Raw genomic sequence first — 115,343 nt, 5'->3', positions numbered from 1 at the left:
GTCGTTGGGCGTGAGCCACTGGTTGTCGCCGCGGATGAACGACTGCGGGTCGCTGACGTGGTACGTCCCGAGGATCGAGCGCTGCACCTTGAACAGATCGGTGGGGTATCGCACGTGGCTGATCAGCTCCCCCGACATCGCCGACAGCGGCTTGACCGTGTTCGGGTAGATCTTCTGCCACGCCTTCAGCACCGGGTCCTGATCGTCCCAGGCATAGAGCGTGACGTGCCCGTCGTATGCGTCCACAGTGGCCTTCACCGAGTTGCGGATGTAGTTGATGTCGTCCATCGCGATCGACGGGGTGGGGTTCGACGAGTCGGCGATGGCCTTCGAGAAGCTCGTCTTGTGCGAGTACGGGTAGTCGGCGCTGGCCGTGTAGCCGTCGACGACCCACACGATCCGGCCGTCCACGACCGTCGGGTATGCGTCGCTGTCCAGTGTCAGGTACGGCGCGACCTGGTGCACGCGCTGGGCCGGGTTGCGGTCGTAGAGGATCTGCGACTCGGGGTTGATGCTGTCCGAGAACAGGATCTGCTCCGACTGGAACTTCAGGGCGTACACCAGCCGGTTGAACCAGCTGCCCACGTTCGGGCCGCCGTTGCCGGTGAAGGTGGTCTTGACCTCTTTGTCGGTACCGGACAGGTAGTCCAGCTCGATCGGCGCCGACCCCTTCGGGCCGCCGACGATCGAGTACGTCGGCGAGTTCTCACCGAAGTACACGCGGGGCTGATAGTCCTCCGCGGTGAGGAACCCACTGCTCGGGATGCCGCGCTCCAAGAACACCGGCTTGCCGTCGGTGGTGCGGGCATTGCCCTTGGCGACCACCAGGCCGTAACCGTGCGTATAGATCTGCGTCGTGTTCTGCCACGTCGCCTGGGCACCCAGCGCCGACAGGTTCAGTTCACGCACCGATACGACGGAGTCCTGCGACTGCCCGCCGATGTTGTAGCGGTCGACGTCCAGGGGATTCTTGAACTGGTAGTACGAGCGGTACTGCTCGAGCTGCTGCACGGTCGGTCCGATGATGGCCGGGTCCATGATGCGGATCTGCGCGGTGGTCTGCGCGTCCGAGCGCAGCTGTCCCTTCGTGACGTTCGTCTTGGCCGCGAAGTCCGTGGTCTGCATGTCGTCCAGGCCATAGGCGACGTCGGTCGCCTTCATGTTCTTCTGCACGTAGTCGGCCTGCAGGTTCAGCTGGTTCGGGCGCACCTGCACGGCATTGACGACCCACGGATACGCCATGCCCAGCACGATCGCCGAGACGATCAGCAGTCCGGTCGCGATCAGGGGGTAGCGCCAGTGTCCCACCACCGCAGTGACGAAGAACAGGATCGCCACGATCGCGGCGATGATCGCCAGGATCATCTGTCCGGGGATCACCGCATTCACGGTGGTGTAGTCCGGCCCCGTGATCTGACCGTTGTCGGCGACCAGTGTCTTGTAGCGGTCCAGCCAGAGGCTGGCCGCCTGCAGGAGCAGGTAGACGCCGGCCAGCACGGCGAACTGGATGCGCGCGGCCTTCGAGATGCGCAGCTCGCGCTGGGCGACGCGCACCGAACCGTAGAGGTACGACACCACCGCCGACACCAGCAGGCAGATCAGCAGCACGGCCGAGCTGAACCCGAGCAGCGCACTGTAGAACGGCATCGCGAACATGTAGAAGCCGGTATCCAGGTGGAACTGCGGGTCGGTGACCTTCGTGGTCACGCCGTTGACCCACAGCGCAGCCGTCTCCCATTGCGTGGATGCGGCGAACCCGGCGAAGAAGCCGAAGAAGATCGGGATCCCCCACATCGCCAACCGCCGCAGCGGCTCGACGACCTCTTGGTAGCGGTCCAGCTGCGAGCTGAGCCGTGCGTACACGGGGCGCAGCCGATAGGCCAGCTGGATGCACAGCCACACCGGAACGGCCATGCCGAAGAAGCCGATGGCGAACATGCCGATGCGCCAGCCCCAGCCGGTGACCAGAACGGTCTGGAAACCGAGCTGGTCGTACCAGAGCCAGTCGGTGTACAGATTCGCGAAGACGAAGAAGGCCACCACCAGCACGGCGATGATGACGAGCGAGATCGCGATGACACGACGAGAACGGCGGGGCGTGGCCGGGGCGGGTGCGGGTGTGGAGGTCACCCACTCATCCTAGGAGGCCGCGCGTGTGCGTACGCCGAACGGGTCAGTGACAGGTCGGCAGTGCATTCAGATCGCCGCCGGCGCTGACCGCTTCGAGCACCCGCATCGAGTCATCGAGCTTCTTCACTGCGAACACGCGCAGGCCCGAGGGGACGTGCCCGACGACTTCATCGCAGTTGGATGCCGGGGCCAGGAAGTAGCGTGCTCCCGCGTCGGCGGCCCCGAAAAGCTTCTGCCGGATGCCCCCGATCGCACCGACGTCTCCCTTCGCATCGATGGTGCCGGTCCCGGCGATCTTCTTGCCGCCGTTCAGCTCACCCGGAGTCATCGTGTCGATGATGCCCAGCGCGAACATCATGCCCGCCGACGGGCCGCCCACGTCGTTCAGCTGCAAGGTCACATCGACGGGGAAGTCGAAGTCCGTGGTCAGTGTCACCCCGATCAGCCACGCCGTCTTGCCGTCCACGGTGGCCTGCTTCGGGGTCACCGACACGTGCTCGGTCTTGCCGTCTCTGATGATGGTCATCGCGACCGGCGCGCCGTCACCCTTGGCGATCACATCGCGCAGGGTGTCGGCATCCGTGATCTTCGTGCCGTCGGCCTCGGTGATCACGTCGCCCTTCTGCAGAATGCCATCGGATGCCGAGTCCTCGACCAGCGAGTAGACCGTCAGCTTGGGCGTCACGGTGTAGCCGAGTTCGGTCAGAGCCGCCGCTGTCGCCTCCTTCTGCGAGTCGACCATCATCTCCGCCGACTCCTGGTCGCGCTCCTGCGACGTCTGGCCGGCGGGGAAGACGGCCTGGATCGGCACGACCGCACGAGACGGATCGAACCACGCGCCGGCCAGCTGCAGCCACGACGGCGTCTGCTGCGGGTTTCCGACCACCTGAACGGTCAGAAGGAACAGCGCGCCGGCCGTCGGATAGGTCGGCGCACCCGACACGGTGATCAGCGGCACCTCTTTGCCGGACGCGTTCTGCGCACTGCCGAGCGTGTCGAACACCGGTCCGGGTCGCTGGATCACGTAGGCCGTCGGCAGGAACGTGAGAATCAGCAGCACCACCACCGCCACACTGATCGCCCAGATGCCGATGACGGTGCCCCGGGGGCGCCGTCGGCGCGGCGCGGGCGCGACCGTCACGTTCTCGTCGAACAGAGCCACAGGAGTCCTTCCCACCTCGTTCGCGACCGGCGTACAGGTGAGGAGCCCTCGGTCGCAGATCACCGGGATCCGTGCGACTAGCGTAGAACCACACGCGGACACCCTGCTGAAAGGCGACTGAAGTGGCAGACGACGACCGCTCCCCCGAGGACGATTTCGCCGAGCTCATGCGGCAGCTCTTCGGCGCATCGGGCACGCCCGATCCCGAGCAGCTCGAGCAGCTGCGCGCACTGGGCGTCGACCCGGCGATGATGCAGGGCATCATGAATCAGATGCAGCAGGCGCTGCGCAACGCCCCTGCCGGCGGCATTGCGTGGGATCTGGCCAAGCGCCAGGCACTGCACATCGCGAACCAGAGCGACAAGGGTGTGACCACCGGCCAGCGCGGCGAGTTCGACCAGGCCTTCACGCTGGCGACGCTGTGGCTCAGCGAAGCCACCGCCATCTCGGACCTCGGCTCGCCGCCGCAGGCGATGACGCGCGGACAGTGGGTGGAGGCCACCCTGCCGGTGTGGCAGGAGCTCGCAGAGCCCGTGGCCACGAGCATCGCCGACGCGCTGACCGAGGCACTGCGCTCGCAGGCGCCCGAGGAGATGCAGCAGCTCGTGCAGGGTGCCGGCCAGGTGATGCGCACGCTGGGAGGCAGCATGTTCGCCACCCAGCTCGGGCAGGTGATCGGACAGCTCTCGTTGCAGGTGGTCTCCGGCGGCGATGTCGGAATCCCGGTGATGCCCGCCGGCACGGCCGCGATCCTGCCGCAGAACTTCGCCGATTTCGGACGTGATCTCGGAGTGCCCGAAGATCAGCTCGCACTGTATCTGTCCACGCGCGAACTCGCGCACGCGCGTCTGTTCCGGCACGCGCGTTGGCTGCGGCTGCACGTGATCGCCCAGGTGACCGAGTTCGCACGCGGAGTGCACGTCGACACCGATGCGCTCGAAGACATGGCAGGACGCTTCGACCCCAACAACCCGCAAGAACTGCGCGAGGCGCTCGAGAGCGGCGCGCTGCTGCCGGCGCGATCCGAAGCGCAGACGGCCGCCCTCGCGCGCCTGGAGAACCTGCTGGCCACGATCGAAGGCTGGGTCGAGGTCGTGACCGCCGATGCGACCGGACGTCTGCCCTCCGCCGACCGCATCGCCGAGGCCGTCCGCCGTCGCCGGGCGGTGGGCGGACCGGCCGAGAAGGCGCTGGGTTCGCTGGTCGGCCTCGAACTGCGTCCGCGCCGCATGCGTGAGGCCGCGGCGATGTGGCGGGCGGTGACCGACGCGGTGGGAGTGACCGACCGCGACGCGCTGTGGGACTACTCCGACCTCATGCCGTCGGCCGACGACATCGACGACCCGTCCGACCTGATCGCCCGCCTGCAGGCACGCTCGCGCGGCGAGCAGGCTCCTCGTGACGAGATGGATGACGCGCTGGAGGCGCTGCTGCGCGGTGATTTCGATGCGCAGGGTCCGGAGGCGGGATCGACTGACGAGCCCACCACCGACGAGGGCACGCAGGGCGGGCCGGCACACGACGGCACCGACAGTCCGGCCGACGACGATCCGCAGGGACCGCGCCCGGTCTGAGCGACCGTCGTCTCCTGCACAGCCGTGCCACCGGCCGACGTGTGGGGTTCGGTCTGTGGACAACCGTCGTGGGCGCCCTCGCCGGACGCACAATCGGTGGATGCTGGTACTCGACCCCGCCCGCCCGCCGGTGTGGCGCACACCCGACGATCTGCAATTCGGGCCTGACGACTCCGTTCGGCTGCATCATCCCGCGCCCTGGCAGGAGCGGATGATCACCGAGCTGTCCCGCGGCCTGCCCGACGTGGCCGTCGAGCCGGTCGCCCTCGCGCTGGGCGCCAGCGCTGACGACGCACGGGCACTGATCGCACTGCTCGGGCCGGTGCTGATCACGCCCGGCACCCGCCTGGCCGCATCCGTCGCCGTGGAGGCCGACTCACCGGCACTGGCGCCGGCAGCTGCCCAGGTGACGGCCGGTCTGCGCGCACACGGGGCGGCGATCACGTCGGACTCCCGCAGCGCCGACGCCGTCCTCATCGTGGCAGCCCATGTGGTCGATCCTCGTCATGCAGCCCGGCTTCTGCGCGAAGACATCCGCCACCTGCCTCTCGTGCTGCACGGCGACACGGTGACGGTGGGGCCGATGGTGGTTCCCGGGGCGACCGCATGCCTGACGTGCCTGGAAGCCGCCCGTCGCGATGCCGATCCGGCGTGGCCGGCGGTGGCCACCCAGCTGCTGCATGCTCCGCCGCCGCCGGCGCCGGGCGGTCTGATCATCGAGGCGGGACTCGTGGCGGCTCGCATGGTCGGCGAGGTCAGCGATGCGCCCGTGACGCGCTCGCTGACGCTGTCCGCGCGCTCGCACCGCCGTTCCTGGCGGACCCATCGACCGCACGCAGCGTGCGGCTGCCGATCTCTCGCAGAAAGCGTGACGGCTGCCGTTCCCGCATCCGATCCCCGACGCGCGACCACGACAGCGACAGCGTCAGCGCTGCCCGCGTGACGCCGACATAGGTCAGGCGCCGCTCTTCGTCGATCTGCTCGAACGTCGTCGCGTACGAGATCGGCAGGAGCCCTTCGGACATGCCGATGATGTGCACGTGCCGCCATTCCAGGCCCTTGGCCGCGTGCAGCGTCGCCAGTGTCACCGTCCGCATGCCGGGTTCGTGCTGGTCTTTCGCCCGCGCCATCAGATCATCGGTGAACGCGCGCAGCGAGGTCTGCGCGGGTGCTTCCTCCGCCAGCCGCAGCAGTGCCCGCCGGGCCTCCCACGCGTCGCGCAGCGCACCGCCCGCCGGCGGCGGGTCATCGGTCAGCCCGAGAGAACGCAGCACGTCGCGCACGGCATCCACGAAACCGCGCGAGATCGGCGCGACCGAGGCGCCCCGCAATGCGAGCACTGCCTGGCGCACCTCGGGAATGTCGAAGAAGCGTCGCCCGCCCAGCACCGTCGCCGGAATCTGCACGGCCGCCAACGACTGCAGCAGCGGCACCGACTGGGCGTGCGCACGGTACAACACGGCGATCTCGCGCGGGTCCGCACCGTCGTGCAGCTGCGCGGCGATGGCTGAGGCCACGCCCGCGGCCTCGTCCGCGTCATTCGCGAATGTCGTCACCGTCGGTCGCGGCGCGCCCGCCGCCGTTGCCGGCAGCTGTTCGGTCGACGGGGCCGCAGGGTCAGCAGCGTGCAGGAGCAGCGCACCGGGACGCCCTCGCATGAGCTCGTTGGCCACGCCCAGCACGGGTTGCGCACACCGATAGCTCGTCGAGAGCCGTACGACGGTCGCATCGGGGTACCGCGTGCCGAAATCCCGCAGATACCCCGCGTCGGCACCCGCGAACGAATAGATCGTCTGGCTCGCGTCACCCACCACGCACAGGTCGCGGCGCTGGCCGAGCCACACCTCCAGCAGACGGTTCTGCAGCGGCGAGACATCCTGGTATTCGTCGACGGTGAAGTGCCGGTACTGCTCACGGACGGCGGCAGCCACGCGCGGCTCTGCCTCGAGCATGCCGGCGCACGCGAGCAGCACGTCTTCGAAATCGAGCTGCCGGCGCTCGTCTTTCAGCTTCTCGTAGGCACGCTGCAGGTCCACCAGTCGCTCGATGCCCAGCCCTCCGACACCGGCCGGTCTGTCGGCGGCGTAGCGATCGATCGATCGCATCGTGACCTTGCGCCACTCGATCTGCGACGCGACGTCGCGCAGCGTGGCCGTGTCCACCGACAGTCCGATGCCGTCGGCGGCATGTGCGAGCAGTCGCACCTTGTTGTCGACGATCGCCGGTGCAGAATCGCCCGCCACCGTCGGCCAGAAGAAGTTCAGCTGGGCCAGGGCCGCGGCATGGAACGTCCGGGCGGACACACCGCCGATGCCGAGCGCCCGCAGCCGCCCGCGCATCTCTCCGGCAGCCTTGGCGGTGAAGGTCACTGCCATCACCCGGCCCGGAGAATAGGCGCCGGTGTCGACCCCGTGCGCGATGCGCCGGGTGATCACCCGCGTCTTTCCCGCACCGGCTCCGGCCAGCACGCAGACCGGTCCGCGCAGCGCGGTGGCCGCCTCGAGCTGCTGCGGGTCGAGGCCGTCCAACGGGCCGGTCATTCGGCCTCCGCGTACCAGTCGGCGATGAGGCGGTGCGCGATCGAGGCCGGCCCCGGCAAGAGGATGTCGTCGCCTTCGGCATCGTCGCCCCACGCGCCGCGTTGCAGGGCCTCACCGATCTCAGCGCGGGTGAACCAGCGCAGCGCGGCGATCTCGTCGCCGTCGGGGCGGGCCCGGTCGTCGGCGACGGCGCGTGCGCGAAAGCCCAGCATGAGCGAGCGCGGGTACGGCCACGCCTGAGACGAGCAGTACCGCACGTCACTGACCTGGATGCCCGACTCCTCGAGAAGCTCGCGGGCGACGGCCGCCTCGGCCGACTCGCCCGCCTCGACGAACCCGGCGAAGCACGAGAAGCGATTGAGCCCCCACAGCACATTCGAACCCAGCAGCAGCCGATCCGGGCCTCCGGAGCTCTCCACCGCCATGATCACGGCCGGGTCGGTGCGCGGAAAATGCTCGCGCCCGCAGGAGTCGCACCGCCGCGCCCAGCCGGCCGCCTGCACGCGAGTGGCGGCCCCGCACGCCGGGCAGTACGTGGAGTCGCTCAGCCAGCGCCCCAGCGCCACCGCCGTCACGAAGGCGTCGGCCTCTTCTGCCGACAAGCCCGCACCGGCCGCACGTAGCGCGACCCAGGGTCCGTCCGGGAGATCGGCCGCGTCGGGGTCGAGAACCGCGGCCAGCATGGCCGATCCGTCCGACGCCCGGCCCAGAAACGCCCAGTGCGCGGCATCCGCCACGTCGCTGCCGCCGCGGAAGCGCAACCCGCCGTCCGCGCCCAGCTGGGCGCGATCGCCGCGGATGACCAGCGTGCGCGTGGAAGCATCGCCCCGCAGTCGCGCGATGAGGTCTGCGTCGCTGCGCTCATGGGCGCTGCGATCGAATCCGGACCGACCGAACGCGGGTGCCGGGCCGGACGACCGATTGTGTCTTCCCTCGCGCGATTGTGCGGTCATCGATCCCTCCGTGCCGGGCGTGGCGACCCCTTCGGCAGCCGACGCCGACCTACCCTGGGGGGCATGGCACGCTCACCCCTCACTCTAGCGGCGGCTGTGACCTCGGCAGTCCCGCAGGCCTCGGTCATCGCGGTCAGCGCGCTCACCGAACACGGCGCCGGCCGCTTCGATTCGGCGCTGGCCGAGTTGTCGGACGGGCGACGCGTCGTGGTGCGCGCGGCCACAGACGACGACACCGCAGCCGAACTCGCCGCGCAGGCACGGGCCCTGCGCGCACTGACCTCGGGCGTGCGTGCCCTGCTGCCCTTCGCGGCGCCGACCCTCCTCGGGCAGGCGCGCGTCGGCGACGCGCCGGCGATCGTGGTCAGTCACCTGCCCGGCTACCGCGTCGATGCCGCCGACGTTCCCGCAGGCCGCGGAACGGCCACCACGCTCGGAGCGGCCATCGCCGCTGTGCACGCGCTTCCGGACTCGGTGGCACGCGCCGAGTCGTTGCCGGAGCTGACCGCGGCGCAGACACGCGCCGATGCCGAGCGCCTGCTGGATCGCGTCGCGACCAGTCACCGTCTTCCGGTGTCGCTGCTCTCACGCTGGAGCAAGGCGGTCGGCGCCTCGCGCATCTGGCAATTCGAACCGACTCTGACCTTGGGCGGGACCACCACCGACGCTTTCGTCTTCGCCGATCGCGACGGCGTGCCCACGGTCTCGGGGCTGCTCACCTGGCACGGGCTGCGCGTGGGCGACCCGGCAGCCGACCTGCGCTGGACCGCATCCGCACCCGAGGCTGCACGAGACGTGTTCGACGCCTACACCGAAGCGAGCGTGCGCACGCCCGACGCCTGGCTGCGCATCCGCGCGCGGCTGTACGCCGAGTTCGAATTCGCCCGCTGGCTCGTGCACGGCCACGACGAAGGCCGCGACGACATCGTCGATGACGCGGTGGACCTGCTGACCGCCCTGGCCGACTCTGTCGTCGACGACGATCTGCTCGCCGATGACGCGGTCGACGTCGACGACACCATCGCCCTGCTCGGGCGCGTGCCCGGCGCCGCCGGCGGCATCGATACATCGATGCAGACAGACGCCTTCGGCCCGGACGACACCGCGTTCTTCAGCGAGCAGATCGGCGGCCGGACCGAGACGTCCTCACCGGCCGACCCGGACGCGACGGCACCCATCGACGTGAGCGGGTGGGTGGGCCGGGACGGTGACGCGGATGCCGTGGCCGACGCCGACCGTGCGTCCGAGGCCGCGCTGCGACGCTGGGCGGCCTCGTCCTGACCGCGCCGTGACCTCGACGCGCGTGCGGCGACCTCGACGCGCGTGCGGCAGGTCACGCCCTCAGAATGAGGTCGTGCGCGACGTAGTAGAGCACGACGTCGATCTGATCCAGCGGAACCCCGTGCTTCTGGTGGTAGGCACGACGGTACAGTTCGAGCTGCAGCATCCGCTCCGCTCGCTCGGCGGCGGTGCGCGGAGGCGCACCGGTCTTCCAGTCCACGATCTCGAAGCGCTCACCGCGCCGGTAGACGGCATCCAGCTTGCAGATCGCCAGATGGTCGGCGTCATCGAGTCCGGTGAACCGGAAATCGATCTCGGTCTCGACGGCGATCGGCTGCAGCGAGGCCCACGGCGAACGGGCGAACGCGTCCTTCAGTCGCTCGAGTTCCGCCGCATCGGCGTGCCCGAGGTCCTGCTCGTCGGACGAGAGCTCCCACAGCGCATCGTCGAGTGAGCCTGCCGCACCCACGAGCCCGGAACGCTGTTCGACCCAGCTGTGGAACAGGGTGCCCAGCCGGGTCTGGCGGAACGGCCGCTCCGGCATGGGGCGGGCGATCGCGGCGACGGTTCCCGCATAGTCGGCGACGAAGTCCTTGTAGCGCGACGCGGGAATGCGCACCGGGGCGCGGCCGGATGCCGGAGCCTGCCGCAGATCACGCTCGGCCAGCAGCAGCGCCAGGTCATCGTCGGGGGCGGGCCGTTCTGCCTCGAGCGCCGCGCGCACAGCGGTCGCGGCATCCATGACCCGCGCCCGACGCGCGCCCAGGGCGTCCAACGGCCAGCTGAGCATGCGCTTCTCCCCCTGGTAGGGGTTCTCCCCCGGATCGCCGTCGGGCAGCACCGCGCCCTGCGCCTGCGCGATCTCGATCAGGAACGGGCTGTGCGATCTCGGGCGCATCGTGCCCGACCACGGCGAGCCGGTCAGCAGCAGATGATCGCGCGCCCGGGTGACTGCGACATACGCCAGCCGCCGGTCCTCGTCGATCTGACGCTCACGGTTGGCGGCGGCGAAGTCGTCGATCGCGGTCTTGATCTGCTGCTGGGTCTGGGCGGTGCGCCAGGCCAGCGCGGGCAGCCACGGCGCATCGCCGCGGAACTCGTAGGGCAGCACGCCGAATCCGAGCCATGCCTTCGTGTCTTTTGCGGCCGTGGGCAGTTCGCCGTCGACCAGGCGCACCACGGCCACGGCGTCCCACTCCAGCCCCTTCGACCCATGGATGGTCAGCAGCTGCACGACGTCGTCTTCGGCGGGTTCGGTGCGCGGAGCGAATTCGTCGAGCTGCTCGGCGTGGTCGAGCCAGGCCAGCAGGCTCGACAGCGACCCTGTCTCGTCGGCGGCCAGGAACGCATGCACCTCATCGGTGAACGCGCGCAGCTGCGCAGCGGCGACCCGCGCCGGGCCACGTGCCTCGTTGGCGGCCAGCTCGATGTCCAGCCGCAGTTCGCGTTCGATCAGGCGCACCAGTTCGATCACCGGTGCCGCCGCCGACTGGCGCAACCCGGCGAACACCGCCGCCGCCTCGCGCAGTCGAACGCGGGCCTGAGCGGTCAGACCCGCCAGCCACGAGTGATCGTCGGGAACGCGCAGCACGAAATCCAGCGCGTCCACGAGCGAGCCCGACTCGTCCCCGCCGGTGCGGACGCGCTCGGCCACGACGGGTTCGAGCCGCTGCAGCGATGCATCATGCTGCGCGATGCGGCGCGAGAGTCCCGCAAGCTCCCGCAGGTCGGGCAACCCGATCGCCCACCGGGGACCGGCCAGCAGCCGGATCAGCGCCGATCCCGCACGCGGATCGCTGATCACCCGCAGCGCGCTGACCACGTCGACCACCTCGGGCGTGGACAGCAGTCCGCCCAGCCCCAGGATGCGGTGCGGGATGCCTCGCGCGGCCAGGGCGTCGGCGAAGCGCACCATGTGCTTCTTGGCCCGGAACAGAATGGCCCCGGTCGTCGTGCGGCCAGCGGCCGCCCGCTCGCTGCGGACCTGCTCGAACCAGGCCGCGACGCGCTCCGTCTCGGCGTCGAGATCGTCTTCGACGGCGATCTCGACCGCCCCGTCGGGCGCCTCCTCGCGCGGGAGCAGCGCACCCACCGGCACCGGCGCGCTCGCCGCGAGCGGAGCCAGAACGGCTTCGGCTGCCCGCAGCACCGCACGGCTGTTGCGCCAGCTGGTCATGAGCGCGAACGATCCGCAGGCCTCGTCGTGCGCGAACGCCCCCGCGAACCCCCCGAGGTTGCCCGAACTGGCCCCGCGCCAGCCGTAGATCGCCTGATGCGGATCACCGACGGCCATCACCGCACGGTCGGCGAACAGCGCGGAGAGCAGCTCGGTCTGCGCGACCGAGGTGTCTTGATACTCGTCCAGCAGCACGACGGCGAAACGCGAACGCATCTCGGCGGCGACGGAGGGATGGCCGCGCACGGCCTGCAGAGCGCCGGCCACCTGATCCGAGAAGTCGAGCACTCCCAGCCGTCGCTTCTGGTCGTTGTAGTCGCGGGCCAGCGTCACGAGCAGTTCCAGCGCGTCCACACAGCCGACGGCCTTGGTGACATCGGCGTACACCGTCGTGCCGCGGCGGATGGAGGGCAGCTGCGCCACCGTGCGGAACTGCTCGGGGAAGGCGGCGAGTGCGTCGAGATCGACGAGGTGATCGACTCCGTCGCGGGCGATGCGCAGGGCCGCATCGATCACCGTGCGCGGCGCACGCTCCACGGCCTCCAGACGCGGATCGTCGCTGGCGTAGACGACGCGGCGCATCAGCAGCCAGGCCGCCGATTCGCTCAAGACCGCCGCTTCGGGGTCACGCCCGATGCGCACCGCGTGTTCGCGGACGATCGCGTCGGCGAAGCTGTTGTAGGTCGACACCGTCGGCCGGTGCAGCAGCGTCTCGGTGTCTTGCGCCTGCGCGCGCGCGCCGGTGCGCGCGACGAGTTCGGCCAGCGCCGTGTTCCGGTCGCGCACGCTGCAGCCGGAGCGTTCGATCGCGCCGAACACGTCGAGGGCGCCTTCGGCGTGCAGCACCGGAAGGTGCGCGATCAGGCCCGCCCGCTCGAACTCGGCCAGGCGCGCCAGGCGCCGTTGGATGCGCTCTGTCAGCTCGCCGGCGGCCTTGCGGGTGAAGGTGAGTCCCAGGATCTCGTCGCGCCGCACGATGCGGTTGGCCACGAGCCACACCACTCGCGCCGCCATCGTCTCGGTCTTGCCGCTGCCGGCCCCGGCGACCACGAGCGCCGGCGCGAGCGGCGATGAGATCACGGCGCTCTGCTCGGCGGTGGGCGGAAACTGGCCGAGTGCCGCGGCGATCGCTTCGGGTGTGAGCGCGGTCATGAGGCACTCACCGGGCCGATCGTGTGGATGCGGCACAGCCCGTACGTGTGCTCATCGCGGCAATGCTCTTCGAACGGAGCGCTGAACCGCGTGCCGCGCATCACGTCCACGGCGGCACGCACACGGACAACGAATCGTTCTCGGGCGTCGTCGTCGAACGGCGGCTGCCGCGGCTCCGCATAGTCCTTACCCTTCGCGGACGGACGCAGCACGAGCAGCTTCGCTCCCCCGGACGCGTGCCCGTCGGCGCCCGGAATCGCCCCGGACTCGAAGGCGAGCTGGTAGGCGGCCAGCTGAGGGTTCTCGGCCACCTTGGGGTCGGTCTGCGGCTCGCTCTTGCCGGTCTTCAGATCGACGATGACCACCTTTCCGTCAGCGTGCAGTTCGACGCGATCGATGTATCCGCTCAAGACCGCGCCATGTGCGGCCTTCCCCACCGCAGCTCCGCCATGCCCGGCATCGTCGTCGACCGGGTCGACAGGGATCGGAATCTCGAAATGCGGTTCGGCATCGATGAGCGTGCCGCCGGCGGCCTCGAAACGGCTCAGATACAGGTGCAGTCTGTGCACGAGGTCGCGTGCCTGGGACTGCGTGGCGCGCTCGATCCACGCGGCCTCGAACTCCAGTTCGTCCCAGCGCGAGCGCACCTGCTCCCATAGCGCCGCCTCGTCGCTGCCGGCCGTGTGCTCGAGCGCGGCGTGGATGATCGTCCCGAGCCCCGCTGTGGTGCCGCCCGGGTCACCGCCCAGGTCACCGATGACCCAGTTGAGCTGACAGGTCTCCAGCGCATCCAGCCGCGAAGGCGAGACCCGCACATCCTCGCGCGAGAGGTCGCGCAGCGGGCCGGTGGAGGTCGGATCGGCCACGCCGTACCACTCCTGCGGATCGGCACCGGCGACCCGGGCGTCAGCCAGCAGCGCGAGCTGCCCGGCGGCATGGGCCGCCCGTGCCGCTGCCGCTGCCGACGCCGTGCCCGACGGTGCACGGCTGGTCACGCTGCGCCGGTGTGCCGCCACCAATCCGCGCAGAGTGAGCGGGTGCGCGGCGAGGGCTGCGGCGGGCACGGGATCGGGCAGGAACTCGAAGAACGCGCTCGGTCCGTTGTCGTCGTCATCGACAGCGGTGACCACGACCTGTTCTCGTGCACGCGACAGCGCTCGCACGAACAGCCGCAGCTCGTCATGCATGGCCGCGCGCCGGCGGTCCAGCACGTCGGGGACCCCGGTGTCGCCCTCGGCTCGGGTGACCGCATCGGCGAGTCGCCAGGTGTCCAGCAGACTGCCGCGCAGACGCGTGTTGGGCCACACTCCGTCTTGCACTCCGGCGACCACGACCGTGTCGAACTCGCGCCCCAGCGCTCCCGCGGGTGTCAGGACCGAGACCGCCGCTCCGGCGGGCGACTCGAACCGGTCTTCGGCCACGTCGCTGTGCAGGATGCCGCGCACGAACTGCATCGCGGTGCCGGCTGTGGCGTCCTGCCTCTCTTCGAACCTCTTCGCAGCCTGGAACAGGGCAACCACCGCATCGAGGTCGCGATTGGCCTGGTCGGCCAGCGGACCGGTGCCCCGCGCCGCCTGCCCCCACACGGACTCGAGACCTGACGCGTGCCAGACGATCCACAGCAGTTCGTGGGCAGTGGCCCCCTGCGCGAGCGCCGTGCCGGCATCGTCGACCATCCGCGCCACGCGGGCTGCGCGGCGGGCCTCGCGCGTGTCGACGGCGTCGAACTCGGTGGGGTGGCGGCACGCGTCGGTCAGCAGCTGGGCCGCCGTTCGCTCGCCACCCGAGCGCAGCTCTTCGTGGCGCAGTGCTGTGCGCAGTCGTCGCAGCTGCACGGGGTCCAGTCCGCCGATCACGCCCTGCAGCACGTCGATGAGAAGGTCGGGCGTCCAGTCCGCGGCATCCACTGCGGCCAGCTCGACCACGCGCAGAAGATCGCGCACCGGGCGTAGCGTTCCCAGAGCGAGCCCCGACCCGGGCGAACGCGCCGGGACCTCGCGCGCCGACAGCTCCGCCTCGAACGCGGCCACCTGACGGGTGTCGTGCGTGATCACCGCGCACCGGGCCCAGTCCACATGGTCGCGCACGTGGCGCTCGCGCAGCAGCCGCGCCACCACGTCGTACTGCTCGGCGGCCGATCGCAGCAGCATCGCGCGCACGGTGCCATCGGGCGCGTGCTCGGATGCGGGCGGGTGCGGTGGCCGCCGATGGGCGACGCCGGCAGCTGTGCCGATGTGCGCCGTCACCGCCCGTACGAGGTCGACGTTCGCCGCCGACCCGCGGTGCGGCTCCGCCAGCACGTGCGCCTGGCCGAGCAGCGCGGACAGTCGGGCGAAGTTCTCGGGAGTCGCCCCTCGGAACGCTCCGGCTGCCACGTCCGGGTCGCCGAAGGCCAGCACGGCGATCCCCCGCGCACGGCAGGCGTCGAGCAGATCCACGCCGCCGGCGGTGAGCTCCTGGGCGTCATCGACCATGATCGCCTTCACCCGCGCGAGCGGGCCCAGCTCTGCCGCATCGACGGTGCGCACGAGCGCCGCCGCCTCTCGCACGAGCCCCGCCGCGTCGCGGTGCGCACCGCGCATCTGAGCACGCACCTGCAGATATTCGGCGAAGAACGACGCGCAGGACCGCCAGGCCTCGATGTCCAGGTCGTCACCGAGCGCGTCCAGGCGCGACGGCTCGATGCCCAGCGTGATGCATTCGGCCAGGAATGCGCGCATCTCGCTGCGAAAGCCGGTGCTCGCCCGGATCTGCGCGCCGAGCCAGTCAGGCCAGCGCGAGAGGCCGGATGCCTCGTCCAGCGCATCGCCGTCGAGCAGGTCCTGGATGATCCGGTCTTCGTCGCCACCGGTCAGAAGTCGCGGCGGCTCGCCACCGGCACGCACGTCCGCACTGCGGATCACCGCGAACGCCAGCGCTGCCACCGACTGAGCCATCGCCCCCGACGTCGCCGCATCCACGGCCAGTCCCAGCCGATCACGCAGAGCGGTGGCCGTCTGCCTGCTGGGTGTGAGCACTCGCACGACGTCGGCATCGAGCCCGGCGTCGATCAGCCGCCGGACGCGTGCGATGAGCGCCGTCGTCTTGCCCGTGCCGGGCGCCCCCACCACCACACCGCTCGTATCGGCGGCAAGCCCGACCACGCGACGCTGCGCGTCGTCGAGGGCGGGCGTGGGCGCATCGAGGGGCGCGGAAGCAGGTGCGGGCATCGACTGCCACGCTAGCGCCGACCGACGACACCCAGACGATGCATGCGCGTCATCGCCGCGGCGTTCGCCCAGAGCGTTCGCGACCGTGACGCCGGGGTCCGCACACGTGTCGTAGAGTTGCCGTACCCAATGACCCCGCCAGGAAGGACAGTGCTCCGTGGAGATCCGCATCGGCATCGTGAACACCGGACGTGAGCTGAATTTCGAGAGCGCGGACTCCGCCGACAGTGTGCGTGAGGCTGTGACGTCGGCCCTCGAATCGGGCGCGCCGCACGTGTCGTTCACCGATGACAAGGGCAATTCGTTCATCGTGCCCACAGCTGGTCTGGCCTACATCGAGCTCGGCACCGAGGACGTGCGTCGGGTTGGATTCGTGGCCTGATGCAGATCCTGCTCGCCGTCATCTACGGCGCGGCCATCGGGGCCATCGCGCATTACACGATGCCCGCCCGCGATACGCGCGGCGTGGCCCTGATGCCGCTTGTCGGCGCCGTGGCAGGCGGTGCGATCTGGACGATCCTGACCTGGGCGGGCCTGTCCACCGACAACGCATGGCTGTGGATCGCCGGCTTCGTGGTGCCCACCGTGGCCGCCTACGGCGGGTTGGCCCTCATCACCGCTGCGCGACACGCGCACGATGCGCACGAGCGGGAGCGCTTGGCCATCGCCTGACGGGCCATCGCCTGCCCGCGCCGCCGGGCGACCGTCAGGCTGTCAGCCCCATCGCCTGCATGCGGCGCGCGTGGGCTCCCAGCAGCTCGGTGAACACCGGCTCCATCTGCTCGGTCTCGGCGGCATCCAACGTCTTCGAGCGCAGGGCTCCGCGCGCGATCAGGATCGTGTCACCGACCAGACGCCTGCCCCACATGGCCAGCAGCGACCGCAGCTCGCCGTCGTCCTCGATCGCGCGGGCGATGAGGTCGACGATGGCCTGCCGGGCGTCGTCGCCCTGCAGAATCCGTGCCACGCGGGTTCCCGTGTCGTCATAGCTGGTGGACAGCGCCACGTAGAAGTCGTCGAGCATGCCGGCCGTGATGTGCACCGACAGCATCGTCTCAACCGGCCGCACGCCGTGCGTCGCGGCCCGGAACGCATCCAGAGGCTCGCGGAACGGGAGCATCAGCGCGGTCGGATCGGCGTCGCGCGCACGGATCAGCTCGACCAGTTCTTCGTGCTTGGTCAGCGCCGCACCCGCCGCCCGCGAGAGCGCATCCTTCTCACCGAGGTCAGGCGTGGCCGCGATCAGCTCGCTCAGGGTCTCGAAATAGCCGAGCTGCAGATAGGCCGCCTGGCCAAGGAACGTCTCGACGTCGGGCGCGAGAGCCTCGAAGGCGACGCGCGTGGCGTCGCCCAGGTCATCGCGCGACCGCAGCCGCAGCGTACGCGCCACCGGTCGACGCCGTCTGAACCACTCGAACACGCTCTCAAGCCTACGGTGCGCAGTGCGCGACCGCCGCCGTACACGGCCTCGCGCGCGCCGCAACGAGGGCCCGACGGGGGCGACGGGTAGACTCGTCCTGTCCCGGCGATGGATCGGGACCCCGCGCCTGCGGAATTGAAGGGCGTGGATCACCGCCCGGCAGCCCACGCGCTGCCTCATTCAGACAGGCCATTCACATCGTGACGACTTTCGCCGACCTTGGTGTCGATCAGGACATCATCGACGCACTCTCCGCCCGCGGCATCACCGATTCCTTCCCCATCCAAGAGCAGACGATCCCGCTGAGCCTTCCCGGCCAGGACATCATCGGACAGGCCAAGACCGGCACCGGCAAGACGTTCGGATTCGGCATCCCGGTCGTCCAGCGCCTCGGGCACGACCCCGCCCCCGGCGTTCAGGCGCTCATCGTCGTGCCGACGCGAGAACTCGCCGTCCAAGTCTACGAAGACATCGACATGCTCGCCTCGAACCGTGCCACCAGCGTCGTGGCGATCTATGGCGGCAAGGCCTACGAGGGGCAGATCGAGCAGCTGCGCGCCGGTGCCCAGATCGTGGTCGGCACACCCGGACGCCTCATCGACCTGGCAGGCCAGCGCCTGCTGGACCTGTCGGGTGCCGCCGAGGTCGTACTCGACGAGGCCGACAAGATGCTCGACCTCGGGTTCCTGCCCGACATCGAGAAGATCTTCCAGAAGCTGCCGGCCGTGCGGCATACGCAGCTGTTCAGCGCGACGATGCCCGGTCCGATCGTGGCCCTGGCCCGCCGGTTCATGTCCAGCCCCATCCACATCCGCGCCTCCGATCCCGATGAGGGCCTGGCCCAGGCGAACATCCGTCACCTCGTCTACCGTGCGCATGCGCTCGACAAAGACGAGGTGATCGCCCGCATCCTGCAGGCGGAGGGCCGCGGCAAGACCGTGATCTTCACCCGCACCAAGCGCGCCGCGCAGAAGCTCGTCGACGAGCTGGGCGACCGCGGCTTCAACGCGGGCGCCGTGCACGGCGACATGAGTCAAGAAGCGCGCGAGCGCTCCATGGCCGCGTTCAAGGCCGGCCGCAGAGACGTGCTGATCGCCACGGACGTCGCCGCCCGCGGCATCGACGTCGACGACGTCACGCACGTGATCAACCACACGGTGCCCGACGACGAGAAGAACTATCTGCACCGCGTGGGCCGTACGGGGCGTGCGGGCAAGACCGGCATCGCCATCACGTTCGTCGACTGGGAAGACCTGCACAAGTGGGCGCTGATCAACCGTGCGCTCGATTTCGGCAAGCCCGACCCGGCCGAGACGTACTCGTCGAGCCCGCACCTGTATGCCGACCTCGACATCCCCGAGGGGACGAAGGGCCGCATCGCGACGGCTCCGCGCACGCAGGCGGTCAAGACGCGCACGCGCGCGCCGGAGCGTGCGGTGGATGCCGCAGCCGACGGAGTGGACGAGGGCCACACGAAGCGCCGCCGGCGCCGGCGGCGCGCCACTGCCGCCGACCGCGTCGGTGAGACGTTCCAGGACGGCACCGAGCCTGCCGACGGGGCCGACACGCCGTCGGGCGAGGGTTCTGCCACGGAGGGCGCGGGGACGCACGACGGCGGCGGCACCCAGCACCGTGACGGCAAGCCGGCCGCCGCCCGGCGCAGGCGCCGCCGGCGCCGTTCGGATGCCGGTTCGCCGACACCGGGCGCGTGATCACGCGGGGCCTCCCCCACGGCGCGTCGCCGAATCGCTAGCGTGATCGTGCACGGCACGCCGTCGTGCACGATCGCAAGGTGAGAGGCAGTCATGCATGTTTTCGCAGACACCGTGACATATCACGGCTTCTGGGGGTCCTTCTGGGACATCATCTGGTGGTTCATCACCGTCTTCGTGTTCTTCGCCTACCTCATGGCGCTGTTCTCGGTCATCGTGGACCTGTTCCGCGACCGCAAGCTGAACGGCTGGTGGAAGGCGCTGTGGATCATCTTCCTGGTGTTCGTGCCGTTCCTCACCGTGCTGGTCTATCTGATCGCGCGCGGGCGCGGCATGGCCGAGCGCAGCACGCGCGAGGCGAAGCAGGCGCAGTCGGCCGCCGATGACTACATCCGCCAGGTCGCCGGCGGCAGCCCGTCCGAGGAGATCACCAAGGCGAAGAGCCTGCTGGATGCCGGCACGATCACTCCGGCCGAATACGACACGATCAAGGCCAAGGCCCTGGCCTGACGATGCAGTCCGCCGTGCGGCGCCCCCGTCCCTCTCACGAGTAGACGGGGGCGCTTCCCGTTCCGCTCTCGATGATGCGCTCCACCATCTCGTCGCTGGTCGTGTTCTCCCCCGGCAGGTTCGGCTTGCCCGCGCCGTGGTAGTCGCTGGAGCCGGTGACGATCAGACCGTGGTCGTCGACGATACGACGCAGGACCCGCACCCCCTGTTCGAGGTTCTCGCGGTGGCCGAGTTCGAATCCCGCCAGGCCGGCAGCGAGCATCGCGGTGATCACGCTGCGAGGCAGTACTCCGGCCCGGCCCGCGGGGTGCGCGATGATCGGCACTCCGCCGGCAGCATTGATGAGCCCGACTGCGGTGACCGGGTCGGGTGCGTAGAGGTCGACATAGTAATCACCTCGAGGACTCAGGATGCCGTGGAACGCCTCGCTGCGATCGCGCACGTGCCCCCTCGCCACGAGTGCGTCGGCGATGTGCGGCCGTCCCACGGTGGCGCCGTCACCGGTCTGGGCGACGATGTCATCCCAGGTGAGGTCGTAGTCACGGGCGATGCGGTCGGCCATCATGTGCGCACGGTCCCGTCGGGACGAGCGGACTTTCTCGATCATCGCCCGCAGCGGCGGGTCGTCCGGATCGATCAGATAGGCCAGCACGTGCACGCTGCGCCACTCGTGCTTGGCCGACATCTCCATGCCCGGCAGGAACGTCATCCCGAGCGACACCGTCGCCTGCGCCGCCTCGGCCCAGCCCGCCGTCGTGTCGTGGTCGGTCAGCGCCGCGGTGCGGATCCCGTGCTCATGCGCGGCGCGCATCACCTCAGCCGGCGGCTGCGTGCCGTCGGACCGGTCCGAGTGCAGGTGCAGGTCGCTGGGTCCTTGTGGGGGGTGCAACGCCATGCCCTGAGAGTAGCGTGCCGCACGTGCCGATCTCCCAGGCTCTCAGCATAGAGTCGCCTCGTGCTTCGCCTTCTCGGGATCCTGGTGACCGTGCTGTGTGCGATCACCGCCGCGATCCTGACGTGGCCCCAGTTCTTCCACCTCGAGCGCACGTATCCGCTCGCCCAGATCATCGCCTTCCGCGGCATCGTGACAGTGGGCTTCGCGGCACTGCTGGTCGTCATGCTGCTGCTGACCCTGATCCGCCCGATACGCCTGTTCGCGGCATCCCTCGCCGTGGTCATGCTGCTGGCCGGCGCTGCCGGCGCGGGCGTGCTGATCTCGCGCGGCACCGGGAGCGACGCCCTTCCTGCGAAGAAGGACGGCAGCGTCCGTGTGATGACGTGGAACACGGCCGGCGAGGCCACCTCGCCCACTGCCGTCGCCCGCACCGCCGTCGCGATGGACGCGGACATCGTGACCCTTCCCGAGACCACGATCGCCACCGGCGAGAAGGTGGCCGTCGCGATGCGCGATCTCGGACACCGCATGTGGGCCTACCACACGCAGTACGGCGAGCACGGCTGGGACGCCAGCTCGACCACGGTGCTCATCTCGCCGCGTCTGGGCACCTACTCGGTGATCGAATCGTCGACCGATAGGTCGAGCAACACCTCGACGGTGCCCTCCGTCGTCGCGATGCCGGTCGACGGCAAGGGACCGATCGTGGTCGCCGCCCACGCCGTCGCGCCGCGGGCCCACTACATGCAGGCCTGGCGCCACGACCTGCAGTGGATCGCCGACCAGTGCGCCACAGACAACGTGATCATGGCGGGCGATTTCAATGCGACCGTCGACCACATGGCGGGTCTGGGCACCGACGGGGGGACCCTCGGCCGGTGCCATGACGCCGAGGACGCCACCGGCAACGGTGCCGTCGGCACGTGGCCGACGTCCCTGCCGCCGTTGGCCGGGGCTCCCATCGATCATGTGATGGCCACGGATGCCTGGACACCGGCCGGATCGGTCGTGCTGACCTCGATGGACAGCGGCCAGAGCGATCATCGACCGCTGGTCGTGCAGCTGGACCCCGCGCACTGACCTTCCGCCTCCATGTCGCGACGCCGCACCCCGGAATCAGGATGCCGCGCTCATGCGAGACTGGAACCATGAGCACGACTGCCGATTCGACTGCGAGCGCCACCGCGCAGCAGAGCACAGGTCAGAACCGCCGGCAGCCCTTCCCCCAGGGCTTTCTCGACACGATCTCCACGGGCTGGGCGGCCCGGCCCGAGACACTGCCCGGGCAGCACGCACAGGCGCCCTACGCCGCAGCGCGCCGCGCGCGACTGTCGGCGCAGTTCGCGGGTCTGCGCCTCGTCATCCCCGCCGGCGACGCGAAGCAGCGCAGCAACGACACCGACTACCCGTTCCGCGCCCACTCTGCGTTCTCGCACCTCACCGGGTGGGGCGCGGACTCCGAGCCGGGATCGGTTCTGGTGTTCGAGCCGACCGCTTCGGGCCACGAAGCGACGCTGTACTTCCGCGAGCGCGCCGACCGCACCACGGAGGAGTTCTACGGCGATGCCTCGGTCGGCGAATTCTGGATCGGCCCACGGCCGCCGCTGGCCGCCGTGGCCGCACAGCTGGGCCTGCCCACAGCGCACATCGACACGTATGAAGACCACGACGGCCAGCTCGTCGCCGGCGAGGATGCCGCGCTGACCCGCGCCGTGTCGGAGCTGCGCCTGGTCAAGGACGAGTACGAGATCGCGCAGATGCGGGCCGCCGTCGCCGTCACCGCCGACGGCTTCGACGACATCGTGCGCGAGCTGCCCGCCATCGTCGCCCACCCCAAGGGCGAGCGTGTCGTGGAGGGAGTGTTCCACCGGCGTGCACGCAGCGACGGCAACTGGGAGGGCTACGACACGATCGCCGCGGCCGGCCCGCACGCGTGCTACCTGCACTGGACCCGCAACGACGGCGCGGTCGTCGACGGCGACCTGATCCTGATCGATGCCGGTGCGGAGCTGGACAGCCTTTACACCGCCGACATCACGCGCACGATCCCCGTCTCAGGCACCTTCACCGACATCCAGCGCAAGATCTACGAGACGGTGCGCGAAGCGGCCGACGCGGCGTTCGCCGCAGCCACGCCCGGCGTGACGTTCCGCAGCGTGCACGAGGCGGCGATGGCCGTGATCGCCCGGCGCACCGCCGAATGGGGGCTGCTGCCGGTGACCGCTGACGAGGCACTGGATGCCGATGCCGGCGGACAGCACCGCAGGTACATGGTGCACGGCACGAGCCATCACCTCGGCATCGACGTGCACGACTGCGCGCAGGCGCGGCGCGAGATGTACTACGACGGTCTGCTCGAGCCGGGCATGGTGTTCACGATCGAGCCCGGGCTGTACTTCCAGATCGACGACGAGACCGTGCCGACCGAATTCCGCGGTATCGGCGTGCGCATCGAAGACGACATCCTGGTCACCGCCGACGGTGTCGAGAACCTCTCGGCGGCTCTCCCGCGCACCGCTGACGAGGTCGAGGGGTGGGTCGCGCGGCTGCGCGGCTGAGCTCGGGCACGGGCGTCGCACATTCCGTGAGATGACAGAAGTGGCCGAAATCTGCGCAAGAATTCCGGCCAGTAGTGTCATGTCATGTCTCGGTTCCGGGACGTGAGCGGGCACCCGGCAAGGAGTCAGGCCAGTCGGTCACGCATCCAGGGCACGACCCGTGCGGCGATGTCGACGCCGATGTCGGCGGCAGGTCGCTTGTGACCGGCGACTTCGAAGCCGTGGCCTGCGGCATCCACCCACTGCAGCGTCGCGTCGCGGCAGGAGGCCACGGCCTGTTCGAGCTGCTCGTGGGGATCGACGAACGGGTCGCGTGTGCCCGAAAGGAACAGCTGCGGCGCGGTGATCTGCGGCAGGTGGGCCACGCGTGGGGCGTCGGGCTTTCCGGGCGGATGCAGCGGATAGCCGAGGTAGACGAGCCCGGTCGGGGCCATCACGCCCTCGGCGGCGGCCATCGATCCCATCCGGCCGCCGTACGAGCGTCCCGCGGCGAACCACGGCGCGCCGTCATCGACGAGGTCTGCCGCCGCCGTCCACGCCGCGATCGCATGCGCGGCCGGTCCGGGCATCCGCCGTCCCAGCTGCGAGTAGGCGAAGTTGAAGCGCACGGCGCGCAGGCCCGCCTGCGCGAGTTCGTTCGCGAACCCGATGAGGAACGGGTGATCCATGCCAGTGCCGGCGCCGTGCGCGACGATCACCGTGGCCACGGAGTGCGGCGGCTCGTGCAGGACGGCGTCGACCTCCACGCTCCCCGCCGGCAGCGGCACCGAGACCTTCAGCTCACGCGTGCCGGTCGCCGTCATCGGGGTCATCGTCATCGGATCGGCCGTCCGCGGCCGGCTCGTTCGAATCGTCCGACTCCGAAGAATCGGCAGGCTCGGCGGCATGAGCGGGGCCTGCGGCATCGGCCGGCTCCGCGGGGGTCACCGGCTCGGCGATGCGCTCACCGTACCGTGGGGGCTCGGTCGGCGCATCCTCCGGTTGCGGAGCCTCCGACGACGATGGCTCCGGCTGCGACCACTGGTGCCCCGCCGTCCCACCCTCCGGCGCCCGCTCGCCGAACGCGGGCGGCGCTATCCGCTCCCCGTACCGGGGCGGCGTGGGCGCGGCATCCTCGCGCACCGGCGGAGCCGCCGGCGGCTGGCCCTGCGCCGTCGTACCCGGGCGCGGCGCCTGCCCCGGCATCGACCCGACGAGCTCACGCGCCCGGTGCACGCTGCCGGCGAGCACGGTGACTTCGTAGTGGTCGGCGAGGACCTGCATGACAGACGCGAAGTCCCGACGGCGTCGCACGATGGCATATGCCCCGATGCTCATGAGCATGCCCAGGGCCACGCCGATGAACAGCACACCGATGAACACCGGCACCGAGACGGTGGGGCTGCCCAGGAGGAAGATGGCCGAGAAGAACAGACCCAGCAGCAGTCCGTTGATGGCTCCGGTGCGCGCCGCCGTGGCATATCCGAGCTTGCCGGTGACCCGTTCGATCGAGCGCAGACCGAAGCCGACGATGGCGATGTCACGGGCAGGAACGTCACCGGCGATGAGCGCCGACACGGCCTTCTGTGCCGCTTCATACGTCGGGAAGCTCGCGACGGTGTCGCCGACCTCGCTTCGTCCCTGTGGAACCCCCGGCATACTCATCTGACCATCTTGTCACGCTCGCCGTGCGCTCTGCCGACGGCACGTGGCGTGCGGCTACGCTGGGACCGTGAGCACGCAGAGGGTATTCGTCGCCCGCTTGGCGGGCTGCACGGTCTTCGATCCCGCAGGCGACCGCGTGGGTCGCGTGCGCGATGTCGTGGTGATCTACCGCAAAGACGATCCGCCGCGCGTCGTGGGCCTGGTCGTCGAGATCCGCGGGCGACGCAATGTGTTCCTCTCGATCGGGCGCGTCACCTCGATCGCGACCGGTCAGGTCATCACGACAGGGCTGATCAACGTCCGACGGTTCCAGCAGCGAGGCGGCGAGGTGCGGGTCATGGTCGAGCTGCTGGGCCGCAAGGTGTACTTCCGCGACGGGTCCGGCCACGCAGTCATCGAAGACGTCGCGATCGAGCAGGACCGGCTGGGCATGTGGAACGTCAGCCAGCTGTTCCTGCGCAAGCCCAAGACGAGTCCGGCGCCCTTCGCGAAGGGGCCGACGACCTTCGCGAGCTGGAACGAGGTGCGCGAGAACCAGTCGCCCGGCGAGGCGCAGTCCGCCGAGCAGCTGGTGGCGACCTATTCCGAGCTCAAGCCCGCCGACCTGGCCAACACGCTGCTCGACCTGCCCGATGACCGCCTGCTCGAAGTGGCCGAAGAGCTCCCCGACGACCGGCTCGCCGACGCGCTGGAGGAGATGCCCGAAGACGAGCAGCTGCACATCCTCGAACAGCTCGGCGATGAGCGTGCCGCCGACATCCTGGACGCGATGGAACCGGATGACGCAGCCGACGTGCTCGGCCAGCTGCCCGAGAACCGGCTCGAGAAGCTGCTGGATCTCATGGAGCCCGAAGAGGCCGAAGACGTCCGCGCCCTGCTGAAGTACGGCCCCGACACCGCCGGCGGCCTCATGACCAGCGAGCCGATCGTGCTGCCCGCCGATGCGACAGTGGCCGAGGCGCTGGCACTGATCCGGCGGCACGAACTGCATCCGGCGCTCGCGGCGGCCGTGTTCATCACCCTGCCGCCGTACGAGACGCCCACCGGTCGCCTTCTGGGCACGGTGCATTTCCAGCGGATGCTGCGCTACCCGCCGCACGAGCGGCTCGGGGCGATCATCGACGACACCGTGGACGCGGTGCCGGTCACGGCCTCGGCGACCGAGGTGGCGCGGCTGCTGGCCAGCTACAACCTCGTGTCGATGCCCGTGGTCGACCCCGCCCAGAGGCTCGTGGGAGCGGTCAGCGTCGATGACGTGCTCGACTACCTGCTGCCGGACGACTGGCGCTCGCAAGACGCCGATGAGGCCCCGCACGAGTCGGTTCCGGTGACCACGGCGAGCATCCCGAGGCGGCGTTGATGGCACGGGCGACGAACCTCGAGGCACCCCGAGGCTTGAGTGCCATACGTGCGCGTTCGGCCCAGCCCTCACGCGACAGGTTCGGCCGGTTCACCGAATGGGTGGCCCGCGCGATGGGCACCCCCGGCTTCCTCGCCATCCTGACGCTGTTCTGCGCCGCGTGGCTCGCGTGGAACACGCTGATGCCCGACGCCCTGAAGTTCGACTCCGCGGCCAACGGCTTCACCGCACTGACCCTCATGCTCTCGCTGCAGGCCTCGTACGCTGCTCCCCTCATCCTGCTCGCGCAGAACCGTCAGGATGACCGCGACCGCGTGCAGATCGAGCAGGACCGCCAGCGTGCCGAGCGCAATCTCGCCGACACCGAGTACCTGGCGCGCGAGATCGTAGCCCTGCGCATGGCGATGACGGAGCTGTCGGGCGAGATCATGACACGCGAGACGCTGCGGCAGGAGCTGAAGACCATGCTTGAACAGCTGGACGCGCGCGGCGACGGTGCCGCCTCGTGAGCACGCTCGACGACGCGGTCCGCGAGGCCGTGGGCGCGGTGGTCGACCCCGAGCTGCGCCAGCCGATCGCGTCGATGGACATGCTGCGCGAGATCCGGGTGGATCAGGATGCCACAGCCCACGTGGGCGTCGCGCTGACGGTGGTGGGCTGCCCGATGTCGGAGAAGATCAGGGCCGACGTCGAGGCTGCGGCCCGCGCGGTGCCGGGAATCCAGGACGTCGCCGTGGACGTGACCGTCATGAACCCCGACGAGCGCATGGCGCTGGTGGCGAAGCTGCGCGGCTCGCGTGCCTCGCGCACCGCCGGGTTCGGTCCCCGCACGACGGTGATCGCCGTCACCAGCGGCAAGGGCGGTGTGGGCAAGTCGACGTTGACGGCGAACCTTGCCGTCGCGTTCGCGCAGCGAGGACTGCGTGTGGGACTGATCGACGTCGACGTGCACGGTTTCTCGATCCCCGGGCTCATGGGCCTGACCGACGAGCGCGGCCGTGCGCCTCATCCGACCCGGATCGACGACATGATCCTGCCGCCGGTGGCCCACGAGGTGAAGACGATCTCGATCGGCATGTTCCTGCGTGAGCAGGACACAGGACGGGCCGTCGCCTGGCGCGGTCCCCTGCTGCACCGCACAGTGCAGCAGTTTCTCACCGACGTGCATTTCGGTGACGTCGACGTGATGCTGCTGGACATGCCGCCGGGCACCGGAGACATCGCGATCACCGTCGGTCAGCTGCTGCCGACCGCAGGTGTGCTGGTGGTCACAACACCCCAGCCTGCCGCGGTCGACGTGGCCGTGCGCAGCGGTCAGGTGGCCCGGCAGACAGGTCAGAGCGTGATCGGGGTCGTGGAGAACATGGCGCCGATGACCCTGGCCGACGGCACGGTACTGGATCTGTTCGGCGCGGACGGCGGCGCGCGCGCTGCCGCCGCGCTGTCGGCCGACGGCGACGCGGTGCCGCTGCTCGCCTCGATTCCGCTCAGCCCCGCCTTGCGGGCCGCCGGCGATGCCGGCACCCCGATCGTCGCAGCCGATCCGCTGGACCCCGCCGCCGTGCAGATCACGGCCCTGGCAGCCGCTCTCGCGCCGCGCCGTCGCGGCGCGAAGAACCTCGGCAGCACGGGACTGCCCGGGGGTCCGCCGGCCTGACCGGTGGCCAGGCCACGTGACCGACATCCCGGCGCGCGCCGATCAGGGGGCGGTCGCCCGATAGGCGACGGCGCCACCCACGACGGTGGCGGCCACGCCGATCTGCTCGATGTCGTGGACGGCGGCCGTGACGGGGTCTTCGGCCAGCACGGTCAGATCGGCCGCGTACCCGACCGCCAGCCTGCCGAAGCGCCCCTCCAGGCCCGCGGCATACGCACCGCCGGCCGAGTAGGCCGCCAGCGCGTCGGCGACACCGAACGGGGGCACCGCCCCGATCGCGCCGGCGACGTCGCTGCGCTGCACCGCGGCCTGGATGCCGCGCATCGGCGTCACCGGTTCGACGGGCGCATCCGACCCGAACGCGATGCGCGCGCCGTCGGTGCGCAGTCGTGACCACCCGTAGCCCAGAAGCTCGTGTCCGGGGAGCATGCGGTCGATGAGCCCCCGATCACTGGCCCAGTGCGCGGGCTGCTGCGATGCGATCACTCCGAGCTGCGCGAACCGCCTGGCGTCGGCGGGATGCAGCAGCTGGGCATGTTCGATGCGCAGCCGCAGACCTGCCGCCCGGGCCTGCGGCATCCATCGTTCGTACGCGTCGAGCACCGAGTGATTGGCCGCGTCGCCGATGGCGTGCGTTGCCACCGCGATGCCCGCCCGCACCGCACGACCGACCAGGTCGTCCAGTCGGACCGCGTCCAGCACGGCGAGCCCGCGGTTGCCCGGTTCGTCGGCGAAGTCTTCGCTCATGTGCGCGGTGTGCGAGCCCAGTGCCCCGTCGGAGAAGAGCTTCAGCGGACCCGTGGTCATCCACGCGTCGCCGGCAGAGGTGCGCAGCCCGGCGGCGATCGCCTCGTCGAGGGACGACATCCCGATGCCCTTGTGCACCCGCACGGTGAGCCTTCGCTCTTCGTGCAGCCGCGCGAGCGCCGGGGCGGATGCATCGCCGTCGAAGTCGGTGATGTGCGTGACCCCCGCCGCCAGGAGCGCCTGCAGCGTGCGCTGCACACGCTCGGTGATGTCGCCGCCCGCCGACCGTGCCGCAGCCTCGATCAGCACCGACGACGCCGCCTCGCGCACGAGTCCCGACGGCTCGGTGCCGCCCGCTTCACGCTCGATGCGCCCATCGACGGGGTCGGGGGTGCCGGCACCGATGCCGACCGCCCGCAGCGCCGCCGTGTTCACCCACACCGTGTGCCCGTCGATGCTCGACAGGCAGATCGGCAGCGTGGGGCTGATCGCGTCCAGGGCGCGGCGTGTGGGCGCAGGCCCCGTCCAGCGGTTGGCGTCCCATCGCCCCCCGCCGATCCATGCGGTGCCGGACGGGCGTGCGGCCAGGTGCAGGTGGATCAGGGCCAGCGCATCATCGAGCGAGCGCGCCGGGCGAAGATCGACGGCGTCCTGCTCGCGCGCGAGGTCGGCGACGTGCAGGTGCGCGTCGTGGAATCCGGCCACGGCCACCGCCCCCGGCAACTCGACCTCGCGCACCCCGCCCGGAGCGATCTCGCGGACGTCGGTGCGCGTGCCCGCGGCACGGATCACCCCGTCGATCACCAGGAGCGCCTGGGCGCGTCCGCCGTCGGCGAGGGCGATGTTCGGATGCAGCAGGACGGCCGATTCGCTCATGTCGTTCACGATACGGCCGAACGCGGCGGTCACAGGTAGTCGTCGGGGGCGAGCACGCGCAGACCGCGGTCGTGCAGCAGGAACTGCGCGCGCACGCGCACCGCCTCGTGCACGCAGGCACGCCCCAGCTCCCGCGCCCAGACCCGCTCGTCTTCACCGATGCGCCGGCCACCCCGGCGCTCCCAGACGAAGACGACCTGGGCGACCTCGAACTCGTCCATGAGCCCAGCGATCCAGTGCGCGAGCACCTCGGCGGGCGGACGGGCGCCGGGCCCCTGGCCGCGGGCGAGCCCGCGCGGGTCGGGCGGAAGGTCGTCGCACGGCATGACGGGCCCCAGCTCCTCGCCCTCCTCGTCGAGGAAGATCATCCAGAACTGACGCCGGAGCGCGCCCTGAAGCAGCGTCTCCAGATGCGCGGTGAGCGCCGTGTCGTCAGAGAGCCGCGCGGGCTGATCGGCTGCAGCAGAAGTGTCCATGACCGACAGCCTGACCGGAACGGGCATCCCGGCCACCTGCCGCCCGCGATCTGTGGACAACTGCCGGTCAGGTCCCCGCCTGTGCAGGAGACGGTGGATCAGGTCGCTTCGGAGTCGAAGGGCACGGGCGCCCCGGGCCTGTAGGCCTGCGGCGTCCTCGCCGGCTCCGTGGACACGCTCGCCGCCGTCGCAAGGGGCGGGGTGTCTTCGAGCAGCGCCTCGCGGATGATGCGTCGCGGGTCGTACTGGCGCGGGTCGAGACTGCGCCAGTCGACGTCGTCGCCGAGCTCGTCCTGCATGCGCTCCTTCGCGGTGCCCAGCATCGCACGACCGCGCTTTACCGCCTGCGCGAGCATCGCCGCATAGCGGGGCAGGCGATCGGGGCCGAGAATCAACGCGGCGATCACTCCGATCACCACGAGCTTCTCGATCGTGAGCCCGAAGATCATGGATCAAGGTTACCCGCCGTGGCGGCTCTGACACCCCCGCACGCTCACGTAGGCTGGCGGGCGGAGGTGCGCCATGACACAACACGACGCGAACCAGCGTTTCGTCCAAGAGGCCACCAGCGAGCCCGAGCACATCGTCCGTGCGCGCGCACACGCCCTCGAACTCGGCGCTGCGCCGATCAGCCCCGCGATCGGCGCTCAGTGCGCGGTGATCGCGGCGGCGTCGGGCGCCGCGAGCATGATCGAGGTGGGCACCGGCGCCGGGGTCTCCGGGCTGTGGCTGCTGCACGGCGCGCCCCGCGCGATCTTGACCACCATCGACAGTGAGCCCGAGCATCTCGGCGTCGCCCGGCAGTCCTTCGCCGAGGCGAAGATCCCCTCCGCGCGCGTGCGCTTCATCGCCGGCCGGGCCGCCGAGGTCCTCCCCCGTATGAATGAGGGCTCATACGACATCGTGCTCGTCGACGCCGATCCCGAGGGCGTCATCGAGTACGTCGAGCACGGTCTGCGCCTCGTGCGCCCCGGCGGCACGGTGCTCGTGCCGCGGGTGCTGGCTGGCGGTGCGGTGGCCGACCCGGTGAAACGGGATGCCGTGACCGCCGCGTACCGGTCCCTCATCCAAGAGACCAAGGACTCACCGGCAGTCATCGGCGCCCTCTCGATCTCAGGCGAGGGTCTGCTGCAGCTGACGACGGTGCGCGAGACCGACCCCGCACACGCATCAGCGGCCGGTCTTTCGACCGGCCGCTGATGGTGCAATTGCAGGAGAGGTGAACTAGGCGTTCACGACACCGCCGAGCACGTCGTAGAGCTCCTTCGCTTCCGCGTCGTTCACGGAGACGACGAGGCGTCCGCCACCCTCCAGGGGAACGCGGACGATGATCAGGCGCCCCTCCTTCACGGCCTCCATCGGCCCGTCTCCGGTTCTCGGCTTCATGGCTGCCATCGTGGCTCCCTTTCGTCGCTGGTCTGTAGGTCAAGTTTATCGTGTTGGTCTGACCACGGCAGAATCGTGCGTCACGCTGCCCGATTCCAGCCCGCACGGGTCACGGAATCTGCCAGTACGCGTTGCCCAGTGCGTACATGTTGTAGATCCACCACCACTGTCCGGCAAGGCAGGCCACGACCAGGCCGCCGCGCCACAGGCGCGAACGCGGCACCGCGGCCGCTCCCCACAAGGGCGACAGCGGCACGAGCAGTCGGAAGATGCTCGACTGCGGGAAGAACACCGCGAGCAGGTAGACCACGTACGACGCCGACCACAGACGGATCTCGGGCCCGACCTTTCGCACTCGCGGTCCGAACGCCAGAGCCCAGGCGATCGCAATCACCAGGACCGCCAGCACGACGTACCCGGTCGCCGTGCCCAGCCCCCAGGTGTGGAACCAGAACCCGGCCGCCTGCCAGAATGCCGCGAACGGGGCGAAGGCGCCGTCGTCGCCGGGGATCCACCCGCGGCGCCAGCTCAGCTCGGTGAGCAGGTAGGCGTCGGGCACCCCGCTGACGGCGCCGGCGATGACCGGCCATGCGAAGCCCGCCACCGTCGCGATCGCGCCGAGCACGACGATGTGCACGACGTGGCCCGTCGGCAGCGGCTCGGCGCGCCGCATCTTCCACCGCTGGATGCCGTGGAGGGCGAGGAACAGGGCGAAGGCCAGCACTCCGGGTCGGGTGAAGGCCATCAGCGGCACGAGCGCATACAGCCACCGGTAGCGTCGGTGCGCGACGCACCACAGCGCCAGGAACAGCCAGAGCAGAAAGAGCGCCTCGGCGTAGCCGATCTGGAAGATCGCAGCCAACGGCGCGCATGCGAAGAACACGATCGCCCAGGTCGCGGCATCCTCCCCCACCCGGGGGCGCAGCAGCAGGTACAGTACGAGGCAGCCGAGAAACCCCGCGACCAGCGAGATGCCGATCGCCGCGGGCTGCCAGCCGACGCCCTCGCCGCCCAGAAGCCGGGCCAGGTACGGGTAGACCGGCATGAACGCCCACTGGTTGTTGACCACGGCGCCCGAATCATCGGTGGGCAGCGTGGCCGGATAGCCGTGCACGGCGATGAACCAGTACCACTGCGCGTCCCAGCCCATCAGCAGCGACCCCACGTTCGGTCGCGGGCCGAAGCGCGAGCCGAACGTCGACAGCTGCGCCGCGCCCCAGAAGAACCCCATCGTGACGCCGCGCGCCACGAGGTACACGACGCCGATGCGTATCGCCGCCGGCAGCCGCAGCCATCCCCGAGCCTGCGGCGGGACGCGGATCAGCTCGGCGAGAGCCACGCCCGCAGGCCCCGCTCGACCGCCTCGATCTGCGCCACGGCGACGCGTTCTTCATCGTGGTGCGCCAGGTGAGGATCGCCGGGCCCGTAATTGACGGCCGGGATCCCCATGGCCGAGAACCGCGCCACGTCGGTCCATCCGTACTTGGGCTTGGGCACCGCGCCGACGGCCGCGACGAATTCCTGCGCCAACGGCGCGTCCAGCCCGGGGCGGGCCCCCGCCGACACATCGGTCACTTCGACTTCGAACCCTTCGAACACCTTCCGCACGTGGGCGATGGCCTTCTCGACCGAGCGACTCGGCGCGAAGCGGTAGTTCACCTCGACTTCGCACAGATCGGGAATGACATTGCCGGCGACGCCGCCGCCGATGCGCACGGCGTTCAGCCCTTCTCGGTAGGCCAGCCCCTCGACGGCGACCTCGCGCGCACGGTATGCGGCGAGACGATCAAGCACCGGGGCGACGGCATGGATGGCGTTCTCGCCGATCCACGAGCGCGCGCTGTGCGCGCGGACGCCGTGCGTGCGCACGACCACGCGCAGGGTGCCGTTGCATCCGCCCTCGACCTCGCCGTTGGACGGCTCGCCCAGGATCGCGAAGTCGCCCGCGAAAAGATCCGGCCGGTTCTGCGACAGGCGATGCAGTCCGTTCTGGGACGCATCGACCTCTTCATGGTCGTACCACATCCAGGTGATGTCCACGCGCGGTGCCACCAGTTCGGCGGCGAGCTTGAGCTGCACGGCGACGCCGGCTTTCATGTCGACCGTGCCGCGCCCCCACAGGTGCGGTTCGCCGTCGACCTCGATGTCGCGGGTGGGGACGTTGCCGTTGATCGGCACCGTGTCGATGTGCCCTGCGATGACCACACGCTGGTCGCGTCCCAGGTTCGTGCGCGCCACGATCGTGTCGCCGTCACGGAACAGTTCGAGGTGCGCGCAGTCGCTCAGCGCCGCGAAGATCGCGTCGGCCAGCGGCGCCTCGTCGTCCGACACGCTCGGTATGTCGCACACGGCCCGGGTCAGATCAACGGAGGATTGAGACAGGTCGAGCTGCGGCATCCTTCGAGTCTAGTCAGCGGCCCGCCGCAGCCTGCACGACAGTCACCGACGACCGCAGGCCCGTCACGCGTGCAGTGCGTCGTTCAGCGAGATGCCGGTTCCGGCATGCGGCAGCGCCTCGACGGCGCCGCTCAGAGAATTGCGTCGATACAGCACGCCGCTGCGACCCGACAGCTCGGCAGCCTTCACCGTCGGGCGCGATCCGTCGGCCCGTGCGGGCTCGGCGGCCAGGACGACCTTGGTGCCCCCGGTCAGATACAGTCCCGCCTCGACGATGCAGTCGTCGCCCAGCGAGATGCCCACACCGGCGTTCGCGCCCAGCAGGCACCGCTGGCCGATCGAGACGCGATGGGTGCCGCCGCCCGACAGGGTGCCCATGATCGAGGCACCGCCGCCGATGTCGCTGCCGTCGCCGACGACGACGCCCTGCGACACGCGCCCTTCGATCATCGAGGCGCCCAGCGTTCCGGCGTTGTAGTTCACGAACCCTTCGTGCATGACGGTCGTGCCCGGTGCGAGGTGCGCGCCCAGCCGCACGCGAGCGGCGTCGGCGATGCGCACCCCGGGGGGGGTCACGTAGTCCGTGAGCCGCGGAAACTTGTCGATCCCCTGCACCTGGATGCCCGCGGCACGCAGTCCCGGGCGCAGGCGGTCGAGGTCGTCGGGCAGCACCGGCCCCGCGTTCGTGAAGGCGACGGTGGGAAGGAACCCGAAGATCCCCTCCAGGTTCACGGTGTTGGGTGCGGCCAGCCGGTGCGACAGCGCGTGCAGGCGCAGATAGACGTCGGCCGTGGATGCCGGTGCCCGCTCGAGAGCGATCTGCAGCTCGACGATCTCCACACGCACTCCGCGACGGACGTCGGGCCCGGCCGCCGCCTGCAGGCCGGCGGCCCGAGTGGCCACGGTGGTGCCGTCGGCGCGTCCGATCCGCGGCGTCGGGTACCAGGCATCCAGTACCGTGCCGTCGCCGGCGATCGTCGACAGTCCCGTCCCGAAGATCCAGCGTTCGTCGCTCATGCCCTCCACGGTAGTGCCCGCACCGGAGCGGCGACTGTGCGCTCTGCAACATTGCGCACTGCGGCGCGGGTGCAGAATAGTTCAGTGATCGAACCACTTTCTGCACGGCAGGCGGCCGTGGTCGCGCTGGCGCGTGTGGCGCGCATGCTCGAGCGCACGCTGGCACAGCAGGACCCGCCCGCGCTCAGCCTGTCGGACTATCGCATGCTGTCGGCCGTGGCCGGCGGCGAGGCCCGGGCCTCCCGGCTGTCCGCGCGCTTGGCGGTGGGCAGACCCGCCGTCAGCGCCTCCGTCGATTCTCTGGCCCGCCGAGGACTGCTCACCCGACACGGCGGAGAGGGCGATCAGCGCGCGATCGAGCTGCGCATCACCCCGGAGGGCGATCGCGTGCGCGCGGCGGCCGAAGAAGCGCTGGGCGCTCTGGTGCGCGACATCGCCGGACGCACACCGGACGCACAGGCGACCCTCGCCGCGCTGGCCGCATTCGGCGAGGGCATCGAGCAATATCAGCAGGAGGCGTCCACCCGATGACCTCGCACACGCGCGATGCGGCAGCCCCCGCTCCCGAAGGGTGGATGCGGCGGCTCGGCCGCTATCTGATGCGACACCGCCGCAACCTGGCGATCGCGGTGACCGCGGCGATCGCGGGAGCCGGGTGCCAGGTGGTCACTCCCCTGATCGCACGCGAGATCGTCGACGATGTGGTCGTGGCGCACGACGCGCCGCTGCTGCCGTGGCTCACCCTGCTGATCGTGCTCGCGGTCCTCGCGTTCGTCTTCGCCTACCTGCGCCGCTACCGCGGAGGGCGCATCGGGCTGGACGTGCAGAACGACCTGCGCAACGACATGCACGATCACCTGCAGCGGTTGGATGCCGCCGCGCTGGACACGATGCCCACCGGTCAGCTGGTGGCCCGATCCAGCTCCGACACCGCGCTCGTGCAGGGGCTCTTGAGCTTCTTGCCGCTGGTGGGCGGCAACGTGCTGATGATGCTCATGTCGCTGGTGATCATGTTCGTGCTCTCACCGCTGCTGGCGGTGGTCAGCCTCGCCGTCGTCCCGGCCCTGGTCGCCATCAGCTACCGCATGCGCACGCGTGTGTTCCCGGCGAGCTGGGATGCGCAGCAGAAGGAGGGAGTGGTTGCCGGCATCGTCGATGAAGACGTCGCAGGAGTGCGCGTCGTCAAGGCGTTCGGGCAGGAGCAGCGCGAGCTGCGGCGCTTGGCCGGGGCGGCGGGCGAGCTGTACGGCTCGCAGATGCGGGTGGTGCGCATCCAATCCCGCTATCAGCCTCTGCTGGAGGCGGTGCCCGTGCTCGGCCAGGTCGGCATCCTGGCCCTGGGCGGCTGGCTGGCGGTGACCGGGTCGATCACGCTCGGCACCTTCCTCGCGTTCTCGACGTACATCGCGCAGCTGATGGCCCCCTCGCGCCGGCTGGCGGGCATGCTCACCATCGCCCAGCAGGCCCGCGCGGGCGTCGAGCGCATCTTCCAGCTGCTGGATCTGCGCCCGGCGATCGCGGACGCCCCCGACGCGGTGGACCTGCCGCAGGACGGCGGCCGGATCGTGTTCGACGACGTCTCATTCGCCTACCCGGGCGGGGCGCCGGTGCTGGACGGGCTCACCCTGACCGTCCAGCCCGGCGAGCGCGTGGCCGTCGTGGGTGCCAGCGGCAGCGGCAAGTCCACCCTGGCGCGGCTGCTGGTGCGCAGGTACGAGCCGACCGCCGGGTCCGTCAGCATCGGCGGGGTCGACATCGCCGATGCGCGGCTCGCGTCCCTGCGCGGTCGGATCGGCATGGCGTTCGAGGACGCGTTCCTGTTCTCGGTTTCGGTGCGCGACAACATCGCCTATGGCGCGCCGGGTGCGACCGACGAGCAGGTCGAGCACGCCGCCCGGCTCGCACAGGCGCAGGAGTTCATCGATGCGCTGCCGAACGGCTATGACACCGTCGTCGGCGAGCGGGGTCTGAGTCTGTCGGGGGGCCAGCGTCAGCGCATCGCCCTGGCCCGTGCGATACTTCGGGACCCTGCGATTCTGGTTCTGGATGACGCCACCAGTGCGATCGACGCGCGTACCGAGCAGAGCATCCATGAGGCGCTGCGCGAGGTGTCGGCCGGGCGCACTGTGCTGCTGATCGCGCACCGGCACTCGACCCTGCACCTGGCCGACCGCATCGTCGTGCTCGAGGCCGGCAAGATCATCGCATCCGGCACGCACGACGAGCTGGTCGAGGCCAGCGCGACCTACCGTGCGCTGTTCGGCGAAGGCGAGGTGCCCGACGAAGCACCGGCACCCGGGCGCACCCCGCTCTCGGGCGGTGCGCCGGCGACCAGGCCGTCCTCCCCCGCTCGCCGCCCGGCACACGCGCTGTCGGCGCCGGGCCTGGGCGCAGGCCTGGGAGGTTCGGGCGGCGGGCGCGGCATCCGGGGATCCCTCGCACCCACGCCGCAGCTGCTCGCGCAGGTTGCCGCCCTCCCCCCGATCATCGACCACGTCGAACCCGACCTGACCCACGAGAGTCGCCATCAGCGCGACTTCGGCCTGGGAAAGATCCTGCGCGAATTCCGCCGCCCGCTGCTGTTCGCGCTCGTGTTCGTCGTGATCGATGCGGTCGCGGGGCTGCTGGGCCCCGCGGTGGTGAAGGCCGGCATCGATGAGGGTGTGACCGAAGGCATCGTCGGCGTGCTGTTCGTGGCATCCGGTGTGTACTTCGTCATCGCGATCGCGGACATGTTCACGGGCATGGTCGAGGCGTTCGTGACCGGGCGCACCGCCCAGCGCATCATGCTGTCGCTGCGCATCCGCGTGTTCGCACAGCTGCAGCGCCTGTCGTTGGACTACTACGAGCGCGAGATGGCGGGGCGGATCATGACCCGCATGACCACCGACATCGACCAGTTCGAGTCGCTTCTGCAGAACGGGCTGCTGGGAGCGCTCGTGGCCGGGGTCACCTTCGTCGGCGTCGCCGCCGCACTGATCATCGTCGATGTGCCGCTGGGTCTGGCCGTGCTCAGCGTGATCGTGCCTCTGGCGTTGGCAACGGTGTGGTTCCGCCGACGCGCGACGCGGCTGTACGACCTGTCCCGCGAACGGATCGCGATCGTCAACGCGTCCTTCCAGGAGTCGCTGTCGGGAGTGCGCGAATCGCAGGCGTTCACGCACGAAGAGGAGACCATGAGGGTCTTCCACGGCCACGGTTCGGCATACCTGCGATCCCGTGTGGCCGCGCAGCGCCTGGTGGCCGTGTACTTTCCGTTCGTGCAGTTCCTGGCCGCCATCGCCGATGTCATCGTGCTGGGCCTGGGGGCGACGCTGATCGCGCACGGACAGCTGACCGCTGGAGCCCTGATCGCCTTCCTGCTGTATATCGACATGTTCTTCTCGCCGATTCAGCAGCTGTCGCAGGTGTTCGACGCCTGGCAGCAGACCCGGGTCTCCGTCGCGCGCATCTCGGAGCTCATGAACCTGTCGACCCTCACACCGCAGCGACCGGATGCGCAGCCGGTGCCGGCGCTGGAAGGCCGCGTGCATGTCGACGACGTGCACTTCGCCTACCCGGTCGGGCCGGTCTCCTCGCGCAGGCGCGGCCCCCGTGATTCGCGGCTGCCCGATGCCATCACGCGGCACCCGAGCGAAGCGCTGGCAGGTGTGGACATCGCGGTGCGCGCCGGTGAGACCGTGGCGCTGGTCGGCGAGACCGGTGCGGGCAAATCCACCGTGATGAAGCTCGTCGCCCGGTTCTACGATCCCGACCGCGGCGCGGTGCGCGCGGACGGACACGATCTGCGCGCGCTCGACCTCGACGGGTTCCGGGCGCGGTTGGGCTACGTTCCCCAGGAGTCGTTCCTGTTCACCGGCACGATCGGCCAGAACATCGCCTACGGCCGCCCCGACGCGCTGCCGGCGGACATCGTGGCCGCCGCGCGGGCGGTCGGTGCCGACGGGATGATCACTGCGCTGGTGGACGGCTATGACACCGTGGTCTCAGAGCGCGGCTCGTCCCTGTCTTCCGGGCAGCGACAGCTCATCGCGCTGGCGCGCGCGCAGCTGGTCGACCCTGCGATCCTGCTGCTGGACGAGGCCACGTCGAATCTCGACCTGGCCACCGAGGCGCACGTCACGCGGGCGATGAACCGCCTGGCGCAAGACCGCACCACAGTGCTGATCGCGCACCGGCTGCAGACGGCGATGACCGCCGACCGGATCGTGCTGCTCGAGCACGGCCGTGTCGCCGAGATGGGCACGCACGACGAGTTGCTGGCCGCCGGCGGCGGCTACGCCGCCATGTGGCGCGCCTTCGACCTGTCGACCACCGGCGCGTGAGCGCGCGCCCAGATCCGCCCGCGGCTCAGGCCCCGGGGTAGTTGCGCTCGGGCGCGCCTACGTACAGCTGCTGCGGGCGACCGATCTTGGTCTGCGGGTCATTGACGGACTCGCGCCACTGTGCGAGCCAGCCGGGCAGACGCCCGATCGCGAACAGCACCGTGAACATGCGCGTGGGGAACCCCATCGCCTTGTAGATGACGCCGGTGTAGAAGTCGACGTTCGGGTAGAGCTTGCGCTCGACGAAGTAATCATCGGCCAGCGCGATCTCTTCGAGCTCTTTGGCGAGGTCCAGCAGCGGGTCGTGCACACCGAGTTCGGCCAGCACCTCTTCGGCCGACTCCTTGACGAGCTTGGCACGCGGGTCGTAATTCTTGTAGACGCGGTGCCCGAAGCCCATGAGCTTCACGCCTTCTTCTTTGTTCTTCACTCGCTCGACGAAGCGCTCGACGCTTTCGCCGGAATCGCGGATGCGGGCGAGCATCGCCAGCACGGCTTCGTTCGCACCGCCGTGCAGGGGTCCGGACAGGGCCTGGATGCCGGCAGAGATCGACGCGAACTGATTGGCCCCCGTCGACCCGACCAGGCGGACGGTCGAGGTCGATGCGTTCTGCTCGTGGTCTTCGTGCAGGATCAGCAGCAGCTCGAGGGCCTTGGACATGACCGGGTTGACGACGTAGTCCTCGCTGAGCACTCCGAAGTTCATCTTCAGGAAGTTGTCGACGAAGCTCAGCGAGTTGTCGGGATAGAGGAACGCCTGCCCGACGCTCTTCTTGTGCGCGTAGGCGGCGATCACCGGAAGCTTGGCGAGCATGCGCACGATGTTCAGCTCGACGTGCTCCGGGTTGTGGGGATCGGTCTGTCCCTCGTAATACGTCGACAGTGCCGCGACCGCCGATGACAGCACCGACATGGGGTGGGCGGTGTGCGGCAGTGCCGAGAAGAAGCGCTTGAGGTCCTCGTGCAGCAGCGTGTGCCGGCGAATGCGCTCGTCGAAGTCGGCGAGTTCTGAGGCCGTGGGCAGTTCGCCGTACAGCAGCAGCCACGCCACCTCGAGGTACGAGCTGCCCTTCGCGAGCTGCTCGATCGGGTAGCCGCGGTAGCGCAGAATCCCCTGATCGCCGTCGATATAGGTGATCGCCGACTTGGTGGCCGCCGTGTTGACGAACCCGTAGTCCAGCGCAGTCAGCCCGGTCTGCCTGGTCAGCGTCGAGACGTCGACGCTCGGCTTGCCGTCCACGGCCGCCAGCACCGGCAACTGCGCGGTGCGGTCTGCGATCGTGAGGGTGGCAATGTCCGGCTGTGCGTCCGTCACGACGCCTCCTTGCGAAAAGTCTCGGTGAAAGTCTCAGCCTGATTAATCTCAGCGGCCTGGGGTCGGCTTACAGCCTATCCCGCACATCGGCCTACTGAGACATCCACCAAACGATGACGTCTCTGGCTGGCGGTATCCTACGAACGCAAGCGGGCGGCTGCAGCATCCACCCGCTCGTCGGGTGCCGTCAGAGACAGTCGCACGTGCTGCTCGAAGTGCGTGCCGTAGAAGTGCCCGGGGCCGGCGAGGATGCCGAGATCGGCCAGACGCCCGAGGCTCTGCCAGGCGTCGCATCCCTCGGTGGCCCACAGATACAGTCCCGCCTCGCTGCCGTCGATGCGGAATCCGGCGGCTTCGACGGCGGGCTTGAGGATGTCGCGGCGGCGACGGTAGGTCTCCTTCTGCGTGCGCACGTGCGCGTCGTCGCCCAGCGCGGCCATCATCGCGTGCTGCACGGGGGCGGGAACCATGAGCCCCAGGTGCTTGCGGGCCGTCAGCAGGCGCGCCACGAGGGCTTCGTCACCGGCGAGGAACGCTGCGCGGTAGCCGGCGAGGTTCGACTGCTTGCTCAGCGAGTAGACCGAGAGCACACCGGCCGCATCGGCTCCGCTCACCCGTGGGTCGAGGATCGACGGCACCGGCTCCGCGTCCCACGGCGCGTCCCAGCCGAGCTCGGCGTAGCACTCGTCGCCGGCGATCACGGCGCCGAGTTCTCGTGCCCGGGCGACGTCGGCCTGCAGTTGCGGGATGCCGCGGACCCGGCCGTCCGGGTTGCCGGGGCTGTTCACCCACACCAGGCGCGTGCCCTCGGGCCACTGTGCGGGGTCGTCGCCTGCCACCGCAGTCGCGCCCACCAGGCGCGCACCCACCGCGTAGGTGGGGTAGGCAGCGCGGGGGTGCACGACGATGTCGCCGGGGCCGAGGCCCAGCAGGAGCGGCAGCAGGGCCACGAGTTCTTTCGACCCGACCGTGGGAAGGATCTGGGCGGACGTCAGCCCGTGCACCCCGCGGCGTCGCGCATACCAGGCCGAGATCGCCTCGCGCAGCGCGGGTGTGCCGACCGTCTGCGGGTATGCGTGCGCGTCGGTGGCCGTCTTCAACGCGTCCCGCACCACGTCGGGTGTGGCATCCACCGGCGACCCGATGGACAGATCGACGATGCCGTCCGGATGCGCCCGGGCGCGGGCCGCGTAGGGCGCCACGGCGTCCCAGGGATAGTCGGCCAGATCGGCGACGCCCATGCGATCAGACCTGCGGCGGCAGCGCCGCCACGATCGGGTGATCCTTGTGGATCACGCCGATCTTCGCCGCACCGCCGGGTGAGCCCAGGTCGTCGAAGAACTCGACATTGACCTTGTAGTAGTCGGCCCACTCCTCAGGCAGATCGTCTTCGTAATAGATCGCCTCGACCGGGCACACCGGCTCGCAGGCGCCGCAGTCGACGCATTCATCGGGGTGGATGTACAGCGACCGGTCGCCCTCGTAGATGCAGTCGACAGGGCATTCGTCGACACACGCGCGGTCCTTGACGTCCACACACGGAAGGGCGATCACATAAGTCACGCGCTCAGTCTAGCGATCCGCTGAGCGGCGGGATCGGGACAGGTCGGGCCACGCGACCACCACTGTCGCCGCCAGCGCCACCCCGATCGCCCAGACGAAGCCGAGGTTCACCCCGGCCAGTTCGTCCAGCGTTCCACCGGGCACGATCACCGATCCTCCGGGCCCCGAGCCGGAGAAGACCACGGTCGCCGCCAGGGCGCCGACGCCGCCGGCCAGTGCCGTCCACCGGTCCTCGGTGAGCGCGCGCATCGCCACCAGCAGCGCGATGATCCCGATCAGCGACAGCACGAGGCCCACCGGAAACCAGCCGAGCCGATAGGCGTGCGAGATCGTGCCGGCCACACCGTAGACCGTGCCCACGACGAAGGCGAGCAGCAGCGTCAGGATCTGGGTGACGGTGGATCTCACCGCGTCAGTCTACGACCGCTCCCGCACCGGGCTACGCCGCCCACCCCCACAGACGCAGCAGTGCGGCCACCACCGCCGCCGCCGTCACCACGACCAGGAAGGGCGCACGCAGCAGCAGAAGCACCGCCGCCACGAGCACCGCAGGCACTCGAGCATCCACGATGATCGCCTGCCCCGCCCCCAGGGTCTGCACCGCCACAAGGGCAGCCAGCAGCGCCACCGTCAGAAGATCGGCGATGCGCGCCGGGCGGGGGGCCTGCATCAGGCGCGCCGGTACGAGATAGCCCAGCGTCTTCACCGCCACGCAGATGATGGAGGCCACCAGCACCGCATTCCACAGCGTCATGGCAGTCCCTCACGCTCGGGCACATCGTCGGGCTCGGCACCGGGGCCCGCACCGGGGCCCACACCTGGGACGGCGGTGAGGCCCGCACCGGGGACGGCGGCGGTGTCGTCCCTGCCGAGCCAATTGGCCCAGCCGACGATGATCGCAACGATCGCGGCGACCAGCACCGGCATCCCCGGCATCAGCACGGGGGTCAGCACCGTCGCCACCGCCGCTGCGGCGATGCCCACCGCAATGGCCTGGCGCCGGCGCAGGCGCGGCCACAGCAGCGCGAGGAAGGCGGCGGCGGCCGCGGCATCCAACCCATACGCGCGGGGATCGCCCAGCACGTCGCCCAATAGGGCCCCGGCGAGGGTGGTGGAGTTCCAGCCGACGTAGACGCCGAGGCCGGTGATCCAGAAGCCCATCCGCTGCGCGCGGACGGTGCTCTGGCCGAGGGCGACGGCTGTGGACTCGTCGATCGTGAATTGGGCGGCGGCCGCGCGCGTGAGCCACCCGCCGCCCAGCAGTGGGGACATGCGCATGCCATAGGCGATGTTGCGCACGCCCAGAAGACCGGCCGAGGCGATCGCTGCGGGAATCGCCGCCAGTCCCCCGGTGCCGATCACCCCGATGAAGGCGAACTGCGATCCCCCGGTGAACATCAGCAGGCTCAGCACGCACGTCTGCCACACGTCGAATCCGGATGCCGTGGCCAGAGCCCCGAACGAGATGCCATACGCACTGGTGGCCACGGCCACCCCCACGCCGTCGCGGACGGCCTTGCGGCGCGCTGCGACCTCTCCTGCGCCCGTGCCCCCGGCGTCGCCGGCGGCATCCGCCCGTGCGCTTCCCTGCGAACGACTCATCCGAGGTCGTTCCCGCGTTGTGTTCGTTTGAGTGAACGCATGATCATCATCATGAACGTTTCACGGGAGGATATCAAGCCGAACGGGCGTTTGACATACTGAACGCATGGAGCAACTCGGTGCACGGATCGCGCGGGCCCTGCGGCGCGAGCGCGAAGCGGCCGGTCTGTCCGTCTCGGAGCTGGCCCGCCGCGCCGGCCTCTCGAAGGCCACGGTGTCTCAACTCGAAGGCGGCACCGGCAACCCCAGCGTCGAGACGCTGTGGGCGATCGCCACCACCCTCGGCGTGCCGTTCGCCGTGTTCGTCGACGACGAACAGCCCGTGACCACCTTCATCCGTGCCGTGACGGGATCGCCCGTCCCGTCATCGAAGGCGCCCTACTCGGCGACGCTGCTGACCGCCAGTCCTCCGCAGACGCGCCGCGACCTCTACCTGCTGCGCGCCGAGCCCGGCGGTGTTCGCGAGTCGGCGCCGCACACGCGCGGCACGATCGAATACGTCGTCCTCATGACCGGCCAGGCCAACGTCGGGCCGGCCGAAGCCCCGGTGCGCATGGCTCCGGGCGACTTCGTCTCGTACCGCGGCGACGCGCCGCATGTGTTCGAGGCCCTCGAGCCGGGTACCTCGGCCGTGCTGCTCTCCGAGCTGCGCTGACCCGCGCCGCGGGCTGTCGAAATCATATGACTTCGTCGGCGACACATCGAACTGACGCAAAAGCCATGTGTGCTGGTCGATTGCACATGATTTCGACGCGGCGGGACGGCCGGACGGCCGGACGGCCGGACGGCGCGACGGCGCGACGGCGCGGGGAAGCGACGGGACGCGGGTGTCAGGCGTTGGCGTCCTGGCGCTTCAGCCGCGCGGTGGCACGTGCGCGATCGTGCTGGTCGAGCACCACCTTGCGGATGCGCACCTTCTCCGGCGTCACCTCGACGCACTCGTCGTCACGGGCGAACTCGAGGCTCTCCTCCAGTGAGAGGATTCGCGAAGGCGTCATCGACTCGAACGTGTCAGCCGTCGAGGAGCGCATGTTCGTGAGCTTCTTCTCCTTGGTGATGTTCACGTCCATGTCGTCATTGCGCGAGTTCTCGCCGATGACCATGCCCTCGTAGACCTCGTCGCCGGGATTGACGAAGAACGACATCCGCTCCTGCAGCGCGATGATCGCGAACGGCGTCACGACACCCTGACGGTCGGCGATGATCGAGCCGTTCTGACGGGTGACGATGTGGCCGGCCCAGTCCTCATAGCCGGCGCCGATCGCGTTGGCGATGCCGGTTCCGCGCGTGGTCGTCAGGAACTCGGTACGGAAGCCGATCAGGCCCCGCGACGGCACGACGAACTCCATGCGCACCCAGCCGGTGCCGTGGTTGGTCATCGACTCCATACGGCCCTTGCGCGCCGCCAGCAGCTGGGTGATCGCACCCAGGTATTCCTCGGGCGCGTCGATCGTCAGCTGCTCGAACGGTTCCTGCACCTGGCCGCGCTCGCCCTTGCGGGTGACCACCTGGGGCTTGCCCACGGTCAGTTCGAAGCCTTCGCGGCGCATGTTCTCCACGAGGATCGCCAGCGCCAGCTCACCACGGCCCTGCACCTCCCACGCGTCGGGGCGACCGATCTCGACGACGTTCAGCGACACGTTGCCCACGAGCTCGCGGTCGAGGCGGTCCTTGACCATGCGCGCGGTGAGCTTGTGCCCCTTGACCTTTCCCATCAGCGGCGAAGTGTTCGTGCCGATCGTCATCGAGATCGCCGGGTCGTCGACGTGGATCGCCGGCAGCGGCCGCACATCGTCGGGATCGGCGATCGTCTCGCCGATCGTGATCTCTTCCAGGCCGGCGATGGCCACGATGTCGCCGGGTCCGGCCGACTCGGCAGGATAGCGCTCCAGGGCGCGGGTCTTCAGCAGTTCGGTGATGCGGGCGTTCGAGTGCGAACCGTCGTGGCGCACCCAGGCCACGGTCTGCCCCTTGCGCAGCGTCCCGTTGAACACGCGCAGCAGCGCCAGGCGCCCGAGGAACGGCGACGAGTCGAGGTTCGTGACCCAGGCCTGCAGCGGCGCCTCGTCGTCGTACTTGGGCGCGGGCACGTGCTCGAGGATCGCCGCGAACAGCGGTTCGAGGTCGGCGTTGTCGGGCAGCTCGCCGTTCTGAGGCCGGTTTCGGGATGCCGCGCCCGCGCGCCCGGAGGCGTACACCACCGGCACATCCAGGAGTGCGTCCACGTCCAGATCGGGCACGTCGTCCACCAGGTCGGAGGCCAGCCCCAGCAGCAGGTCGTGCGCTTCTTCTTCGACCTCGGCGATGCGCGCGTCCGGCCGGTCGGTCTTGTTGACCAGGAGGATGACCGGCAGCTTCGCTTCCAGCGCCTTGCGCAGAACGAACCGGGTCTGCGGCAGCGGCCCTTCCGAGGCATCCACCAGCAGCACAACACCGTCCACCATCGACAGCCCGCGCTCGACCTCGCCGCCGAAGTCGGCGTGACCGGGGGTGTCGATCACGTTGATCGTCACCGGCGTGTCGGTGTGCACGCCGTTGTAGGTGATCGCCGTGTTCTTGGCGAGGATCGTGATGCCCTTCTCGCGCTCGAGGTCGTTCGTGTCCATCGCACGCTCTTCGACGTGCGCGTGCTCGCCGAATGAGCCCGTCTGGCGCAACATGGCGTCCACGAGTGTGGTCTTTCCGTGGTCGACGTGCGCGACGATCGCGACGTTGCGCAGATCTGTGCGGTGGGCTTCAGACATGGCCGAGTGCACCTTTCGGTGAAGAAGAGTGGGATGCGGGGGCGATGTCGAAAGCGGCAGAAACGCGAGAAGGCGCCCGCCCCGCATCCGATTCTATCGGTGCGAGGCGGGCGCCCTTTTCAGCGTGCGTTCAGTTCAGTGCACGCGAAGGCACGAGTGCCCCCGCGATCACTTCGTGAAGCCGACCGTCGTCCAGTCCTCGGTGAGGTCGGTGAAGGTTCCCGGACCGTAGTTCGCGAGGTTCTTGTCGACCACCTGAACATTGGGGTACGGGTAGATCGGCAGCATCGGCACGTAGCTGGCGATGGTGTCGTTGATCTGGCTCGCGATGTTCAGGCGCTTGGCCGGGTCGAGTTCCGCGTTGGCCTGCTTCCACAGGTCGCCCAGCTTCTCGTCCGTCACGAACGCGTAGTTCTGACCGCTTCCGCCCGGCTTCATCTCCGGGTAGAACAGCGACTCCGTCGAGGAGATCGGGAACAGCGTGCCCTGCCAGCCGAAGGTCGCCATCTCGAACTTGCCGTTCTGGATGTTGTCGAAGTAGTCGGCGCTGGGAACCTCGTCGAGGGTCACCGGCACGTCGATCTTCTTCAGCGACGACTGGATCTGCTGAGCGCGCAGCTCGTTGGACTTCGTGCCCTGAGGAACGATGACCGACAGCTTCAGCTGCTTGCCGTCCTTGGTCCACTGGCTGCCGTCGTGCTTGTAGCCCGCGGCTTCGAGGTCCTTCTTGGCGGCATCGATGTCGTACGGCAGCTTGTTGCCGACGGTGTCTTCGTAGCCCTTCTGGCCGGGCATGAAGATCCAGTTGCCGTCCGTGGTCGCCTTCACACCCAGCGGCTCGTTGGCCGTCTTGGCGATCAGGGTGCGGTCCACCGCCTGCGCGATGGCCTTGCGGACGTTGACGTTGTCGACCGGGGCCTGCAGACCGTTGAACGTGACCTGCGAGTAGGTCAGACCACCCGAGCTCAGCGCCTTCGCACCCGACTTCTTCAGTGCGGCCGTGTAGGTGTCGACATCCTGCGCCTCGACGGCGTTGATCTCATTGTTCGCGAAGGTCTGCGCCTGCGCGCCCTGGTCGATGACCTTCCACACGATCTGGTCGAGCTTGGGCTTGGTGCCCCACCACTTCGGGTTCGGCGTCTCGGTGTAGACCTTGGCGTTGTTGTCGATCTTCGACATGACGAACGGACCACTCGAAGGCAGCGGCTTCGTCGTGAAGCTCGCCCACTTCGCCGGGTCGCTGGCGATGTCAGCCGGGACCGCGGGGGTCGTCAGCAGCGCCTGCCAGTCGGCGTAGGTCTCGCCGAAGGTGAACGTGAACTCGTAGTCGCTGACGACATCGAAGCTCGACACCTGGTCGAAGCCGGCCGAGGAAGCGATGTTGAACTTCGTGTTCTTGCCGGAGAGTGCGGCGAACGTGGCCTTGTAGTCGTTGGCCGTGATCGGCTTGCCGTCCTCCCACACCGCCTTGTCATTGAGCTTGACATCGACCGTCTGGGGCGAATCGCTCTCGAGCTTGATGTCGGTGGCGTAGTTCGGGTCGACCTCGACCTGACCGTCCTTGGTGGCCTTGTACGGGGTGCCCATCAGCGGCGAGGTCATGTTGACGACGGGAACGTTGGCACCCTGCGTGGTGCTGATGTTCCAGTTGCCCTCATCGGTGCCGCTGGACAGGACCGCGAGGCTGAGCGTGCCGCCCTGCTGCACGTCGTCCGCCGCGACAGGCGTCCAACCGATGAGCGGGAGCTGTGCAGGCTCGCTGTTGGTCGGTTTTGCGTTGGGCTGCGCGCAGCCGGCCAGCGCGAGGCCGGCAGCGCTGAGCACAGCGACAGCCGCGAGTGCTGTGGTTCTGCGGTTCATGTGCTTCCTCTTCTTCTGTGTCACCCACCGGCATCGGCGGGGGTCTCTGGGGTCGTCAGCCGACGACCAGGGTGTTGCGATCGACGTGATGGCAGGCCACCAGGTCGCCGTCGTGATCGATCAGCTCGGGATCCTGCGTGTCGCACATCGCGCGCTGCGGATCGGGAAGGATCTTGTACAGCGGGCACCGGGTGCGGAACCGGCAGCCGTCGATCCGCTCGGCGGGGCTGGGCAGGTCGCCCTGCAGCAGCACCCGCTCGCGCGTGCGCTCGATCGCGGGGTCCGGGATCGGCGCGGCCGACATCAGCGCCTGTGTGTAGGGATGCTTCGGCTTGTCGAAGACCGCGGCGATCTCGCCGTACTCCACGACCTTGCCCAGATACATCACCGCGACATCGTCGGCGATCTGGCGCACGACCGCCAGGTCGTGCGCCACGAAGATCAGCGACAGGCCCAGCTTGTCGCGCAGGTCCTGCAGCAGATTGATGACGCCGGCCTGGATCGACACGTCCAGGGCCGAGACGGGCTCATCCAGGACGAGGATCTTCGGGTCGGTGGCAAGGCCTCGCGCGATGCCGATGCGCTGACGCTGGCCGCCCGAGAACTCGTGCGGGTAGCGGTCGAGCATCGAGGGGTCCAAGCCCACCAGGTCCAGCAGCTCCGACACCCGCTCATTGCGCTTGTCGCGCGGCACTCCCTGCGCCAGCAGCGGCTCGCCGACCACGTCGGCGATCGGCAGACGCGGGTCGACGGCGGCGGCCGGGTCCTGGAAGACGATCTGGATCTCGCTGCGCAGCTTTCGCCGCGCGTGCTTGGAGAGCGTGGAGACGTCGTGACCGACGACCTCGATCGAACCGCTCTGCGGCTTGACCAGCTCCAGCAGCTCGAGGATCGTCGTCGTCTTGCCGCAGCCGGACTCACCGACGATGGCCAGCGTACGACCGGGCGCGAGACTGAAGGAGACGCCGTCGACCGCGCGCACCGTACCGACCTGCCGGCGGAACACTCCGCCCTTCATCAGCGGAAAGTGCTTGACGAGGTCTTTGACCACCAGCACCGGCGGCGCGTCGCTGATGATCTTCTCGCGATCCACCAGTGCGTCCGGGCGGGGGAAGATCTGCGACCGCGTCAGCTCACCCGAGAGGATCTCACCGGCGCGATGGCACGCCGAGAGGTGCCCGTCAGGGCCGGCATGCTCCACCAGTGCAGGCTCTTGCACACGGCACAGGTCGGTCACTGCGGGGCAGCGTGCGGCGAACGGACAGCCCGCCGGAAGGTTCGCCAGCGACGGCGGACGCCCCTCCAGCGGCACCAGCCGGCTCTTGCCGGCGGTGCGGATGTTGGGCACCGACCGCAGCAGACCGATCGTGTACGGCATGGTCGGCTCGTTGAAGATCTGCTCGACCGTGCCCGACTCGACGAGCTTGCCCGCGTACATCACGGCGACACGATCGGCTTGACCGGCGACGACTCCCAGGTCGTGCGTGATCAATGAGACGGCCGCGCCGGTCAGTCGCTTGGCCTCTTGCAGCACTTCGAGGATCTGCGCCTGGATGGTGACATCCAGGGCCGTGGTCGGTTCGTCGGCGATGATCAACCGCGGATCGTTGGCGATCGCCATCGCGATCATCGCGCGCTGGCGCATACCGCCGGAGTACTCGTGCGGGAACGCGAGGGCGCGCCGGGTCGGGTCCGGGATGCCGACGATCTTCAGCAGTTCGATGGCCCGGGCGGCCGCGGCGTGCTTGCTCAGGGCACTGTCGTGCAGGCGCAGTGCCTCGGAGATCTGGTCTCCGACGGTGTACACGGGCGTCAGCGCCGACAGCGGATCTTGGAAGACCATCGCGATCTCGCTGCCACGGATGCGTGAAAGCTGCTTGTCGCCCATCGACAACAGCGACTTACCGTTGTAGAGGATCTCACCGGTGATATGAGCGGTGTCGGGCAGCAGTCCCATGATCGCCAGCGACGAGACGGACTTGCCCGAACCGGATTCGCCGACGATTCCGAGGAACTCGCCTTCATTGACCGTGTAGCTGATGTCACGGACTGCCCGTACATCACCGGAGCGCTGCGGGAAGGTCACCGAGAGGTTCTTGACCTCCAGCAGCGGGTGACCGGTGCGCGCCGGGGTCGACTGGGGGCGGTTGAACAGGTCAGGAGCGGTGGTCTCAGGCACGGTTCACCCCTGAGGTCGGGTCGATGGCGTCACGCAGGGCGTCGCCGACGAGGCTGATGGCCAACAGCAGGATGATCAGCGTGCCGGCGGGGAACAGGAAGAGCCAGGGGCGCGTGGTCGCCGCGGATTGGCCATTGGCGATCAGCGTGCCCAGCGACACGTCGGGCGGCTGCACGCCGAAGCCGAAGAAGCTCAGGCTCGTCTCGGCGAGGATCATCGCCGCGATGCCGAGCGTGGCATCGATGATCAGCAGGGACGCCACGTTCGGAATGATGTGCCGGCGCACGACCGACCACGTGCCGAATCCCATGTAGCGCGCACCCTTGACGAACTCTCGATCGCGCAGGGATCTGGTCTGATTGCGGATGACCTGCGCCATGATCATCCAGCCGGTCACGGCCAGGAAGATCATCATCACGACCCAGCTGCCGTGCGTGAAGGGGTACAGCAGCACCAGGATGAAGAATGCGGGCAGCACCAGCAGCAGGTCGATGATCCAGGCGATGAGCTTCTCGCTGAAGCCGCCGAGGTAACCGGCCGTGGCCCCGAGGAGGCCGGCGATCAGCGTGGCGGCGGGGCCGGCGATGAAGCCGATGATCAGCGACTTCTGCAGGCCCGACACGATCTGCGAGAACAGGTCGTGGCCCAGGATGTCGGTGCCGAACCAGTGCAGGACGGTGGGCGGATAGTTCATGTTGTTGACGTCCTGATCCGTGGGCCCCCACGGTGTCAGCAACTGGCCGAAGATCGCCAGCAGGATGAACAGCATGACGACCGTGCCGCCGATCCAGAACCGCGGCGTGTGCTGGAGGCGACGCCAGATGACGCGCGCCCGCGATGCGGGTTTGGCTGCCAGCGTCGTGGTGACCGGTTCGAGGTCGTCGACGGCCACATCCGTCTGGCTGAGCAGGTCTGCTTCGGGAATCGCCATGTCAGCGCCTCACTCTCGGGTCGAGGGCCGCGTACAAGATCTCGGACAGGGTCGACGAGCACAGGATCAGGACCGCGATGAAGAGCGTGGAGCCGGCCATCGCGTTGATGTCGTTCTGCTGCACGGCTTGGATCGTCATCTCGCCCATGCCATGCCAGCTGAAGACGATCTCGAGCATGGCGGAGCCGGCCACGAGAGTGCCGAAGCTGTAGGCGAAGAACGTCGACATCGGGATGAGCGCGATCCGCACGCCGTGACGCACCAGCGCCGAACCGCGCGTGCGGCCTTTCGAGCGAGCCGTGCGGATGTAGTCGGCGCCCAGCACGTCGAGCATGGCGTTGCGCTGGTACCGACTGTAGGAGGCCGCCCCCAACAGGATCAGCACGAGGGTGGGCAGCAGTGCGTGCGATACCCGATCCCAGAGCTGACTCCAGAAATCTGGCGCCGCCGTCCCTGAATACTGCCCGCTGAAGGTGATCAGCTGCATGCCGATCAGGTTGTTGAAGTTCACCGCGAGGATCATCAGCAGGATGCCCATGACGAACGTCGGCGTCGCGAAGATGATGTACGAGACGATCGTGACGACCTGGTCGCTCATCTTGTATTGGCGCACAGCACCCCACACGCCCAGGATCACCCCGAGGATCGCGCCGATGATCGAACCCACCAGCAGCAGCTGCAGGCTCACACCCGCACGAACCGCGATCTGCGCAGCGACGGGCTGGTTGCTCACCGTGAGACCCAGATCGCCGTGGAAGATGTTGATGAACCACGTCCAGGTGCGCTCGATCAGCGGCACGCTGGGGTTGACCCCCCAAGCATTCAGCAGCTGGTCGATCGAGGACTGAGGGACCGGAGGGTTGCGCCCCTGGAACTGTCCCACAGGATTCAGTCCGGTGCTGGCAAGCACGTATGCCAGAGACGAGGCGACAGCGGTCAGGATCAGGTAGTTGATGATCCGGCGGATGATGTACAGAGTCACCGGCGTTCACCCGGTCTCGGCGTACCGACTGTCCGCAGCGATCTCGCGAACCCAGTCGCCCGCGCACCCCAGACCGTGTTATCAGTGATCACGTTCGTGAACATTTCCTTGCTTGTCGAGCGCCGACTCTTGACCGACGACGATGTCGATGCCGATTGTCCGTCGGCGGGAGTCCGGATGGGACCGCGCACCACTCTAACCGACATCCCGTGTCTTTCACGTTCCCTCGTGCGCATCTTTATCAGGGCGTTAGGTACCGACATGAGTCACGCCACCACCGCCACGACGGCGGCGATCAGGCAGACTGCACCGATCATAAGGGCCGGCAGGTCCCAGCCGCGCGTGATCTCGCCTGCTGCGGCGGGGTGACCCAGCCATGCCGTGCGCACGATCTCAAGCGCGCTGTCGACGGCGGGGCCGCTCCTGCGTGCGGCCTCGTTGGGCGGCCGACCGCCGGCGGGGAGCACGCGGGTGATCGCTTCTGCCGATCCGCCTACGCGCCCGTGCGCACTGCGCACACCGGCACGCGGCGCGAAAGGGCTCCCCCAGCAGCTGACCGCGGTGCCGTCATCGACCAACACGACCAGCTGCGCGCGGCGCTCGATGTCGGTCACCCGGGCCCACGGCACACGGACCCAGCGCAGGAGGTTGCGTGCCGTCAGGGCCGAAGCATCCAACCGAACGCTCATCCGAACGAGGAACACCCAGCAGGCCCAGACCATCAGCAGCGCCACACCCGTCGTGCGAGCCGCGACATCGAGGCGGCCGCGCAGCACGGCATCGACGATGAAGAATCCGGCGACCACCGCCAGCGCCCAGAAGGCGATCTGCGACGACAGCGCCCGCAGCACGACGACGCCCTGGCTGAGGTCCTTGCTCACGAGGGCCCTCCTGTGACCAGCACGGCGATGACGGCCCACACCACCAGCACGGCCAGGGCGACCAGTGCCGGCACGTCCCAGCTGCGTCGCACGGCGCCCTGGGCGCCTGTGCCCGGCGCCGCGTGCTCGCGGCCTGCGTGCCAGGCGCGTTCGATGGCATCGAACTGGGCACGGGTTCCCGCCGGCGTCTGCGCCGGGTCTCCGGGCCGACGAGCCGACCTGCCCTGCAGCGGACCGCCGATGGCACGCACGTGGGCGTCGTCGTCCATCGTGATCTGCACCTGCCACGGCCACTGCAGATCGCTCACGCGCCCCCACGGGATCCGCACGAGCTGCAGGATGTTCTGCACCGTGATCGCCTCGTCGTCGATCGCCAGCGACGAGGCGAACGCGGCCACATACACGCCCCACAGCGCCAGCAGCGGCCACGGGGCGAGCAGCAGCGTCTCGCCCCAGCCACCGCGGATGACGGCGTCACCGAGCAGGAACAGCACGACCACGGCCGAAATCGCCAGCAGCGGCCATGCCGACCCGGGACGGAAAACGTGCCGGCTCGGGTCCTTGGCGGTCAGCGTGCCCCACCCCCCAGCGGGATGGACGCACCCGGGATCGCATCCAGCAGGCGCTGCGTGTACTCCTGGGCGGGGTTCGCGAAGATCTCGTCGACCGAACCGTGCTCGACGACCTTGCCCTTCTCCATCACACAGACGTCGTCGGCGACAACGCGCACGACGGCGAGGTCATGGGTGATGAACAGGTAGGTGAGGCCCAGCTCGCCCTGCAGCTCAGCCAGAAGCTGCAGAATCTGGTCCTGGACCAGCACATCCAGAGCCGACACGGCCTCGTCGAGCACGACGATGTCGGGCTTGAGCGCGAGCGCGCGGGCGATGGCCACACGCTGCCGCTGGCCACCCGACAGCTCATTCGGGTACCGGTTGGCCAGCTCCTGCGGAAGAGAGACCTGCTCGAGCAGTTCGACCACGCGTGCCCTGCGGGCAGCCGCGTCGCCGACGCGGTGGATGTCCAGCGGCTCTGCGATCGTGTTGCCGATGTTGCGCAGCGGATCCAACGACCCGTACGGGTCTTGGAAGACCGGCTGCATCTTGCGACGCAGCGCCAGCACCTCCTTGCCCGACAGCGACGACGAGTCCTTGCCGGCGATCTCGATCGTGCCCTCGGTGGGGTCCTCGATCTTCAGCACCATCTTGGCGACGGTCGACTTGCCCGACCCTGACTCACCCACCAGGGCCAGCGTCTTGCCGCGCGGGATGTCGAAGCTCACGGCATCCACTGCACGGAACGGCACCGAGCCGAATCCGCCGGTGCGGATCTTGTAGTCCTTCGACAGGCCCCGCACCGAGACCGCAGGCACCGTCTCGGACCCGTCTGCATGCTCGATGCCGCGTTGCTCGACACGGGCTTGAATCCGCTGCGAGGCGATGCTGGGCGCTGCGGCCACCAGCTTCTGCGTGTAGGGGTGCAGCGGGTTCTCGAGGATCTCGCGACTGGGACCGGCCTCCACGATCCGCCCGTGCTGCATCACGACGATCTTCTCGGCGCGCTCGGCGGCAAGGCCCAGATCGTGCGTGATCAGCAGCACCGCGGTGCCCTTCTCGCGCGTGAGTCCGGCCATGTGGTCCAGGATGACGCGCTGGACCGTGACGTCAAGGGCGCTCGTAGGCTCATCGGCGATCAGCAGCTTCGGGTCGGCGGCCAGGCCGATGCTGATCAGCGCACGCTGACGCATGCCGCCGGAGAACTGGTGCGGGTACTGGTGCAGACGCCGCTCGGCGTCTTCGAGACCCGCCTGCTTGAGGACCTCGATCGTGCGCTGCTTGACCGCGTGCCGGCCCTGCGCGATGCCGTTGGCCTTGACGGCCTCTCTCACCTGGAATCCGATGGACCACACCGGGTTCAGGTTCGACATCGGGTCCTGCGGCACGTAGCCGATCTCGCGCCCGCGCACCCGCTCGATCTGGCTGCGGCTGAGGGTGGTCAACTCGCGGCCGTCGAGCATGATGCTGCCGGCGGTCACGTGTCCGGTGCCCGGCAGCAGGTTCACGATGGCCGACGCCGTGGTGGACTTGCCCGAACCGGACTCCCCCACGATGGCGAGGGTCTCACCGGCGAACAGTTCGAGATCGATGCCGTGCAGCACCTCGCGCTCGGTCTTCTGGCCGCGGAAGGCGACCTTCAATCCGCGGATGCTCAGCAGCGGTGTGTCGACGGTCGCGCTCATCGCTGGGCCCTCGCTCTCGGGTCGAGGGCGTCTCGGATCAGTTCGCCCAGCATGATGAACGCCAGCACAGTGACGGTCAGGAAGATCGACGGATAGATCAACGACATCGGCGCGACGCGCAGAGAGGTCTGTGCGTTGCTGATCTCGGTGCCCCACGAGATGACGTTGCCCATTCCCACGCCGAGGAACGTCAGCGTCGCCTCCGCGACGATGGCCGCGGCAAGGCTCAGTGTCGACACGACCAGCAGCGGGGCAATGGCGTTCGGGATCACGTGCGAGAGCAGCGTGCCGAAGTTCGACTTGCCGAGCGCTCGCGAGGCCGTCACGAAGTCGGACTGGCGCACCCGAAGGATCTCGGCGCGCACGACGCGGGCGGTGGCCGCCCACGCGAACCCGCCGATCGCGAATGCCATGGTGAACACGTTGCGGTACTCAGCGAACACCGTCATGACGACCACGGCGGCCAGGATGTAGGGGATCGAGAAGAAGATGTCGCCGACGCGGGACAGGAACGAGTCGAGCCATCCCCCATAGAACCCGGCGATCGCGCCCATGACCAGGCCGATGAACGATCCGATCATGGTGGCGAGCAGGCCGACCGACAGCGAGATCCGCGTACCCCACACGATGCGGGAGTAGATGTCGCACCCCTGGAAGGTGTAGCCGAGCGGGTGACCCTTGGCGGGGCCGTGGTTCGAATATGTGAGGTCGCACGAGGCCGGGTCGACGTGCGTGAACAGCGTCGGGACGAACGCCATCAGCAGAACGACGATCACGATCGCGACAGAGATCCAGAACGTCGGGCGCACGCGGATGTCGCGCCAGGCGTCGGACCAGAGGCTGGTCGGCTTGGCGCCGACCTTCACCTCGTCGACGTTGATCGTCGTGGTCTCGATGGGGGCGACGTAGTGCGTCGCGGTGGAATCACTTGACATAGCGGATCCTCGGGTCCAGGAAGCCGTACAGCAGATCGACGAGGACGTTCACCAGCACGTAGATGATGACGAACACCGTCACGAACGATACGATCGTCGGTCCCTCGTGGCGCAGCGTCGCTTGGTACATGGTGTTGCCCACGCCGGGGATGTTGAACACGGCCTCGGTCACGACCGCACCCACCAGCAGCACGCCGAAGTTCGTCGCCGAGTTCGTGATGACGGGGATCAGAGAGTTGCGCATGACGTGCACGGGCAGCACTCGTCGCCGGGGCAGACCCTTCGAGTACGCGGTGCGCACCCAGTCCTGGTTGCGCGTCTCGATGACCGAGCCGCGCATCAGGCGCATGCTCGTGGCGAACAGGCTCACGCCCAGGACGATGGCCGGCAGCCACAGGCCGCCCCAGTCGTTGTCGGCACCGACGGTCGCCCGGAACCAGCCCAGCTTGATGGCCAGGAAGTACTGGGCAGCGAAGCCCAGGACGAAGACGGGCACCGACAGGAAGATGAGACCCACGATCAGTGCGCTGTGGTCGAAGAGCTTGCCCTTGCGGACGGCGGAGATCGTGCCGATGATGATCGACAGCGTGAATTCGATGGCGATCGACATGACCGCCAGACGCCCCGTCACCGGCAGCGTCCGGGCCAGGACGTCATTGACCGATTGGCCCGAGAAGGTGGTGCCCAGGTCGCCGTGCAGGATGCCGGTGAGATAGAACCAGTACTGCACCAGGAACGGCTGGTCGAGATGGTATTGAGCTCGCAGCTCCGCGAGCAACTGCGGGCTGGGCTGCTTGTCGCCGAACAGCGCCGCGATCGGGTCGCCGGGCATGGCGAACACGAGGAAATAGATGAGCAGTGTGGCCCCGAGGAACACCGGGATCAACTGCAAAAGGCGCCTCACGATGTATGCGAGCATGCGCCCTCCCTTCGGGTGAGGATGGCATGCCGCGAGGCGGTGACGTGTTCGTCACCGCCTCGCGGGTCAGACCCCTGGGGCGGTCAGCCCTTGGTGATCTGGTAGTACAGCGGAACCGAGTTCCACCCGAAGGTGACGTTCTTCACGCCCTCGGCGTAGCCACCCGTCACGTTGGAGTACCACAGCGGGATGGACGGCAGGTCCTGGAACAGGATCGACTGAGCCTTCGCATAGTCCGCGGTGGCCGCTGCCGGGTCGCTGGCGGAGGCTCCCTGTGCGAGCAAGGCGTCGAAGTCCTTGTTCGAGTAGTCGCTGTCGTTCGAGCTCGCGCCCGTGCCGTACAGCGGCTGCAGGAAGTTGTACTGGCTGGGGTAGTCGGCCTGCCAGCCGGTACGGAACGCCGTCTTGATCTTGCGATCGTTGACGTCCTGGCGCAGCGTGGCGAAGTCGACGTACGACTTGCCCGACGCGTCGATGCCGAGCGTGTTCTTGATCGAGTTCGATACCGCGTCGACCCACTCCTTGTGGCCGCCGTCGGCGTTGTACGCGATCTGGAACGAACCGCTCCACTTCGAGATGGCGTCAGCCTGAGCCCAGAGGTCCTTCGCCTTGGTGGCGTCGTACTTCAGGACCTCGTTGCCCGGGATCGAGTCCGACCAGCCGCTGATGACCGGCGAGGTGAAGTCGCTGGCAGGGGTGCGCGTGCCGTTGAAGATCGTCTTGGTGATCTGATCACGGTTGATGGCCATCGAGATGGCCTCCTTGCGCAGGATGCCCTCCTTGCCCGTGAAGTGCGCCGCGTTGCCCGGGATCGTGAACGACTGGAAGATGGCCGCCGGCTGGTTCACCGCACGGTCGCCCAGGTCAGACTCGAACGTGGCGAACGACGACGGCGGAATCGCGTCGATGACGTCGACGTTGCCGTCCTGCAGGTCCGCGTACGCGGCATCCTGAGTCGTGTAGAAGACGATCGTCAGACCGCCGTTCTTGGCCTGACGGCCACCGGTGTAGCCGTCGTTCTTGACGAGCTCGATCTGCACGTCGTGCTGCCATGCCGAGTCGCTGGCCAGCTTGTACGGGCCGTTGCCGATCGGGTGCTCGCCGAACGACTTCATGTCCTCGAACGCCACGTCGGGCAGCGGGTAGTAGGCCGAGTAGCCCAGGCGCTGTGCCCAGTCGGCCGCGACCGGCGCGTTGAGCTTGACCGTGAAGGTGTAGTCATCGGTCTTGGTCAGACCCGTCAGCTGCGAGTCCTTCGCGGGATCGAAGCCCTCGATGTCGGCGAACCACGACGAGTTCAGCTGCTTGTTCGAGAACAGCGCGCCGTACTGCCAGGCCTTGATGAAGCTGTCAGCGGTCAGTTCCTGACCGTTGGTGAACTTCTCGCCCTTCTTGATCTTGATCGTCACCGTGCTCGGGTCATCGACGGTGATCGACTCGGCCATGTCGTTGACCAGCTTGCCCTTGGCGTCGTAGTACGCCAGGCCCGCGAAGATCGAGTCGAGGATCTTGCCGCCGCCGACCTCGTTGGTGTTGGTCGGGATCAGCGGGTTCTCGGGTTCGTTGCCGTTGACCTTGATGACCGCGGACGCGCTCGCACCGCTGGTGTTGCCATTGTCGCCGCTGGTGCCACCGCCGCCTGCACAGCTGGTGAGCACGAGTGTGCCCGCTGCCAGCAGCGCGAGCCCGGTGAGGGCGATCTTCGTACGCTTCACGTGTAGTCCTCCAGTGAATGGGGTTTCGTGCCGCAGTTCGCGCACGCACCAATGCGTGCGGTCGGCCACGGCGATGGGGCAACCATAAGCACACTGAACGCTCTGCTCCAAACAACGCTCAAAACCGTTACACACCTTTTACCCATGACGCCGCTCATGTGACAATCTGTGGAGTGACCCCCGTAACCGCCTCTTCCGACCCGACGCAGCCGGCGCCGCAGGTCCGTGCACGCCTGTGGTGGGAGGTGGGGCTGGTGATGGCGTGCACGCTCGGGCAGTCGGCCGTGTACTCCGTTCTGGCCTTCATCCGCATCGTGCTCGCACCCACGCCGGTGGGCGACCAGTCCACGGCACTGAACCCGACGCAGTCGGCCCAGGCGTTCTGGGACGTGCTCTACCAGGTGCTGGACATCGCGTTCTCGCTGGCGCTGGTGGCGCTCGTGGTCTACCTGCTGTGGGATGTCGGAACCAGCCCGTTCCGGCGGATCGGGCTGGATCTGCGCCGCCCGGTGAAGGACCTCGGCGCCGGAGTGCTGCTCGCGCTCGTGATCGGTGTGCCGGGACTCGGGCTCTATACGATCGGACGCCTGGTCGGCTGGACCGTTCAGGTCCAGGCATCCCCTCTCGACGCGGCGTGGTACACGATCCCTCTGCTGATCCTGTCGGCTGTGCGCGCGGGGCTGCAAGAAGAGATCATCATGATCGGCTACCTGTTCACCCGGCTGAGGCGGGCCGGGTGGAACGATTGGACGATCATCCTGGTCTCGGCGGCCGTTCGCGGGTCGTACCACCTCTACCAGGGCGCTCCGCAGGCCCTCGGCAACGTCGTGATGGGCGTCGTGTTCGGCTGGTGCTACAAGCGCTGGGGCCGGGTCATGCCGCTCGTGGTGGCCCACAGCATCCTGGACATCGTCTCCTTCGCCGGCTATCCCCTCGCCGCCGCTGTGTGGCCCGGCGTGTTCGCCCCCGCCCCTTCCCCTTCTCCCTCCCCTTCCGCGTCCTGATCGCCTCGCCGGCTCCGACCGCGGGCCGCGTCGAGGCCGGTGGACACGGGGCGGCGCCTCCTGCACAGGGACCGGATCGACGGCACTGTCCACTGTTCGGGCGTCGCCGGATGCTGAGCGGTGAGCACAGGCGCAAGAGTGTCAGGATGCTGCTAGGCGAAGGCCTCCACGGGCGGGCAGGCGCAGACCAGGTTGCGGTCGCCGTACGCGTTGTCGATGCGGCGCACGGGCGGCCAGTACTTCGTGCGCACCAGGGCGTGCACAGGGTACACGGCCGTCTCGCGCGAGTAGGGATGGTTCCACTCCCCTGCGATCACGGACGCGGCGGTGTGTGGCGCGTTCACGAGCGGGTTGTCGTCGGCCGGCCATTCGCCCGCCGCGACGGCGACGGCCTCCGCCCTGATCGCGATCATCGCCTCCACGAACCGCTCGAGCTCGGCCAGATCCTCGGACTCGGTCGGCTCGACCATGAGGGTGCCCGCGACCGGGAACGACATGGTCGGCGCGTGGAAGCCGTAGTCGATCAGGCGCTTGGCGACGTCGTCGACGGTGATGCCGGTCTGCTCGCGCAGCGGCCGCAGATCGAGGATGCACTCGTGCGCGACAAGCCCCGAGGCACCGGTGTACAGCACCGGGAAGTGCCCGCGCAGCCGCACGGCGAGATAGTTCGCCGCCAGCACTGCGGCCCCGGTCGCCTCGGCGAGTCCTTCGGCGCCCATCATCCGCACGTACGCCCACGAGATCGGCAGAATGCCCGCAGACCCGTACGGCGCCGCCGAGACCGGTCCGCCGTCGAACCGCACTCTGCCGTCGGCGCCGCCTCCGCCTGCGTGGTCGGCACGCTGGGCGAGCGGGTGCGAGGGCAGGAAGGGCGCCAGGTGCGCCTTCGCCGCCACCGGCCCGACGCCGGGTCCGCCGCCGCCGTGCGGGATGGCGAAGGTCTTGTGCAGGTTCAGGTGCGACACATCGCCGCCGAGGTCGCCGAACCGCGCGAAGCCCAGCAGCGCGTTGAGGTTCGCGCCGTCGACGTACACCTGGCCGCCGGCGTCGTGCACCGCCTGCGTGATCTGCACCACATCCTGCTCGTACACGCCGTGGGTGGAGGGATAGGTGATCATCAGGGCCGCCAGCTCGTCGGCGTGCGCGGCGATCTTCGCGCGCAGGTCGTCGAGGTCGACGTTGCCGGCCTCGTCGCAGGCGACGACCACGACCCGAAGTCCGGCCAGCACCGCCGACGCGGCGTTGGTTCCGTGCGCCGACGACGGGATCAGACACACCCGGCGCCGGTCGTCGCCGTTCGCGTCGTGATAGCCGCGGATCGCCAGCAGCCCCGCCAGCTCGCCCTGCGAGCCGGCATTCGGCTGCAGCGACACGCTGTCGTAGCCGGTGACCTCTGCCAGCCACGCCTCGAGCTGCTCGATCATGGCGAGATAGCCCCGCACGTCGGCCTCGGGGGCGAACGGGTGCACGCGCGAGAACTCCGGCCACGACACGGCGGCCATCTCGGTGGCCGCGTTCAGCTTCATCGTGCACGAGCCGAGCGGGATCATGCCGCGATCCAGCGCGTAGTCGCGGTCGGCCAGCAGCTTCAGATACCGCATCATGGCCGTCTCGGACCGGTGATCATGGAAGACCGGATGCGTGAGGTATTCGTCCTCGCGCATCAGGACGGCATCCACCCCGGCCAGCGGCGTGAACGCGGCCGACGGCAGCGTGCGGTCGCCGTGCTCATCGGCCTCGGGCGCGCCGAAGGCGGACGCCACGACCGCGAGGTCGGCGTCGGTCGTGGTCTCATCGACCGAGATGCCCACGGTGGCCTCGTCGGCCCAGAACAGCTGATAGCCGGCTGCCCGGGCTCGTTCGATCACGTTCTGCGCAGTGCCGGGCACGGTGACTCGGAGCGTGTCGAAGAACGCGTCGTGATGAACGTTCTGGCCGTAGTCGCGCAGCCGCTGCGCCAGCGCCTCGGTCTTGCGTGACACGTCCTCGGCGATCGCGCGCAGCCCCTCGGGTCCGTGGTAGACGGCGTACATCGCGGCCATCACGGCCAGCAGCACCTGGGCGGTGCAGATGTTCGAGGTGGCCTTCTCGCGGCGGATGTGCTGCTCACGGGTCTGCAGCGCCAGCCGGTAGGCCGGGTGGCCCTCGGCATCCTGCGAGACACCCACCAGGCGGCCGGGCAGCTGTCGCTCCAGGCCCTGGCGAACGGCCATGTAGCCCGCGTGCGGGCCGCCGAAGCCCATCGGCACCCCGAAGCGCTGCGTGGTGCCCACGGCCACGTCGGCGCCGAGCGAGCCCGGCGAGCGCAGCAGCGTGAGGGCCAGCAGATCGGCGGCGACCACGGCCAGCCCCCCGGCAACGTGGGCGGCGTCGATGACGCCCGACGGGTCCCACACGCGGCCCGACGCCCCGGGGTACTGCACGAACACGCCGAACAGCTCGTCGGGCAGCGTCGCACCATCGGCGAGGGCGAGCTCGACCAGGCTGATGCCGACGGCGTGGGCGCGGTGGCGCAGCAGCGCCTTGGTCTGCGGCATCGCGTCGGCGTCGACGACGAACACGGCTGCCTTGGACCTGGATGCGCGGCGGGCCAGCAGCATCCCTTCGACCACGGCCGTGGACTCGTCGAGCATCGACGCGTTCGCGGTGGTCAGTCCGGTCAGGTCGGTCACCATGGTCTGGAAGTTGATCAGCGCTTCCAGGCGCCCTTGCGAGATCTCGGGCTGGTACGGCGTGTATGCGGTGTACCACGACGGGTTCTCGAAGACATTGCGGGCGATCACGCTGGGCGTGAAGGTGTCGTAGTATCCGAGGCCGATCATCGAGCGTGCGGAGCGGTTCTGCGACGCGAGTTCGCGCAGTTCTGCCAGAGCTTCGGCTTCGGTCGCGGCGACGGGAATGACGGTGGTGGCGTGCGGTGCGGCGTGGATGGATGCCGGGACGGCGGCCTTCACGAGCGCGTCGACCGAGTCGTAGCCGACCACGTCGAGCATCTGCCGCTGCGCGGCCTCGTCCGTGCCGACGTGGCGGGAGGAGAATGCGCCGGTCACTCGGCGCCGCCGGTGAGGGCCTCGTAGGCCGCACGGTCCAGCAGCTCCACCGATTCGGTGCCGCGGATCTTCAGCAGCCAGCCGGCGCCGAACGCGTCGGAGTTGATGACCGACGGGTCGTCGTCCAGTGCGGTGTTGACCTCGACGACCTCGCCGGTGACCGGCGCGAACAGTTCGCCGACCGATTTGGTCGATTCGATCTCGCCGCACGCCTCGCCGGCGGTCACGGCCTGGCCGACGGCGGGCAGGTCGACGTAGACGATGTCGCCGAGCTGATCGGCGGCGTGGTCGGTGATGCCGACGGTGGCGAGGTCGCCGTCACGGGCGATCCACTCGTGTTCGGCGGTATAGGAGAGGCTGGTCAGATCGGTCATTTCATTCTCCGGTAGAAGGGCAGTGTGGTGACGGTTGCAGGGATGCCGGTGCCGCGCACGTCGATCGACAGCACGGTTCCCGCCTCGGACAGGGCCGGCGGGACGAAGGCCATCGCTATCGGATGGCCGAGCGTGGGCGACAGTGCGCCGCTGGTGATCTCCCCCACGACGGCACCGTCGGGGCCGAGCACGCTGTAGCCGGCGCGGCCGGCGCGGCGACCGTCGGCCACCAGCCCCACGAGCACGGGAGCGTCGCTGAGATCGCGTGCGGCCAGACCCGCCTTGCCGACGAAGTCGTCTTTCGCGGTGACCACCACGCGACCCAGACCCGCCTGTGCCGGCGCGATCGCACGACCCAGCTCGTGGCCGTACAGGGGCATGCCGGCTTCCAGTCGCAGGGTGTCACGGGCCGCCAGCCCGCACGGGATCAGCCCGAGCGGCTCCCCGGCCAGCAGCAGCGCGTCCCACAGCGCGCCGGCCTTGTCGTTCGGGAGCAACAGTTCGAAGCCGTCCTCTCCGGTATATCCGGTGCGGGCGATCAGCACGGGTGCCGAGTCGAACGTGCCGTCGCGCCACGCGTAGTAACCGAGCCCGGTGAGGTCTTCGGCATCCAGCCCCGCGACCTCGAGCACGATCTGCTCGGCACGCGGGCCCTGCACCGCGATCAGGGAGTAGGCGTCGGTGACGTCTTCGACCGTGACGTCTTGGACGGCCACGTCCTGCGCACGCCGGGTGAACGACTCGGCCACGGCATCCCGGTTGCCGGCATTGGCGATGACCAGAAAGCGCTCATCGGTCAGGCGGTAGACGATGACGTCGTCGATGATGCCCCCGTCGTCGGCCAGCATGAGGGAGTACTTCGCCTTGCCCGCCGTCAGCGCCGAGAGCCGGCCCGCCAGCGCATAGTCGAGGAATGCGCCTGCGCCGGCCCCGGTGACCGAGAACTCGGCCATGTGCGAGATGTCGAACAGCCCCGCGGCTTCGCGCACGGCGCGATGCTCGGTGAGGTCGGAGGTGTAGCGGACGGGCATCGACCACCCGCCGAAATCGGTGAACGATGCGCCGAGCGCTTCGTGCCGCTCGTTCAGCGGCGTCTGGCGAAGTTGAGACATGGGTTCTTCCGAGTCGAACGGGACGCCTGCGGCGCCGTGCGGACTCCCCCTCTGTCATGGGCCTGAGAGCTTCGCTGCAGCATCGACGGATGCCACGGCTTTCACCGTCGGCGGATTCGCGAACTGCGTGCGCTCGAAAATCACTTTTCAGAGTGGCCGGACATGCGCGGTATGCGGACCTGAGAGATTGGCGGGGAGGCTTGCTCCTTCGGTGTCCGATCGAATCGGACTCTCCCGCGGACGTCGTGCGGCCGATGATGTTCAGTTTGCCCCCAGCATACCGGAGCAGGTCACCTCGTGCAGTGTCCCGACGGCACGGTCGTCATCAGCGATCCCGACCGCGCGAGCAGGTCCCGCAGTGCGGCGTCGGCGATCGCATACCCCCGGTCAGAGGTCCCTTCCACGCGGGCGAACACGACACCGGCGACGGTTCCCTGCGCGGTGAGCAGCGGCCCGCCCGAGTTGCCCGGCCGCACGGTGGCCCGAAGGCTGTAGATCGGGCGTGGCACGCTGGCCTGGTCGTAGATGTCGGGCACCGCAGCGGTGCCGGCCGCCAGCACCCGAGCATCGCCGACGGTCAGCGGACCGCCGTACGGATATCCGGCCACGACCGCCGCCGCACCCGCCTGCAGCGTCGAGCTCATCCGCAGAGCGGTCGCCCCCAGGCCCGACGCGCGGATGATCGCCAGGTCCTGCTCGGGGTCGAAGGCGACGATCCGTCCCGGCCGGGCCGTGCCGTCCGGCAGCTGCACGGTCGGGTCCTTCACACCGGCCACGACGTGGGCGTTGGTGACGACGGTGTCGGGTGAGATCGCGAAACCCGAACCGGTCTGGCTCACCCCGCACGCGTAGGCGACGCCGGTGATCCGGGCGACCGAGCGCACCGCCCGGGTCAGCGCCGGCGTGTCCAGCGCGATCGCCGGCTCGACCGGCGCGGCGGGATGGTCCAGCAGCGCGCCCAGCGCCGGGAGGCCGTCGGCGGCGAGCGTGCCGCGCAGCTGCGCAAGACCCTGCTGCACCGGTGGCGGGATGAGCGCGTCGATCGCACGGACGACGCGAGAGGATGCCGCATCCGCCGACACCACGGGAATGCCGGTCGCCGCGATCCCGGTCGCCGCCAGCGAGACCACCAACCCGGTCACCGCGAGCGAGACGACGCCGCCGGCGACCCTGTCGACGATGCGCAGCGGCGAGCGATCCACCCCGCGCCGCAGCCACGCCCCGATCGCACCGCCGATCGATCCGCCCACGATCAGCAGCACGACCCAGGCGGCCAGTTCGGCGATCGGCCGCCACACCGGCTCGGCGACCAGGCGCCCGATCGTGGGAGCCACCCACAGCGCCGCGGCTCCGCCGACGACCAGTCCCGCAAGGATCCCGGCGCTGGCCACGAACCCGCGGGCGACGCCCACCGAGACGGCCACGAGCAGGATCAGCAGCAGAGCGATGTCGAACAGGGTCATGTCACCTCCGGAGCAGCCAGGGTACGTGCCGTGTCTGTGCCTGTGCTCGACGCATGCCACGGGAAGCAGATCGGGGCTGTATCAGCGGGCCCGCATCCGGTCTCTCCCTCATGACACGTTCCACCCGGTTTGGAGGACGCCATGGCCGTTCGCAGTGAGGGAACCGATCTTCCCGCTCGACGCGCGACGATCGACATCGGTTCGGGAATCCCGGAGTTCGCCCGTGGCGCGCTCCCCCGGCTGGATCCGCTCGATCCCGCATCGGCACGGATCGTCAAGGAGCACAAGCAGCTGGCAGACGACATCCTGCACGAGCGCCTCGTCGCGGCGACGCACTTCTCCGACAAGCTCGTGCAGATCATCGCGGACCCGGCGTTCGACGTGGGCACGGTGGCGTCGCTGCCGATCCCCGGTCAGCTCACCGGCGTACTCGTCCAGCCGGAAGGCGTGCCCGCCGACCGCGTGCAGGTCACGATCGCCCAGCCGTTCCCCTCGGGCCCCGGTGCAGGCACCGCGATCACGGGCGTCGACGGCGTGTTCGCGATCGCCGTCCCCTCGGCGGTGCGCTCGGCGAGCGCCCTCGAGCACATCACGCTGCGCGTGACCGGTGCCACCGTCGAGCTGGACGTCGACGTGCCGGTGGCGTCCCTCACGAGCACCGGGTCTGTCGGAACGCTGATGCTCGCGCGCTCCGTCGACGCGCTGCCGGTGTCGGTGATCAGCCAGCTGGGCTCGATCGTGGCAGGGCTGGACGCGAACCTGCCCGACCAGCCGGCGGCCGACGCGTCGGGCACCATGCCACAGCTCACGCTCGGCGCCGACACGTGCTCGCAGCTGTTCCGCAGCGATTTCTCCGTCGACCGGTTCCCGTACGGCGTGCTCGTGCGACTCGTCGAGCCTCGCCCGAGCATCGGCACGATCGCCGCGGACCTCGGCGGCCACCGGGTCTCGATCGCCAATTTCGCCGCCGTCGGCCTGCAGGGACTGGATTACCGGCACACCGACCGGGTGCCGATCGACCAGCCCGTGAGCGTCGACGCGTTCCGCGACGGCCTCGCGGGCATTTCGCCGATCGGCATCGGAACAGGCTCCACCGGCGTGCCGATCGCCGGCACACTGGGCCTCGGCTACATCGTGCACCTCGCCCAGCGATGGACCCCGAAGGGACTCATGCTCGGCGACCTCGTGTACTCGCTGCCGCTGGCCCCGGGAGAACAGCAGCGCATCGCGATCGTCGACCAGCAGTCCACGACCTCCGTCAGCGAGAGCGAACGCCTGGACGTGCAGGAGGCCGAGTCGTTCCGGGAAGGGCAGGATGCCTCGGCCCGCGCGACGTTCGACTCCGGCATGTCGCAGTCGGCATCCGGCGGCAGCAGCTTCAGCACCGAGGCGCATTCGTCGTCGTGGGGCGCCGTGGGCGGCATCGGCTTCGCGCTCGGCCCGATCGCGATCGGCGGCGGCGCCGCCGGAGGCGGCGGCAGCTCGGACTCGTCGGGCAGCACCAACAACTGGATGCAGGGAGTCAGCGGCTACACCTCGACGGCGGCGCAGTCCTCGCACGCATCGGTGGAGCGCGCGGCAAACGCGCGGCGGAGCCTGCAGCGGATGGGCATGCGCCTGGCCGCCGCATCCGAGCGCAGCCAGGTCGTCACGAAGGTGATCGCCAACCACAATCGGACTCGCGCCCTGACCATGCAGTACTGGGAGGTGCTGCGCACCTTCGACGTGCGCTCCACCGTCGACGGCGTCACGCTCGTATGCTTCGTGCCGCTGGATCCCGTGCGGTTCCTGCCGTCGGGCGCGGCAGCCACGCTCTCGGACGACGCGCTGAGCCGTGCCGCCCTGTTGCACCGATACGGGCAGCTGCTCGATTACGCAAGTGTGCTGCGCCGCGTGATCGAACGCCCCTACCGCACGGGCCTGTCCCTGCTCGAGGACTTCGCCGGCGACCCGCGTGCAGGGGTGCAGGCGCCGACCGACTCGGCTGCCGACGTGGTCACCGTGCAGGCGGAGGGCACGTTCCTGCCATACGACGACGTGTGGGTGACGCTGCTCGCCGCCGGCGGCCGGCGGGTCGGCCCATACCCGATGCCGACGGCCGGGCTGCCCGGCCTTGCCGACACCGCAGACCCAGCATCCGCCCTCGCATCCGAAGCCGAGCTGATTGCCCGCCTGAGCGCCCTGCGCACCGGCGCCGCACAGCACGTCGTGTCGCGGAGCATCGTGCTGCCGGACTGGCTGCCGCGCACCGACGTGGTCGGGGTCGAGCTGAATCGCCAGTTCCGCGGGCTGCAGTACCACTTCCCCTCCTCGTCGGCGACCGAGGCTGCCCGGCTCACGCTCGGCGGCATCACGGTCTCGAGCATCGCCGACATGATCTCCGGGGGCACCCCCGCGCACGACGTCTGGTTCGGGCCCGACCGGCTCGAGCGCGACGTCGGCGGACCACGGCTGAACCGCGTGCGCGCGGCGCTGGTCGACGCCTCGACGTCGATCAGCACGGCGGCCCCGGCAGGCAAGACGTACTTCGACGAGCTGCTGGCGGGTGCCGAGTTCACGCTGGCACCGCAGCCGTTCGCGGCGACGCAGCTGCCGCCCGAACTGCGATACTCGGCGGTGCTCGAGATCGAGAAGGCGCTCCAGCACGTCATCGCGAACACGGCCACGTACTCCAAGGCGATCTGGATGTCGCTGACCTCCGAGGAGCGGGTGATGCTGCTGGAGGGCTTCACGATCGGCGTGCAGGACGGAGTCGCCGACGACACGCAGGAGATTCCGCTGCTGGCGTGTGTCGCCAACCAGCTGCTGGGCTTCTACGGCAACTCGATGGTGCTGCCGTTCATGATCCCGGCAGAGCTCGTCGCCAAACGCGAACCGGTGGGCGGCGTACCGTTCACCACGGCATCGGTGCAGGACGCGCTCGCGAAGTACCACACGACCGCATTCTCGCCCCCGCAATCGACGATCGCGCTCCCCACGCACGGCGTGCTCGGCGAGGCGGTGCTGGGGCACTGCCCGTCGGCGGAGAAGATCGACCTCACTCGCTTCTGGAACTGGCAGGACTCGCCGATGGACGACGCGCCCCAGATCGAGGCCGTGACCGTCCCCACCTCGTCCCTCACCGCGGGCGTCACGGCCCCCTCAGCGCTGACCGGCCTCGCACCGATGATCCAGAACTTCAGCACCGCCGGCCCCACGCAGGACATGAGCCTCCTCGCCGACCTGATCCAGGCGGGTGCGGCGGCCAAGGGCTTCGACGTCGCCTCGCTCACCGGGTCTGCCGCCCTCGCCGACCTGCTGAAGTCGACGCTGTCGACTGCCGAGGCGGCACGGAAGGACGCCCTCTCGAACGCCACCACGATGGCGACGAAGGCGATGGACTCGATCCCCGACGTGATCACGGCGAAGGCTGCGGCCGCGAAGAAGGACGACACGAAGACCGGCGACAAGAAGGATGGCGGCACCGGCGGTGCTGATGCCCCCACCGTGACCGACCTGTCGCCCACGCACGGCAAGGTCGGGGCGAAGCTGGCGATCACCGGCACGAAGTTCACGGGTGCGACCGGCGCGACGGTGGGTGGCAAGGCGCTCGGCGCGTTCACCGTCGTCAGCGACACCCGAATCGAGGGCGACGTGCCGGCGGGTCTGGTCGCGGGGCAGGCGGTCGAGGTGGCCGTCACCGGCCCGCAGGGCACGAGCGCGAAGTCCGCCAAGTCGAGCTTCACCGTTGATTCGTAGCAGTTGAACCGCACGCAGGAGGACATCATGGACGACACCCCGATCGGCACCGCCGAGGACCGTGCGCTGGACGCACTCGTCTCGGTCATCCAGTCCAGTGCCGGCCCCGCCGCCGCCGAGGCCCAGGCCCTGCTGCTGCGGCGGCTCGCGCTGGACGGCGATATCATTCCGACCCGCATGCCCGCGGTGCTGAACGTCACCGAGGCGGCGGGGTACCTCAATCTGCTCGACACGCTCGGCCAGCGCCAGGCGATGCTCGACGTTCTCTCCGGCGCTCTGGGCGTCGCCAGCGCGTCGGCCCGATCGCTATCGGATGCGCCGCCGCCACTGGCGATGGCGCCGCTGGCCAACGACCGGCCGGTCGGCGCGGCGGCATCCACCGCCCCGTCGAACGTGCTGGTGCGCGCCGACCTCGTCGCCGGCCTGGTCGCCGCCCGCGATGCCGTGCGAGCCTACGGTGCCGTGCTGCCGCTGTGGTCGCCGCCGGCGCCGCTGCCGTTGGCGCAGGCCGCCGACGAGCTCGACGCGATCGGTCGGAGGCTGCGCGTCCTTCCGACCGCGGCCCTGGCCGATCCGACGACCGACAGTCTCGTGCTGGCGCGCCCGGTAGGAGGGCTGCCCGGCGGATACACAGTGATGGCCCGTCCGGACCCGGCGATCGCCGCCACGGCCACGCTGCCGGATGTCGAGTACGAATCCGTGGCGCGGGATGCCGCGACCGGTGCGCCCGTGACGGTCGAGCTCGGCGTCACCAAGCTCGTTCCCCTCGTGCCGCCGCTTTCCGCAGGCGGGTGGCGCGGTGCCGTGACGGACGCGCCGCCGCTGACGGCATCCGATCTGGGCTGGACGCAGATTGTCGCAGTGTCGGGCCTGCTTCCCGGCGTCACCCGGCTCCGTGACGAGCTGCTGCTGCTGCACAGCACGGCCGAGGCCGGCGACTCGGTGTTCGCAGCGAAGCTGGACTGGGTATGGGACGGCGCGGCCTTCACCGCACCGGGATCGCCCGCGGGGAGCTGAGGTGCGTGATGGACCGCGACGCCGCCGTCGCCTCGGCGAAGCAGCACTGGTTCCGTCCCACCGCAGACGGCATCGTGTGGGCCAAGAGCTTCGCGATCGACATCGCCCAGCGCAAGGCCGACGCGCTGGCGCGGAAGGCCATCGAAGCCGACTGGGAGGCGGTGTTCCTGCGCAAGCAGGTGACGGATGTCTCCACCGGCGTCACCGGCGAGGCGGACGGGCTGTTCTTCGTGAAGCCGCTGCACGTGGGCGTGCACTTCCGCGAAACCGACATCCCCGCCGACGAACGCATGCTGAGCCAGGACTGGTTCGGGCCGCGCGGGGTGCCCGGCACCGCAGAGGGGCTGAACGACTGCACCGCGTATGTCTCGCACTGCCTGGTCGACGGCGGCGTCTCGTACCTGGGCCCCGCACATGCCGGCGACGTCTGGCCCACCCGCAGCGCGCAGCAGATCTACCGGCTGCTCAGCGAGCGGCCGGCCACGCAGGTCAAGCGGATCACCGACATGTGCGCGGCCCCTGCCGCCGAGCGGGTGTTCGCCGCGCTCGCGCACATCCTCAAGCCCGCCGACGTGCTGACGTTCGCCGCCGACGGCCGTCATGGCCACGCCGGAATGCTCGTGACCGTCGACACCGGCACCGGAGACGCGAGGATGACGTGTCACTCGACGATGGACCATCCCGATCTCGGTCCGCTCGAGGGCACGTGGCAGATCCGCACCCAGGGTTCGGAGCATCCGTTCGTGAGCATTCTGCACTTCAGTCACGACGATCCCACTGCCCCTGCTGCCCTGACCGCGCTGGCGGGATGGTGGAAGGTGATGCTGCTGGGGACCAACACGGTGTACATGCACCTGACCGCGGCGGGCAAAGCGGCATGGACCGCTCGCAAGCCCACCGGGACCGGTGCCCCCACGAAGCCCGCCGGCCGCGGTCATTGGTATGCGGATGCGGCCGGGACCGGACTCACGATCGTGTGGGAGAACGGATCGGTCGACAGTGTCACCCCGTCGCCCGACGCGCAGACGATGATCGGCACGGAGGACCGCTGGCCGCTCATCGCCGGGCGCGACCTCACCTGAGTCCGAAAGCCAGACGGCTCCGCGCCCGGACAGCCGCACCGCCCGACTCAACGACGCCGGTGCCGCCAGAGCCACAGTCGCGTGCGCAGACGCGATGGCACGAGACGCCACGCACGTCGGGCCGTGCCCCGGATGCTGAGCACAGGCGCCCGCTCGGCGGCCGGCACGACCGCGACCCGGCCGTCGCGGGCGAGGCGGAACCGCGCGTGCGCACGCGTCGCCCCGAACGCGACGCCCACGATGCGCGCACGCGCCGGCACGATCCCGGTGACCTTCGCCTCACCCTCCCCGCCCGCCGCACTCACGCGGGCGACGAGTCGGCATCCGCCGAGCGTATGACCTGACGCGTCCACGAAGCGCCCTTCGGCCACGCAGTCGGCGTGCACCTGCACGTGCGGCAGCGTGATCTCGAGCTTCCGGCCCGCGCCGTCGTGCTTCCAGCTCGCAGCCGTGGCAGCGTCGTCCACCACGCTGAACAGCGTCTGGCCCACGTCCACGCTCAGTGCGCCGTTGCGCGCGCGATAGGCCGCGGCCAGCTGTCCCTGCACGATCGCCCAGCTGCGCCCGGTCCAGGTCGTGCGCACTTGACGCACCACGCGGGTGCGCATCGCGGTCGTGCGCACGTACAGGTCCCACGGTCCGTCGTGCAGCCTTCCCGGGCCGTCGTCCACGAGGTCCCACGCGGCGCCGATGCGCCCGCGCATCGCGACAGGCGTTCCGCGGACCGCATCGCGGTCGCCGTCTACGGCCCCGAGTTCGGCGCTGCGCCCGTGCGCGAGCATCCAGTCGATCTTCTGCGTGCGAGACCTGCGGTCCAGCGCGTAGGTCACCGCGCGAAGCTCGTCGGTGACGTCGGCGCGCAGTCCGTGCTCCCGAGCGAAGGCGGCCACGGCAGGGTCGAGCGCGAGAACCGCCCGCGCACCCTCGCACCGGACCGGTGCACCAGCACCACCGCCCGCGCCGGCACCGTCGTGCACGAAGCTCCACGCGAGAGCGACCTCCACCCGCAGTCCGTCTGCGGCCCATTGCGGCGCGTGTGCCGTCGGCGCGCACGCCAGCATCGGGAAGGTCCGCTCATGGGCATCGATGAGGTCGAAGCGACCCGCGCGCAGCAGGGAGATCTTGATGCGTCGCCAGGGATCGAGGAACCGGTCGGCATCGTCGGGGATCGTCGGCAGGAGCCCCGCCACGAATGCGCAGATGCGGTCGCGCTCGCGCACCGTGCGCGGATCCCACCGGAACAGCGGAAGGACCCGCATATGCAGCTGGTAGGCGCGGAACCTCGGCAGCAGCTGCGCGAACCGCGGCTGGTCGAGCTCATCGTCGATCCAGCGGAACACGCGGGCCACGGCATCCAGATACTCGTCCAGGTCGTCGTAGAAGGTGCCGCTCGTCGTCGCGTGCTCTGGCCGATTCCAGTAGTAGAAGGGCGTCTCGACCATCAGCGAGACGACCTGGGCGCGGGCGTGCGCGGCGATGTCGAAGAAGATGTCCTCCCAGATCTGCCGCCCGCCCTCGGGAAAGCGAATGCCCTGCTCGCGCAGGAAGGCGGTCCGGAACATCTTGTGCGGGTTCATCGGCACCAGCGGATGCCACCGGACCCAGTCGATCGCGTTGTCGACGTCGCGAACCAGATCACGCATCGCCCAGCCGGGGCTGTCGCTCTTGGACTCCTTGCCGTCCAGCACGTCGGCACCGGTGCGCGAGGCCAGCGCGACCGCGGCCCGCAGACCGTCGGGGAAGAGCCGGTCGTCGTGGTCGAGGAACACGACATACCGCCCGTTCGCGACATCGATGCCGTGATTGCGCGGCCGCGACGGCCAGCCGGTGTGCTCGAGTCGGAAGGCGCGATAATTCGGCCGGTCGCGCGCGAAGGCCTCCAATCGCGCGAATGTGCCGTCGGGCGATCCGTCGTCGACCAGTACGACCTCGAAATCGGACTGCGGCAGGGTCTGAGCGTCCAGGCTCGCGACCAGATCGTCCAGGTGCGCGCTCGAACGGTAGGTGGGCACCACCACCGTCACTGCGATCACCGTCGACCCTGCCCTTCTTCGCCAGCGTCGTCCGCCACACCCGGCAACGGCCGGGTCGAGCGATTCAGAGTACAGCCCGCGATGTCATCGAACCCGCATTGTGTCGCCGTGGGGTTGCACTTCAGGTCGGTCTGACTCTAAGATCGCATCACCAGTTAAAGTCATTCTGACCTGAACCACACCATGACAGAACCTCGCATCCGTGTCGCCGTCTCGACGGTGATCTTCACGCTGCGCCCCGCAGGCGACGGCGCAACCCTCGCCCTGCCGCTCGTGCGCCGCACACGCGAGCCGTACGAGGGCCAGTGGGCGCTGCCCGGCGGGTGGCTCGATGCGACCGAGGGGCTGGATGCCGCGGCTTCGCGCACGCTCGGCTCCACGACGGGGCTGGCCCCCAGCTACCTCGAGCAGCTGTACGCGTTCGGCGAGGTCGACCGCTCCCCCTCCCGCGTCGTCTCGATCGTCTATTGGGCGCTCCTTCGTCAAGACGAGGTCGACGCGCAGCGCGCGGCACATGCGGTCACCGACTCGGCGCCCGAGAACGTGCAGTGGTTCGACGCGGACAGCCTGCCGACCCTCGCGTTCGACCACACCGACATCGTCGCCTACGCGCTGTGGCGCCTGCGCAACAAGGCCGGCTACTCGCGCATCGCGCACGGGCTGCTGCCCGACGAGTTCACGCTCGCGGACCTGCGCGAGGCGTACGAGTCGATCCTCGGTCGCCGCCTGGACCCGGCGAACTTCCGCCGCCAGGCCGAGGCATCCAACACTCTGATCCCCACCGATCGCTTCCGCACCGGAAGCCATCGACCTGCCCGCCTGTACCGGTACGACCGCGACGTCGAACTCGCCGCGCGCGGACCAGCCCCCACCCCACGCTGAATCGAGGAACGATGGCCGCCACTCCCCTCACCCTGACCGACGCGTCGGTCGACCACACCCTGCAGGCGATCGCCGCGGGCACGTCGGCGCAAGAGGCTTGCACGATGGATCTCGTCGCCGCGCCCTGGGACTTCGACCCGGTGCCGGGGTACGGTCCTGGCGCATCGATGGGCGATGTGATCCCGACCGGCGCGCCGGTGCAGGGCGGCCTGCCGCAGGAGTACCGGGATGCCTCGGCTGCAGAGCTGGCCGAGCGCGTGCGCGCGGCCAAGCAGGCCTTGGGTGAGCGCGTCGTGATCCTCGGACACTTCTACCAGCGCGAAGAGGTCGTCGTGCACGCCGACTACGTGGGCGACTCGTTCCAGCTCGCGAATGCCGCCAAGACCCACCCCGAAGCCGAGGCGATCGTGTTCTGCGGTGTGCATTTCATGGCAGAGACCGCGGATCTGCTGTCGGGGCCCGATCAAGCCGTCATCCTGCCCAATCTCGCCGCAGGCTGTTCGATGGCCGACATGGCCTCGATCGACGAGGTCGAGGAATGCTGGGAGCAGCTCGAAGAGCTCTACGGCGACCTCGACACGCCCGATGCGGACGGACTGGTGCCGGTCATCCCGGTGACCTACATGAACTCATCGGCTGCCATCAAGGGATTCGTCGGCCGCCACGGCGGCATCGTCTGCACGTCGTCGAACGCCCGCACCGTGCTGGAATGGGCGTTCGCCCGCGGGCGGCGTGTGCTCTTCTTCCCCGACCAGCACCTGGGGCGCAACACGGCGCGGGCGATGGGCGTCGCGGACGCGCAGATGCCGATGTGGAACCCGCGGCAGCCGCTGGGCGGCGCCGACGCCGACACGCTGCGCGACGCGCGCGTGATCCTGTGGCACGGCTTCTGCTCGGTGCACAGGCGGTTCACCGTCGACCAGATCGCGCAGGCCCGCGTGGACTACCCGGGCGTGCGGGTGATCGTGCACCCCGAGTGCCCGGCCCCCGTGGTCGACGCGGCCGACGAGGCGGGATCCACCGCCTACATCCGCCGCGCGATCGAAGAGGCCACCGAGCCCACGGTGTTCGCGATCGGCACCGAGATCAACCTCGTGCAGCGGCTGGCCGCGCAGCACCCTCAGCACACCATCTTCTGCCTCGACCCGGTGGTGTGCCCCTGCTCGACGATGTACCGCATCCACCCCGGCTACATGGCCTGGGTCCTGGAGGGCCTGCTCGCCGGTGAGGTGCGCAACCGCATCCAGGTGCCGGCCGACGTCGCCGACCCCGCCCGCGTCGCCCTCGAGCGCATGCTGGCGGCCAAGCCCGCGGCCGCCCCCGCGTACGCGTGGGAGAACGCCTCATGACCCATGTCGTGGTCGTCGGCAGCGGCATCGCAGGCATCACCGCCGCGCTTCACGCCGCCGCCTCGTGCGAGGTGACCCTGGTCACGAAGGCGGCGCTGGATGCCGCGAACACGACGTTCGCGCAGGGCGGCGTGGCCGCGGCCCTGTTCGAGGACGACTCCCCCGCCGCGCACGCGCGCGACACTCTCGCCGCCGGCGCCGGACTCGCCGACCCCGCCGCCGTGGACGTGCTCACGCGCGAGGGTCCCGAGCGGGTGCGCGAACTGCGCCTTCGCGGGGTCGCATTCGACCGAGACGCCGCCGGTGACCTGGCCCGCGGGCTCGAGGCCGCGCACTCCCACCCCCGCGTCGTGCACGCCGATGGCGACGCGACCGGACGGGTGATCGAGCACGCGCTGATCGCCGCGCTGCGCGCCAGCGGCGTGCGCGTGATCGAGCACGCATTCCTCCTCGACCTGGTGGTCGACGACGCCGCGCGGGTGGGCGGTGTCGCACTGCTCGTCGCAGGGCGACGCGACATCCTGCTCGCGGATGCGGTGATCCTCGCCACCGGAGGTGCCGGCCAGCTCTATGCGCACACCACGAATCCGGCCGTGGCCACCGGCGACGGCATCGCTGCCGCCCTTCGGGCCGGGGCCGCCGTCTCCGACCTCGAGTTCGTGCAGTTCCACCCGACGGTGCTGGCTGTGGGCGAGCCGTTCCTGGTCTCCGAAGCAGTGCGCGGCGAGGGCGCGACGATCATCGACGACGACGGACGACGCTTCCTGTTCGACGCGCACCCCGACGGCGAGCTCGCCGCACGGGATGTCGTGGCTCGAGCGATCGCGCAGCGCATGACCCGGCAGAACGGTCGCCCGGTGCGGCTGGACGCGACACGGGTCGGGGCGTCCGACGCCGCCGCGTTCCTCCCGCGGCGTTTTCCCACGATCGATGCGGCCGTGGGCGCCCGCGGCCTGGACTGGGCGCACCAGCCGATCCCGGTCACACCCGCCGCGCACTACCTGATGGGCGGCATCACGACAGACCTGCACGGCCGCACGAGCCTGCCCGGGCTGTATGCGGTCGGCGAGTGCGCCCGCACCGGTGTGCACGGAGCGAACCGGCTGGCTTCGAACTCCCTGCTCGAAGCGGCCGTGTTCGGCGCCCGCGCGGGCGATGCGGTCGTGCCCGATGCCGCAGCCGCTGCCTGGCCTGTGATCTCAGCACCAGGCGTGGCCGACGTCGCGATCACCGACCGGGCCGCCGCCGCGCAGTCACCGGCCGCTGACGCCGTTCCCTTCTCACGTGCCGCCCTGCAGCGCGTGATGTGGGAGCAGGTGGGGCTGGCCCGTGACGCCGTCGGCCTCGCCCGCGCGGCGCAGGCGCTCACGGGGTGGGCCGTCCACGAGCGCACGGCGCACACCGTCGCCGATCACGAGGACGAGAACCTTCTGCTGCTCGCCCGGGCGGTCGCCGCCGCCGCAACGGCCCGAACATCGTCGGTCGGGGCGCATTTTCGCACCGATGCTCCGGCCGCGATCACGACTCATCCCATCCTTGCCCCCGCTGCGCCGGAACCGGTCCGTCGGGTCGTTTTCGCATCGGATCGGATGAGATCCGAACACGGTTCGCCCCTGCCCGCCCGCTTGGAGGCCTCGTGATGCTCACCCGCGCCCAGATCGACACCGCCGTCGCGGCGGCCCTTGCCGAAGACGCCCCCTGGGGCGACGCCACCAGTGAGGCGCTGATCCCGTCTGCGGCGACCGCGCGCGCCGACCTGGTCGCCCGCGAGCCGGGCACCTTCGCCGGCGGCGAGGTGTTCGCCGCGGCGTTCGCGCTGACCGATCCGCGCGTCGAGGTCGTGCTGCACGCGGCCGACGGCGACGCGTTCGTCTCCGGCGATGTGCTGGCCACGGTGACCGGCCCCGCCCGCGCCGTGCTGACCGCCGAGCGGGTCGGCCTGAACTTCGTCCAGAGGATGACCGGCATCGCCACCGTCACCGCCCGCTACGTCGCCGAGGCCGCGCACACCGGCGCGCGCATCGTCGACACCCGCAAGACCACGCCGGGCCTGCGCGCGTTCGAGAAGCATGCGGTGCGCTGCGGCGGCGGGCACAACCACCGGTACTCGCTCTCTGACGCCGTGATGGCCAAAGACAACCACCTCGGCGTGCTCACCGCACAGGGACTCAGCGTCACCGAGGCGCTTCGCCAGGCCGTCGACCGGCTGCCGCACACGACCCATGTCGAGGTCGAAGTCGACCGGCTCGACCAGATCGAACCGGTTCTGGCTGCCGGCATCGGCACGATCATGCTCGACAACTTCTCGCTCGACGACCTGCGCGCAGGCGTCGCCCAGGTCGCCGGTCGCGCGATCGTCGAAGCGTCGGGAGGCGTGAACCTCGACACTGTCCGGGCGATCGCCGAGACCGGGGTCGACGTGATCTCGGTGGGGGCGCTCACGCACGGCGCCCGCGCGATCGATCTGGGCCTCGACCTGCACGTGCAGGCCTAGCGCACGGGGCACGCACATGCTCTATCTCGACAACGCCGCCACCACGCCGGTACGCCGCGAAGTTCTCGAGGCGATGACGCCGCACCTCACCCGCACGTTCGGCAACCCGTCCAGCCACCACACGGTCGGCGAAGCATCGGCCGCCGCCCTGGACGACGCTCGATCCCGCGTGGCCCGCGTGCTCGGAGTGCGCACGAACGACGTCGTGTTCACCTCGGGCGGCACCGAGGCCGACAACCTCGCGGTGAAGGGCATCGCGATCGCCGCGGCATCCACCCGCGGTGCGCGCCACGTCGTGACGCTGCCGATCGAGCATGAGGCGATCCTCGAGTCGGTCGCCTATCTGCACCGCGTGCACGGGTTCGACGCCACGCTCGTGCCCGTCGATGTGCACGGCCGCGTCGACCCCGCAGCGATCGAGGCGGCCATCCGGGATGACACGGCCCTGGTCAGCATCGGCTACGCGAACAACGAAGTGGGCACCGTGCAGGATGTGGCATCCATCGCGGCGATCTGTCGCTCCCGGGGCGTGCCGCTGCACGTGGATGCCGTCCAGGCCACCGGGTGGCTTCCACTGGCGGGCACGGGGGCCGCAGCCATCGCGGTGGCCGGCCACAAGATCGGCGCGCCCAAGGGCACCGGCGCTCTGGCCGTCGCCGGCCGCATTCCGCTCGAGCCCCTGATGCACGGCGGCGGACAGGAACGCGGACGGCGCAGCGGCACGCAGGATGTCGCCGGCGCGGTCGGGCTGGCCACCGCTCTCGAGCTCGCGGAGCGGGAGAGAGATGAGGATGTCGCAGCCGTCGCGCCGCTGCGTGACGCCTTCATCGGCCAGGTGCTCGACCGCGTGCCGAGGGCGCGCCTGACCGGCGACCCGGTCCATCGCCTGCCGGCGACCGCGTCGTTCACCTTCGCGGGAACCAGCGGCGAGGCGGTGCTGCTCGAGCTCGAGCGGCGCGGTGTGGTGTCTTCCTCGGGTTCTGCGTGCGCGGCGGGGGCCGACGACCCCTCGCACGTGCTGCTGGCGATGGGCATCGATCGCGAGACCGCGCAGACCTCGGTGCGCTTCACCTTTCCGCATGGGCTGCGGCAGAGCCTGGATGCCGTCGCCGATGCGGTCGCCGCCTCGGTCGAGGCCGTCACCGGCTGACCGTGCCCGGCTGAGGCGCCCTGCGACGAGCCCGCCCACCGGCGGTCAGGCGTCGGGTGACCGGTCCGCGCGACGTTCGGGGTGGGCGGGGGCCGCGGGAGCGGCATCCTGCTCTTCCGTCTGCAGCACCCGGCTGGCCGCCAGCTGCTGCGCTGCGAGCTGGGCGTACAGGCCGCCGCGAGCCAGCAGCTGCGCATGGGTGCCCGACTCGACGATGCGTCCGGCGTCGACGACGTGGATGACGTCGGCGCCGATCACCGTCGAGAGCCGATGCGCGATCGACAGGGTCGTGCGGCCGCGCTGGGCGGCATCCAGTGCCTCTTGGACGACGCGTTCGGAGACCGTGTCCAGCGCCGAGGTCGCCTCGTCCAGGAGCAGCACCGGAGGGTCTTTCAGCAGCACACGCGCGATCGCGACGCGCTGCTTCTCGCCGCCCGACAGACGGTAGCCGCGCTCGCCCACCACGGTGTCGTAGCCGCGCTCGAAGCCGGTGATGATGTGGTGGATGTTGGCAGCCCGGCACGCCGCATACAGCTCGTCGTCGGTCGCGTCGGGTTTGGCGTAGCGCAGATTCTCGCGGATGGTCGCATGGAACAGATAGGTCTCCTGAGAGACGATCCCGACGTTGTCGATGATCGATTCCTGTCGAAGCGCGCGCACGTCGGTGCCGGCGAACAGGACCGCACCGCCGGATGCCTCGTACATGCGCGGCGTGAGATACAGGACCGTCGTCTTGCCGGCCCCCGACGGCCCGACGAACGCGACGTGCTGTCCGGGCGCTGCCACGAACGAGACCCGGTCCAGCGTCGGCCGGGAGTCGGCCGCGGCGTCGGGGTAGCGGAACACGACGTCACGGAACTCGACCTGTCCGGCCGGTCCCGGACCCGCGACGACATCGATCGCCTCCGGCGCATCGGCGATCGCCGGCACGAGGTCGAGGTACTCGAAGATGCGGGCGAACACGGCCGAGGATGTCTGCAGATCCAGTGCGACGCGCATCAGGCCCATGAGCGGCTGCAGCAGCCGAGCCTGCACGGTCGTGAACGCGACGATCGTCCCGGCGGTGATCTCGCCCGCTCCCCCGGTGATGAGGTAGCCGGCCACGAGATAGATGATCGCCGGGATGCTGGCCATCAGCACGCTGACCAGGGCGAAGAACCCCTGGCCGCTCATCGCCTGGCGCACCTGCAGGCGCACCTGGTTGCGGTTCTCGCCTGCGTAGCGCTGCGATTCGGAGCGCTGGCGGTTGAACGACTTCGACAGCAGGATTCCGGAGACGCTCAACGTCTCCTGCGTGATCGCCGTCAGCTCGGACAGCGACTCCTGCGTCTGGCTCGCGATGCGCGCGCGCACCTGGCCCACGCGGCGCTGAACGATCGCGAGGATCGGCATGAGGATGACGGCGATGATCGTCAAGCGCCAATCGATGAGGATCATCGCGACCAGCGAGGCGACGACGGTGACGGTGTTGCCCAGGATGCTGGTGATCGTGTTGGTGAGCACGCTGGAGACCGCGCCCACGTCGTTCTGCAGCCGCGACTGGATCACACCGGTCTTCGTGCGCGTGAAGAAGCCGAGTTCCATCGCCTGCAGGTGCTCGAACAGGCGCACACGCAGGTCCCCGGTCACGCTGTTGCCGACGGTGGCCGTCAGCCAGGTCTGGGCCAGCCCCAGCCCGGCTGACAGCAGGAAGAGCACGATCATGGCCGCCACGAGCCGGATCAGCAGCGCGAGGTCGGGCCTGCCGCCGTCGAGGGGGAACAGCGCATCGTCGAACACGTGCTGGACGATCAGCGGGGGGATCACGGCGACCGCGGCGCCCACGATCACGAGGATGACGGTCGCGGCCAGCCTCGGGAGGTACGGGCGGAACAGCGTCGCCACCCGGCGCCCGAGGTGCGAGATGCTCGGCGCCTGGGCGTTCAGCCGGCGCTGGGCGTCGGCGTCCACGCCCCGGAACCCTCCGCCGCGCATGCTCATCCGGTCAGCCTAGCCGCGGCTTCGGAGCACCATCGGCAGCCTGCTCCGCGTCAGAGTCTGCGTCAGAGTCCTGCGAGCAGATTGATGACGGTGCCCAGGATCACCGCACCGAACAGGTACCCGAGCAGCGACTGCGCGATCACCACGCGCCGCATGTCGTTGCGGGTGAGATTGGTGTCGGCGATCTGGTAGGCGAGCCCGACACCGAACGAGACGTACGCGAAATCCGTGTATGCCGGATCTTCGGTCTGGTTGAACATGATTCCGCCGACCGGCTCGTGATAATACGTATCGGCGATGCGCAGCATGTACACGGTCTGGATCAGCAGCCACGAGGCGATCACACTCGCCAGCGCGATGCCGGCCAGGACGAACGCCTCAGCCCCCGAGGCCGCGCGGTGCTGCGTGAGCACCACCGCCACCGCCCCGATGCTGGCAAGGCTTCCCAGCAGCGCGATGACCCGGCTCGCACGGTGGCCGGGATCTTCTGCGGTCGCATGCGCACGGGTGGCTGCGGCATCCATCGGCCACACGACCAGGAGCGCCCAGACAGCCGCCGTCAGCGCTGCCACCGCCCAGCCGGCCAGCAGGGCGGCCGCGACGCTGAGCACCGGCAGCAGCACCGCCGCCACCGCGATGCCGACCAGCAGCGCCACGACACCGCGCAGCGCGACCATGGCGTGGAACGGTGGACGGGCCATCTGGTCATGTTCCCACGGATGCGGGAATGGGATGTCGGACCCCGCCGTTATGTTTGTAGTCCGCGTGAGGGGCACGCGCTGCGCACCCTCGGCATCCGCCGTCCTCCTTTCACCGATCCGACTTCTTTCTTCCGACCTCAGGAGACGCCCATGGCCGCCCCCGCATCGACTGCTTCCGTGCCGGTCGTGCGCGATGACTCGCGCGTGATCTGGCTGCTGCTGGCCGCCGCGTTCGTCGCGATCCTCAACGAGACCACGATGGGTGTGGCGATCCCCCACCTGATCGTGGATCTGCAGATCACCGCCGTCGCCGCGCAGTGGCTGACCACCGCGTTCATGCTGACGATGGCCGTCGTGATCCCGATCACCGGCTTCCTGCTGCAGCGTTTCACCACGCGGTCCATGTTCATCACCGCGATGTCGCTGTTCTCCACGGGCACGCTGCTGGCGCTGGTCTCGCCGGGGTTCGGGATGCTGCTGGTGGCCCGCGTCGTGCAGGCTTCGGGCACCGCGATCATGATGCCGCTGCTGATGACCACGCTCATGACCATCGTGCCCGCGGCATCCCGCGGACGGATGATGGGCCGCGTCAGCATCGTCATCGCGTTGGCACCGGCGATCGGCCCGTCGCTGTCGGGGTACCTGCTCGACAATTTCACCTGGCGATGGAACTTCGCCGTGGTGCTTCCGATCGCGCTGATCGCCCTGGCCGTCGGCGCGAAGTGGATCCGCAATGTCGGCGAGCAGAAGCGCGCTCCGATCGACCCCACCTCGGTCGTGCTGTCGGCGTTCGGGTTCGGCGGTCTCGTGTACGGTCTCAGCCAGATCGGCGTCGCCGGCGGAGCCGACGCCTCTGCGCGGTGGTGGATGATCGGCTCACTCGTGGTGGGCGTCGTTGCGCTGGCCGCCTTCCTGTGGCGGCAGGTGCGCCTGCAGCGGGCCGATGACGCGCTGCTGGACCTGCGCGTGTTCCGCTCAACGAACTTCACGCTGTCCATCGGCCAGATGGCGGTGCTGTCGTTCGCGTTCTTCGGTGCGATCACGGCCCTGCCCCTGTACCTGCAGGACGTGCACCATCTCACCGCCGTCGACTCGGGCCTGATCCTGCTGCCCGGGTCACTGGCGATGGGTCTGCTGGGCCCGATCATCGGCCGCATCTACGACGCGCGCGGCACGCGCGTGCTGCTGATCCCGGGGTCGTTCATCGCCGCCGGCGTGCTGTGGGTGTATACGACCCTCGATGCGACGACACCGGTGTGGCTGATCGTGGCGGCGCAAACGCTGCTGTCGGTCGGTCTGGCGTTGTCGTTCACGCCGCTGTTCACGGCGTCCCTGGCCTCGCTGACGCCCAAGTACTACTCGTACGGCAGCGCCGTGCTCGGCACCGTGCAGCAGGTGGCAGGCGCCGCGGGCGTCGCCGTCATGATCGCCGCAATGGCGGCGGTGTCAGCAGGCCAGGGCGCAGAATCCGGCCACGTCACGGCGGCAGGCACGCAAGCGGCCTTCCTGATCGCCGCGATCGTCGCGCTGCCCATCATCATCGGCTCGTTCTTCATCCGCAAGCCCGCGGACGAGCCGGAGTCGGAGCCGGCAGCCGACGACGTCACGGTCTGATCACGAGCCGGCAGTGGGAGGTATCGCATTCGAGATATCTCATCGATTCCTCGCCCGCTATTCCATCCGCAATTTCGAATGGATGTCTGAGGTTCACGCAATACTCGACGGACATCGCCCCCCGTGGCGCCGTCCGAAGGGAAACGCATGAACGACAAGAAGGCCGAACTGATCGCTCAGCTGCTGACCAAGGCCGAGTCCACCACTCCTGAAGAGGCAGAGGCTCTCACTGAGCACGCCGAGCGCCTGATGATCAAGTACGGCATCGAACTGGCGCAGCTGCAGAGCCGTCGCTCCGCACACGGGCAGCAGGCGGAGTCCATCGTCGCCCAGCGCATCGACCTGCGCGGTGCGTATGCGCTCGATCTGCGCGATGGATTCGCCGCGGTGGCCCGGGCGCTCGGGCTGCAGCCCGCGCACGCATCGATCTCGGCCACCGAGCAGGCGCTGTTCGTGTACGGCTTCGAATCCGACGCGCGCGCCGCGCACACTCTGCTGCTGTCGCTGCAGGTGCAGGCTGTCGTTGCGATGCGCGCATGGTGGAGGCAGCATCGCGACGAATATGCCTGGCATACGGCGTGGGAGCGAGAGAAGGCCCGCGGTGGTTTCCTGCGTGGCTTCGGCATGGGCGCGGCGGAGCGCATCCGTCGAAATCGGGAGCAGGCGGTGGCGGCGGCGGGTTCGGGAACGGAACTCGTCCTCGCCTCACGAGAGCAACGGGTCGCCGATCACGTCAACACGCTCGGCATGCGGCGGGCCCGGGGGCGCGGAGTGTCCGACGGCGCAGCCACCGGGTACGGCTATCGCGAAGGGCAGCGCGCGAACACGGGTGAACGTGCGGTGGCCGCACGCGGCAGGCTCACGGCCTGACACGGTGTCGGTTCAGGCGGTGGTCAATCACGGAGGGTCAGTCGATGGAGCAGCATCCTCCACCGCAGCACGAGGCGCCCTCATCGATCACGGTGAGCAGATTCGCCTGGTCGGGGATCGGCTGAAGCGTAGGAGTGGGAAGGTTCGAGGTGGCCATCTGTCCATGGTAGACGGGATGCCGCGGATCGGGCGCACCACGCACCTTCAGCGCGTCAGCCTCACCACTCCGCCGCTCCCACCCAGCGCGGCACGGCTCGGCGATACCTGCGGTAGCGCGCACCGAAGCGCTCGTTCAGGGCCTGCTCTTCGTAGGGGACCTGCACACGGTCGATGACCGCGACGAACGCTGCAGCGGGCACGAGCGCCGCCATCGACCGGCGGTACACGGCGTGCGCGACCAGCAGTCCTGCCAGCGCCAGGTAGATCGGATTGCGTGTGCGCGCGAACGGACCCGCCGTCACGAGCCGTCGCGTGCGGTCGGGATGTACGGGTTCGATGGTCGTCTCATGGCGGCGCAGCGTCACGACCGCACTGCCGGCCAGTGCCGCGCTTGCGGCAGCGATCAGGCTCGCAAAGACCCTCGAACGCGCCGTCGGCGTGCAACGGCGTGTCATCACCACCTGCGTGGCCGCGGCTGCCGCAAGGAAGATCGGCGGCGGTGCGGGCGGGGTGTTCTTCGTGCTCATGCGCTCACGCTACGCCTGCACCCGCATAGTCGCGCGGACGCGCCCGACAGGCGAAACGGTCGTCACTTCAGCACGGCCGGTTTGACGCGCACCGGGCCCATCCATGACACGACCAGCGCAGCGGTGATCGAGCCCGCTGCGAGGATCGCAGCCAGCACCACCAGTTGAAAGCGCCCCGCCTCGATCGGCGAGATGCCGCCGAAGATCGCGCCGACGAACGCACCCGGCAGCACGACCAGTCCGGTCGTACGGGTCTGATCGACGGTCGGAACGAGCGCCTCGCGCACCGCGCGGCGCGCCAGATGCAAGGTCGATGTACGAGGCGGGGCACCCAGGGCGAGCCATCCCTCCACTTCGTCCCAGTGGTCCACGACACCCGAGGTGAACATGCGCCCGGTCAAGGTCGCAATGCTCATCGCGTTGCCGATGATGATCGCGCCGATCGCCAGGGCGTAGCGGGAGGTGAACTCGAGCGCACCGGCCGAGAACACCGTGACCCCTGCCACGAGGACGCCGGTGACGATCGATGTGAACATCGTGAGGGCGGACCGTCTCGACCAGCCGATGCGGCCGGTGGCAACCGACGCGGCGATGCACAGCATCACCGCGAGGGCCGCGGCGATCCAGGCGGGGCTCGTGATGATCCCCGACAGGATCACGCTGATGACCGCGAGCTGCACGGCGCCGCGGGCAATCGCACGCAATGGTGCCCAGACGTGCGGTACGCGGAAGACCGCGAGCACGATCGTCGTGATCGCGGCGAGGATCGCGACGCCGACGACCGACGGCACAACGTCGGCGGGAATCTGCGCCCATTCGGTCCGGATCACACTGCGACTCTATGCTGTCGCACGGTTGTGGAGCGCCCACCGCCGCATGCGTGCCGAGTCACAGCGCGGCGAAGCGCACCCTGAAGAAGCAGTATGCGCCGTACACCACGAAGCCGGCACCGACGGCGACCACGAGCACCGGCCCGAACGGCACGGCCAGCAGACCCGTCAGCGCGGCATCCAGCCCGCCCGCGGCTGCCGGGTCGACCGTAACGGCCGCGACCACCACGGCGACCCCGACGACCATCAGGGCCGCCCCTTTCGCCACGTACCCGATGACACCGAGTACGACCACGACGCGGTCCATGGCGCCGCCGCGCAGCTCGAGCCTCTTGCAGAAGCTGCGACGCGCGCCGATGACGATGAACACGACGCCGGCGACGGCGACCGCCGCACCGATGGCACCCAGGAGCAGCGACCCGCCCGGCAGATCCAGCAGCCCGCGGCTGACGTGCTGCGCTGACTTCTTCGCGTTCGGCCGCGACCCGAGCGCGACTGCCGCCGCGACTGCGCCGAGCACGAGATACACGAGCGCGCGTGACCATTCGCCGACTCGGCGCGCCCAGCCGCGGGCCGAGGTGCCGCGCGCGAGCACGCCGTCGAGCACCTGCCAGGTCGCCAGGCACCACAGTGTGATCGCGAGCACCCACAGCACCACGAACCCGGCCGGTGCACCGGCGATGACCTTCAGTGCCCCCGACTGCGTGCTGTCGGACCTCGATCCGAACGCGAGGGCGATCACGAGCGCGCCGAGCAGCACATGGATCGTCCCGACCGCGGCGAAGCCTGCGCGCGCGAGCCACTCGAGCACGGGTGAGGACTGCGCCTTGCGCGCGGCTCCCTTGGCTTCTTCCTCGACGCCCACGCCAGAATCCTAAGCGACACCACCGGGCGCGCCACCATCCGACGCGGCGGCGCTCGCGCCCTCGCTCTGGCAGGTGGGGCAGTACTGAGCCACGGTGCCACCGAAGGCGAAGTCCTCGATCGTGCCACCGCAGACCGGGCACGTCTCTCCCCCGCGACCGTGCACCGTCATCGCAGCGGTCTTGGCCTGCTTGAGTGCGTCGATCGGAACACCGCGGCGAGCGCGCACAGCCTCAGAGAGCTCATCGCGCATGGCGAAGAACAGTCGCTCGAGCTCATCATCGGTCAGCGTGTCGCCGTGCACGACCGGCGACAGCCGAGCGCGGTGCAGGATCTCATCGGAGTAGGCGTTGCCGATGCCGGCGAAAGACTGCTGATCCTGCAGGATCGCCTTCAGCTGCTTGCGCCGACGGGCGACCGAGCGATCCACGTCGGCACGCGAGAAGCCGGGCGCCAGAGGGTCGGGCCCGAGTTTCGCGATGCCGGGCACCTCACTCGGGCGATCAACGACCCACAGCCCCAGCGACACCCATGACCCGGCGTCGGTGAACTCGAGCGTTCCGCCATCCACCGTCAGCGACGCGAGCGCCGGGGCCACGGCATCCGGTTCCGACGCCTCGACACGGCCGTCGGCTTCATCGATCCACCGCACCCAGCCGTGCCGCCCGAGCGATATCACAAGGTGCCCGCCGTCCAGAGCGAGGTCGACGAACTTGCCGAAGCGGTGCGCACCCGTGATCGTGCGCCCTTCCACCACCGACAGCGACCGGCCGCGTGTCTTCAACGCCCGGAACTCGACGAGATCGACGCTGCGGACGGGACATCCCGCCAGCTGCTCGTCGAGTTGCTCGACGAGCGCCTGCACCTCCGGCGACTCAGGCATACCGCCATCCTGGCACCGACCCCTGACATCGTGGTCAGCTCGGCCGGAGCTCACCGTCCAGATAGAACCAGCGGCCGCCCTCGCGCACGAAGCGCGAGCGCTCGCGCAGGATGCCGATCCCTCCGTCTTCGCCGAGATAGGTCGCGCGGAACTCGACCACTCCTGCGTCGTCGTCAGCGGCGCCGTCGACGGTCTCGACGATCTGCAGTCCCCGCCACCGCGGATTGTCGGCGAGATCCAGGTCGGCCGGACGCGTGGAAGGATGCCATGTGCGCAGCAGCCATGCGGCATCCGCGCGGCGGAAGGCTTCGAACCGTGAGCGCATGAGCTGTTCGGCGGTGGCGGGTTCCGAAGAAGCGAACGCCTTCGCGCCCTCCGACGCGGACGTGCTCATGTCAGTCCCAGTCGAGGTAGTCCTCGATCGCCCACGCCGTGGTGCCGGCGTGCGTGCCGGGGAAGAGATGGCCGGCACCGTCGACGCTGACGACGCTCACGCGATCCGGTGCCGCATCGCGCAGCCGCTCGCCGTTCACGGGCGGCGTGATGCGGTCGTCGGACGCTTGGATCACCAGCACGGGCACGTGCGCCGCCGGCGTCGTCCACTCCGCCTCGGGGGTGGCCTCCCGGGCGGCACGCTGCAGCGGGGCGACCTGGGCATCCCGTGCGAAATCGAGCACCTCTGCAACCTCCCCGTCCAACGCGAGCACTTCGGCGTCGGCAACCGCACCGGCGGTCTCGACGCCCAGCAGCAGCACGCCGTTGACCCGATCGGTGTGGTCCAGCGCGAGGGTGCGTGCGATCGACCCACCGAACGCGTGCCCGCCGATCCAGGCGTCGCTCAGTCCGATCTCATCCATCACATCGATCACGTCCTGCGCCAGATCGTGCATCGACACCGCGGTATCCGCTGCGTCAGGCGACTGCGCGGCCGGCCGGCGCGAGCCGATCAGCACGAGGCGGTGATCGGCTTCGACCAGCATGCTCGCCAGCGTGCTCAGATACGCGGTGCTCAGCCCACTGGCCGGCATCAGCACGACGCCGGGGCCGTTGCCCTCGTCCACGTAGGGGATCGCGCGGCCGTCGGGCTCGAAGATGCGGGTCTGGCTCATCGTGTTCCGTTCTGTCGAATGCTCGCCTTCGACCCTAAACGGTCGGGGAACCACGCGTCGGCCTCATCAGGCAGTTCGTGCGGCCGGTCTGTTGACGATCACGCCGCACCGCGGGTCCCCTTCTTCGACGGCGCGGTCCTGCGTGTTTCGCCTACGCTCGAACAAGGTACGCGCGGAGAGAGGCACAGCGTGAAGATCGCGGTCATCGGAGGATCCCAGGGCACCGGAGCACGACTGGCAGCGCTGGCGGCCCACGCCGGACACGAAGTGACCGCGCTGTCGCGCAGCGGAACCGCGCCCGCTGGCGTGCGTGCGATCGCCGGCGATGCGGCCGACCCGGCAGTGGTGCAGGATGCCATCGCCGGCGCCGATGCGGTCGTGGTCACCGTCGGCGGGGCCAAGGGCGTCACCCGACACCGTGCGGTGGTGACCGCATCGGTCATCCAGGCCATGGAACGCGCGGGCGTCCACCGCCTTGTCGTGCAGTCCTCGGTCGGCGCCGGAGATTCGGGTGTGCTCATGCCCGTGCCGCTGCGTCTGCTCATGAAGGCCGCACTGGCCGGTCCCCTGGCAGACCACACCGAGCAGGAGGCCGCGGTACGGCGTTCTTCCCTGAGGTGGACGATCGTGCGGCCCACCGGACTCACCGACCGCGCCGGGACCGGCAGTTGGCAGGCGCTCGAGGTCGGCGAGCCGGGCAAACTGGGAGGATCGATTCCACGCGATGACGTCGCAGCGTACCTGCTGCGCGTACTCGGGGACGACACGCTGATCGGCGCAGCCGTCGGCATCAGCAGCTGAGGAGGTCTGGGTGCCCGAGGCCGGACTGGGCCCCGTCGGCATCCTGGCAGGCTTGGTCGGCGCCGCACCGATGGGCACAGGCGTCGTCTGCCCGTCACTGCAACAGCCGGAGGGCCGCGCGCTCGTCCGACGGGCGTCAGTCAGCCCGGCGATAGCGCATCGCGACCGCGCCGTTTCTGAGCGGCTGCGCCGAGACCAGATCAAGGCGGCGGGAGCCGGGCAGTCCATCCTGGTACAGCGTGGGGCCGTGGCCGGCGATCACGGGGTGGATGAGGAACCGGTACTCATCGATCAGGTCCAGCCGGTCCAGCTCCGTCGCAAGCATGCCACTGCCCAGGAGCACCCCGTCGGGTGTCTGCGCCTTCAGTTCTTGCACGGCCGTGCGCAGGTCTCCGACAACGCGATGACTGTTGGTCCACGGGAAGTCGACTCGGCGCGCTGACACGACATATTTGGGTTTGGCTTCCAGCTTCAGTGCCCACTCGCGCATCGCCAGCGGCGCATCCACTTCGCCTCGTGCCACCGACGGCCAGAAGCTCTCCATCATCTCGTACGTCGTGCGGCCCCAGAGCATGGCGCCGCACTCATCCATGAGGTGAGTGAAATAGACGTGCGTCTCGTCATCCGCGATGCCTTCTCTGTGGTCGACACAACCGTCCAGAGTGACGTTGAGGCTGAATATCAAACGAGCCATGCGGCGAGTCTAGGGTTGCTCGACACCCAGTGCACGGCACCATGCGTCGGACCTTCGCCACTGTTGACGGCGACATGCCGTCGACGCCCTCTGGTGTTGAGATGCCGTCTCCCCGTCAGAACTGGTTGTCATTGAGGGCCATAGGGATGCGACAGGTCGTAGGCGCGGGAGACCTTCGCGGGTACGACCATGCGCCACGCGTCGACGACGAGCTCGCGTGCCTCCGTCGGATCCAGCGCTGCGAGATCTGCGTGGACCCAGTTGAAGCGCAGGTCTGACTCCGAGGGCATGTGAAACTTGCGGGGATCGCCGCCGATCAGCGCTGCCCGTTCCTCCTTCGGGAACGCGAAGCCCATCACGTGCTCGTCCAGTGAGAATGCGACGTAGACCAGCTGGCCCACACGGAACTTCAGACGCCCGCGCACACGGACAGGGTACGAGCGCTCCAACTCGGCGCCGAGTCTTCGAACGTCGCCAACGACGGCCATCTCACAATCCTCTTACGCCTTCGCGACCTTCCATACGGCTTGTGAGGGCAGCGTGCCCGCATCGAGCTGGCGATCGTTCCGCAGATCTGGGGACTCACCGTCGAAGACCCGGCCACACTGCAGCACGATGGCCTCCATCGCTCAATGCTCGCACCGGGTGAGCCCCGATGGCAACGCCCAAGACTCGAGTCGTTCCGGCGGGTGTTCGCGCCGTTTGGCGACGTCTGCCAGAAGACTGGACGGGGTCAAGCCCCTTGGAGTGGTGTAGCTGTCGGTGGTCCTTCTGTTGTTGATGTTGGTTAGGCGCTGAGTTCGAGGATCGTGTCGGTGGTCACCTCGCTTGTGGTGTCGGGGACGAAGGTGAGGCGGGACTTGGCGAGGATGTCGAGGCCGAGGTAGCGGCGGCCTTCTGCCCATTCGTCGGTCTGCTCGGCGAGGACTGCGCCGACGAGGCGGATGATCGCGTCACGGTTCGGGAAGATGCCCACGGAATCGGTGCGGCGGCGGATCTCCCGGTTGAGGCGCTCGTTCGGGTTGTTGGACCAGATCTGCTGCCAGAGTCCTTCGGGGAATCCGGTGAACGCAAGGATGTCCGCCCGGGCGGCGTCGAGATGCTCGAACGCGTCGGGGAGTTTCCCGTCGACGTAGTCCAGCAGCCGGTCGAACTGCGCATTCACTGCGTCGGCGTCGGGCTGGTCGTAGACGGAGTGCAGCATCGCCTTCACCGCCGGCCACATGGCCTTCGGTGTCACGCTCATCAGGTTCGCCGAGTAGTGGGTGCGGCAGCGTTGCCAGACCGCGCCGGGCAGATTCGCGGCGATCGCCTCCACGAGGCCCTGGTGCGCGTCGCTGGTGACCAGGCGCACCCCTGCCAGGCCGCGGGCGACGAGGTCGGCGAAGAAGCTGCTCCAGGCAGCTCCGGTCTCACTGGTCGCGACCCGCAGACCCAGGACCTCGCGGTGTCCGTCGGCGTTGACCCCGGTCGCGACCAGCACCACCGCGTTGATGACGCGCCCGCCCTCACGGACCTTCATGGCCAGCGCGTCAGCGGCGACGAACGTGAACGGGCCCGCATCTCCCAGCGGCCGGTGCCGGAACTGATCGACGTGTTCGTCCAGTTCCGCGGCCATGCGCGAGACCTGCGACTTCGAGAGGGAGTTGATCCCGAGGGTCTTGACCAGTTTGTCCATCCGGCGGGTCGAGACGCCGGCGAGGTAGCAGTCCGCGACGACGGTGATCAACGCGGTCTCGGCGCGTTTGCGACGCTCCAGCAGCCACTCCGGGAAGTACGTCCCCGAGCGCAGTTTCGGGATCGCAACGTCGATCGTGCCGACCCGGGTATCCAGGTCGCGGTGCCGGTAACCGTTGCGCTGCGTGATGCGATCGCGGCTGGGCTTTCCCCACTCGGCGCCAACGACGGCGTCCGCGTCGGCAGACAGCAACGCGTTGATCATGGTCTGCAGCAGCTGCCGCATCAGATCCGGCGACGAATCGGCGAGGGCTTCACCCAACAGGCGGGCAGGGTCGACAATATGAGGTGCGGTCATCGTGATGATGCCTTTCGAGTGGAGGTAAGAGACTTCTCGAAGGATCACACGGTGGCCGCGCTTACGTCGTGAGCGACGAGCCAGCCACCGCGGGCTACACCACCTTAAGGGGCACTACTCTGGACGGACATGAGAGAACGCGGAGCAGTATCGAGGAGTTCGGCCGTCACGACTTCGCCCTCGCCTGGAACTCAGAGCCGAACTTCGTCGTGGGTGGCCACGGCGAAAGTCTGCCCCGGGTATCGCAGGCCGGAGAAATACATGTTCGTGTGCGCGACGATCTGGCCGCCGGTGATGACCTGGCCTTCCCACTCGGCATCGACCGTCGTGTGTGCGTCGCCCACGAGCGTCACGTCATATCCTTCAGCCGCAGCGCGCTGCGTCGTCGTCCGGACGCAGAAATCCGTCTGTGCCCCGAGCACGACGAGTCGGATCACCCCGAGGTCGTCGAGCACTGCACGAAGCGTGGTTTCGGCGAACGAATCGCGGTAGTCCTTGTGGACGAGGGCCTCATCGTCGCGGCGGGCGAGTGGTGCCGCAAGCTCCCAGTCAGAAGTCCCGATGCCGACAGGATCGTGATGGACCCAGACGACCGGCACGCCCTGTGTGCGCGCACGCTCGACGAGGCTGGCAGCATTCCGCAGAACCGCGTCGCGATCGAAGCATCCTTCCAACACACCCTGCTGCATATCGATCACCAGGACAGCGGTCCGCCCAGCGTCAGCCATCATGCGACCTGCACGCGGGATCGTGCTGACCTTCGCGCTCTCGATGTCGCCGCGCTCGGGTAGTTCTGCATCGGCTCGTCAAGACGCGCTGCCATCGAGATCACTCCCCTTCTCCTGAATGACGACAAGCGCCGCATACACCTGCCAGCGTAGGACTTGCACGGTCTACCACCCACCACGTGCATGACCTCGTCCCGGCTATCATCAACGACCGGTGCGAAGCGCAAGCAGATCAGCGATCACACGTTGAAGCGGAACTCCACCACGTCGCCGTCCTGCATGACGTAGTCCTTGCCCTCGAGGCGCGCCTTGCCGTGTGCGCGTGCCTCGAGGACCGAACCGAGTTCGATGAGATCGGCGAACGAGATGACCTCGGCCTTGATGAAGCCCTTCTCGAAGTCGGTGTGGATGACCCCCGCTGCCTGCGGCGCCTTCCAGCCCTTGCCGATGGTCCAGGCACGAGCCTCTTTGGGCCCGGCCGTCAGGTACGTCTGCAGGCCCAGCGTGTCGAAGCCGATCCTGGCCAACTGGTCCAGGCCGGATTCTTCCTGTCCGGTCGAGGCGAGCAGCTCTGCCGCATCCTCCGGATCGAGGTCGATGAGTTCGGACTCGATCTTCGCGTCGAGGAAGACGGCCTGGGCGGGGGCGACCAGAGCCTCCAGCTCGGCCTTGCGCGCGGCATCCGTCAATACCGCCTCGTCGACGTTGAACACGAAGATGAACGGCTTGGCCGTGAGCAGCCCCAGCTCCTTGATGGCGTCGAGGTCCACTCCCGACGCCGACAGCAGCACGCCGCGATCCAGCGTGTCTTTGGCGGCGAGCGCGGCCTCGAGCACCGACTTGTCGGTCTTGCGCCCCTTGACTTCCTTCTCGTAGCGGGCGATCGCCTTCTCGAGCGTCTGCAGGTCGGCGAGCATGAGCTCGGCACCGATCGTCTCCAGGTCTGCCCGCGGGTTGACCTCGCCGTCCACGTGCACGACATCCGAGTCGGCGAACCCGCGCACGACCTGGGCGATCGCGTCGGCCTCGCGGATGTTCGCCAAGAACTGGTTGCCCAGCCCCTCCCCCTCGCTCGCGCCGCGCACGATGCCCGCGATGTCGACGAACGACACCGTCGCCGGCACGAGCCGCTCGCTGTGGAACAGATCCGCCAGTCGGCGCAGCCGCTCATCGGGAAGGCTGACGACCCCGATGTTCGGCTCGATCGTCGCGAACGGATAGTTCGCCGCGAGCACCTGGTTCTTGGTCAGGGCGTTGAAGAGGGTGGACTTGCCGACGTTGGGCAGACCGACGATTCCGATGGTGAGAGCCACGGGCGACCAGTCTACCGGGGTGGATGCCGCGGCCCGGTCGCCGCGGTCACGGACGGGTGGTGCGGTAGGCGTGCGTGATGTACGGCAACTCGACCACTGCATCGTCCACGGCGCCGATGCGGTCGAACAGCGCCCCCAGCTCACGCTCCATGCGCGCCCGCTGGTCAGCGTCGGCGGTGATGACGTAGCTGCGCGAGCGCACCATGTGCCACAGCTGCGCGCGCGTGGTCGGCAGCTGCCAGTTCCAGGAGCGTGTCTCGAGCTCGCCGAACGGCGCGCCCACCTCGGGGCCGCCTGCGGCGATCATGATCTCCGCCTTGCTGCCGTGCATGATCCGACTCATTTCGGCGATCCACCCGACGCTCTCATCACGGATGTTCCAGACCAGTCCGAGCACACCGCCCGGTCGCAGCACGCGACCGACCTCGCGCGACGCCCGCACCGGATCCACCCAGTGCCACGCCTGGCCGAGCACGACGGCATCAAGCGCAGCGTCTGGCAGCGCAAGCCGCTCCGCACTGCCCACGACCGTGGGGACGTCGGGCACCGCGCGGCGCAGTGCTTCCAGCATGACCTCATCGGGCTCGACCGCGACGACATCGAACCCCGCGGCGACCAGTGCACGCGTGAGCTTGCCGGTGCCGGCCCCCACGTCTGCCACGCGCACCGGAGCCGAAGCGCCGACCGCAGACTCCAGCATCCACGCCACCGCCGGCGCAGGGTAGTCCGGCCGACCCGCTTCGTATTCGGCCGCAGCCGACCCGAACGACAACGCCATCTGCTCATGTGAGGCCATGCCTCGAGCCTAGGTCGCGCACTCCCCGGCGCGCCTGCCGACTCTGCCGACGCCGGCGGGCGACAGTGGATGTGTGCCCTTGGATTTCACTGCGATCGACTTCGAGACGGCGAATTCCAGTAGTGCGTCGGCGTGCGCGGTCGGACTCGCGCGGGTGCGGGGCGGCCAGGTTGTCGCCACCGCCGGATGGCTCATCCGCCCACCGGCAGGGCACGACCGCTTCTTCGAGCTGAATGTGCAGATCCACGGCATCCACCCCGAGGACGTCCTGGACGCACCCACGTGGAGCGACCAGCTCGACGACTTCGCGGCCTTCGCGGGCGCCGATGTGCTCGTTGCGCACAATGCCGGCTTCGACATGGCGGTGCTGCGCCGCGCGTGCGAGGCGACCGGCGACGTGTGCCCGCCGTACCGCTATTTCTGCAGTCTGCAGCTTGCCCGCAAGGCATATGACCTGCCGTCCTATCGACTGCCCTCGGCGGCGGCCGCGGCCGGTTTCACCGACTTCGCGCACCACGACGCCGCAGCCGACGCCCTGGCCTGCGCGCACATCGTGATCGACGCCGCCACGCGCTGCCGGGCCGATGACATCGACGCCCTGGCCCGGACGCACGCGCTGCGAGTGAAGACGATCGACCCCGCCGTGCCGGTCCAGGAGCCGGTGTTCGCGGTCGCCTGACGCACCGGCACGAGCCGACGCACCGGCACGAGCCGACTCAGTGCACGAGCAGGAGAAGCCCTGCGACGGCGATGAAAAGCGAGCCGAACACGATGTTCATCGTCTTCTGCCCGCGCGAGGTGCGCACCACGCGCCGGAATGGCTTGGCCGCTGCGGCGAAGAAGAACCACATCACGAGCACGTCCACGATCACCACGGTCGCGATCAGGATCAGATACTGCTCCAGCGGGGGCCGGTCCAGCCGGATGAACTGCGGCACGAACGCGAGGAAGAACACGATCGCCTTGGGGTTGAGCAGATTGACCCAGAATCCGCGCCGCACCATCGACCAGGCGCTCTCGCGCTGGGGCGTGCCGGCATCGAGGTCCTCGGTCACGGCGGGGCGCAGCACGATCATCCGCACCCCGAGGAACACGAGATAGGCGGCACCGAGATACCTGATCGTCTCGAACAGCACGGGTGAACTGGCCACGAGCAGCCCGACGCCGGCCGCGACGATCACGACGTGCACCACGAGCGCCGACTGCTGCCCCAGCACACCCCAGATCGAGCGACGCCACCCCTCGTTCAGGGCATTGGACATCGTGTTGATGGCCCCGGCACCGGGGGTGAGGCTGATCACGACGCAGGCGGCCAGCAGCGAGGACCAGACCGTGAGCGTCACTTCGACATCATAGGGAGTGAACGCCGCATCTCCATGTCGGAGGCCACCGGCATGCTGAGAGACATGGATGCCGCATCTCTCACACTGGTCGCCGTGATCATGCTCGTCATCGGCTTCGCCGCCGGCTGGGCGGTGCGCACCGCACGAGCCGCGCGCTCGACGACCGAGCTTGCGACACGCACGGCCACCGCCGAGACGGTGGCGGCGGCCCTGCGCGACCAGCTCGACCAGCAGGAGCGACGGTACGACGAGGCGATCGATCGCGTGCGTTACGACGAGAACGCGCGCGCCCAGCGTGAACAGCGCGAGCAGGCGGTGCTGCGCGCCCTCGCCCCGGTGCAAGAGACTCTGCAGACCATGCAGCGCAAGGTCGACACGCTCGAGCACGACCGCCACGAGCAGTACGGCTCATTGGCAGAGCAGCTGCGACGCTCGCACGAGGCCGGCGAGGCTCTGCGCGCGACCACCGAGTCGCTGGCCGGCGCCCTGCGCTCGGGCAGCACCCGGGGAGTCTGGGGTGAGACGCAGCTGCGGCGGGTGGTCGAAGCCGCCGGCCTGACGCGGCACGTCGACTTCGATCTGCAAGCGTCGATCCGCACCGATGCGGGGGCAGGCCGGCCCGACATGGTGATTCGCCTCCCCGGCGGAAAGTCGCTCGCGGTCGACGCCAAGGTTCCGCTGGATGCCTACCTCGAGGCGACGGCGACCCCGGTGGCAGCCACCGGCGCCGACGGTGAGCGACGACAACGGCTGCTCGACAAGCATGTGAAGGCCGTGCGTGCCCATGTCGACGCCCTTGCGAAGAAGACCTACTGGGCGGGACTTTCCTCGAGCCCCGAGTTCGTGATCTGCTTTCTGCCCAGCGAATCGCTGCTGTCGGCGGCTTTGGAAGGGGATGCCGCGCTGCTGGACTACGCGTTCAGCAAGAGGGTCGCCCTGGCGTCGCCCGTGAACCTCTGGGCCGTTCTGAAGACGATCGCCTACACGTGGACGCAGCAGGATGTCTCGCAGGAAGCGCGACGGCTGTTCGAGCTCGGCAACGAGCTGTATGGACGGCTGACGTCACTGGCGTCGCACGCCGACGACCTGCGCCGCGCGATCGAACGGACCGTGGACAGCTACAACCGGTTCGCAGGTTCACTCGAGTCGCGGGTCCTGGTCAGTGCCCGTCGGTTCCCCGGGATCGATCAGACCAAGCTCGACGCACTGCCGGAGTCGGCGGCGATCGAAGCATCCACTCGCCGTCTGACCGCATCCGAGCTGCTCGAGGGCATCGATGACCCCGCCTCGGATGGCCGGACCGACGATGCCGTCACCGAAGACGCTCCCACGATGACGGCCGACCTGGGCCTGCTGCGCACACGGATCGACGAACCCACACCGGCCGATCAGGCAGGGGTGTCGGTCACTGACCGCCGGGAATCAGACTGAGCAACGCGATGGCGGCGCCCGAGACCGCCACGAATGCGCCGATCATCCACCAGGCGCTGATCTGTTCGCCCTCTTTGTGGCGTACCCGGAACAGCACGTCAGGACGCCGAGCCGGATCCGTGTCGATCTTCGGATGGGAGCCCGTGCGCGACAGCGCGTCGGCCACAACCGCGTGCGCTCCGGTGCGCGGCGAAGATGCCCCGGTGTCCGACGCCATGTCCGCCTCCTTGACCAGTGCGACGATCGCGACGCACCGGCTCGATTCTGTCATGCCCCGGTCGTGATCCCGCGCATTCACAGCAACCTGTGCCTGCGCGTCACCTCTGTCGCGAGGTCACAGCCACTTCGACGTCAGGTGCTCTGACGAGATGCGGCGCAGCGTGCCGGAGGCGCCCCGCAGCACGACGCTCTCGGTGTAGACGTGGCCGCCCTCGCGACGCACGCCGGCGACCAGCTCGCCGTTGGTCACCCCGGTCGCCACGAACAGTGTGTTGCTCCCCTGCACGAGGTCGTCAGCCTCGTAGACGTGACCGTCGAGCGCGAGCCCCGCATCGATGCCGCGTTGCTTCTCGTCGTCGTTGCGCGGCCACAGCCGCCCCTGGATGTGACCGCCGAGCGCCTTGATGGCACACGCGGTGACGATCCCCTCGGGGCTGCCGCCGATGCCCACGCACATGTCGGTGCGGGCATTGTGACGTGCGGCGTTGATGCCGCCCGCGACGTCGCCGTCGCTCATCAGCCGCGTGCCGGCTCCGGCCTCGCGGATCTGCTCGATCAGCTCGTCGTGCCGAGGCCGGTGCAGCACCGAGATGACCATCTCATCGACCGGCTTGCCCAGCGCCGCAGCCAGGCGACGGATGTTCTCACCGATCGGCAGGCGGATGTCGACGACACCGACACCAGCGGGCCCCGTGACGAGCTTGTCCATGTAGAACACGCTCGACGCGTCGAGCATCGTGCCCGAATCCGACACCGCGATCACCGAGAGCGCGTTGTTGCGTCCGGCCGCCGTCAGCGAGGTGCCGTCGATCGGGTCGACGGCGACGTCACATCGCGGGCCGGTGCCGTTGCCGACGTGCTCGCCGTTGAACAGCATTGGGGCGTTGTCCTTCTCGCCCTCGCCGATCACGATCGTCCCGTCGAAGCTGACGGTGGTCAGGAACGCCCGCATCGCGTCCACGGCCGCACCGTCGGCTGCCTCTTTGCGTCCGCGGCCGATGAACGGCACGGCGCGGATCGCGGCCGCCTCGGTCGCCCGCACCAGTTCGAGCGCCATATTGCGGTCGGGGTGCAACGGCGTCGAATGGTCGGCAGGGACGTTCGGATCAACCGTGAGACTCACCATGCCGTCACGATAACCGTCCAGGCGCAGGAAAGACAGCGATTACAGAAGAGAGAACAAGAAGGATTGGCGATTCTTTCGTGCTCGTCATATCGTGGCCACCTCAACTCCTCGTCGCGCAGCGCGGGCCTGCCAGACCCGCTTCGCTAGAGTTGAGACGATCCCCGACCCACCACCTTGACCAAGGAGCGCACGCCATGCCCGTCGCCACCCCCGAACAGTATGCCGAGATGCTCGACCGAGCCAAGACCGGCGGCTTTGCGTACCCCGCGATCAACGTATCCAGCTCGCAGACGATCAACTCGGTGCTGCAGGGTCTGACCGAGGCTGGTTCCGACGGCATCATCCAGGTGACCACCGGCGGAGCCGACTACTTCGCCGGGCAGTCCGTGAAGGCCCGCGCCACGGGCGCGCTGGCATTCGCGAAGTTCGCCACCGAGGTGGCCAAGAACTACCCGATCACCGTCGCCCTGCACACCGACCACTGCCCCAAGCCGGCGCTGGCCGATTTCGTGCTGCCGCTGGTGGCCGCCAGCGAAGAAGAGGTCAAGGCCGGTCGCAACCCGATCTTCCAGTCGCACATGTGGGACGGTTCGGCCGTGCCCCTGGACGAGAACATCGAGGTGGCCAAAGAGCTGCTGCCGCGCATGAAGAACATCCACGCGATCCTCGAGGTCGAGATCGGTGTCGTCGGCGGCGAGGAGGACGGCGTCAAGCACGAGGGCACCAACGACGCCCTGTACACGACCGTCGGCGACGTCGCGAAGGCGGTCGAAGCGCTCGGTCTGGGCGAGAACGGTCGCTACATCGCCGCTCTGACGTTCGGCAATGTGCACGGGGTGTACAAGCCGGGCAACGTCAAGCTGCGCCCCGAACTGCTGGGCGAGATCCAGGCCGGCATCGCCGAGCGGTTCGGCACCGGTCCGCTCCCCCTCGACCTCGTCTTCCACGGCGGGTCGGGCTCGTCCGACGCCGAGATCGCGACCGCCGTCGCGAACGGCGTCATCAAGATGAACGTCGACACCGACACGCAGTACGCGTTCGCCCGGTCGGTCGCCGGCTACATGTTCCAGAACTACGACGGTGTGCTGAAGGTCGACGGCGAGGTGGGCAACAAGAAGCAGTACGACCCGCGTGCGTGGGGCAAGGTCGCCGAGTCAGCGATGGCCGCACGCGTGGCCGAGGCCACCAAGCAGCTGGGATCGTTCGGCAAGAGCCAGTCGTAACCCACGTCGAAGAGATGAGGATGCCTCGGCCCGATGGGTCGAGGCATCCTGCGTGTGGGCACGCGATCGCAGTCAGCGCCCGATCGCGGTGATTTTCTGCCCGTCGGGGGCCAGCAGCCACCACACGTTGCCGATGCCCTGCCCCTTGATCATGCCGGCGGTCGTGTCACCGTCGAAGTAGTAGAGCGGCCATCCGTCGAGCGTCACCTGGTACCCGCCGTCGGGCGCCGGGATCTCGCCGACCGCGGCGTCGACTCCGTCGCCCTTCGGCTGCGTGGATATGGTGGTCACCGGAGGCCAGCTGGCACGGCACGCCGCGTCGCACGACGTGCTCTTCGCGTTCTGCTGGTCACCCGAATACAGGTACACCGCGCGGCCCGCGGCATCCACCACGACCGTCCCGGCGCTGGAGTGCGCGGTCTTCAGAACGACGCGCGGGCCGGTGTCGGGTCCACAGCCGGCGAGGGCGGCGGCGGTCAGTGCGAGAGTGGCGGAGACGGCGAGCGCGGTGAGCGCGCGGGTGAGTCGCATGTTTCCAGTCTGCGCCCACCGCGACCACCCCGCATACGTGCGGTGTCATCTGACTGCCGCCGACGTGTTCGCTAACGACCCAGGATGTAGTGCATGAGCGCCGGGTCGCCCATCAGTGGGATCGTCAGGCACACCGACACGACGAGGTAGGTCGCCGCCGCACCCACCAGCGGGATCCACCACGACACGCGACCGCGCCGCATGACCCTGATCGAGAAGTACGCGGTCACGATGAACCCCACGACCAGCAGCGCCGCTGCCGCGATCCCCCATGCCTGCGTCGTCGGCGTCGAGGTGAACGACCCCGGCACGCCCATCACCTTGTAGGTGGCATCGGCCACAGCGGCCAGATCCAGGAACGAGAATACCGAGAGCACGACGTTGACGGCTCCGTACGCGAGCAGCACGATCGTGACGATGCGGTTCACCGCAGCTCCCGGCCGCGCAGCCGGAACAGCGGTCGGGACTCGGGCAGGCGCGGCCTGTGCGGCCGGGGCCACCGGCGGTGCCGCCGACGGCGAAGCCGGATGCTGAATGCGCGCCCGCTGCTCGGCGGGGGTCGCATACTCGCCGTACTGCGGCCGGGGGCGGGGATCGCTGCCGCTGTCGGCCCCCTGTCCACGGCTGTGCTCATGACGCGGATCGGTCATCGGCGGCCTCCTCGCCCTCGGTGGTCGGCCGCGCCGTCCACGGTGGTGCGCAGTTCTTTGGGCAGCGAGAAGATCAGGTCCTCTTCAGCGGTGCGCACCTCGTCGACGTCGCTGTAGCCGGCCTCGGCGAGGGCGGCCAGAACACCGTGCACGAGGTCTTCGGGCACCGATGCGCCGCTGGTGACGCCGACCGTGGCCACCCCGTCGAGCCATTCCTGTCGGATCTCGTCGGCGTCGTCGATGCGGTACGCGGTGCGCGCGCCGCCCTGCAGGGCCACCTCGGCCAGACGCACAGTGTTCGACGAGTTCGCCGAGCCGACCACGAGCACCAGATCAGCACCGGCGGCGACCTTCTTCACCGCGACCTGACGGTTCTGGGTGGCGTAGCAGATGTCGTCGGTCGGCGGATCCTGCAGGAGCGGAAACCGCTCGCGCAGCCTGCGGACCGTCTGCATGGTCTCGTCGACCGAGAGCGTGGTCTGCGACAGCCATACGACCTTGGCGGGATCGCGCACCACGACCGTGTCGGCCTCTTCAGGCGAAGTGACCACCGTCACGTGCTCCGGCGCTTCGCCGGCTGTGCCCTCGACTTCTTCGTGCCCGGTGTGGCCGATCAGCAGGATCTGCCGGTCGTCGCGGGCGAAGCGCACGGCCTCGCGATGCACTTTGGTCACCAGAGGGCACGTGGCATCGATGGCGTGCAGACCGCGGGCGGCTGCGGCGTCTTTCACCGCGGGAGCGACCCCGTGTGCGCTGAAGACGACCAGCGCGCCTTCGGGAACTTCGTCCACCTCGTCGACGAAGACGGCGCCCTTCGCTTCGAGGTCGCTGACCACATGGCGGTTGTGCACGATCTGCTTGCGCACGTACACCGGTGCGCCGTGACGCTCCAGCGCCTTCTCGACGGTGACCACCGCTCGGTCCACGCCCGCACAGTAGCCTCGCGGCGCGGCCAGCAGCACACGCTTGTGTCCGTGCACCGGGATATCCTGGAGCGGCTCGGTGCGCACGGCGCGGCCGGGGGCGCGGGGCGCGGGCAGACGGACGACGGTGGCGCTCACGGTTCTGATTGTACGGACGTCACCCGGCAAAAGGCCGCACACCTCATCGCCACGGCCGCCGGCCGCCGGCCGCGCAATCCGGAAGGACGCCATGACCACGTTCCGCCCCGAGGCAGGACCCGGGCAGCCGCCTGCCGACAGCGTGCATCCGCGTGAGTCGCGCCCCGACGCGCCGACCTCCGTGTCGCGGCTGAACGAGACCATCCACGGTTTCGTCGAGCGCTGGGGATCGGTGTGGGTCGAGGGCGAGATCACGTCGTGGAACGTGCGCGCGGGCGCCGTGTACGGGCGGTTGAAGGATGCCTCGAACGACGCGACGCTGTCATTCCGGCTGTGGTCGAGCATCCGTGCGCGCATGACCGACGACCTCAGAGTCGGTGACCGCGTCGTCGCGTGCGTGAAGGCCGACTACTACATCAAGGGCGGAGACTTCACCTTCGCGGTGTCGCAGATGCGTCGCGCCGGCCTCGGCGACCAGCTCGAGCGTCTCGAACGGCTGCGCGCCCAGCTGCGTGCGGAGGGACTGTTCGACCCCGCACGCAAGAAGCCGATCCCCTTCTTGCCGCACTGCATCGGGCTGATCACCGGCGAGAGATCCGATGCCGAGAAGGACGTGCACCGCAACGCGCAGCTGCGCTGGCCGCACGTGCGGTTCCGCACCGTGCACGCGGCGGTGCAGGGCGACCGGTGCGTCCCCGAGACGCTCGCGGCCTTGCAGACGCTGGATGCCGATCCCGAGGTCGACGTCATCGTGATCGCACGCGGGGGCGGCGACCCGCAGACCCTGCTCGGGTTCAGCGACGAGCGGCTGCTGCGCGCGGTGGCCGCGGCATCCACCCCGGTGGTCAGCGCGATCGGACACGAGAACGACCATCCGCTCCTGGACGACGTCGCCGATCTGCGGGCCTCCACTCCCACCGACGCGGCCAAGCGGATCGTGCCCGACGTCGGCGAGCAGCGGGCGCTGGTGTCCCAGCTGCGCGCACGGCTGACGATGCGTCTGACCACGCGCATCACGCACGACATCGCCCAGCTCGAACAGCTGCGCAGCCGCCCGGTTCTGCGCGAACCCGAATCGCTGATCGCCGGACGCACGCAGGATGTCTGGCTGCTCGCCGCCCGTGGCCGCGACCTCGTCGACCGGCGGGTGGAGACGGCCGCCTCACGCGTGGCGCAGCTGCGGGCGACCCTGCACGCGCTCTCCCCGGCGGCGACGCTCGCACGCGGTTACGCGATCGCCCACCTGCACGACGGCACCATCCTGCGCGATGCGGCGCAGGCGGCGGCGGGCACCGCGCTGACGGTGACGCTCGACCGCGGGAGCATCGCCGCCACCTCCGACGGCGAAGTCGCCGAATCGGCCGCGCCGGCAACCCGAACTAAGCTGTAGAGCATGACCGAGCCGAGCGAAACCATCGCCGACGTCGCGACTCTGAGCTTCGAGCAGGCGCGTGACGAGCTGGTCAGCGTGGTCGCAGAACTCGAGCAGGGCTCACCCACCCTCGAGCACTCGCTCGCGCTGTGGGAGCGCGGCGAGGCCCTCGCCGCCCGGTGCGAGCAATGGCTGCGCGGTGCCAAGCAGCGCCTTGACGACGCCCGCGCGCAGGTCGAGGCGGACTGATGGCACGAACCTCTGCAACAGCGGCGGCCGGCCACATCGTCGCCGAGCTCGGGCGCCCCGAGACGGCCGATGAGACCGCCGCCCGCAAGGCCGAGTCGTCGCGTGTCTATCGCTCGAGCCAGACCGTGCGCAACCTCGTCGCCGCCCTCCTGGCGACCCTCGCCGTCGTCGCGGTGGTCATCATGATCGTGCCGCGCGGCAATTCCACGCCGCCACCGCCGGTCGACGTCGCAGCCATCGCGCAGCAGGCGTCCACGGCCACCGGTCAGACCGTCGTGGTCCCGCACGTGCCGACCGGGTGGCGGGCCAACGACGCAGCGCTGTCAGGCGATGCGACATCCACCTGGACCGTCGTCTACGCGACGGGCACGGACGCCGGGTTCTTGCGCGTCGCGCAGGGGTTCGGCGCCGACACGGCGTGGGACGCCCGGCTGCTGTCGGGTGCCGCGCCCTCGGGCACCGTGACCATCGACGGCATCGAATGGACGCGGTACGCGATCGGCGACCCCTCGCAGAACGCCAACATCAGCTACGCGATCGGCACCAGCGCCGGCCCCGACCGCATCCTCGTCTACGGAGCCACCGACGCGAAGACCGCGGCTACGGCGGCCCGCGGACTCACCGATCAGATCGCCGCCCTGCGACAGGAGAAGAAATGACTGAAGCCCTCGTACGACTCACCCCTCAGGCCGCGTGGGATCGCCTCGCCGCGGGGAACGCACGATTCGTCGAGGGCACGCTCCTGCATCCACGACAGAGCGCGGACCGGCGCCGCGAGCTCACCGACGGCCAGCACCCGCACGCCGTGGTCTTCGGCTGCTCCGACTCGCGTCCCGCCTCTGAGATCGTCTTCGACGAGGGCCTGGGCGATATGTTCGTCGTGCGCAATGCGGGGCAGGTCGTCTCGCCGTCCGCTCTGGGCAGCATCGAGTTCGCCGTGGCGATCCTCGACGTCCCGCTGATGGTGGTGCTCGGTCACCAGGCATGCGGCGCAGTGCGCGCCGCGATCGACAGCACGCGCGGGGACGCCCCCGAGCTCCCGGCGCAGATCTGGCGGCTGATCGCGCCGATCGTGCCCACCGTGCACCGCATCGCCCGCGCGGCGAACACCGTGCCACAAGCCGCCGACCCCGACGAGGTCGGTCGCGAGCATCTGCGCGCGACGATCGCAGAGCTGCTGCAGGCATCCCCCATCATCGCCGACGCGGTGGCATCCGGACGACTGGGCATCGTGGGGGCGATCTACCGCCTCGGCGAGGGCACCACCGTGCCGTTCGTCACCGAAGGACCCATCTCGATCCCGGGGCTGTGAGCCCTACCGCCCGCATTCAGGAGGAACGACGAAGTGACTGACATCGAATACCGCATCGAGCACGACACCATGGGCGAAGTCCGGGTGCCGGCCTCTGCCCTGTATGGAGCGCAGACGCAGCGAGCGGTGGAGAACTTCCCGATCTCGGGCAAGGGCCTTGAGTCGACGCAGATCGCAGCCCTGGCCCGCATCAAGAAGGCCGCGGCCTTGGCCAACAAGAGCCTCGGCGTGCTGGACGCCTCCATCGCCGATGCGATCGCCGACGCGGCCGACGAGGTCATCACCGGCGCTCACGACGACCAGTTCCCCATCGACACGTACCAGACCGGGTCCGGCACGAGCTCGAACATGAACATGAACGAGGTGCTGGCAACCCTGGCCACGCAGCGACTGGGCGCCGACGTCCACCCGAACGACCACGTGAACGCTTCGCAGTCGTCCAACGACGTGTTCCCCACGTCCGTGCACATCGCCGTCACACAGGCGCTCATCGATGACCTGATCCCGGCGTTGGACCACCTCGCCGTCGCCTTCGAGTCGAAGGCGCAGCTGTGGAAGGAGGTCGTGAAATCCGGTCGCACGCATCTGATGGATGCGACCCCGGTCACACTCGGCCAGGAGTTCGGCGGCTACGCGCGCCAGATGCGCCTGGGAATCGAGCGGATCCGTGCGGCCCTGCCCCGAGTCGGCGAGATCCCCCTGGGCGGCACCGCCGTCGGCACCGGCATCAACACCCCCATCGGCTTCCCGCAGAAGGTCATCGAGCTGCTGGCCGCTGAGACCGAGCTGCCGATCGTCGAGGCCAAGGACCACTTCGAGGCGCAGGCGAACCGCGACGGCCTGGTCGAGGCATCCGGCGCCCTGCGAACGATCGCGGTGTCGCTGACCAAGATCAACAACGACCTGCGGTGGATGGGTTCGGGTCCCAACACGGGTCTGGGCGAGCTGCACATCCCCGACCTGCAGCCGGGATCGTCCATCATGCCGGGCAAGGTCAACCCGGTGATCCCCGAGGCCACACTGATGGTGTGTGCGCGGGTGATCGGCAACGATGCGACCGTCGCGTGGGCCGGTGCCTCGGGCGCGTTCGAGTTGAACGTCGCCATCCCGGTCATGGGCACGGCGCTGCTGGAGTCGGTGCGCCTGCTCTCCAACGCGACGCGGCTGCTGGCCGACAAGACCGTGGACGGCCTGGAGGCCAACGTCGAGCGCGCAGCCGCCTATGCGGGCATGTCGCCGTCGATCGTGACGCCCTTGAACAAGGTGATCGGTTACGAGGCGGCGTCCAAGATCGCCAAGCACGCGATCGCCCAGGGCATCACAGTGCGCGAGGCCGTGATCGACCTCGGCTACGTCGAACGCGGCGAGATCACCGAAGAGCAGTTGGACGCGAAGCTGGACGTGCTCTCGATGACGCACGCCGGCTGAGGCGCGGTCGGGGCGATGCTCAGGCGATAATGGCCTGGTGCACCGTGCGCATCGCCCTCTGTCTGCGCGCACCCGGATCCTGGGTGCGATCCTCGTCGTGGCCGTCATCGGGCTCGCGATCGTCGGCGGTGTGACCTTCGTCGTGCAGCGGCAGCGCGTGATCGCCAGCGTGGACCAGCGCCTGAACACGCAGGTCGCCGCCCTGCGCACAGTCGCCGGGAGCACAGGTGCCACCCAGGGCGACGGCTCCGACTCGGCCGCCACGGTGACGGAAGAACTCGATCCGGCGGAGTTCCACTCCGTGGCGTCGTATCTGAAGGCCGCGGTGGCGCGTCTCGTGCCGGCCCAGAACGAAGCAGCCGTCGCCATCATCGACGGGCGTGCGGTGTATCGTCCGTCGACCCTGAGCGGATTCGACATCTCACGACAGAACGCGTTGATCGCCCGCGCCTGGAATGAGTCGGAGAAGGCGAAGACCGCGGTGACGGGCACCGCTGACACACCCTTGGGTGCGCTGAGCTATATCGCCGTGCCGATCACGATGCCCGGCGATGACGCACACGGCGTGTATCTGCGAGTCGTGAACCTCGATGCGGAACTGCGCCCGGTCACCGCCTCGATCACCACTTATGCGCTGGCGGCGCTGGTCATGGTGGCGGCCATCGCCGGCGTGGGCTGGTTCGTCGCCGGGCGCCTGCTCTCACCGATCCGGCACCTGCGCGAGACCGCCGATGCGATCACCCTCTCTGACTTCGGCGCGCGGCTGCCCGCGGAGGGCGACGACGACATCTCAGATCTCACCCGTACTGTCAACTCGATGCTCGACCGCCTGGAAAGCTCGGTCGACGTGCAGCGCCAGCTGCTGGATGACGTGCGGCACGAGCTGAAGACGCCCATCACGATCGTGCGCGGGCACCTGGAGCTGATGGATGCCGCAGACCCCGCCGACGTCGCCAACACGCGCGCATTGGGTATCGCGGAGCTGGACCGGATGACCCGGCTCGTGCAGGACATCGATCTGCTCGCGACCGTCGAAGGCGGCGAGCAGTTCGAGATGCGCGAAGTCGCAGTGGCCGACCTCACCCGGCGCATGGGCGACCTCGTCGCGGTCATCCCCGGTCACACCTGGGAGGTGGAAGCCACCGCGGACGTCCGCATCAACGGCGACCCCGACCGCCTCCTGCAGGCGTGGCTGCAGCTGGCCGACAATGCGGCCAAGTACACTCCCGCAGGCTCCGTCGTGCACGTGGGCAGCATCGCGACCGTCGATGAAGTGCGCCTGTGGGTGCGCGATCACGGTCCCGGCATCCCTGCGGCCTCGCATCGTCGGATCTTCCGCCGCTTCGACCGTGCAGGCGGCAAGCGCTCCGTGGGCGGTTCTGGCCTCGGCCTTGCCATCGTCGATGCGATCGTCAAGGCACACGGGGGCAGCTGCGAGGTCGGCGACACGCCCGGCGGCGGAGCGACCTTCACCATCCATGTGCCGGTGCGCACGGGTGCGGCTGTGCTGCCGCACCCCGTTCGCGCCGGCGACGTCCTGTTGCAGAGAGAGGCGGCCGAATGACCCGCATCCTGATCGCCGAAGACGAACCGTCGATCTCGGCGTTCGTCCGCCGCGGGCTCGAATCCGCCGGGTTCGACACCGTGATCGCCGAGGATGGCGAGCGCGCTCTGCAGGAGGCTCTCAGCGGCGACGTGGACCTCGTGCTCCTGGACATCGGGCTGCCCATCATGGACGGTTTCGAGGTGCTTCAGCGGGTGCGCGCCGCGGGGTCTGCCATCCCCGTGATCATGTTGACGGCGCGTACGAGCACGCGCGACACCGTCGAAGGGCTGGAGAGCGGCGCGAACGACTATGTGCCCAAGCCCTTCACGTTCGAAGAGCTGCTTGCGCGGGTGCGCCGGCGCCTGAGCGATGCGGCGCCGCGGCGAAGCTATGCGCTCTCACGTGGCGACGTCGAGCTCGACCTTCTCGCGCGGCGCATCACCGTCGGCGGGCAGGAGATCGACCTCTCGGCGCGCGAGTTCACCCTCGCCGAGCAGTTCCTGCGCCACCCCGGTGAGGTGCTGACCCGGGAGTGGCTGTTGAGCGAGGTGTGGGGCATGAACTTCGACCCCGGCTCGAACGTCGTCGATGTCTACGTCAGGTACCTGCGCGGCAAGCTCGGTCACGACCGGATCACCACGGTCCGTGGCGTCGGATACCGCTGGGAGTGATGGAGAAGCCCCCGGCGTCGGGGAAACGCCGGGGGCTGAAAACGGACGCGCACTCAGTCGCGCCCGATCAATCGCCGCTGTCTGGGGAACGGGACGATTGTTCCTGCCATCCGATCCAGGTACGGGGATGGACCTGGACGGACGTTTTCACCGCCTCTTCGGCGGAATCCTGAACCTGCTGGTAGAGGCTCTGCAGGCGCGTGGAGAAGCTCCTGCGCCAGTCTTCGGCATCGCGCAGCAGATCCTGGGCGTTGTCGTCGCCGCCGGGGACTGCGTGATCGGGCACGGCACCCTGCTCATCTTGACCAGGACCGGGCTCATCTTGACCAGGACCGGGCTGGCCCGGACCGTCCTTGCCCCGATGGCGCTTGTCGTGGTCGTCGCGGGAGCCTTTGCGCGGTGGAGCAGGGTTCTTCGATGAACCGGTCCGGGACGAATGCGCCGCCGGAGCCTTCTGATGCGTGGAGTCGCTGCCTGCAGCCGGTCCGCCGGTGCGACCGGTGTCCACCGACGGCGAGACCTCTTGCGCATCCGGTGCCGGAACCGTCACCGGTCCGATCTTCGCATCGGCGACGAGGGCCGACGATGCGACGGGTGCGGTGACGCCGTGCACGACGATCGCCGCGTTCGCGAGAGGTGTGCCTGCACGGTCGGCGAGCGCCGCCGCGCTTGTCAGACCGATGATGGAACCGACGGCCACGGTCACCGCGACGGCGGCTCCGCCGCCGACCATCAATGCCGCTCGAGCGTCCACGTTCACCCCTCAGTACGCAATCCCCTGTGCGCTTGTTCTATCGTGCCTCCTTCGACCATCAGAGGCCGCATCGAGCGGGTGAGACTCTTCTCATGCTCTTCCGGCGGTGGCCCGCGCACTGCCCGCTCTGTGTCAGGACAGCTCCTCGGCCTCCAGCAGCTGCGTGACCAGCGCCGCGATCTGCGACCTCTCCGAGCGGGTGAGGGTGATGTGCGCGAACAGGTCATGTCCTTTCAGCGTCTCGATGACCGACGCGACCCCGTCGTGGCGGCCCACGCGCAGGTTGTCACGCTGCCCGACGTCGTGGGTGAGCACGACACGCGAGTTCTGGCCGATGCGGCTGAGCACCGTCAGCAGCACGTTGCGTTCCAGCGACTGCGCCTCGTCGACGATCACGAAGGCATCGTGCAGGGAACGGCCGCGGATGTGGGTGAGCGGCAGTACTTCGAGGATGCCGCGGGCCATGACCTCCTCGATGACATTGGCCGAGACGACCGAGCCGAGGGTGTCGTACACGGCCTGACCCCACGGGTTCATCTTCTCCTGCTGATCGCCGGGCAGGTACCCGAGCTCCTGACCGCCCACGGCGAACAGGGGGCGGAACACGATGATGCGCCGCTGCTGCTGACGCTCGAGCACGGCCTCCAGCCCCGCGCACAGCGCCAGAGCGGACTTGCCTGTGCCGGCGCGTCCGCCGAGCGAGACGATGCCCACCTCCGGATCCAGCAGCAGATCGATCGCTATGCGCTGTTCGGCGCTGCGCCCGTGCAGCCCGAACGCTTCACGGTCGCCGCGCACGAGACGGTATTCGCCGTCGGCGGTGACACGGCCCAGCGCGGAGCCGCGTTCGGAGTGGATGACCAGGCCGGTGTTCACCGGCAGCCCCTTCACGTCCTCCGCGACACCGATCTCGCTCTCGTAGAGGTCGCTCATCTCATCCCCCGACACGGCGAGTTCGGCGATGCCCGTCCAGCCGGAGTCGACCGCCTGCTCGGCGAGGTACTCCTCGGCGCTGATCCCCAGCGACGCGGCCTTGACCCGCATCGGCAGGTCCTTCGAGACCACGGTGACGCTCTGGCCGTCGTCCATCAGATGCATCGCGACGGACAGGATGCGTGTGTCGTTGTCGCCCAGACGCAACCCGGCCGGCAGGACCGAGGCATCCGTGTTCGCCAGTTCGACCCGCAGCGTGCCGCCCTGGCCCACCGGGACGGGAAAGTCCAATCGCCCGTGCTCGATGCGCAGTTCGTCCAGGTGTCGCAGCGCCTGCCGGGCGAAGTACCCCAGTTCGGGGTCGTGTCGCTTGCCCTCCAGCTCCGTGATCACCACCACGGGGATGACGACCGAATGCTCGGCGAACCGGAAGAAGGCCCGAGGGTCGCTCAGCAGCACCGACGTGTCCAGCACGTAGGTGCGCAGATCCTGGTCGAGGCCTGTGGAGGCCGCACCGGCGTCCGTCGGCTCGGCGATGGCGGTCCGGCTCTGCTGTGATGCTCGTGTGGTCACGACCCGCTCCCCATCCGGGACTGTCGTCCCAGGCGTCTCAGGTCGACCGCGGGCCACGAGTCGCGATCCGGAGGGCCGACCCGACCGGGCGACTTGCCCGATGCCATGACCGTACGACGAAGGACCCGGGCAACGACTGCCCGACACGCCAACAGCGCGTTAACGGATGGCTAACGCGTGCAGCGACTCTCGCTCACCACGAGCCTCCGGCGGCGAACTCGGCCATCGCATCGCCGAGAAGCACCAGCGTGTCTTCCCCGGTACCGGCGTGGGCCGACAGGCGGATGAGGCCCGAGCGTGCGGTGAACACCACTCCACGGTTGGCAAGGGCTGCCGCCAGCGGCGCGGCATCGGTCGCAGACGGGGCGAGTGCGACGATGCCGGCCCGCCGCTCGCGCTCGACAGGGGTGACCACGGGGATGCCGTAGCGTTCGGCCAGGAACAGGACCTGGTCGGCCCGGTCGGCCACCGCCGCGGCGATCTCGGCCACGCCCGCCGCCTGCACCTGGCCCAGGGCGGTCGCCAGCCGGCTGGCCGCCAGCTGATCGGGCGCGGTCACCTGAAAGGCCCGCGCGTCCGGAGCGGGCGGCGGCACCTCGTCCATCGCCAGTCCGCCCGCGACTCCCGCAAAGCCGGAGAGGACCGGGTCGATGCGCGCACGCGCGCGCTCCGAGAAGCGAGCCCACCCCGTGCCACGACCGGCCCGCAACCACTTGTACCCGTTGCCGCACACGACGTCGGCGGCCGCATAGTCGGCGTCGACGACACCGAAGCCCTGGATCGCATCCACGATCAGCAGTCGGTCGCCGATGACATCACGCAGCCCTGTGAGATCGGTGAGGTAGCCCGTGCGGAAGTCGACGAGGCTGACCGCCACCGCGGTGGTCTGATCGGTCAGCGCCCCGGCCACTTCATCGACGCTGACGAAGCCGTTCGCGGGCTCGAACCACTGCACTGTCAGCTCTTCGCACAGTGCAGCAGCGCGGGCTGCTGTCACCGACAGACTCGGAAAGTCCGCACGCGAGACCAGCAGTCCGCCGCGCACACCGTAGATGGCCTGCATGAGACCGTACGCGGTCGAGGGCTGCAGGACGACCTCGTCAGAGTCGGCGTCCAACAACGCCGCCAGCAGAGCACGTGCCTCGCCCGCACGCGATGAGACCAACTCGATGCTCGTGCGCCGACCCGTGCCGAACAGTTCCGCATCGGCGCGGGATTCGGCGCGCACCGCGGTTGACAGAGGACCGAAAGCGGCCCAGTCGAGGTAGCCCGGCTCGATGTCGAACGATTCCAGGTACTGCTCAAGATCGGTCACGCAGTCATTCTGACACGCGGGGACCGCACGCTCGTCGCCAGGCTCCGTCGCCGGGCTCGGCCGCCTCGCTCAGCCGCCGTAGCGGCGATCCCGATCCGCGAAGTCGCGGATCGCGCGCAAGAAGTCGACTTCGCGCAGATCGGGGCCCAGCGCCTCCACGAAATAGAACTCGCTGTGCGCGGACTGCCAGAGCAGGAAGTCGCTCAGGCGCTGCTCGCCGGAGGTGCGGATCACGAGGTCGGGGTCGGGCTGACCTCCGGTGTACAAGTGCTCGGCGATCTGCTCGGGGGTCAGGCTCGCCGCCAATTCTTCCAGCGTCCCGCCGCGCTCGTCGTGCTGCTGGATGATGCTGCGCACCGCGTCGACGATCTCGCCGCGTCCGCCGTACCCGACGGCGAGGTTGACATGCAGCCCGGTGTTCGCCCGCGTGCGCTCCTGCGCATCGGCCAGCACCCGCGCCAGCTCCGATGGCAGGCCATCGGTGCGGCCGACATGTTGCACGCGCCAGTCGCGTGCGTGCGACAGGCTGTCGGCGAGTTCGGCGATGATCTCGATCAGATCCGAGATCTCGTCCGCATTGCGCTTGCGGATGTTGTCCAGCGACAGCAGGTACAGCGATACGACCCGCACGCCGATGTCGTCGCACCACTCCAGGAACTCGCGCATCTTCGCCGCCCCCGCACGGTGGCCCTCTGCCGCGGAGTGGTACCCGAGCTGTCGCGCCCAGCGTCGATTCCCGTCGATCATCATGGCCACGTGCTCTGGGACCGAGGCGGGGTCGATGTGCCGACGCAACCGGCCGATGTACAGCCGATAGAGCAGGCCTTGGCCCCGGGTCGACCGCGCAGACATCACTCCCCCACGCTACCGCGCGACACCAATGTTCCGACGGCGGCATGCAACCACGCCTAGGCTCGGAGGGTGAGCCGCAGATCCCGTCCTGACGACCCGTCGGCTTCGGCCGCGCCCGACGCGGGAGCGGCGATGCCGCAGCTTCCCCTGCTGGACGCAGCATCGATGGATGCGCAGACCGAGATCAAACCGACCTGGCGAGGCTGGATCCACGCGGCGACCTTCCCCGTCGCTCTGGCCGCCGGCATCGTCCTGATCGTGCTGGCGCACGGCGCGCCCGCCAAATGGTCGTCGGCCGTGTTCATGGTCACGTCGCTGCTGCTGTTCGGCAACTCCGCGCTGTACCACCGGTTCAACTGGAAGCCCAAGACCAAGGCCGTACTCAAACGCATCGACCACGCGAACATCCTGCTGCTGATCGCGGGGACGTACACGCCGCTGTCAGTGCTGGCCCTTCCCACCTCCCAGACGGTGACGATCCTGTCGATCGTGTGGGGCGGTGCGCTGCTGGGCATCGTCTTCCGCGTGTTCTGGATCAACGCGCCCCGCTGGCTGTACGTCGCGCTGTACCTGGCGCTGGGCTGGGCGGCTGTGATGTACATCGTGCCGCTGTTCCAGGCGAATGCGACGATGATGACGCTCGTGGTCATCGGCGGCCTGCTGTACACGGTCGGGGCCGTCGTCTACGCGCTCAAGCGTCCGAACCCGTGGCCGGGCCGGTTCGGATTCCACGAGATCTTCCACGTGTGCACGGTGCTCGCGTTCCTGTGCCACTGGACGGCGTCGCTGCTGATCGTGCTGCACCCCGTCTACCACCTGGGCTGAGCGACCTGGACTGAGCGCGCCGGGCTGAGCGCGCTGGGTTGCTACGGCGTCCTGTCCTGCTCGTCGCCGGCGTCCACATCCTGGTCGTCGGTCTCGGTGGCGCGGGCCGCGGCATCCCCTTCGCCCTGCTGCTCGTCCAGCTCTTCCTGGACCTGCGCGCGATACCGCGCGCGGCGGATGCGGCGCATCATGTCCCAGAGCAGGAACACGACGGCCAGAGCCAGGAACGCGATCGCGACGAATCCCCACGGGCCG

General features: G+C 69.2%; 102 protein-coding genes and 2 riboswitches (2 of these 104 running past the window's edge). Of the genes, 38 read left to right on the top strand and 64 right to left on the bottom strand.

Annotation, left to right across the window (positions count from 1 at the left end; all coding sequences use genetic code 11):
• Both QU603_RS06320 and QU603_RS06315 read right to left on the bottom strand, forming a co-directional pair.
• A protein-coding gene (locus QU603_RS06320; RefSeq protein ID WP_308493644.1) for a UPF0182 family membrane protein crosses the window boundary here: on the bottom strand, positions 1-2,130 show its 5' portion. It extends 777 nt beyond the left edge of the window; only the first 2,130 of its 2,907 coding nucleotides appear in the window; it begins with the start codon at positions 2,128-2,130; the stop codon falls past the left edge of the window.
• Between the two features lie 43 nt (positions 2,131-2,173).
• Entirely contained in the window at positions 2,174-3,292 is a 1,119-nt protein-coding gene (locus QU603_RS06315) for a YlbL family protein (protein WP_308493643.1), read from the bottom strand.
• A gap of 122 nt (positions 3,293-3,414) precedes the next feature.
• Between QU603_RS06315 and QU603_RS06310 the strand changes: the two genes are divergently transcribed.
• Complete coding sequence (locus QU603_RS06310) at positions 3,415-4,866, top strand: zinc-dependent metalloprotease (protein ID WP_308493642.1); 1,452 nt, start codon at positions 3,415-3,417, stop codon at positions 4,864-4,866.
• Positions 4,867-5,621: 755 nt separating this feature from the next.
• On the opposite strand, the gene QU603_RS06305 is transcribed toward QU603_RS06310, so the two are convergent.
• A complete protein-coding gene (locus QU603_RS06305) occupies positions 5,622-7,406 on the bottom strand; it encodes an ATP-dependent helicase (RefSeq protein ID WP_308493641.1) in 1,785 nt (594 codons plus the stop codon).
• Positions 7,403-8,359, bottom strand: a complete 957-nt coding sequence (gene nudC, locus QU603_RS06300) for an NAD(+) diphosphatase (RefSeq protein WP_308493640.1) — start codon at positions 8,357-8,359, stop codon at positions 7,403-7,405. The genes QU603_RS06305 and nudC overlap by 4 nt, the downstream gene beginning before the upstream one ends.
• Before the next feature lie 63 nt (positions 8,360-8,422).
• Here nudC and QU603_RS06295 point away from each other — a divergent pair, with 63 nt between their 5' ends.
• On the top strand, positions 8,423-9,640 hold the full coding sequence (locus QU603_RS06295) for a protein kinase family protein (protein WP_308493639.1): 1,218 nt from the start codon (positions 8,423-8,425) through the stop codon (positions 9,638-9,640).
• Positions 9,641-9,692: 52 nt separating this feature from the next.
• Here QU603_RS06295 and QU603_RS06290 read toward each other — a convergent pair whose 3' ends face one another.
• Together QU603_RS06290 and QU603_RS06285 are read right to left on the bottom strand one after the other, a co-directional pair.
• Complete coding sequence (locus tag QU603_RS06290; protein WP_308493638.1) at positions 9,693-12,968, bottom strand: ATP-dependent DNA helicase; 3,276 nt, start codon at positions 12,966-12,968, stop codon at positions 9,693-9,695.
• Complete coding sequence (locus tag QU603_RS06285; protein ID WP_308493637.1) at positions 12,965-16,177, bottom strand: PD-(D/E)XK nuclease family protein; 3,213 nt, start codon at positions 16,175-16,177, stop codon at positions 12,965-12,967. The genes QU603_RS06290 and QU603_RS06285 overlap by 4 nt, the downstream gene beginning before the upstream one ends.
• A 157-nt stretch (positions 16,178-16,334) precedes the next feature.
• Here QU603_RS06285 and QU603_RS06280 point away from each other — a divergent pair, with 157 nt between their 5' ends.
• Together QU603_RS06280 and QU603_RS06275 are read left to right on the top strand one after the other, a co-directional pair.
• The gene (locus QU603_RS06280; protein ID WP_308493636.1) at positions 16,335-16,559 is read left to right on the top strand and encodes a DUF3107 domain-containing protein; all 225 of its coding nucleotides are present in this window, start codon (positions 16,335-16,337) and stop codon (positions 16,557-16,559) included.
• The gene (locus QU603_RS06275; protein ID WP_308493635.1) at positions 16,559-16,849 is read left to right on the top strand and encodes a hypothetical protein; all 291 of its coding nucleotides are present in this window, start codon (positions 16,559-16,561) and stop codon (positions 16,847-16,849) included. The genes QU603_RS06280 and QU603_RS06275 overlap by 1 nt, the downstream gene beginning before the upstream one ends.
• Positions 16,850-16,883: 34 nt before the next feature.
• Here the strand turns inward: QU603_RS06275 and QU603_RS06270 are convergent, their stop codons facing one another.
• Complete coding sequence (locus QU603_RS06270; protein ID WP_308493634.1) at positions 16,884-17,597, bottom strand: ferritin-like fold-containing protein; 714 nt, start codon at positions 17,595-17,597, stop codon at positions 16,884-16,886.
• Positions 17,598-17,797: 200 nt separating this feature from the next.
• Here QU603_RS06270 and QU603_RS06265 point away from each other — a divergent pair, with 200 nt between their 5' ends.
• Both QU603_RS06265 and QU603_RS06260 read left to right on the top strand, forming a co-directional pair.
• Positions 17,798-19,309, top strand: a complete 1,512-nt coding sequence (locus QU603_RS06265) for a DEAD/DEAH box helicase (RefSeq protein ID WP_308493633.1) — start codon at positions 17,798-17,800, stop codon at positions 19,307-19,309.
• A gap of 93 nt (positions 19,310-19,402) precedes the next feature.
• Entirely contained in the window at positions 19,403-19,819 is a 417-nt protein-coding gene (locus tag QU603_RS06260) for a PLDc N-terminal domain-containing protein (protein ID WP_308493632.1), read from the top strand.
• Positions 19,820-19,853: 34 nt separating this feature from the next.
• Here QU603_RS06260 and QU603_RS06255 read toward each other — a convergent pair whose 3' ends face one another.
• On the bottom strand, positions 19,854-20,714 hold the full coding sequence (locus QU603_RS06255) for a PHP domain-containing protein (protein WP_308493631.1): 861 nt from the start codon (positions 20,712-20,714) through the stop codon (positions 19,854-19,856).
• Between the two features lie 60 nt (positions 20,715-20,774).
• Here QU603_RS06255 and QU603_RS06250 point away from each other — a divergent pair, with 60 nt between their 5' ends.
• Positions 20,775-21,794: an endonuclease/exonuclease/phosphatase family protein gene (locus tag QU603_RS06250; RefSeq protein ID WP_308493630.1), complete on the top strand. Its 1,020-nt coding sequence runs from the start codon at positions 20,775-20,777 to the stop codon at positions 21,792-21,794.
• A 68-nt stretch (positions 21,795-21,862) separates the two neighbouring features.
• A complete protein-coding gene (locus tag QU603_RS06245; RefSeq protein WP_308493629.1) occupies positions 21,863-23,272 on the top strand; it encodes an aminopeptidase P family protein in 1,410 nt (469 codons plus the stop codon).
• Between the two features lie 125 nt (positions 23,273-23,397).
• Here the strand turns inward: QU603_RS06245 and QU603_RS06240 are convergent, their stop codons facing one another.
• Complete coding sequence (locus QU603_RS06240; protein WP_308493628.1) at positions 23,398-24,075, bottom strand: alpha/beta hydrolase family protein; 678 nt, start codon at positions 24,073-24,075, stop codon at positions 23,398-23,400.
• Positions 24,053-24,916 carry a YflT domain-containing protein gene (locus tag QU603_RS06235; protein WP_308493627.1) on the bottom strand — a complete coding sequence of 288 codons (864 nt, stop codon included), beginning with the start codon at positions 24,914-24,916 and terminating at the stop codon, positions 24,053-24,055. Before QU603_RS06235 ends, QU603_RS06240 begins: the two co-directional genes overlap by 23 nt.
• Before the next feature lie 67 nt (positions 24,917-24,983).
• Here QU603_RS06235 and QU603_RS06230 point away from each other — a divergent pair, with 67 nt between their 5' ends.
• The 3 genes from QU603_RS06230 to QU603_RS06220 are packed head-to-tail and all read left to right on the top strand — an operon-like array spanning position 24,984 to position 27,933.
• A complete protein-coding gene (locus tag QU603_RS06230; RefSeq protein ID WP_308493625.1) occupies positions 24,984-26,276 on the top strand; it encodes a magnesium transporter MgtE N-terminal domain-containing protein in 1,293 nt (430 codons plus the stop codon).
• Complete coding sequence (locus QU603_RS06225; protein ID WP_308493624.1) at positions 26,276-26,785, top strand: DUF1003 domain-containing protein; 510 nt, start codon at positions 26,276-26,278, stop codon at positions 26,783-26,785. Before QU603_RS06230 ends, QU603_RS06225 begins: the two co-directional genes overlap by 1 nt.
• Positions 26,782-27,933, top strand: a complete 1,152-nt coding sequence (locus tag QU603_RS06220; RefSeq protein WP_308493623.1) for an Mrp/NBP35 family ATP-binding protein — start codon at positions 26,782-26,784, stop codon at positions 27,931-27,933. Before QU603_RS06225 ends, QU603_RS06220 begins: the two co-directional genes overlap by 4 nt.
• A 42-nt stretch (positions 27,934-27,975) precedes the next feature.
• On the opposite strand, the gene QU603_RS06215 is transcribed toward QU603_RS06220, so the two are convergent.
• From QU603_RS06215 to QU603_RS06205, 3 genes are all read right to left on the bottom strand, one after another.
• Positions 27,976-29,556, bottom strand: a complete 1,581-nt coding sequence (locus tag QU603_RS06215) for an amidohydrolase (protein ID WP_308493622.1) — start codon at positions 29,554-29,556, stop codon at positions 27,976-27,978.
• A gap of 29 nt (positions 29,557-29,585) precedes the next feature.
• A complete protein-coding gene (locus QU603_RS06210) occupies positions 29,586-30,032 on the bottom strand; it encodes a hypothetical protein (RefSeq protein ID WP_308493621.1) in 447 nt (148 codons plus the stop codon).
• Positions 30,033-30,130: 98 nt separating this feature from the next.
• Complete coding sequence (locus QU603_RS06205; RefSeq protein ID WP_308493620.1) at positions 30,131-30,481, bottom strand: twin-arginine translocase TatA/TatE family subunit; 351 nt, start codon at positions 30,479-30,481, stop codon at positions 30,131-30,133.
• Positions 30,482-30,554: 73 nt separating this feature from the next.
• Between QU603_RS06205 and QU603_RS06200 the strand changes: the two genes are divergently transcribed.
• Positions 30,555-31,232, top strand: coding sequence for an O-methyltransferase (locus QU603_RS06200; RefSeq protein ID WP_308493619.1), 678 nt, complete (start codon positions 30,555-30,557; stop codon positions 31,230-31,232).
• Positions 31,233-31,256: 24 nt separating this feature from the next.
• On the opposite strand, the gene QU603_RS06195 is transcribed toward QU603_RS06200, so the two are convergent.
• The 4 genes from QU603_RS06195 to dapD all read right to left on the bottom strand — a co-directional run bounded on the left by QU603_RS06195 (position 31,257) and on the right by dapD (position 34,832).
• Positions 31,257-31,427, bottom strand: coding sequence for a DUF3117 domain-containing protein (locus QU603_RS06195; RefSeq protein WP_084515728.1), 171 nt, complete (start codon positions 31,425-31,427; stop codon positions 31,257-31,259).
• Positions 31,428-31,527: 100 nt separating this feature from the next.
• Positions 31,528-32,757, bottom strand: coding sequence for a putative hexosyltransferase (locus QU603_RS06190; RefSeq protein WP_308493617.1), 1,230 nt, complete (start codon positions 32,755-32,757; stop codon positions 31,528-31,530).
• Complete coding sequence (gene dapE / locus QU603_RS06185; RefSeq protein WP_308493616.1) at positions 32,739-33,815, bottom strand: succinyl-diaminopimelate desuccinylase; 1,077 nt, start codon at positions 33,813-33,815, stop codon at positions 32,739-32,741. The genes QU603_RS06190 and dapE overlap by 19 nt, the downstream gene beginning before the upstream one ends.
• Positions 33,816-33,878: 63 nt before the next feature.
• A complete protein-coding gene (gene dapD, locus QU603_RS06180; protein WP_308493615.1) occupies positions 33,879-34,832 on the bottom strand; it encodes a 2,3,4,5-tetrahydropyridine-2,6-dicarboxylate N-succinyltransferase in 954 nt (317 codons plus the stop codon).
• 84 nt (positions 34,833-34,916) lie between these two features.
• Here dapD and QU603_RS06175 point away from each other — a divergent pair, with 84 nt between their 5' ends.
• Positions 34,917-35,363 carry a MarR family winged helix-turn-helix transcriptional regulator gene (locus QU603_RS06175; RefSeq protein WP_308493614.1) on the top strand — a complete coding sequence of 149 codons (447 nt, stop codon included), beginning with the start codon at positions 34,917-34,919 and terminating at the stop codon, positions 35,361-35,363.
• A complete protein-coding gene (locus QU603_RS06170) occupies positions 35,360-39,157 on the top strand; it encodes an ABC transporter ATP-binding protein (protein ID WP_308493613.1) in 3,798 nt (1,265 codons plus the stop codon). The genes QU603_RS06175 and QU603_RS06170 overlap by 4 nt, the downstream gene beginning before the upstream one ends.
• A 25-nt stretch (positions 39,158-39,182) precedes the next feature.
• On the opposite strand, the gene QU603_RS06165 is transcribed toward QU603_RS06170, so the two are convergent.
• From QU603_RS06165 to QU603_RS06140, 6 genes are all read right to left on the bottom strand, one after another.
• Entirely contained in the window at positions 39,183-40,472 is a 1,290-nt protein-coding gene (locus tag QU603_RS06165) for a citrate synthase (RefSeq protein WP_308493612.1), read from the bottom strand.
• A 137-nt stretch (positions 40,473-40,609) separates the two neighbouring features.
• The gene (gene dapC / locus QU603_RS06160) at positions 40,610-41,713 is read right to left on the bottom strand and encodes a succinyldiaminopimelate transaminase (protein ID WP_308493611.1); all 1,104 of its coding nucleotides are present in this window, start codon (positions 41,711-41,713) and stop codon (positions 40,610-40,612) included.
• 4 nt (positions 41,714-41,717) lie between these two features.
• Positions 41,718-42,035, bottom strand: a complete 318-nt coding sequence (fdxA, locus tag QU603_RS06155; protein WP_308493610.1) for a ferredoxin — start codon at positions 42,033-42,035, stop codon at positions 41,718-41,720.
• Positions 42,036-42,044: 9 nt separating this feature from the next.
• Positions 42,045-42,443, bottom strand: a complete 399-nt coding sequence (locus QU603_RS06150) for a DUF6113 family protein (protein ID WP_308493609.1) — start codon at positions 42,441-42,443, stop codon at positions 42,045-42,047.
• Positions 42,444-42,474: 31 nt separating this feature from the next.
• Complete coding sequence (locus QU603_RS06145; protein ID WP_308493608.1) at positions 42,475-42,789, bottom strand: AzlD domain-containing protein; 315 nt, start codon at positions 42,787-42,789, stop codon at positions 42,475-42,477.
• The gene (locus QU603_RS06140; protein ID WP_308493607.1) at positions 42,786-43,637 is read right to left on the bottom strand and encodes an AzlC family ABC transporter permease; all 852 of its coding nucleotides are present in this window, start codon (positions 43,635-43,637) and stop codon (positions 42,786-42,788) included. The genes QU603_RS06145 and QU603_RS06140 overlap by 4 nt, the downstream gene beginning before the upstream one ends.
• 106 nt (positions 43,638-43,743) lie before the next feature.
• Between QU603_RS06140 and QU603_RS06135 the strand changes: the two genes are divergently transcribed.
• Positions 43,744-44,292 carry a helix-turn-helix domain-containing protein gene (locus QU603_RS06135; RefSeq protein WP_308493606.1) on the top strand — a complete coding sequence of 183 codons (549 nt, stop codon included), beginning with the start codon at positions 43,744-43,746 and terminating at the stop codon, positions 44,290-44,292.
• Between the two features lie 175 nt (positions 44,293-44,467).
• Here the strand turns inward: QU603_RS06135 and typA are convergent, their stop codons facing one another.
• From typA to QU603_RS06080, 11 genes are all read right to left on the bottom strand, one after another.
• Positions 44,468-46,381 (bottom strand): translational GTPase TypA, encoded by a 1,914-nt coding sequence (gene typA, locus QU603_RS06130; protein ID WP_308493605.1) that lies wholly within the window; start codon positions 46,379-46,381, stop codon positions 44,468-44,470.
• Positions 46,382-46,549: 168 nt separating this feature from the next.
• Positions 46,550-48,241 (bottom strand): ABC transporter family substrate-binding protein, encoded by a 1,692-nt coding sequence (locus tag QU603_RS06125; protein ID WP_308493603.1) that lies wholly within the window; start codon positions 48,239-48,241, stop codon positions 46,550-46,552.
• 55 nt (positions 48,242-48,296) lie between these two features.
• Positions 48,297-50,420, bottom strand: coding sequence for an ABC transporter ATP-binding protein (locus tag QU603_RS06120; protein WP_370655336.1), 2,124 nt, complete (start codon positions 50,418-50,420; stop codon positions 48,297-48,299).
• On the bottom strand, positions 50,413-51,351 hold the full coding sequence (locus tag QU603_RS06115) for an ABC transporter permease (RefSeq protein WP_308493602.1): 939 nt from the start codon (positions 51,349-51,351) through the stop codon (positions 50,413-50,415). Before QU603_RS06115 ends, QU603_RS06120 begins: the two co-directional genes overlap by 8 nt.
• A 1-nt stretch (position 51,352) precedes the next feature.
• A complete protein-coding gene (locus QU603_RS06110) occupies positions 51,353-52,333 on the bottom strand; it encodes an ABC transporter permease (RefSeq protein ID WP_308493601.1) in 981 nt (326 codons plus the stop codon).
• A gap of 266 nt (positions 52,334-52,599) precedes the next feature.
• Positions 52,600-53,214: a PH domain-containing protein gene (locus QU603_RS06105; RefSeq protein ID WP_308493600.1), complete on the bottom strand. Its 615-nt coding sequence runs from the start codon at positions 53,212-53,214 to the stop codon at positions 52,600-52,602.
• Positions 53,211-53,714, bottom strand: a complete 504-nt coding sequence (locus QU603_RS06100; RefSeq protein WP_308493599.1) for a hypothetical protein — start codon at positions 53,712-53,714, stop codon at positions 53,211-53,213. Before QU603_RS06100 ends, QU603_RS06105 begins: the two co-directional genes overlap by 4 nt.
• Before the next feature lie 68 nt (positions 53,715-53,782).
• Positions 53,783-55,453: a dipeptide ABC transporter ATP-binding protein gene (locus QU603_RS06095; RefSeq protein WP_308493598.1), complete on the bottom strand. Its 1,671-nt coding sequence runs from the start codon at positions 55,451-55,453 to the stop codon at positions 53,783-53,785.
• Positions 55,450-56,388 (bottom strand): ABC transporter permease, encoded by a 939-nt coding sequence (locus QU603_RS06090; RefSeq protein ID WP_308493596.1) that lies wholly within the window; start codon positions 56,386-56,388, stop codon positions 55,450-55,452. The genes QU603_RS06095 and QU603_RS06090 overlap by 4 nt, the downstream gene beginning before the upstream one ends.
• Positions 56,378-57,307, bottom strand: a complete 930-nt coding sequence (locus tag QU603_RS06085; protein ID WP_308493595.1) for an ABC transporter permease — start codon at positions 57,305-57,307, stop codon at positions 56,378-56,380. The genes QU603_RS06090 and QU603_RS06085 overlap by 11 nt, the downstream gene beginning before the upstream one ends.
• Before the next feature lie 83 nt (positions 57,308-57,390).
• Positions 57,391-59,022, bottom strand: coding sequence for a peptide ABC transporter substrate-binding protein (locus tag QU603_RS06080; protein ID WP_308493594.1), 1,632 nt, complete (start codon positions 59,020-59,022; stop codon positions 57,391-57,393).
• A gap of 173 nt (positions 59,023-59,195) precedes the next feature.
• Here QU603_RS06080 and QU603_RS06075 point away from each other — a divergent pair, with 173 nt between their 5' ends.
• Positions 59,196-60,026, top strand: a complete 831-nt coding sequence (locus QU603_RS06075; protein WP_308493593.1) for a CPBP family intramembrane glutamic endopeptidase — start codon at positions 59,196-59,198, stop codon at positions 60,024-60,026.
• A gap of 152 nt (positions 60,027-60,178) precedes the next feature.
• On the opposite strand, the gene gcvP is transcribed toward QU603_RS06075, so the two are convergent.
• The 4 genes from gcvP to QU603_RS06055 all read right to left on the bottom strand — a co-directional run bounded on the left by gcvP (position 60,179) and on the right by QU603_RS06055 (position 66,025).
• On the bottom strand, positions 60,179-63,019 hold the full coding sequence (gcvP, locus tag QU603_RS06070) for an aminomethyl-transferring glycine dehydrogenase (RefSeq protein ID WP_370655347.1): 2,841 nt from the start codon (positions 63,017-63,019) through the stop codon (positions 60,179-60,181).
• A 53-nt stretch (positions 63,020-63,072) separates the two neighbouring features.
• Positions 63,073-63,450: a glycine cleavage system protein GcvH gene (gene gcvH / locus QU603_RS06065; protein WP_308493591.1), complete on the bottom strand. Its 378-nt coding sequence runs from the start codon at positions 63,448-63,450 to the stop codon at positions 63,073-63,075.
• Positions 63,447-64,562, bottom strand: coding sequence for a glycine cleavage system aminomethyltransferase GcvT (gcvT, locus tag QU603_RS06060; protein ID WP_308493589.1), 1,116 nt, complete (start codon positions 64,560-64,562; stop codon positions 63,447-63,449). Before gcvT ends, gcvH begins: the two co-directional genes overlap by 4 nt.
• Before the next feature lie 44 nt (positions 64,563-64,606).
• A riboswitch (glycine riboswitch) is annotated at positions 64,607-64,718 on the bottom strand.
• Position 64,719: 1 nt separating this feature from the next.
• Positions 64,720-64,809: riboswitch (glycine riboswitch) on the bottom strand.
• A 43-nt stretch (positions 64,810-64,852) separates the two neighbouring features.
• A complete protein-coding gene (locus QU603_RS06055; RefSeq protein WP_308493588.1) occupies positions 64,853-66,025 on the bottom strand; it encodes a MarP family serine protease in 1,173 nt (390 codons plus the stop codon).
• Positions 66,026-66,166: 141 nt separating this feature from the next.
• On the opposite strand from QU603_RS06055, the gene QU603_RS06050 reads away from it, so the two are divergent.
• Genes QU603_RS06050 through QU603_RS06040 form a run of 3 tightly spaced genes read left to right on the top strand, consistent with a single transcriptional unit; the run spans position 66,167 to position 71,862 of the window.
• A complete protein-coding gene (locus QU603_RS06050; protein WP_308493587.1) occupies positions 66,167-69,763 on the top strand; it encodes a choice-of-anchor Z repeating domain-containing protein in 3,597 nt (1,198 codons plus the stop codon).
• A gap of 27 nt (positions 69,764-69,790) precedes the next feature.
• Positions 69,791-70,780 (top strand): hypothetical protein, encoded by a 990-nt coding sequence (locus tag QU603_RS06045; protein WP_308493586.1) that lies wholly within the window; start codon positions 69,791-69,793, stop codon positions 70,778-70,780.
• 5 nt (positions 70,781-70,785) lie between these two features.
• Positions 70,786-71,862: a hypothetical protein gene (locus tag QU603_RS06040; RefSeq protein ID WP_308493585.1), complete on the top strand. Its 1,077-nt coding sequence runs from the start codon at positions 70,786-70,788 to the stop codon at positions 71,860-71,862.
• A gap of 47 nt (positions 71,863-71,909) precedes the next feature.
• Here the strand turns inward: QU603_RS06040 and QU603_RS06035 are convergent, their stop codons facing one another.
• Positions 71,910-73,895 carry a glycosyltransferase gene (locus tag QU603_RS06035; RefSeq protein ID WP_308493584.1) on the bottom strand — a complete coding sequence of 662 codons (1,986 nt, stop codon included), beginning with the start codon at positions 73,893-73,895 and terminating at the stop codon, positions 71,910-71,912.
• 183 nt (positions 73,896-74,078) lie between these two features.
• Between QU603_RS06035 and QU603_RS06030 the strand changes: the two genes are divergently transcribed.
• From QU603_RS06030 to QU603_RS06010, 5 genes are read left to right on the top strand one after another with little or no spacing between them, the layout of a single operon-like run.
• Positions 74,079-74,777, top strand: coding sequence for an NUDIX hydrolase (locus QU603_RS06030; RefSeq protein WP_308493583.1), 699 nt, complete (start codon positions 74,079-74,081; stop codon positions 74,775-74,777).
• 11 nt (positions 74,778-74,788) lie between these two features.
• Positions 74,789-76,126: a quinolinate synthase NadA gene (gene nadA / locus QU603_RS06025; protein WP_308493582.1), complete on the top strand. Its 1,338-nt coding sequence runs from the start codon at positions 74,789-74,791 to the stop codon at positions 76,124-76,126.
• Positions 76,123-77,766, top strand: coding sequence for an L-aspartate oxidase (gene nadB / locus QU603_RS06020; RefSeq protein WP_308493581.1), 1,644 nt, complete (start codon positions 76,123-76,125; stop codon positions 77,764-77,766). Before nadA ends, nadB begins: the two co-directional genes overlap by 4 nt.
• Positions 77,766-78,620 (top strand): carboxylating nicotinate-nucleotide diphosphorylase, encoded by an 855-nt coding sequence (gene nadC, locus QU603_RS06015; RefSeq protein ID WP_308493961.1) that lies wholly within the window; start codon positions 77,766-77,768, stop codon positions 78,618-78,620. The genes nadB and nadC overlap by 1 nt, the downstream gene beginning before the upstream one ends.
• Before the next feature lie 16 nt (positions 78,621-78,636).
• Positions 78,637-79,770 carry a cysteine desulfurase family protein gene (locus QU603_RS06010; protein WP_308493580.1) on the top strand — a complete coding sequence of 378 codons (1,134 nt, stop codon included), beginning with the start codon at positions 78,637-78,639 and terminating at the stop codon, positions 79,768-79,770.
• Between the two features lie 45 nt (positions 79,771-79,815).
• Here QU603_RS06010 and QU603_RS06005 read toward each other — a convergent pair whose 3' ends face one another.
• Together QU603_RS06005 and QU603_RS06000 are read right to left on the bottom strand one after the other, a co-directional pair.
• Entirely contained in the window at positions 79,816-81,750 is a 1,935-nt protein-coding gene (locus tag QU603_RS06005) for an ABC transporter ATP-binding protein (protein ID WP_308493578.1), read from the bottom strand.
• Between the two features lie 62 nt (positions 81,751-81,812).
• Positions 81,813-82,451 (bottom strand): DUF1345 domain-containing protein, encoded by a 639-nt coding sequence (locus QU603_RS06000; RefSeq protein ID WP_308493577.1) that lies wholly within the window; start codon positions 82,449-82,451, stop codon positions 81,813-81,815.
• A gap of 150 nt (positions 82,452-82,601) precedes the next feature.
• Between QU603_RS06000 and QU603_RS05995 the strand changes: the two genes are divergently transcribed.
• Both QU603_RS05995 and QU603_RS05990 read left to right on the top strand, forming a co-directional pair.
• Positions 82,602-84,065 (top strand): MDR family MFS transporter, encoded by a 1,464-nt coding sequence (locus QU603_RS05995; protein ID WP_308493576.1) that lies wholly within the window; start codon positions 82,602-82,604, stop codon positions 84,063-84,065.
• A 147-nt stretch (positions 84,066-84,212) separates the two neighbouring features.
• Positions 84,213-84,935 carry a DUF2786 domain-containing protein gene (locus QU603_RS05990; protein ID WP_308493575.1) on the top strand — a complete coding sequence of 241 codons (723 nt, stop codon included), beginning with the start codon at positions 84,213-84,215 and terminating at the stop codon, positions 84,933-84,935.
• Positions 84,936-85,153: 218 nt separating this feature from the next.
• On the opposite strand, the gene QU603_RS05985 is transcribed toward QU603_RS05990, so the two are convergent.
• From QU603_RS05985 to QU603_RS05960, 6 genes are all read right to left on the bottom strand, one after another.
• A complete protein-coding gene (locus QU603_RS05985) occupies positions 85,154-85,621 on the bottom strand; it encodes a methyltransferase family protein (protein WP_308493574.1) in 468 nt (155 codons plus the stop codon).
• A gap of 62 nt (positions 85,622-85,683) precedes the next feature.
• Entirely contained in the window at positions 85,684-86,451 is a 768-nt protein-coding gene (locus tag QU603_RS05980) for an ABC transporter permease (RefSeq protein ID WP_308493573.1), read from the bottom strand.
• 58 nt (positions 86,452-86,509) lie between these two features.
• Entirely contained in the window at positions 86,510-87,316 is an 807-nt protein-coding gene (locus tag QU603_RS05975; RefSeq protein WP_308493572.1) for a DUF1206 domain-containing protein, read from the bottom strand.
• Between the two features lie 9 nt (positions 87,317-87,325).
• On the bottom strand, positions 87,326-88,198 hold the full coding sequence (locus QU603_RS05970; RefSeq protein ID WP_308493571.1) for a DNA-formamidopyrimidine glycosylase family protein: 873 nt from the start codon (positions 88,196-88,198) through the stop codon (positions 87,326-87,328).
• 34 nt (positions 88,199-88,232) lie between these two features.
• Positions 88,233-88,592, bottom strand: a complete 360-nt coding sequence (locus QU603_RS05965; protein WP_308493570.1) for a YchJ family protein — start codon at positions 88,590-88,592, stop codon at positions 88,233-88,235.
• Position 88,593: 1 nt separating this feature from the next.
• Positions 88,594-89,307, bottom strand: coding sequence for an alpha/beta fold hydrolase (locus tag QU603_RS05960; RefSeq protein WP_308493569.1), 714 nt, complete (start codon positions 89,305-89,307; stop codon positions 88,594-88,596).
• Positions 89,308-89,496: 189 nt separating this feature from the next.
• On the opposite strand from QU603_RS05960, the gene QU603_RS05955 reads away from it, so the two are divergent.
• A complete protein-coding gene (locus QU603_RS05955) occupies positions 89,497-90,108 on the top strand; it encodes an NAD(P)-dependent oxidoreductase (protein ID WP_308493568.1) in 612 nt (203 codons plus the stop codon).
• A 136-nt stretch (positions 90,109-90,244) separates the two neighbouring features.
• Here the strand turns inward: QU603_RS05955 and QU603_RS05950 are convergent, their stop codons facing one another.
• The 6 genes from QU603_RS05950 to QU603_RS05925 all read right to left on the bottom strand — a co-directional run bounded on the left by QU603_RS05950 (position 90,245) and on the right by QU603_RS05925 (position 95,674).
• The gene (locus QU603_RS05950; RefSeq protein ID WP_308493567.1) at positions 90,245-90,802 is read right to left on the bottom strand and encodes a dihydrofolate reductase family protein; all 558 of its coding nucleotides are present in this window, start codon (positions 90,800-90,802) and stop codon (positions 90,245-90,247) included.
• A 128-nt stretch (positions 90,803-90,930) separates the two neighbouring features.
• Positions 90,931-91,290, bottom strand: coding sequence for an MmcQ/YjbR family DNA-binding protein (locus tag QU603_RS05945; RefSeq protein ID WP_308493566.1), 360 nt, complete (start codon positions 91,288-91,290; stop codon positions 90,931-90,933).
• Positions 91,291-91,589: 299 nt separating this feature from the next.
• Entirely contained in the window at positions 91,590-92,837 is a 1,248-nt protein-coding gene (locus tag QU603_RS05940; RefSeq protein WP_308492733.1) for an IS256 family transposase, read from the bottom strand.
• 191 nt (positions 92,838-93,028) lie between these two features.
• Positions 93,029-93,526, bottom strand: a complete 498-nt coding sequence (locus QU603_RS05935; RefSeq protein WP_308493960.1) for an isochorismatase family protein — start codon at positions 93,524-93,526, stop codon at positions 93,029-93,031.
• A 278-nt stretch (positions 93,527-93,804) separates the two neighbouring features.
• Positions 93,805-94,878, bottom strand: a complete 1,074-nt coding sequence (gene ychF, locus QU603_RS05930) for a redox-regulated ATPase YchF (protein WP_308493565.1) — start codon at positions 94,876-94,878, stop codon at positions 93,805-93,807.
• Positions 94,879-94,924: 46 nt separating this feature from the next.
• Positions 94,925-95,674: a class I SAM-dependent methyltransferase gene (locus tag QU603_RS05925; protein ID WP_308493564.1), complete on the bottom strand. Its 750-nt coding sequence runs from the start codon at positions 95,672-95,674 to the stop codon at positions 94,925-94,927.
• Between the two features lie 73 nt (positions 95,675-95,747).
• Between QU603_RS05925 and QU603_RS05920 the strand changes: the two genes are divergently transcribed.
• A complete protein-coding gene (locus QU603_RS05920) occupies positions 95,748-96,353 on the top strand; it encodes an exonuclease domain-containing protein (protein ID WP_308493563.1) in 606 nt (201 codons plus the stop codon).
• A gap of 37 nt (positions 96,354-96,390) precedes the next feature.
• Here the strand turns inward: QU603_RS05920 and QU603_RS05915 are convergent, their stop codons facing one another.
• Positions 96,391-97,017 (bottom strand): LysE family transporter, encoded by a 627-nt coding sequence (locus QU603_RS05915; RefSeq protein ID WP_308493562.1) that lies wholly within the window; start codon positions 97,015-97,017, stop codon positions 96,391-96,393.
• A gap of 63 nt (positions 97,018-97,080) precedes the next feature.
• Here QU603_RS05915 and QU603_RS05910 point away from each other — a divergent pair, with 63 nt between their 5' ends.
• The gene (locus QU603_RS05910) at positions 97,081-98,448 is read left to right on the top strand and encodes a DNA recombination protein RmuC (protein WP_308493561.1); all 1,368 of its coding nucleotides are present in this window, start codon (positions 97,081-97,083) and stop codon (positions 98,446-98,448) included.
• Here QU603_RS05910 and QU603_RS05905 read toward each other — a convergent pair.
• Positions 98,423-98,665: a UDP-N-acetylmuramyl pentapeptide phosphotransferase gene (locus QU603_RS05905; RefSeq protein WP_308493560.1), complete on the bottom strand. Its 243-nt coding sequence runs from the start codon at positions 98,663-98,665 to the stop codon at positions 98,423-98,425. The genes QU603_RS05910 and QU603_RS05905 overlap by 26 nt on opposite strands.
• Before the next feature lie 117 nt (positions 98,666-98,782).
• Positions 98,783-99,793 (bottom strand): class II fructose-bisphosphatase, encoded by a 1,011-nt coding sequence (glpX, locus tag QU603_RS05900; protein WP_308493559.1) that lies wholly within the window; start codon positions 99,791-99,793, stop codon positions 98,783-98,785.
• 194 nt (positions 99,794-99,987) lie between these two features.
• Between glpX and fbaA the strand changes: the two genes are divergently transcribed.
• Entirely contained in the window at positions 99,988-101,016 is a 1,029-nt protein-coding gene (gene fbaA / locus QU603_RS05895; RefSeq protein ID WP_308493558.1) for a class II fructose-bisphosphate aldolase, read from the top strand.
• A gap of 72 nt (positions 101,017-101,088) precedes the next feature.
• Here the strand turns inward: fbaA and QU603_RS05890 are convergent, their stop codons facing one another.
• The 3 genes from QU603_RS05890 to QU603_RS05880 form a co-directional block, all read right to left on the bottom strand.
• Entirely contained in the window at positions 101,089-101,547 is a 459-nt protein-coding gene (locus QU603_RS05890) for a COG4315 family predicted lipoprotein (RefSeq protein WP_308493557.1), read from the bottom strand.
• Positions 101,548-101,618: 71 nt separating this feature from the next.
• On the bottom strand, positions 101,619-102,197 hold the full coding sequence (locus QU603_RS05885) for a DUF6264 family protein (RefSeq protein ID WP_308493556.1): 579 nt from the start codon (positions 102,195-102,197) through the stop codon (positions 101,619-101,621).
• Positions 102,194-103,258 carry a 4-hydroxy-3-methylbut-2-enyl diphosphate reductase gene (locus QU603_RS05880; protein ID WP_308493555.1) on the bottom strand — a complete coding sequence of 355 codons (1,065 nt, stop codon included), beginning with the start codon at positions 103,256-103,258 and terminating at the stop codon, positions 102,194-102,196. Before QU603_RS05880 ends, QU603_RS05885 begins: the two co-directional genes overlap by 4 nt.
• A gap of 91 nt (positions 103,259-103,349) precedes the next feature.
• Here QU603_RS05880 and xseA point away from each other — a divergent pair, with 91 nt between their 5' ends.
• Genes xseA through QU603_RS05845 form a run of 7 tightly spaced genes read left to right on the top strand, consistent with a single transcriptional unit; the run spans position 103,350 to position 109,836 of the window.
• Complete coding sequence (gene xseA, locus QU603_RS05875) at positions 103,350-104,648, top strand: exodeoxyribonuclease VII large subunit (protein ID WP_308493554.1); 1,299 nt, start codon at positions 103,350-103,352, stop codon at positions 104,646-104,648.
• 3 nt (positions 104,649-104,651) lie between these two features.
• Positions 104,652-104,879, top strand: coding sequence for an exodeoxyribonuclease VII small subunit (locus QU603_RS05870; RefSeq protein ID WP_308493553.1), 228 nt, complete (start codon positions 104,652-104,654; stop codon positions 104,877-104,879).
• Entirely contained in the window at positions 104,879-105,538 is a 660-nt protein-coding gene (locus QU603_RS05865; protein ID WP_308493552.1) for a DUF4245 family protein, read from the top strand. Before QU603_RS05870 ends, QU603_RS05865 begins: the two co-directional genes overlap by 1 nt.
• Positions 105,535-106,191 carry a carbonic anhydrase gene (locus tag QU603_RS05860; RefSeq protein WP_308493551.1) on the top strand — a complete coding sequence of 219 codons (657 nt, stop codon included), beginning with the start codon at positions 105,535-105,537 and terminating at the stop codon, positions 106,189-106,191. The genes QU603_RS05865 and QU603_RS05860 overlap by 4 nt, the downstream gene beginning before the upstream one ends.
• 33 nt (positions 106,192-106,224) lie before the next feature.
• Positions 106,225-107,619 (top strand): class II fumarate hydratase, encoded by a 1,395-nt coding sequence (locus QU603_RS05855; RefSeq protein WP_308493550.1) that lies wholly within the window; start codon positions 106,225-106,227, stop codon positions 107,617-107,619.
• 37 nt (positions 107,620-107,656) lie between these two features.
• Positions 107,657-109,183, top strand: coding sequence for a sensor histidine kinase (locus QU603_RS05850; RefSeq protein ID WP_308493549.1), 1,527 nt, complete (start codon positions 107,657-107,659; stop codon positions 109,181-109,183).
• Positions 109,180-109,836, top strand: coding sequence for a response regulator transcription factor (locus QU603_RS05845; protein ID WP_308493548.1), 657 nt, complete (start codon positions 109,180-109,182; stop codon positions 109,834-109,836). The genes QU603_RS05850 and QU603_RS05845 overlap by 4 nt, the downstream gene beginning before the upstream one ends.
• Before the next feature lie 67 nt (positions 109,837-109,903).
• On the opposite strand, the gene QU603_RS05840 is transcribed toward QU603_RS05845, so the two are convergent.
• From QU603_RS05840 to QU603_RS05825, 4 genes are all read right to left on the bottom strand, one after another.
• Positions 109,904-110,590, bottom strand: a complete 687-nt coding sequence (locus tag QU603_RS05840) for a hypothetical protein (RefSeq protein WP_308493547.1) — start codon at positions 110,588-110,590, stop codon at positions 109,904-109,906.
• Between the two features lie 132 nt (positions 110,591-110,722).
• Positions 110,723-112,096, bottom strand: coding sequence for an RNA 5'-3' helicase PhoH2 (phoH2, locus tag QU603_RS05835; RefSeq protein WP_370655335.1), 1,374 nt, complete (start codon positions 112,094-112,096; stop codon positions 110,723-110,725).
• A 193-nt stretch (positions 112,097-112,289) separates the two neighbouring features.
• Positions 112,290-113,411 (bottom strand): aminotransferase class V-fold PLP-dependent enzyme, encoded by a 1,122-nt coding sequence (locus QU603_RS05830; RefSeq protein WP_308493546.1) that lies wholly within the window; start codon positions 113,409-113,411, stop codon positions 112,290-112,292.
• A gap of 69 nt (positions 113,412-113,480) precedes the next feature.
• Positions 113,481-114,263, bottom strand: coding sequence for an isoprenyl transferase (locus tag QU603_RS05825; protein WP_308493958.1), 783 nt, complete (start codon positions 114,261-114,263; stop codon positions 113,481-113,483).
• Positions 114,264-114,395: 132 nt separating this feature from the next.
• Here QU603_RS05825 and trhA point away from each other — a divergent pair, with 132 nt between their 5' ends.
• Positions 114,396-115,088, top strand: coding sequence for a PAQR family membrane homeostasis protein TrhA (gene trhA, locus QU603_RS05820; RefSeq protein WP_308493957.1), 693 nt, complete (start codon positions 114,396-114,398; stop codon positions 115,086-115,088).
• A 41-nt stretch (positions 115,089-115,129) separates the two neighbouring features.
• On the opposite strand, the gene QU603_RS05815 is transcribed toward trhA, so the two are convergent.
• Positions 115,130-115,343: the 3' portion of a hypothetical protein gene (locus QU603_RS05815; RefSeq protein WP_308493545.1), read on the bottom strand. The gene runs 104 nt beyond the window's last position; only the last 214 of its 318 coding nucleotides appear in the window; its start codon lies beyond the right edge, outside the window; the stop codon is at positions 115,130-115,132.

Origin of the sequence: Microbacterium terrisoli (assembly GCF_030866805.1) — a bacterium.
In the GTDB taxonomy this organism is placed as follows: Bacteria; Actinomycetota; Actinomycetes; order Actinomycetales; family Microbacteriaceae; genus Microbacterium; species Microbacterium terrisoli.
The sequence above is the reverse complement of the archived record's forward strand: the minus strand, read 5'-3'. Positions and strand labels throughout refer to the sequence as shown.

Excerpts from the sequence above, each read along its gene's own strand:
- QU603_RS06305 (WP_308493641.1), bottom strand. The coding sequence starts at position 7,406 with ATGACCGGCCCGTTGGACGGCCTCGACCCGCAGCAGCTCGAGGCGGCC.
- nudC (WP_308493640.1), bottom strand. The coding sequence starts at position 8,359 with ATGACCGCACAATCGCGCGAGGGAAGACACAATCGGTCGTCCGGCCCG.
- QU603_RS06295 (WP_308493639.1), top strand. The coding sequence starts at position 8,423 with ATGGCACGCTCACCCCTCACTCTAGCGGCGGCTGTGACCTCGGCAGTC.
- QU603_RS06290 (WP_308493638.1), bottom strand. The coding sequence starts at position 12,968 with ATGACCGCGCTCACACCCGAAGCGATCGCCGCGGCACTCGGCCAGTTT.
- QU603_RS06285 (WP_308493637.1), bottom strand. The coding sequence starts at position 16,177 with ATGCCCGCACCTGCTTCCGCGCCCCTCGATGCGCCCACGCCCGCCCTC.
- QU603_RS06275 (WP_308493635.1), top strand. The coding sequence starts at position 16,559 with ATGCAGATCCTGCTCGCCGTCATCTACGGCGCGGCCATCGGGGCCATC.
- QU603_RS06260 (WP_308493632.1), top strand. The coding sequence starts at position 19,403 with ATGCATGTTTTCGCAGACACCGTGACATATCACGGCTTCTGGGGGTCC.
- QU603_RS06255 (WP_308493631.1), bottom strand. The coding sequence starts at position 20,714 with ATGGCGTTGCACCCCCCACAAGGACCCAGCGACCTGCACCTGCACTCG.
- QU603_RS06245 (WP_308493629.1), top strand. The coding sequence starts at position 21,863 with ATGAGCACGACTGCCGATTCGACTGCGAGCGCCACCGCGCAGCAGAGC.
- QU603_RS06240 (WP_308493628.1), bottom strand. The coding sequence starts at position 24,075 with ATGACGGCGACCGGCACGCGTGAGCTGAAGGTCTCGGTGCCGCTGCCG.
- QU603_RS06235 (WP_308493627.1), bottom strand. The coding sequence starts at position 24,916 with ATGAGTATGCCGGGGGTTCCACAGGGACGAAGCGAGGTCGGCGACACC.
- QU603_RS06225 (WP_308493624.1), top strand. The coding sequence starts at position 26,276 with ATGGCACGGGCGACGAACCTCGAGGCACCCCGAGGCTTGAGTGCCATA.
- QU603_RS06215 (WP_308493622.1), bottom strand. The coding sequence starts at position 29,556 with ATGAGCGAATCGGCCGTCCTGCTGCATCCGAACATCGCCCTCGCCGAC.
- QU603_RS06210 (WP_308493621.1), bottom strand. The coding sequence starts at position 30,032 with ATGGACACTTCTGCTGCAGCCGATCAGCCCGCGCGGCTCTCTGACGAC.
- QU603_RS06205 (WP_308493620.1), bottom strand. The coding sequence starts at position 30,481 with ATGATCTTCGGGCTCACGATCGAGAAGCTCGTGGTGATCGGAGTGATC.
- QU603_RS06200 (WP_308493619.1), top strand. The coding sequence starts at position 30,555 with ATGACACAACACGACGCGAACCAGCGTTTCGTCCAAGAGGCCACCAGC.
- QU603_RS06195 (WP_084515728.1), bottom strand. The coding sequence starts at position 31,427 with ATGGCAGCCATGAAGCCGAGAACCGGAGACGGGCCGATGGAGGCCGTG.
- dapE (WP_308493616.1), bottom strand. The coding sequence starts at position 33,815 with ATGCCGCAGCTCGACCTGTCTCAATCCTCCGTTGATCTGACCCGGGCC.
- dapD (WP_308493615.1), bottom strand. The coding sequence starts at position 34,832 with ATGAGCGACGAACGCTGGATCTTCGGGACGGGACTGTCGACGATCGCC.
- QU603_RS06170 (WP_308493613.1), top strand. The coding sequence starts at position 35,360 with ATGACCTCGCACACGCGCGATGCGGCAGCCCCCGCTCCCGAAGGGTGG.
- dapC (WP_308493611.1), bottom strand. The coding sequence starts at position 41,713 with ATGGGCGTCGCCGATCTGGCCGACTATCCCTGGGACGCCGTGGCGCCC.
- QU603_RS06145 (WP_308493608.1), bottom strand. The coding sequence starts at position 42,789 with ATGACGCTGTGGAATGCGGTGCTGGTGGCCTCCATCATCTGCGTGGCG.
- QU603_RS06140 (WP_308493607.1), bottom strand. The coding sequence starts at position 43,637 with ATGAGTCGTTCGCAGGGAAGCGCACGGGCGGATGCCGCCGGCGACGCC.
- QU603_RS06135 (WP_308493606.1), top strand. The coding sequence starts at position 43,744 with ATGGAGCAACTCGGTGCACGGATCGCGCGGGCCCTGCGGCGCGAGCGC.
- typA (WP_308493605.1), bottom strand. The coding sequence starts at position 46,381 with ATGTCTGAAGCCCACCGCACAGATCTGCGCAACGTCGCGATCGTCGCG.
- QU603_RS06125 (WP_308493603.1), bottom strand. The coding sequence starts at position 48,241 with ATGAACCGCAGAACCACAGCACTCGCGGCTGTCGCTGTGCTCAGCGCT.
- QU603_RS06115 (WP_308493602.1), bottom strand. The coding sequence starts at position 51,351 with ATGGCGATTCCCGAAGCAGACCTGCTCAGCCAGACGGATGTGGCCGTC.
- QU603_RS06095 (WP_308493598.1), bottom strand. The coding sequence starts at position 55,453 with ATGAGCGCGACCGTCGACACACCGCTGCTGAGCATCCGCGGATTGAAG.
- QU603_RS06090 (WP_308493596.1), bottom strand. The coding sequence starts at position 56,388 with ATGTCAAGTGATTCCACCGCGACGCACTACGTCGCCCCCATCGAGACC.
- QU603_RS06085 (WP_308493595.1), bottom strand. The coding sequence starts at position 57,307 with ATGCTCGCATACATCGTGAGGCGCCTTTTGCAGTTGATCCCGGTGTTC.
- gcvP (WP_370655347.1), bottom strand. The coding sequence starts at position 63,019 with ATGCTCGACGTGGTCGGCTACGACTCGGTCGACGCGCTCGTGAAGGCC.
- gcvH (WP_308493591.1), bottom strand. The coding sequence starts at position 63,450 with ATGACCGATCTGACCAGCCTCTCCTATACCGCCGAACACGAGTGGATC.
- gcvT (WP_308493589.1), bottom strand. The coding sequence starts at position 64,562 with ATGTCTCAACTTCGCCAGACGCCGCTGAACGAGCGGCACGAAGCGCTC.
- QU603_RS06055 (WP_308493588.1), bottom strand. The coding sequence starts at position 66,025 with ATGACCCTGTTCGACATCGCTCTGCTGCTGATCCTGCTCGTGGCCGTC.
- QU603_RS06050 (WP_308493587.1), top strand. The coding sequence starts at position 66,167 with ATGGCCGTTCGCAGTGAGGGAACCGATCTTCCCGCTCGACGCGCGACG.
- QU603_RS06045 (WP_308493586.1), top strand. The coding sequence starts at position 69,791 with ATGGACGACACCCCGATCGGCACCGCCGAGGACCGTGCGCTGGACGCA.
- QU603_RS06030 (WP_308493583.1), top strand. The coding sequence starts at position 74,079 with ATGACAGAACCTCGCATCCGTGTCGCCGTCTCGACGGTGATCTTCACG.
- nadA (WP_308493582.1), top strand. The coding sequence starts at position 74,789 with ATGGCCGCCACTCCCCTCACCCTGACCGACGCGTCGGTCGACCACACC.
- nadB (WP_308493581.1), top strand. The coding sequence starts at position 76,123 with ATGACCCATGTCGTGGTCGTCGGCAGCGGCATCGCAGGCATCACCGCC.
- nadC (WP_308493961.1), top strand. The coding sequence starts at position 77,766 with ATGCTCACCCGCGCCCAGATCGACACCGCCGTCGCGGCGGCCCTTGCC.
- QU603_RS06010 (WP_308493580.1), top strand. The coding sequence starts at position 78,637 with ATGCTCTATCTCGACAACGCCGCCACCACGCCGGTACGCCGCGAAGTT.
- QU603_RS06005 (WP_308493578.1), bottom strand. The coding sequence starts at position 81,750 with ATGAGCATGCGCGGCGGAGGGTTCCGGGGCGTGGACGCCGACGCCCAG.
- QU603_RS06000 (WP_308493577.1), bottom strand. The coding sequence starts at position 82,451 with ATGGCCCGTCCACCGTTCCACGCCATGGTCGCGCTGCGCGGTGTCGTG.
- QU603_RS05995 (WP_308493576.1), top strand. The coding sequence starts at position 82,602 with ATGGCCGCCCCCGCATCGACTGCTTCCGTGCCGGTCGTGCGCGATGAC.
- QU603_RS05990 (WP_308493575.1), top strand. The coding sequence starts at position 84,213 with ATGAACGACAAGAAGGCCGAACTGATCGCTCAGCTGCTGACCAAGGCC.
- QU603_RS05985 (WP_308493574.1), bottom strand. The coding sequence starts at position 85,621 with ATGAGCACGAAGAACACCCCGCCCGCACCGCCGCCGATCTTCCTTGCG.
- QU603_RS05970 (WP_308493571.1), bottom strand. The coding sequence starts at position 88,198 with ATGCCTGAGTCGCCGGAGGTGCAGGCGCTCGTCGAGCAACTCGACGAG.
- QU603_RS05965 (WP_308493570.1), bottom strand. The coding sequence starts at position 88,592 with ATGAGCACGTCCGCGTCGGAGGGCGCGAAGGCGTTCGCTTCTTCGGAA.
- QU603_RS05960 (WP_308493569.1), bottom strand. The coding sequence starts at position 89,307 with ATGAGCCAGACCCGCATCTTCGAGCCCGACGGCCGCGCGATCCCCTAC.
- QU603_RS05950 (WP_308493567.1), bottom strand. The coding sequence starts at position 90,802 with ATGGCTCGTTTGATATTCAGCCTCAACGTCACTCTGGACGGTTGTGTC.
- QU603_RS05945 (WP_308493566.1), bottom strand. The coding sequence starts at position 91,290 with ATGGCCGTCGTTGGCGACGTTCGAAGACTCGGCGCCGAGTTGGAGCGC.
- QU603_RS05940 (WP_308492733.1), bottom strand. The coding sequence starts at position 92,837 with ATGACCGCACCTCATATTGTCGACCCTGCCCGCCTGTTGGGTGAAGCC.
- QU603_RS05935 (WP_308493960.1), bottom strand. The coding sequence starts at position 93,526 with ATGCAGCAGGGTGTGTTGGAAGGATGCTTCGATCGCGACGCGGTTCTG.
- QU603_RS05925 (WP_308493564.1), bottom strand. The coding sequence starts at position 95,674 with ATGGCCTCACATGAGCAGATGGCGTTGTCGTTCGGGTCGGCTGCGGCC.
- QU603_RS05910 (WP_308493561.1), top strand. The coding sequence starts at position 97,081 with ATGGATGCCGCATCTCTCACACTGGTCGCCGTGATCATGCTCGTCATC.
- QU603_RS05905 (WP_308493560.1), bottom strand. The coding sequence starts at position 98,665 with ATGGCGTCGGACACCGGGGCATCTTCGCCGCGCACCGGAGCGCACGCG.
- glpX (WP_308493559.1), bottom strand. The coding sequence starts at position 99,793 with ATGGTGAGTCTCACGGTTGATCCGAACGTCCCTGCCGACCATTCGACG.
- fbaA (WP_308493558.1), top strand. The coding sequence starts at position 99,988 with ATGCCCGTCGCCACCCCCGAACAGTATGCCGAGATGCTCGACCGAGCC.
- QU603_RS05890 (WP_308493557.1), bottom strand. The coding sequence starts at position 101,547 with ATGCGACTCACCCGCGCGCTCACCGCGCTCGCCGTCTCCGCCACTCTC.
- QU603_RS05885 (WP_308493556.1), bottom strand. The coding sequence starts at position 102,197 with ATGACCGATCCGCGTCATGAGCACAGCCGTGGACAGGGGGCCGACAGC.
- xseA (WP_308493554.1), top strand. The coding sequence starts at position 103,350 with ATGACCACGTTCCGCCCCGAGGCAGGACCCGGGCAGCCGCCTGCCGAC.
- QU603_RS05870 (WP_308493553.1), top strand. The coding sequence starts at position 104,652 with ATGACCGAGCCGAGCGAAACCATCGCCGACGTCGCGACTCTGAGCTTC.
- QU603_RS05865 (WP_308493552.1), top strand. The coding sequence starts at position 104,879 with ATGGCACGAACCTCTGCAACAGCGGCGGCCGGCCACATCGTCGCCGAG.
- QU603_RS05860 (WP_308493551.1), top strand. The coding sequence starts at position 105,535 with ATGACTGAAGCCCTCGTACGACTCACCCCTCAGGCCGCGTGGGATCGC.
- QU603_RS05845 (WP_308493548.1), top strand. The coding sequence starts at position 109,180 with ATGACCCGCATCCTGATCGCCGAAGACGAACCGTCGATCTCGGCGTTC.
- QU603_RS05825 (WP_308493958.1), bottom strand. The coding sequence starts at position 114,263 with ATGTCTGCGCGGTCGACCCGGGGCCAAGGCCTGCTCTATCGGCTGTAC.
- trhA (WP_308493957.1), top strand. The coding sequence starts at position 114,396 with ATGCCGCAGCTTCCCCTGCTGGACGCAGCATCGATGGATGCGCAGACC.